The organism is Deinococcus cellulosilyticus NBRC 106333 = KACC 11606 (genome assembly GCF_007990775.1).
Classification (GTDB): Bacteria; Deinococcota; Deinococci; order Deinococcales; family Deinococcaceae; genus Deinococcus_C; species Deinococcus_C cellulosilyticus.
Map to the genome: position 1 here is coordinate 1 of NZ_BJXB01000006.1, position 115,343 is coordinate 115,343.

The 115,343-nt window shown below is 57.1% G+C and carries 104 protein-coding genes (1 of these 104 running past the window's edge); 68 read left to right on the top strand and 36 right to left on the bottom strand.

Annotated features, from left to right (window positions below; genetic code table 11):
* From DC3_RS07965 to DC3_RS07980, 4 genes are all read right to left on the bottom strand, one after another.
* Positions 1–492 (bottom strand): amino acid ABC transporter ATP-binding protein (locus tag DC3_RS07965; RefSeq protein ID WP_146883796.1); only part of this gene is annotated, 492 nt, incomplete at its 3' end.
* A 3-nt stretch (positions 493–495) separates the two neighbouring features.
* A complete protein-coding gene (locus DC3_RS07970; RefSeq protein ID WP_146883799.1) occupies positions 496–1,692 on the bottom strand; it encodes an amino acid ABC transporter permease in 1,197 nt (398 codons plus the stop codon).
* A 3-nt stretch (positions 1,693–1,695) separates the two neighbouring features.
* Entirely contained in the window at positions 1,696–2,817 is a 1,122-nt protein-coding gene (locus DC3_RS07975) for an amino acid ABC transporter permease (protein WP_146883801.1), read from the bottom strand.
* 115 nt (positions 2,818–2,932) lie between these two features.
* Entirely contained in the window at positions 2,933–3,946 is a 1,014-nt protein-coding gene (locus tag DC3_RS07980) for an amino acid ABC transporter substrate-binding protein (protein WP_146883803.1), read from the bottom strand.
* Positions 3,947–4,364: 418 nt separating this feature from the next.
* Between DC3_RS07980 and DC3_RS07985 the strand changes: the two genes are divergently transcribed.
* Positions 4,365–7,634 carry a PAS domain S-box protein gene (locus tag DC3_RS07985; RefSeq protein WP_146883805.1) on the top strand — a complete coding sequence of 1,090 codons (3,270 nt, stop codon included), beginning with the start codon at positions 4,365–4,367 and terminating at the stop codon, positions 7,632–7,634.
* 4 nt (positions 7,635–7,638) lie between these two features.
* Here DC3_RS07985 and DC3_RS07990 read toward each other — a convergent pair whose 3' ends face one another.
* The 4 genes from DC3_RS07990 to DC3_RS08005 are packed head-to-tail and all read right to left on the bottom strand — an operon-like array spanning position 7,639 to position 10,630.
* Positions 7,639–8,637: an alpha/beta hydrolase gene (locus DC3_RS07990; protein WP_146883808.1), complete on the bottom strand. Its 999-nt coding sequence runs from the start codon at positions 8,635–8,637 to the stop codon at positions 7,639–7,641.
* A 30-nt stretch (positions 8,638–8,667) separates the two neighbouring features.
* Positions 8,668–9,342 (bottom strand): hypothetical protein, encoded by a 675-nt coding sequence (locus DC3_RS07995; RefSeq protein ID WP_146883810.1) that lies wholly within the window; start codon positions 9,340–9,342, stop codon positions 8,668–8,670.
* The gene (locus DC3_RS08000; RefSeq protein WP_146883812.1) at positions 9,339–10,235 is read right to left on the bottom strand and encodes an ABC transporter ATP-binding protein; all 897 of its coding nucleotides are present in this window, start codon (positions 10,233–10,235) and stop codon (positions 9,339–9,341) included. Before DC3_RS08000 ends, DC3_RS07995 begins: the two co-directional genes overlap by 4 nt.
* Positions 10,232–10,630: a GntR family transcriptional regulator gene (locus DC3_RS08005; protein ID WP_222594721.1), complete on the bottom strand. Its 399-nt coding sequence runs from the start codon at positions 10,628–10,630 to the stop codon at positions 10,232–10,234. The genes DC3_RS08000 and DC3_RS08005 overlap by 4 nt, the downstream gene beginning before the upstream one ends.
* A 132-nt stretch (positions 10,631–10,762) precedes the next feature.
* On the opposite strand from DC3_RS08005, the gene DC3_RS08010 reads away from it, so the two are divergent.
* Positions 10,763–13,276: a VWA domain-containing protein gene (locus tag DC3_RS08010; RefSeq protein WP_146883813.1), complete on the top strand. Its 2,514-nt coding sequence runs from the start codon at positions 10,763–10,765 to the stop codon at positions 13,274–13,276.
* 40 nt (positions 13,277–13,316) lie between these two features.
* Here the strand turns inward: DC3_RS08010 and DC3_RS08015 are convergent, their stop codons facing one another.
* Positions 13,317–15,185 carry a diguanylate cyclase domain-containing protein gene (locus tag DC3_RS08015; protein ID WP_146883816.1) on the bottom strand — a complete coding sequence of 623 codons (1,869 nt, stop codon included), beginning with the start codon at positions 15,183–15,185 and terminating at the stop codon, positions 13,317–13,319.
* Between the two features lie 126 nt (positions 15,186–15,311).
* Here DC3_RS08015 and DC3_RS29060 point away from each other — a divergent pair, with 126 nt between their 5' ends.
* From DC3_RS29060 to DC3_RS08120, 23 genes are all read left to right on the top strand, one after another.
* On the top strand, positions 15,312–15,488 hold the full coding sequence (locus DC3_RS29060; protein WP_186815910.1) for a hypothetical protein: 177 nt from the start codon (positions 15,312–15,314) through the stop codon (positions 15,486–15,488).
* On the top strand, positions 15,481–16,086 hold the full coding sequence (locus DC3_RS08020; RefSeq protein ID WP_146883818.1) for a Pvc16 family protein: 606 nt from the start codon (positions 15,481–15,483) through the stop codon (positions 16,084–16,086). Before DC3_RS29060 ends, DC3_RS08020 begins: the two co-directional genes overlap by 8 nt.
* Positions 16,077–16,799 carry a hypothetical protein gene (locus DC3_RS08025; RefSeq protein ID WP_146883820.1) on the top strand — a complete coding sequence of 241 codons (723 nt, stop codon included), beginning with the start codon at positions 16,077–16,079 and terminating at the stop codon, positions 16,797–16,799. Before DC3_RS08020 ends, DC3_RS08025 begins: the two co-directional genes overlap by 10 nt.
* 44 nt (positions 16,800–16,843) lie before the next feature.
* Complete coding sequence (locus DC3_RS08030; RefSeq protein ID WP_146883822.1) at positions 16,844–18,943, top strand: phage tail sheath family protein; 2,100 nt, start codon at positions 16,844–16,846, stop codon at positions 18,941–18,943.
* A gap of 205 nt (positions 18,944–19,148) precedes the next feature.
* Complete coding sequence (locus DC3_RS08035) at positions 19,149–19,586, top strand: phage tail protein (RefSeq protein ID WP_146883824.1); 438 nt, start codon at positions 19,149–19,151, stop codon at positions 19,584–19,586.
* Positions 19,587–19,594: 8 nt separating this feature from the next.
* On the top strand, positions 19,595–21,274 hold the full coding sequence (locus tag DC3_RS08040) for a hypothetical protein (RefSeq protein WP_146883826.1): 1,680 nt from the start codon (positions 19,595–19,597) through the stop codon (positions 21,272–21,274).
* 2 nt (positions 21,275–21,276) lie between these two features.
* Positions 21,277–21,717, top strand: a complete 441-nt coding sequence (locus DC3_RS08045; protein WP_146883828.1) for a phage tail protein — start codon at positions 21,277–21,279, stop codon at positions 21,715–21,717.
* Positions 21,710–22,465 carry a CIS tube protein gene (locus tag DC3_RS08050; RefSeq protein ID WP_222594722.1) on the top strand — a complete coding sequence of 252 codons (756 nt, stop codon included), beginning with the start codon at positions 21,710–21,712 and terminating at the stop codon, positions 22,463–22,465. Before DC3_RS08045 ends, DC3_RS08050 begins: the two co-directional genes overlap by 8 nt.
* Complete coding sequence (locus DC3_RS29065; protein WP_186815911.1) at positions 22,462–22,629, top strand: hypothetical protein; 168 nt, start codon at positions 22,462–22,464, stop codon at positions 22,627–22,629. The genes DC3_RS08050 and DC3_RS29065 overlap by 4 nt, the downstream gene beginning before the upstream one ends.
* Positions 22,626–23,675: a phage late control D family protein gene (locus DC3_RS08055; RefSeq protein ID WP_146883830.1), complete on the top strand. Its 1,050-nt coding sequence runs from the start codon at positions 22,626–22,628 to the stop codon at positions 23,673–23,675. The genes DC3_RS29065 and DC3_RS08055 overlap by 4 nt, the downstream gene beginning before the upstream one ends.
* Entirely contained in the window at positions 23,675–24,319 is a 645-nt protein-coding gene (locus tag DC3_RS08060; protein ID WP_146883832.1) for a phage baseplate assembly protein V, read from the top strand. Before DC3_RS08055 ends, DC3_RS08060 begins: the two co-directional genes overlap by 1 nt.
* A gap of 4 nt (positions 24,320–24,323) precedes the next feature.
* Positions 24,324–25,820 (top strand): hypothetical protein, encoded by a 1,497-nt coding sequence (locus tag DC3_RS08065; RefSeq protein ID WP_146883834.1) that lies wholly within the window; start codon positions 24,324–24,326, stop codon positions 25,818–25,820.
* Positions 25,821–25,823: 3 nt separating this feature from the next.
* The gene (locus DC3_RS08070) at positions 25,824–26,213 is read left to right on the top strand and encodes a GPW/gp25 family protein (RefSeq protein WP_146883836.1); all 390 of its coding nucleotides are present in this window, start codon (positions 25,824–25,826) and stop codon (positions 26,211–26,213) included.
* On the top strand, positions 26,213–28,333 hold the full coding sequence (locus tag DC3_RS08075; protein WP_146883838.1) for a putative baseplate assembly protein: 2,121 nt from the start codon (positions 26,213–26,215) through the stop codon (positions 28,331–28,333). Before DC3_RS08070 ends, DC3_RS08075 begins: the two co-directional genes overlap by 1 nt.
* 1 nt (position 28,334) lies before the next feature.
* The gene (locus DC3_RS08080; protein WP_146883840.1) at positions 28,335–29,633 is read left to right on the top strand and encodes a hypothetical protein; all 1,299 of its coding nucleotides are present in this window, start codon (positions 28,335–28,337) and stop codon (positions 29,631–29,633) included.
* The gene (locus DC3_RS08085; RefSeq protein ID WP_146883842.1) at positions 29,634–30,437 is read left to right on the top strand and encodes a phage tail protein; all 804 of its coding nucleotides are present in this window, start codon (positions 29,634–29,636) and stop codon (positions 30,435–30,437) included.
* Positions 30,438–30,462: 25 nt separating this feature from the next.
* The gene (locus tag DC3_RS08090) at positions 30,463–32,874 is read left to right on the top strand and encodes a hypothetical protein (RefSeq protein ID WP_146883844.1); all 2,412 of its coding nucleotides are present in this window, start codon (positions 30,463–30,465) and stop codon (positions 32,872–32,874) included.
* Positions 32,871–33,983, top strand: coding sequence for a hypothetical protein (locus DC3_RS08095; protein ID WP_146883846.1), 1,113 nt, complete (start codon positions 32,871–32,873; stop codon positions 33,981–33,983). Before DC3_RS08090 ends, DC3_RS08095 begins: the two co-directional genes overlap by 4 nt.
* A 30-nt stretch (positions 33,984–34,013) precedes the next feature.
* On the top strand, positions 34,014–35,753 hold the full coding sequence (locus DC3_RS08100) for a hypothetical protein (protein ID WP_146883848.1): 1,740 nt from the start codon (positions 34,014–34,016) through the stop codon (positions 35,751–35,753).
* Positions 35,750–37,510, top strand: coding sequence for an ATP-binding protein (locus DC3_RS08105; protein ID WP_186815912.1), 1,761 nt, complete (start codon positions 35,750–35,752; stop codon positions 37,508–37,510). The genes DC3_RS08100 and DC3_RS08105 overlap by 4 nt, the downstream gene beginning before the upstream one ends.
* Entirely contained in the window at positions 37,507–40,896 is a 3,390-nt protein-coding gene (locus DC3_RS08110) for a phage tail protein (protein WP_146883851.1), read from the top strand. The genes DC3_RS08105 and DC3_RS08110 overlap by 4 nt, the downstream gene beginning before the upstream one ends.
* Positions 40,897–41,060: 164 nt before the next feature.
* Entirely contained in the window at positions 41,061–41,489 is a 429-nt protein-coding gene (locus DC3_RS08115; RefSeq protein WP_222594723.1) for a putative endonuclease domain-containing protein, read from the top strand.
* A complete protein-coding gene (locus DC3_RS08120) occupies positions 41,486–41,959 on the top strand; it encodes a DinB family protein (protein WP_146883853.1) in 474 nt (157 codons plus the stop codon). Before DC3_RS08115 ends, DC3_RS08120 begins: the two co-directional genes overlap by 4 nt.
* 48 nt (positions 41,960–42,007) lie before the next feature.
* On the opposite strand, the gene DC3_RS08125 is transcribed toward DC3_RS08120, so the two are convergent.
* A complete protein-coding gene (locus tag DC3_RS08125; protein ID WP_186815913.1) occupies positions 42,008–42,823 on the bottom strand; it encodes an AfsR/SARP family transcriptional regulator in 816 nt (271 codons plus the stop codon).
* Positions 42,824–43,056: 233 nt separating this feature from the next.
* On the opposite strand from DC3_RS08125, the gene DC3_RS08130 reads away from it, so the two are divergent.
* Entirely contained in the window at positions 43,057–43,893 is an 837-nt protein-coding gene (locus tag DC3_RS08130; protein ID WP_186815914.1) for an MBL fold metallo-hydrolase, read from the top strand.
* A 74-nt stretch (positions 43,894–43,967) separates the two neighbouring features.
* Here DC3_RS08130 and DC3_RS08135 read toward each other — a convergent pair whose 3' ends face one another.
* Both DC3_RS08135 and DC3_RS08140 read right to left on the bottom strand, forming a co-directional pair.
* Entirely contained in the window at positions 43,968–45,785 is a 1,818-nt protein-coding gene (locus DC3_RS08135) for a glycoside hydrolase family 43 protein (protein WP_246130598.1), read from the bottom strand.
* A 411-nt stretch (positions 45,786–46,196) separates the two neighbouring features.
* Positions 46,197–47,159 carry an ArsR/SmtB family transcription factor gene (locus tag DC3_RS08140; RefSeq protein WP_146883855.1) on the bottom strand — a complete coding sequence of 321 codons (963 nt, stop codon included), beginning with the start codon at positions 47,157–47,159 and terminating at the stop codon, positions 46,197–46,199.
* 239 nt (positions 47,160–47,398) lie between these two features.
* On the opposite strand from DC3_RS08140, the gene DC3_RS08145 reads away from it, so the two are divergent.
* From DC3_RS08145 to DC3_RS08190, 10 genes are all read left to right on the top strand, one after another.
* On the top strand, positions 47,399–49,252 hold the full coding sequence (locus tag DC3_RS08145; RefSeq protein ID WP_146883856.1) for a glycoside hydrolase family 2 protein: 1,854 nt from the start codon (positions 47,399–47,401) through the stop codon (positions 49,250–49,252).
* 31 nt (positions 49,253–49,283) lie between these two features.
* Positions 49,284–50,585 carry an ABC transporter substrate-binding protein gene (locus tag DC3_RS08150; protein WP_146883857.1) on the top strand — a complete coding sequence of 434 codons (1,302 nt, stop codon included), beginning with the start codon at positions 49,284–49,286 and terminating at the stop codon, positions 50,583–50,585.
* Positions 50,586–50,642: 57 nt separating this feature from the next.
* A complete protein-coding gene (locus DC3_RS08155; RefSeq protein ID WP_146883858.1) occupies positions 50,643–51,596 on the top strand; it encodes a carbohydrate ABC transporter permease in 954 nt (317 codons plus the stop codon).
* Positions 51,593–52,459, top strand: a complete 867-nt coding sequence (locus DC3_RS08160; RefSeq protein WP_146883859.1) for a carbohydrate ABC transporter permease — start codon at positions 51,593–51,595, stop codon at positions 52,457–52,459. Before DC3_RS08155 ends, DC3_RS08160 begins: the two co-directional genes overlap by 4 nt.
* A complete protein-coding gene (locus tag DC3_RS08165) occupies positions 52,456–53,691 on the top strand; it encodes a family 1 glycosylhydrolase (protein ID WP_146883860.1) in 1,236 nt (411 codons plus the stop codon). Before DC3_RS08160 ends, DC3_RS08165 begins: the two co-directional genes overlap by 4 nt.
* Positions 53,688–54,671, top strand: a complete 984-nt coding sequence (locus tag DC3_RS08170; RefSeq protein ID WP_246130600.1) for a glycoside hydrolase family 43 protein — start codon at positions 53,688–53,690, stop codon at positions 54,669–54,671. The genes DC3_RS08165 and DC3_RS08170 overlap by 4 nt, the downstream gene beginning before the upstream one ends.
* Positions 54,672–54,684: 13 nt before the next feature.
* Complete coding sequence (locus DC3_RS08175) at positions 54,685–55,797, top strand: M24 family metallopeptidase (protein ID WP_146883861.1); 1,113 nt, start codon at positions 54,685–54,687, stop codon at positions 55,795–55,797.
* Positions 55,798–55,877: 80 nt separating this feature from the next.
* Positions 55,878–56,807 (top strand): glycoside hydrolase family 43 protein, encoded by a 930-nt coding sequence (locus DC3_RS08180; protein ID WP_146883862.1) that lies wholly within the window; start codon positions 55,878–55,880, stop codon positions 56,805–56,807.
* Positions 56,808–57,046: 239 nt separating this feature from the next.
* A complete protein-coding gene (locus DC3_RS08185) occupies positions 57,047–57,757 on the top strand; it encodes a 2-phosphosulfolactate phosphatase (protein ID WP_146883863.1) in 711 nt (236 codons plus the stop codon).
* Positions 57,754–58,497: a WecB/TagA/CpsF family glycosyltransferase gene (locus DC3_RS08190; RefSeq protein ID WP_146883864.1), complete on the top strand. Its 744-nt coding sequence runs from the start codon at positions 57,754–57,756 to the stop codon at positions 58,495–58,497. Before DC3_RS08185 ends, DC3_RS08190 begins: the two co-directional genes overlap by 4 nt.
* A gap of 30 nt (positions 58,498–58,527) precedes the next feature.
* On the opposite strand, the gene DC3_RS08195 is transcribed toward DC3_RS08190, so the two are convergent.
* Positions 58,528–59,811, bottom strand: a complete 1,284-nt coding sequence (locus DC3_RS08195; RefSeq protein ID WP_146883865.1) for a DUF2254 domain-containing protein — start codon at positions 59,809–59,811, stop codon at positions 58,528–58,530.
* A gap of 235 nt (positions 59,812–60,046) precedes the next feature.
* Between DC3_RS08195 and tnpA the strand changes: the two genes are divergently transcribed.
* Both tnpA and DC3_RS08205 read left to right on the top strand, forming a co-directional pair.
* Positions 60,047–60,448, top strand: coding sequence for an IS200/IS605 family transposase (tnpA, locus tag DC3_RS08200; RefSeq protein ID WP_146883866.1), 402 nt, complete (start codon positions 60,047–60,049; stop codon positions 60,446–60,448).
* Entirely contained in the window at positions 60,448–61,599 is a 1,152-nt protein-coding gene (locus tag DC3_RS08205) for an RNA-guided endonuclease InsQ/TnpB family protein (RefSeq protein WP_146883867.1), read from the top strand. Before tnpA ends, DC3_RS08205 begins: the two co-directional genes overlap by 1 nt.
* A gap of 3 nt (positions 61,600–61,602) precedes the next feature.
* Here DC3_RS08205 and DC3_RS08210 read toward each other — a convergent pair whose 3' ends face one another.
* A complete protein-coding gene (locus tag DC3_RS08210) occupies positions 61,603–62,055 on the bottom strand; it encodes an Lrp/AsnC family transcriptional regulator (protein WP_146883868.1) in 453 nt (150 codons plus the stop codon).
* A gap of 124 nt (positions 62,056–62,179) precedes the next feature.
* Between DC3_RS08210 and purN the strand changes: the two genes are divergently transcribed.
* Both purN and purD read left to right on the top strand, forming a co-directional pair.
* Complete coding sequence (gene purN / locus DC3_RS08215) at positions 62,180–63,127, top strand: phosphoribosylglycinamide formyltransferase (RefSeq protein WP_146883869.1); 948 nt, start codon at positions 62,180–62,182, stop codon at positions 63,125–63,127.
* Positions 63,128–63,186: 59 nt separating this feature from the next.
* Positions 63,187–64,440 (top strand): phosphoribosylamine--glycine ligase, encoded by a 1,254-nt coding sequence (gene purD / locus DC3_RS08220; protein WP_146883870.1) that lies wholly within the window; start codon positions 63,187–63,189, stop codon positions 64,438–64,440.
* 54 nt (positions 64,441–64,494) lie between these two features.
* Here purD and DC3_RS08225 read toward each other — a convergent pair whose 3' ends face one another.
* The gene (locus DC3_RS08225; protein WP_146883871.1) at positions 64,495–65,403 is read right to left on the bottom strand and encodes a hypothetical protein; all 909 of its coding nucleotides are present in this window, start codon (positions 65,401–65,403) and stop codon (positions 64,495–64,497) included.
* Between the two features lie 280 nt (positions 65,404–65,683).
* Between DC3_RS08225 and DC3_RS08230 the strand changes: the two genes are divergently transcribed.
* From DC3_RS08230 to queC, 3 genes are read left to right on the top strand one after another with little or no spacing between them, the layout of a single operon-like run.
* Positions 65,684–66,088 carry a 6-pyruvoyl trahydropterin synthase family protein gene (locus DC3_RS08230; protein ID WP_146883872.1) on the top strand — a complete coding sequence of 135 codons (405 nt, stop codon included), beginning with the start codon at positions 65,684–65,686 and terminating at the stop codon, positions 66,086–66,088.
* Positions 66,089–66,094: 6 nt separating this feature from the next.
* A complete protein-coding gene (locus DC3_RS08235; protein ID WP_146883873.1) occupies positions 66,095–66,787 on the top strand; it encodes a 7-carboxy-7-deazaguanine synthase QueE in 693 nt (230 codons plus the stop codon).
* Between the two features lie 8 nt (positions 66,788–66,795).
* The gene (gene queC, locus DC3_RS08240) at positions 66,796–67,491 is read left to right on the top strand and encodes a 7-cyano-7-deazaguanine synthase QueC (protein ID WP_146883874.1); all 696 of its coding nucleotides are present in this window, start codon (positions 66,796–66,798) and stop codon (positions 67,489–67,491) included.
* 49 nt (positions 67,492–67,540) lie between these two features.
* Here the strand turns inward: queC and DC3_RS08245 are convergent, their stop codons facing one another.
* Positions 67,541–70,432, bottom strand: a complete 2,892-nt coding sequence (locus tag DC3_RS08245; RefSeq protein ID WP_146883875.1) for a DUF2135 domain-containing protein — start codon at positions 70,430–70,432, stop codon at positions 67,541–67,543.
* Positions 70,433–70,561: 129 nt separating this feature from the next.
* On the opposite strand from DC3_RS08245, the gene DC3_RS08250 reads away from it, so the two are divergent.
* From DC3_RS08250 to bioA, 5 genes are read left to right on the top strand one after another with little or no spacing between them, the layout of a single operon-like run.
* On the top strand, positions 70,562–71,755 hold the full coding sequence (locus tag DC3_RS08250) for an aminotransferase class I/II-fold pyridoxal phosphate-dependent enzyme (RefSeq protein ID WP_222594724.1): 1,194 nt from the start codon (positions 70,562–70,564) through the stop codon (positions 71,753–71,755).
* Positions 71,752–72,357, top strand: coding sequence for an alpha/beta fold hydrolase (locus DC3_RS08255; protein ID WP_146883876.1), 606 nt, complete (start codon positions 71,752–71,754; stop codon positions 72,355–72,357). The genes DC3_RS08250 and DC3_RS08255 overlap by 4 nt, the downstream gene beginning before the upstream one ends.
* Positions 72,354–73,094 (top strand): methyltransferase domain-containing protein, encoded by a 741-nt coding sequence (locus tag DC3_RS08260; protein ID WP_146883877.1) that lies wholly within the window; start codon positions 72,354–72,356, stop codon positions 73,092–73,094. Before DC3_RS08255 ends, DC3_RS08260 begins: the two co-directional genes overlap by 4 nt.
* Positions 73,091–73,684, top strand: coding sequence for a dethiobiotin synthase (gene bioD / locus DC3_RS08265; RefSeq protein WP_146883878.1), 594 nt, complete (start codon positions 73,091–73,093; stop codon positions 73,682–73,684). The genes DC3_RS08260 and bioD overlap by 4 nt, the downstream gene beginning before the upstream one ends.
* Positions 73,674–74,915, top strand: a complete 1,242-nt coding sequence (gene bioA, locus DC3_RS08270; RefSeq protein ID WP_146883879.1) for an adenosylmethionine--8-amino-7-oxononanoate transaminase — start codon at positions 73,674–73,676, stop codon at positions 74,913–74,915. Before bioD ends, bioA begins: the two co-directional genes overlap by 11 nt.
* 43 nt (positions 74,916–74,958) lie before the next feature.
* Here bioA and DC3_RS08275 read toward each other — a convergent pair whose 3' ends face one another.
* Positions 74,959–76,635 (bottom strand): ABC transporter ATP-binding protein, encoded by a 1,677-nt coding sequence (locus DC3_RS08275; RefSeq protein ID WP_146883880.1) that lies wholly within the window; start codon positions 76,633–76,635, stop codon positions 74,959–74,961.
* Positions 76,636–76,978: 343 nt separating this feature from the next.
* On the opposite strand from DC3_RS08275, the gene DC3_RS08280 reads away from it, so the two are divergent.
* Positions 76,979–77,830 (top strand): HD-GYP domain-containing protein, encoded by an 852-nt coding sequence (locus tag DC3_RS08280; protein ID WP_146883881.1) that lies wholly within the window; start codon positions 76,979–76,981, stop codon positions 77,828–77,830.
* Positions 77,831–77,833: 3 nt separating this feature from the next.
* Here DC3_RS08280 and DC3_RS08285 read toward each other — a convergent pair whose 3' ends face one another.
* Both DC3_RS08285 and DC3_RS08290 read right to left on the bottom strand, forming a co-directional pair.
* On the bottom strand, positions 77,834–78,757 hold the full coding sequence (locus DC3_RS08285) for a LysR family transcriptional regulator (RefSeq protein ID WP_146883882.1): 924 nt from the start codon (positions 78,755–78,757) through the stop codon (positions 77,834–77,836).
* Between the two features lie 105 nt (positions 78,758–78,862).
* Positions 78,863–79,969, bottom strand: a complete 1,107-nt coding sequence (locus tag DC3_RS08290; protein ID WP_146883883.1) for a BMP family lipoprotein — start codon at positions 79,967–79,969, stop codon at positions 78,863–78,865.
* A 487-nt stretch (positions 79,970–80,456) separates the two neighbouring features.
* Here DC3_RS08290 and ligA point away from each other — a divergent pair, with 487 nt between their 5' ends.
* Together ligA and DC3_RS08300 are read left to right on the top strand one after the other, a co-directional pair.
* Positions 80,457–82,481 (top strand): NAD-dependent DNA ligase LigA, encoded by a 2,025-nt coding sequence (gene ligA, locus DC3_RS08295; protein ID WP_146883884.1) that lies wholly within the window; start codon positions 80,457–80,459, stop codon positions 82,479–82,481.
* A gap of 91 nt (positions 82,482–82,572) precedes the next feature.
* A complete protein-coding gene (locus DC3_RS08300; RefSeq protein ID WP_146883885.1) occupies positions 82,573–84,210 on the top strand; it encodes an FAD-dependent oxidoreductase in 1,638 nt (545 codons plus the stop codon).
* Between the two features lie 70 nt (positions 84,211–84,280).
* On the opposite strand, the gene DC3_RS08305 is transcribed toward DC3_RS08300, so the two are convergent.
* Positions 84,281–84,592: a rhodanese-like domain-containing protein gene (locus tag DC3_RS08305; protein ID WP_146883886.1), complete on the bottom strand. Its 312-nt coding sequence runs from the start codon at positions 84,590–84,592 to the stop codon at positions 84,281–84,283.
* A gap of 42 nt (positions 84,593–84,634) precedes the next feature.
* Positions 84,635–84,880: a metal-sensitive transcriptional regulator gene (locus DC3_RS08310; RefSeq protein ID WP_146883887.1), complete on the bottom strand. Its 246-nt coding sequence runs from the start codon at positions 84,878–84,880 to the stop codon at positions 84,635–84,637.
* A 164-nt stretch (positions 84,881–85,044) separates the two neighbouring features.
* On the opposite strand from DC3_RS08310, the gene DC3_RS08315 reads away from it, so the two are divergent.
* From DC3_RS08315 to DC3_RS08330, 4 genes are all read left to right on the top strand, one after another.
* The gene (locus DC3_RS08315) at positions 85,045–85,311 is read left to right on the top strand and encodes an Asp23/Gls24 family envelope stress response protein (protein WP_246130602.1); all 267 of its coding nucleotides are present in this window, start codon (positions 85,045–85,047) and stop codon (positions 85,309–85,311) included.
* 62 nt (positions 85,312–85,373) lie between these two features.
* On the top strand, positions 85,374–85,901 hold the full coding sequence (gene nusB / locus DC3_RS08320; protein WP_146883888.1) for a transcription antitermination factor NusB: 528 nt from the start codon (positions 85,374–85,376) through the stop codon (positions 85,899–85,901).
* Positions 85,898–86,728 (top strand): bifunctional 5,10-methylenetetrahydrofolate dehydrogenase/5,10-methenyltetrahydrofolate cyclohydrolase, encoded by an 831-nt coding sequence (locus tag DC3_RS08325; protein ID WP_146883889.1) that lies wholly within the window; start codon positions 85,898–85,900, stop codon positions 86,726–86,728. Before nusB ends, DC3_RS08325 begins: the two co-directional genes overlap by 4 nt.
* Positions 86,728–87,192, top strand: coding sequence for a divergent PAP2 family protein (locus DC3_RS08330; RefSeq protein WP_146884026.1), 465 nt, complete (start codon positions 86,728–86,730; stop codon positions 87,190–87,192). Before DC3_RS08325 ends, DC3_RS08330 begins: the two co-directional genes overlap by 1 nt.
* On the opposite strand, the gene DC3_RS08335 is transcribed toward DC3_RS08330, so the two are convergent.
* The 3 genes from DC3_RS08335 to DC3_RS08345 form a co-directional block, all read right to left on the bottom strand.
* A complete protein-coding gene (locus DC3_RS08335; protein ID WP_186815915.1) occupies positions 87,179–88,459 on the bottom strand; it encodes a glycosyl hydrolase in 1,281 nt (426 codons plus the stop codon). The genes DC3_RS08330 and DC3_RS08335 overlap by 14 nt on opposite strands.
* A 66-nt stretch (positions 88,460–88,525) precedes the next feature.
* Complete coding sequence (locus DC3_RS08340) at positions 88,526–88,906, bottom strand: NADH-quinone oxidoreductase subunit 15 (protein WP_146883891.1); 381 nt, start codon at positions 88,904–88,906, stop codon at positions 88,526–88,528.
* Positions 88,907–89,164: 258 nt separating this feature from the next.
* The gene (locus DC3_RS08345; protein WP_146883892.1) at positions 89,165–89,608 is read right to left on the bottom strand and encodes a hypothetical protein; all 444 of its coding nucleotides are present in this window, start codon (positions 89,606–89,608) and stop codon (positions 89,165–89,167) included.
* A gap of 150 nt (positions 89,609–89,758) precedes the next feature.
* On the opposite strand from DC3_RS08345, the gene DC3_RS08350 reads away from it, so the two are divergent.
* Positions 89,759–91,561 carry an arginine--tRNA ligase gene (locus tag DC3_RS08350; RefSeq protein WP_146883893.1) on the top strand — a complete coding sequence of 601 codons (1,803 nt, stop codon included), beginning with the start codon at positions 89,759–89,761 and terminating at the stop codon, positions 91,559–91,561.
* Between the two features lie 41 nt (positions 91,562–91,602).
* Here the strand turns inward: DC3_RS08350 and DC3_RS08355 are convergent, their stop codons facing one another.
* Both DC3_RS08355 and DC3_RS08360 read right to left on the bottom strand, forming a co-directional pair.
* Entirely contained in the window at positions 91,603–92,364 is a 762-nt protein-coding gene (locus DC3_RS08355; RefSeq protein WP_146883894.1) for a sterol desaturase family protein, read from the bottom strand.
* A 16-nt stretch (positions 92,365–92,380) separates the two neighbouring features.
* Positions 92,381–93,742, bottom strand: a complete 1,362-nt coding sequence (locus DC3_RS08360; RefSeq protein WP_146883895.1) for a DUF2252 domain-containing protein — start codon at positions 93,740–93,742, stop codon at positions 92,381–92,383.
* 101 nt (positions 93,743–93,843) lie between these two features.
* Here DC3_RS08360 and DC3_RS08365 point away from each other — a divergent pair, with 101 nt between their 5' ends.
* Positions 93,844–94,791 carry a sucrase ferredoxin gene (locus tag DC3_RS08365; protein ID WP_146883896.1) on the top strand — a complete coding sequence of 316 codons (948 nt, stop codon included), beginning with the start codon at positions 93,844–93,846 and terminating at the stop codon, positions 94,789–94,791.
* Here DC3_RS08365 and DC3_RS08370 read toward each other — a convergent pair.
* From DC3_RS08370 to uvrC, 3 genes are all read right to left on the bottom strand, one after another.
* Positions 94,776–95,537, bottom strand: coding sequence for a methyltransferase domain-containing protein (locus DC3_RS08370; RefSeq protein WP_146883897.1), 762 nt, complete (start codon positions 95,535–95,537; stop codon positions 94,776–94,778). The genes DC3_RS08365 and DC3_RS08370 overlap by 16 nt on opposite strands.
* Positions 95,538–95,601: 64 nt before the next feature.
* Complete coding sequence (locus DC3_RS08375) at positions 95,602–95,844, bottom strand: hypothetical protein (protein WP_146883898.1); 243 nt, start codon at positions 95,842–95,844, stop codon at positions 95,602–95,604.
* 57 nt (positions 95,845–95,901) lie between these two features.
* Entirely contained in the window at positions 95,902–97,743 is a 1,842-nt protein-coding gene (uvrC, locus tag DC3_RS08380; protein ID WP_146883899.1) for an excinuclease ABC subunit UvrC, read from the bottom strand.
* Positions 97,744–98,129: 386 nt separating this feature from the next.
* On the opposite strand from uvrC, the gene DC3_RS08385 reads away from it, so the two are divergent.
* Together DC3_RS08385 and DC3_RS08390 are read left to right on the top strand one after the other, a co-directional pair.
* On the top strand, positions 98,130–99,014 hold the full coding sequence (locus tag DC3_RS08385) for an EamA family transporter (protein WP_246130604.1): 885 nt from the start codon (positions 98,130–98,132) through the stop codon (positions 99,012–99,014).
* Between the two features lie 45 nt (positions 99,015–99,059).
* Complete coding sequence (locus DC3_RS08390) at positions 99,060–100,343, top strand: CCA tRNA nucleotidyltransferase (protein WP_146883900.1); 1,284 nt, start codon at positions 99,060–99,062, stop codon at positions 100,341–100,343.
* Between the two features lie 37 nt (positions 100,344–100,380).
* Here the strand turns inward: DC3_RS08390 and DC3_RS08395 are convergent, their stop codons facing one another.
* From DC3_RS08395 to DC3_RS08410, 4 genes are all read right to left on the bottom strand, one after another.
* Positions 100,381–101,376 carry a dipeptidase gene (locus DC3_RS08395; protein WP_146883901.1) on the bottom strand — a complete coding sequence of 332 codons (996 nt, stop codon included), beginning with the start codon at positions 101,374–101,376 and terminating at the stop codon, positions 100,381–100,383.
* 182 nt (positions 101,377–101,558) lie between these two features.
* Complete coding sequence (locus DC3_RS08400; protein WP_146883902.1) at positions 101,559–102,233, bottom strand: HAD family hydrolase; 675 nt, start codon at positions 102,231–102,233, stop codon at positions 101,559–101,561.
* Positions 102,230–103,639 carry an alpha-amylase family glycosyl hydrolase gene (locus DC3_RS08405; RefSeq protein WP_146883903.1) on the bottom strand — a complete coding sequence of 470 codons (1,410 nt, stop codon included), beginning with the start codon at positions 103,637–103,639 and terminating at the stop codon, positions 102,230–102,232. Before DC3_RS08405 ends, DC3_RS08400 begins: the two co-directional genes overlap by 4 nt.
* Positions 103,640–103,815: 176 nt before the next feature.
* A complete protein-coding gene (locus DC3_RS08410) occupies positions 103,816–104,436 on the bottom strand; it encodes a hypothetical protein (protein WP_146883904.1) in 621 nt (206 codons plus the stop codon).
* 230 nt (positions 104,437–104,666) lie between these two features.
* Here DC3_RS08410 and gluQRS point away from each other — a divergent pair, with 230 nt between their 5' ends.
* From gluQRS to DC3_RS08430, 4 genes are all read left to right on the top strand, one after another.
* Positions 104,667–105,557 carry a tRNA glutamyl-Q(34) synthetase GluQRS gene (gene gluQRS, locus DC3_RS08415; protein WP_371863435.1) on the top strand — a complete coding sequence of 297 codons (891 nt, stop codon included), beginning with the start codon at positions 104,667–104,669 and terminating at the stop codon, positions 105,555–105,557.
* An 8-nt stretch (positions 105,558–105,565) separates the two neighbouring features.
* Positions 105,566–106,813 (top strand): tryptophan synthase subunit beta, encoded by a 1,248-nt coding sequence (trpB, locus tag DC3_RS08420; protein ID WP_146883906.1) that lies wholly within the window; start codon positions 105,566–105,568, stop codon positions 106,811–106,813.
* Positions 106,810–107,592 carry a tryptophan synthase subunit alpha gene (trpA, locus tag DC3_RS08425; RefSeq protein WP_146883907.1) on the top strand — a complete coding sequence of 261 codons (783 nt, stop codon included), beginning with the start codon at positions 106,810–106,812 and terminating at the stop codon, positions 107,590–107,592. The genes trpB and trpA overlap by 4 nt, the downstream gene beginning before the upstream one ends.
* A gap of 92 nt (positions 107,593–107,684) precedes the next feature.
* Entirely contained in the window at positions 107,685–107,915 is a 231-nt protein-coding gene (locus DC3_RS08430) for a hypothetical protein (protein WP_146883908.1), read from the top strand.
* A gap of 25 nt (positions 107,916–107,940) precedes the next feature.
* On the opposite strand, the gene DC3_RS08435 is transcribed toward DC3_RS08430, so the two are convergent.
* Positions 107,941–108,261 (bottom strand): CpXC domain-containing protein, encoded by a 321-nt coding sequence (locus tag DC3_RS08435; protein ID WP_146883909.1) that lies wholly within the window; start codon positions 108,259–108,261, stop codon positions 107,941–107,943.
* Between the two features lie 136 nt (positions 108,262–108,397).
* Between DC3_RS08435 and DC3_RS08440 the strand changes: the two genes are divergently transcribed.
* Entirely contained in the window at positions 108,398–109,393 is a 996-nt protein-coding gene (locus tag DC3_RS08440) for an NAD(P)/FAD-dependent oxidoreductase (protein WP_146883910.1), read from the top strand.
* Between the two features lie 57 nt (positions 109,394–109,450).
* Here the strand turns inward: DC3_RS08440 and DC3_RS08445 are convergent, their stop codons facing one another.
* Positions 109,451–110,314 (bottom strand): SDR family oxidoreductase, encoded by an 864-nt coding sequence (locus DC3_RS08445; protein ID WP_146883911.1) that lies wholly within the window; start codon positions 110,312–110,314, stop codon positions 109,451–109,453.
* A gap of 230 nt (positions 110,315–110,544) precedes the next feature.
* Between DC3_RS08445 and DC3_RS08450 the strand changes: the two genes are divergently transcribed.
* The 3 genes from DC3_RS08450 to DC3_RS08460 all read left to right on the top strand — a co-directional run bounded on the left by DC3_RS08450 (position 110,545) and on the right by DC3_RS08460 (position 113,451).
* Complete coding sequence (locus DC3_RS08450) at positions 110,545–112,353, top strand: ABC transporter ATP-binding protein (RefSeq protein WP_246130608.1); 1,809 nt, start codon at positions 110,545–110,547, stop codon at positions 112,351–112,353.
* Positions 112,350–112,778 carry a DUF5946 family protein gene (locus DC3_RS08455; RefSeq protein ID WP_146883912.1) on the top strand — a complete coding sequence of 143 codons (429 nt, stop codon included), beginning with the start codon at positions 112,350–112,352 and terminating at the stop codon, positions 112,776–112,778. The genes DC3_RS08450 and DC3_RS08455 overlap by 4 nt, the downstream gene beginning before the upstream one ends.
* A 379-nt stretch (positions 112,779–113,157) precedes the next feature.
* Positions 113,158–113,451, top strand: a complete 294-nt coding sequence (locus DC3_RS08460) for a hypothetical protein (RefSeq protein WP_146883913.1) — start codon at positions 113,158–113,160, stop codon at positions 113,449–113,451.
* Here DC3_RS08460 and DC3_RS08465 read toward each other — a convergent pair.
* Positions 113,431–113,736 carry a hypothetical protein gene (locus tag DC3_RS08465; protein ID WP_146883914.1) on the bottom strand — a complete coding sequence of 102 codons (306 nt, stop codon included), beginning with the start codon at positions 113,734–113,736 and terminating at the stop codon, positions 113,431–113,433. The two genes, DC3_RS08460 and DC3_RS08465, sit on opposite strands and share 21 nt — an antisense overlap.
* Positions 113,737–113,853: 117 nt before the next feature.
* Between DC3_RS08465 and DC3_RS08470 the strand changes: the two genes are divergently transcribed.
* On the top strand, positions 113,854–115,343 hold the 5' portion of the coding sequence (locus tag DC3_RS08470) for a sensor domain-containing protein (protein ID WP_146883915.1). 274 nt of this gene lie beyond the right edge of the window; 1,490 of the gene's 1,764 nt are visible here — the first part of the coding sequence; its start codon is at positions 113,854–113,856; its stop codon lies beyond the right edge, outside the window.

Below are 115,343 nucleotides of genomic sequence, written 5' to 3' on the forward strand. Positions count from 1 at the left end.
AGCTCGGGCAATCGCCACCCGTTGCTGCTGGCCCCCGGAGAGTTGTGCAGGGTACTTCAACGCTTGCTCTCTGATCCCCACCCGGTCCAGCAACTCATACGCTTTGCTCTCTGCCTTTGCTTTGTCCCACTTGCGTACCCTCATCGGGGCCAGCGTGATGTTCTGCAAGACGGTGAGGTGCGGGAACAGGTTGAACTGCTGGAACACCATTCCCACTTCCCTTCTGATCTGGTCGATGTTCTTCACGTCGTTGTTCAGTTCAATCCCGTCCACCACGATCTTGCCGCTCTGGTGCTGCTCCAGGTGGTTGATGGTGCGGATGAACGTACTCTTGCCCGATCCACTGGGGCCGATGATGACGACAACCTCGCCCTGTTTGACCTGAATGCTGACATCTCTGAGGGCGTGGTAACTGCCGTAGTGCTTGTTGACCTTGTCGGCAATGATGATGTCTCTGGCGTTTTGCAGCCGTGCAGGATACTGGTAGCTCATGTGTTACCTCTTTGATTCATTCAATCGGGCTTCCACTGCTCTGCTGGCCCGGGCCATTGGGATGGTGAAGAACAGGTAGATCAGGGTGATGCCAATGTAGACTTCTTTGCTCAGGCCGATGTAATTGCTGTTTGCGGTGATGCTGTTCGCCACCCCGAGCAGGTCCGTGAGCCCGATGATGGCCACCAGGGAGGTGTCCTTGAACAGGCTGATGAACTGCCCCACGATGGCTGGAACCACTGCTCTGAGGGCCTGCGGAAGCACAATCAGAATCATGGTCTGGGTGCCTGTGAGGCCCATGGCACGGGCAGCTTCATCCTGGCCTTTGGGAACGGCTTGCAGGCCACCACGCAGGTATTCAGCAAGGTAAGCAGCACTGAAGATGGTGAGGGCCACCATTGCCCTGAGCACCTTGTCGATCCGCACGTCGGGCAAAAAGAGGGGCAGGAAAAGCTGTGCCATGAAGAGCACAGCGATCAGGGGCACCCCGCGCACCACTTCAATGAAGACCACACAGAACCCTGAGACGATGGGCAAACTGGATTTGCGTCCAATGGCCAGCAGGATGCCCAGAGGAAACGAGGCCACAATGGCGACCACGGCGAGCAGGAAGGTCAGGAGCAGACCTCCCCAGAGGTCGGTGGTCACTGCGCCTCCTCCGAGGTTGCCTCCGATCAGGAACAGGAAAGCCACAAAGCCAACCACCCAGGTGATGGTCCACCCCAGGGTGCTGATGGACTTGATGGCCCGGCCCACAAAGAAGGCCACGGTCAGGACGGCGAAGACGGCAGGCAGAAATTTGGCACTGGGTGCACTGAATTGCAGTGCACTGTAAGCAGCGATGATCACCAGAAAGGTCAGCCAGGTGTTGCGCAATTCTGCGGGAATCCGGGTCCGGTTGCTGTTGCCCAGATGCATTCCGGCCAGCAAGTTGAGCAGCATCACGCCAGCCCAGACGCGCCACAGGCTTTCCTGAGGGTAAGGGCCGACCATCAGCAGGCGGAAATTGGCAGGGATCACATCCCACCGGGCCTGGGTGAAGGCCCAGCTGAGGGCACCTTTCAGGAAGAAGAACAGCAGGACCAGGGTGATGATGGTCAGCAGGCTGTTCCAGACGCCATTGAACAGGTTTTCCCGCACCCATTTGAGGGGTTCGGGACGGCTGGGGGCAGGGAGGGGAAGTTCAGTTGCCTGTTTCATGCCTCACCTCGCTCCCCGGATGTTGAAGCTTCGGTTGTACAGGTTGATCAACATCGAAATGATCAGGCTGATGGTCAGGTACACCACCAGAATGATGGTCATGGCCTGCAGGTTGTTCCCGGACTGGTTGCCTGCTGTACTGGCCACATTGAACACATCCGGGTAGGCAATGGCCACGGCCAGAGAGGAGTTTTTCATCAGGTTGAGGTACTGGTTGCCGAGGGGTGGAACCAGGATGCGCAGGGCCTGCGGAACGATGATGAGTTGCAGGGTCTGGCCATAGTTCAGCCCCAGGCTTCTGGAGGCTTCCCACTGGCCTTTGTCGATGGCCTGAATCGCTCCGCGCACGATCTCACCTGTGAATGCAGAGGTGTAGAGCACCAGAGCAACCAGCAGTGCAGTGAATTCTGCACTGAGGGTGCTGCCCCCTGTGACCCTGAAGTTCCCAAGTTCCGGATGGTCTATGCCAAAAGGCTTCAGGATCAGCCAGCCCACCACAGCCAACACGAGCGGAAGAAGCACACCGACCAGATTGTTCTTGATGGCCCTCGCCAGGAAAACACTGCCTGCAACACCTGCAAGCACCAGCAGCACATAAGTCCAGCTGTTTGCAGTGGGAATCAGGCCCGGGATGGTCATGCCTGCATTGCTGAGGTAGAACCAGCCGGGAATGTTGTAGCCCTGTTTGGCTGCCGGAAGTTGCAACACCACGGCAATGTAGAAGAAAAAGATCTGCACCAGCAAAGGGGTGTTGCGGAAGAATTCCACATAAAAGAAGGCCAGTCGGTTCACCAGCCAGTTGCTGGACAGCCTGGAGATCCCGATGACAAAGCCCAGGATGGTGGCAAGCACGATCCCGGTCAGGCCGACACGCAGGGTGTTTACAATCCCGACCCAGAAGGCTTTCAGGTAACTCTCGGAGGGATCAAATGCAGGCCCTTCAGCAATCTGGAAGCCTGCAGGTCCGGTCAGGAAGGAGAAGCTGAAACTGAGGTTCTGGCGTTCCAGGCTGCGGGTCATGTTGAGGCCCAGAATGACCAGCGCAGCAATGACCAGCACCAGAAAAATGATCTGCAGCAGGATGCTGATGTAGCGGGTGTCCCGGTAGAAGGGAATTTTTTCCATGTGACCTCCGGAAGATAAGCGCTCCGGGTGTTTTTTCAGCACAGTCAGATGCTGGGAAAAACACTAATGTTTTGGGGCGCAATGCTGCGCCCCAGTGTGGTTCGAACAGGAGGATTTAACGGAAGGGGACGCCGTACATCAGGCCGCCCTGGGTGTAGAGCTTGTTCAGGCCTCTGGGGATGTTCAGTTTGGTTTTCTTGCCGAGGTTGCGCTCGTAGATTTCACCGTAGTTGCCCACAGCCTTGATCACGTCCACAGCGAAGTCGTTGGCCAGCCCGAAACCCTTGGCCCCGTTGTTTTCGAGACCGAGGAAGCGGCGGATGTTGGGGTCAGCGCTGGTTTTGAAGGTGTCAATGTTCTTCTGGGTGATCTTGAACTCTTCGGCGTTGAGGGTGGCGTAGACCACCCAGGTGATGATGTCTCTCCACTGGCTGTCACCCTGGGCCACGAAGGGGGTGAGGGGCTCTTTGGAGATGGTTTCAGGGAGGATGCGGTAATCGCTGGGGTCCTTGGCTGCAGCGCGTCTGGAGGCCAGACCGGAAGCGTCGGTGGTCACAGCGTCACAGCGGCCCTGATCGAAGGCAGCCATCACCTTGTCAAAGTCCTGGAAGGTGAGCAGTTTGAACTGCTTTTTCTTCAGGCGGAAGTAGTCGGTGATGTTCTGTTCGGTGGTGGTGCCCTGGTTGGTGCAGATGGTGGCTCCGTCGAGGTCGGTGATCTTCTTCACCGGGCTCTTGGACATCACCATCACGGCCTGGCCGTCGTAGAAGGTCACAGGACCGAAGTCCATGCCGACTTCACCGTCGCGGGAGGAGGTGTAGGTGGTGTTGCGGAACACCACGTCCACTTCACCGCTCTGTACGGCAGTGAATCGTACAGCGGCGGTCAGGGGGACGTACTGCACTTTGCTGGCGTCGCCGAGCACAGCAGCAGCCACAGCCTTGCAGAAGTCCACATCGAAACCGGAGTACTTGCCGTTGGAATCGAGGAAACCAAAGCCAGGCAGTTTGTCGTTGACGCCGCAAACCAGTTTGCCACGCTTTTTGACTGTATCGAGCTTGTCTGCTTGAGCGGCAGACAGCAGGCTGGTGAGGCTCAGGGTGAGTAGTGCAAGGGTTCTTTTGCGCATGGTCTTCCTCCTCAGGTGCGTACAGTACAACTTGGTTGTTATTCTACAGGTATAGACGTCTGTTTTGGCAACCTTGGGCAACAGGGGAGCAGCCTGTACCCGGTGAAAAAGGGACATTCCCATTTCGCGGCAACCAAACAAGGGGGCATAGAAAAGAGACCGTGAGCGATTCCGAAATTTTTCGGATATCACTTGCAGAACGGAGAAATTTCTCCTGTGATCTTTTTCTCGCGAGTCAGTATACCACCAGTGCAGGTGGTTTTAAAATTGTAACACCGTTTCGGAGCCTGATGTGAAGTCGGTTCAAAATCGTATCCAGTATCCAGAAGCAGCAGAAACGTGCTCCAGAACCCCTCCATTCAGGGGGGCTTCAGTTGACCATGACACGCTTGGGGAAACATCTTCGAGATGGTGGATCATGACGTTAGATGGTCTTCAGGCCTACAGCAGCCCAATCACCCAGACCCTGAATTTTCTGCCCCATCCCGCATGGGTGCGAGAGGACACCGGAGAAGAGCGCTTCAATCCGGTGTGGACCCAATGGTTTGGTGGGCCGCCAGAAACAGAAAACTGGACCACAGTGTTGGCTGCCCAGGATCAGTACCGGGTGCAGGACCTTCAGGAACGGGCGCTGAGGACGGGACAGGGTTTCCAGTCCCGGGTGAAAATCAAGACCCTCACAGGCGGTAGAACCGTTCAGGTTTCTTTTGCTCCACTGCAGGGAATGTCTGGATGCTGGCTGGGGCTTCTGGTGGAACTTGCAGAAATCTCGCCTGCCAGTGAAGAATTGCAGCAGTTTGAAGCCACCCTGCATGCCCTGAGGGTCAGTCTGGCGAACTCCCTGCGCCGTGAAGATGTGGTGAAAGCCATTTTGCGTCAGATGCAGCTTGCTTTCCAGGCAGATGGGTGCATCCTCTGGCTGAAAGAAAACGAGACCACCTTCCAGAACTGCGATCCGGCTTCAGAAGAAGTGCTGCCTGAATGGCGCAAACAGATGGCTGCCACAGGCAACCTGATGCTGCTGACAGGGGATGCTCAGCGTGAATTCACGATGGGTGAACCATCTGCACTGGAACACCTTCAGGACGTGACCCTGACCGTGCCCCTCATGATCGATGACCAGTTGATGGGGGTTCTGGACCTGCAATTTCAGGCAGGGCCTCACCTGATGCCAGAACAGCATGAGGCCCTCATCATGCACGCGGAATATCTGGCCATTGTTTTGCGGCGTGTGCAACTTTTTGAGGCTGAGAAGCATGCCCGCCAGTCTTCAGAACAGGCCCTGAAACAGAGCCAGATCCTCCAGAGGGTCACGTCAGACCTGTTCCGGGCTGAAACAGCGGATGACATGGCGAAGGTGGTGCTGGAGCACACCTTTAAACCGATGGGAATTCAGGATGCGGCGCTCTTTCTGACCGATCCAGCAGAACAGGAGATCTCACTGGTGTCCTGGCAGGGGATGGGGGCTGCTGTCGCCCTGATGGGTAAAACCTGCCCCCTCACAGCCCATGTTCCAGCGGCACACGTCGCCTACAACCGCACCCCCCTTTACCTCAGCACCCCGGAAGATGCCCAGCACATCTTCCCAAACACCATGAAGCTTCCCGCCCACACCCAGATGGCGGCCAAAGCCTATCTGCCACTGGTCATCAATGAAAGAACACTCGGGGTGCTCTTTGTGGGATTCACAGACCGGGTGTTCTTTGAAGAAGAGCACAGGCTCCTTCTGGAAAACCTTGCTGGGCAGGTGGCACAGGCCGTTGAACGCTCCCATTACCGCACCAAGGAAAAACAATTGATCAAAGAACGGGAAGAAACCATTGCCCGTTTGAATGCCATTCTGGACAATGCCCCCATTGGCATCGGCGTGTTTGATCAGGAGAAAAGATTTGAAACGGTAAACCCCAGACTCGCTGAATACCACCAGATTCCTGTGGAGGACCATCTGGGCCAGACCCTTGGGGACCTTTACCCAGGCACTTCCGGACACCTGATGGCCGCGCAGGAACATGTGTTGAGGTCCGGGATGCCGGTTCTGAACATCGAAGCCACCACCGCCAACGTCACCGGGCAGGTGCAGAGCCACCTGATCAGTTACTTCCCGGTCAAAACCCGCGATGGCCGGGTGCTCGGGGTGGGAACCACCCAGCAGAACATCACTGAACGCAAACAGGTGGAAGAGGCGTTGCGTTCCAGCGAGCACTTCCTGAAGCACATCAACGACACGGTGCCTGCCCTTGTGTATGTGTTCAGCCTGGAGGAGAACCGCATCACCCACATCAACCCGGGCTTCACCCAGGTCACTGGACTGACCATGCGGGACCTGCAGCAGAAAAATGCCGCTCAACTTGCCGAAATGATCCACCCAGAAGACCGCACGCCGATGATGGTCCAGGCCGAGAAGGTGCTGCGCCTCAAGGATGGCGAGGTGCTCAGCATGGAGTACCGAAACGTCCATCAGGATGGACGCTGGCGCTGGCTGCACTCCACCCAGACGGTGTTTTCAAGACATGCCGATGGTTCTCCTGCCATGCTGCTGGGGGCTGCCCTGGACATCACCGAACGCAAGGAAGCTGAAATGGCCCTCAGAGAAAGCGAAAAGCGCTTTCAGCTGGTGGCAAACCAGGCCCCGGTGATGATCTGGATGGGGAACGACGAGTATGGAGCGACCTTCTTCAACACAAGCTGGCTGTCCTTCCGGGGGCGCACACTGGAGCAGGAACTGGGTGTGGGCTGGCTTGAAGGCCTCCACCCCGAGGACGCAGAGCGTTGTGAGACGGTGTTCCGGGAGGCCCATGAGCAAGGGACAGAATTTCAGATGGAATACCGCCTGAAACGCTTTGATGGGACATGGCGCTGGGTGGTGGACCGGGGCATTCCCAGATTCACGGAGACTGGAGAGTTCAGGGGATTCATTGGGGCCTGCATCGACATTCATGACCGCAAGATGGCCGAGACCGTCCTGCAGGAGAGCGAAAAACGTTTGCGAGAACTGATGGAGGCCCAGAAGCGTTTTGTGGCCGATGCCGCGCATGAACTCCGCACACCACTGACCGCCATCCAGGGCAACCTTGACATTCTGATCCGTTACCAGCACATTCCAGAAGTTGAGAAGAAAGAAATCATTGGCGATGTGCAACGGGAAGCCACCCGACTGGGCCGGCTGGTGCATGACATGCTGCAACTCGCCAGAGGCGACTCTGGAGCCACCATGCGAGAAGATGAAATTGATCTGGGCCGCATGGTGCTGGAAACCTGGAGGGAAACAGAACGGGTTTACAGCTCACACTGCTTTGTGCTGCACGAGGTCCAGCCTGTTCGCCTGCTGGGAGACCATGACCGCCTTAAACAGGTGGTGCTGATCCTGCTGGAGAATGCCCTCAAGTACACCCCTGCTGGAGGAGAGGTTCACCTGAATCTGGAAAACCAGCAAAGTCATGCCCTGCTCACTGTGCAGGACACTGGAATGGGCATCTCTGCAGAGGACCTGCCCAGGGTCTTTGAGCGCTTTTACCGGGCAGACAAATCCAGACACCGGGCAGAAGACCCCGGAGGCACCGGACTTGGGCTGCCCATTGCCAGATGGGTGGTGGAAGCCCACCAGGGCCGCATCTGGCTGGAAAGCGAACTGGACCGGGGCACCACCGTGCATGTTCAGTTGCCCATCAAACTTGAAGAATCCAGCTGAGCCCTCAGGGGGCAGACAGATGACTCTGGGTCCAACGGGCAATGGCCTCAAACGTCCGGGGATCGGTCAGGATGCCATCATGGCCTGCTCCCTCGATGATGCTGACCTGACCATTGCTGTATTTCTGGACCACAGGGGGATACTCAGCGGCAACAAAAGCCTCATCTTTGCTGCCCACCACCACCAGCAGAGGAGCCCGAACGCTCTGCAGGGCTTTTGCAGTGTCTTCTGGAGACATGCTGACCATCGCGTTGAAACTGTAGGACCGCAGTGGAAACCCTTCAGGCAGGTTGAAATGCAGGGTTTTCAGATGGTTGAAAGGGGTGATGTGTAAAACATTGAGGAACTTCAGCCCGATTGTTCTGGCCACATGAACTTTGATGAAAGCTGAACTTCCATTGGGGGAGGTCCGGGGTGTGGTGGGTGACCTGTCCCCCATGTGAGGCGCAAGCAGAACAAAACCATCAACAGGCGGGAGATTCGACCTGACTGCATACCTCAGCGCAATTCCCCCTCCCATGGAATGGCCTGCCAGAAGGATGTGCCGGTCAGGCTGGTTTTTGCGAAGTTGCCAGATCACTTCGGCCACATCTTCTTCGTACTGGCCAGGGTGGTCCAGATCACCTGGATGACCTGAAGATTTTCCGTGCCCACGCAGGTCCACGGCAATCACGGTGCTGCCTGTGGCTTTTTGCATGAGTCCAGCGGTCCGGTTCATTTCCAGGCTGCTGCTCAGCACCCCATGTAGGAGCACCACGGTGGTGTTTGATGTTCCAGGAAAGACCCTGCCAGAGATGTGGTCACCATCTTTCAGAGTGAAAATTCTCTCCTGATGGGGATTCACCTGCATGTAGCGTTTTTGCAGTGCAGCCACATCCTGAACGGACAGGGCAGGTTGAGGGGGGAAAACAGGGTCACCCATGAACACCATCACGATGGCAATGGTCAGGAGCAGCACAAAGAGGGAGACCCCTGTGACCAGTGTGGCAAACAGAGCAGGCATGTCGACTCCTTTACATGGGCAGATCAAAGGTCAGATGAAGTCTTTTTTGCGGTTTTGAATGATCAGGGTCAGCACCATCAGACCTGCTGCCAGGAGCAGTTCCGTGCCCAGCAAGGTCAGGGCGGTCTGGTCCCAGATGATTTCGCTGCCGGACAGGGTGCCAGCCATGGAAGACCGGTTGGCCACCAGATACAGGAAAGCCTGAAACGCCAGATTGCCCACCACGATGGTGACAATGGTCCAGTTCTGGGACTCGGTGGTGAGGGCCACGGTCAGCAGCAGGCAGTAATTGACGAAAAGTTCCAGCAGGATCACCACGGCAAATGGAACCAGACCGTCTGGCAGTTCTGGTCGGGAGGCAATGGCCGCCAGGGTGCCCAGCAGGAGGGTCAGGAAGGGCACCAGAAAGATCAGAAGGTTTGCAAGGATTTTGGCGACGCTGTACTCGCGGGATGAGATCGGCAGACCCATCACAAAGGTGAGGGTGTGCTCAGACCTTTCCTGGATGACGGTGGCCATCACCAGATGGATGCCCAGAGAGATCAGCAGGGTGATCAGCAGGATGCCACCTGCAGAGAAAGTGAGCTGGTTTCCGCTGGACAGCAGAACCAGAGAGAAAGCCCCTCCCAGCAGGTAGATCAGGATGGTCCAGCGGTGAAAGGACCAGTCTTTCAGAATGAGTCGGGTCACCATGGGGCTGTTCATGACATCTGCCTCGCTCTTCGGTGCTGCACACTTTCCACAAAAATCTCCTCCAGGGTGAGGGGCTCAATGGCCCGGACCACGGCTCCAGCGGAATGCAGCAGGGAGGTGCAACTGGAATCGAAACGGCTGGTGGTGACCACTGCCGTCTGGCCGCTTCCCCGGACATCCACCGTGCCTTGCAGGGTGGGAAGCTCCACCCCTGGTGGGACGTCGATGCGCAGGCGTCTCCAGCGTTCCAGAAAGCTCTCCCGATCATCGGTGTCGATGATCCTGCCCTGGTCCATGAAGGTGATCTGGTCGGAAATCTGTTCCACATCCCGGGTGTTGTGGGAGGAAAACAGCACGGTGTGGTCCTCCTGGGCCAGCACTTCCATCAGGGCACCGAGCACCTCATGGCGGGCAACAGGGTCGAGTCCGGTGGTGGGTTCATCCAGAATCAGCAGCCTTGGCCTGCGGGCCAGCACCAGCAGGAGGGCGGCCTTGACCCTTTGCCCGTGGGAGAATCTGCGCAGGTGCTGTCGGGGTTTCAGCTCGAACCTTTGCATCAGGTCCTCTGCGTACTTCTGGTCCCAGCCTGGATAGATGGACCGCACGAATCTCATGTGCCATTCCAGGGTCGCCTGCCCGTAAAGCCGCATGTCCTCAGAGACAAAGCCCACCTGTGCCTTGATGGGAATTTGCTGTTCTGGCATGGGTTTGTCCAGCACCCGCACCTGGCCTGCATCCTGGTGGATCAGGCCCATCAGGATGCGAATGGTGGTGGATTTGCCTGCCCCGTTCGCGCCAATCAGGCCCATGATGCTTCCGGTGGGAAGCTCCAGGTTGATGCCATCCAGCAGAAAGTGGCGGTATTTTTTCACCACACCACACAGTTCCAGGGCCAGGGTGCTCATGCTTGCTCTTTTTTCAGCAGCCTGAGGTGCTGTCTGAGCTGGTGCATCAGGTCCTGTTCGGTGTGTCCGAGCACTTCAGCCAGTTTTGCTGCCTGCTGGAGGTGCTGGTGCAGTTCCTCTTCGATGCGGGCGGTTTCGGGGGTGTTTCTGGCCGAGACGAAAGAGCCCCGTCCTTGCTGGGTGACAATGACCCCTTCTGCTTCCAGATCTCCATAGGCCCTTTTGACTGTGATGACACTGACTTGCAGGTCAATGGCGAGCTGCCGGATGGAGGGCATCTCCATGCCTGGAGCCCAGTCTCCCAGCATGATTTTGTGCCGGATCTGTTCCATGATCTGCTGGTACATCGGTCGGGGGTCCGTCTGGGAAATCACCAGCTCGGTGTGTCTATTCATATGCACAGTATACACAATTGGTAGAGTGTGCATACCACTTGACCATCTCATGAAGGTGACACTCGATTCAGAAGTGACCGTGAGCACGTCACAGTGCAGCGAAATCCGTATGATCAGAAAGGGAGGAACACCTTGAAACCCTTTCACCGAACCCTTGCCCTGATGGGTGCACTGCTGCTGCCTGCAGCCAGTGCGCAGACCCATGTGGAACTGATTCTGGACGCCTCGGGCAGCATGTACACCAAACTGCCTGAAGGGGGACAGACCCGAATCCAGGTTGCCAGAGATGTGCTGAGCAGCTTCATTGGCAGCCTGCCTGAAGACCCTGAACTGAATGTCGGCCTGCGCATCTATGGGGCCAAGACCACCGCCGGTACCCCCGGTTCCTGTGAAGACAGCGAACTGGTGCTCCCCATGAAAGGGGTTGACCGTGCAGCACTGCAGGACACGGTCAAACGAACCAACCCCAAAGGGGCCACCCCCATTGCCTACTCCCTGTTGAAAGCAGCAGAAGACTTCCCCAACACACCCGGCAAGAAACTGATCGTGCTGGTCACCGACGGTCAGGAATCCTGCAGGGGAGACCTCAAAGCCACCATGGAGGCCTTCAAAAAACGCGGCATTGATGTGGACCTGCGCATCATTGGCATCGACCTCGATGAGCGGGCCGTGCAGAGCTTCCAGGGCGTGGGCACCATCGAAAACACCCGCACTGCAGGTGCACTGGCAAGCGCACTGGGAAGGGCCGTCGAGAATGTGGCCCGTGCAGAAGTCCGGACCATCCCGGTGACCGTTCAGTTGACCCGTGACGGTCAACCCGACCCGGGAGGCAGTCGTGTGTACTTGACTGACACTGTGGAACGCAGCAGGCAGTATGACCTCTCTCCGACGGGACGGGCAGGAGAGTTCATGGCCAGTGTCCCCGCAGGCAGCTATGAGGCCACTGTGGAGAGCCCCGGTCAGGAGAGGCGCACCTACTCTGGCATCAATGTCAATGTGGGTGCTCCAAACCGGTTCAGCTTTGAAACCCAGAAACTGGACAACAGGGTCACCCTGACCTACGCCACAAAGTCACCCCTGGCAGGCAGCAAACTGGAAGTCAATTACGCTGGAGCTCCCGCTACCGGTGAAGGCTGGATTGCCCTGACCACCCCGGACGCCCCTGAGGGCAACTACCTGAACTGGGCTCCGGTGAAAGGCGCACAGGGCGCAGTCGGTCTGACCGTCCCGGAGGAGATTCAGACTTACGTTTTCCGCTACCACTTCAAGAACCCCGATGGCAGCATGCAGACCCTCGGCAAGAGTGAACCCTTCACACCACAGAAGACCACCGCCACCGTTCAGGTGCCCCAGGAGGTGCTGAGCGGTCAGGAATTCGAGGTGAAATGGACCGGGCCCTCCAACGAGGGGGATTATGTGACTGTGGTTCGCAAAGATGCCCCCGAGGGCTCTTACACCCAGTACTTCTATGCCACCGCCAAAAATGAGAACAACAAACTTCCTGCTCCAGTGGAAGCCGGACAGTTCGAGGTGCGTTACGTGACCGGACAGGGCAACACCCTGGCCTCCACCATCCTGAATGTCAAACTTGATGCATACAGTGTTTCTGGACCCACAGAAGCCATTGCTGGATCGCTGATCAAGGTGGATTGGAAAGGTGGTGGGGCCACCGGAGACTACGTGACCATCGTCAAAGCAGGGGCTGCCGACAACGCCTACACCGACTATGAGTACGCCAAAAGCAACTCTGGGACCGCAGAACTGAAAACCCCTAGCCAGCCCGGAGAGTACGAAATCCGCTACAACACCGAGCGGGGAAAAGTCTACGCCAGAGCCAAAATCACCCTCAAAGCAGGGACTTACGGTCTGGAGTTCCCTGCAGAAGCCATTGCAGGCAGTGACCTCACCATCCAGTGGACCGGACCGGGCAACCCTGGCGATTACATCACCATCGTGCCCAAATCCGCAAAAGACGGCACCTACATGAGGTACGAGTACGCCCGTGCAGGGGACCCGGATGTGAAGATCAGCACACCCTCCACTCCCGGTGATGCCGAAGTGCGTTACATGAACGAGAGCGGCAATGTGGTGCTTTTCCGCAAGGACCTGAAACTGATCGGTGCAAAATACGATCTGGACTTTGCACGCACTGCACTGGCAGGCAGCCGCATCCCCATCAAGTGGACGGGTCCCCAGAACCCTGGCGATTTCATCACCATCGTTCCAAAAGGCACCCAGGACGGACAGTATGGAGCCTGGGAGTACACCACCAACAACCCTGTGAACATTCAGACCCCCAGAGCTCCCGGTGAGTACGAAATTCGATACATGAACGACCAGCAGGGGAACATTGTGATGCACCGGGAACCCCTCACCCTCACGGCACCAAAAGCCACCCTCAAAGCCCCTGCCAGTGTGAATGCAGGACAGGAATTCACCCTGGAATGGACCGGGCCTGCAGGAGATGGGGACCAGATGGTGATCGTCAAGAAAGGCTCACCTTCAAGTGCAACCGACAACGCCATCTGGCCTGGAGAAGAGGCGAAGATCACCGTGAATGCACCAGACGAAGCTGGAAACTACGAGATCCGTTACCTGACGGGTGAAGGACAGGTGCTCATCAGCATTCCTCTCACCGTCAAATGAGAGGCTGAAATTCCATCAAGCTCCCCGCAAGGGGAGTTTTTCAATTCTGGCAGGAGCCGTTCTGTCGGTACAGGTCGTTTTTCTGGCTGCTCTTGATCCGGTACATGGTGTGATCGGCATGGATCAGCAGGGTATGCTGGTCCTGGGCGTCATCTGGAAAGATGCTGATGCCAATGCTGGCCGTCACATGGACCGTGTGGCCCAGCAACTCAAAAGGCTGACGGACCAGACCCAGCAAATCCTCGGCCACCCGCTCCACATCTTCACGCCTGTGAATGTCGTTCAGGAGCACTGCGAACTCGTCTCCACTCATGCGGGCGAGGGTGTCGCTCTGCCGGATGCGGGTGGACCATCGTTCTCCAGCGGCTTTCAGGAGCAGGTCACCGATGTGGTGTCCGCAAGAGTCGTTCACGTTTTTGAAGCCGTCCAGATCCATGAACAGCACAGCCAGTTTGCTTTCCTTCCTGCGGGCGTAAGCCAGGGCCTGATGCAGGCGGTCATGGAACAGCACCCGGTTGGGAAGCCCGGTCAGGGCGTCATGAAAGGCCATGTGCTCAATGCGGTCCATCAGTTCCCGTTGCTCCAGCGAAACCGACACCTGGTTGGCAATTGCCCGCATCAATTCCAGATCTTCTTGCGTGAAATCCGGGTCATCCAGATGGTTCAGGGCAGTGAGGGTCCCCACCGCCAGGTTGCGGTCCCGGTAATGCAATGGCACCACGATGATGGAACCCACCTTCTGTTCCATGCGCCCTGCCTGCACTTCTGGACTTTCCCTGGGATCTGGAAGGTTCTTCGGAGAAAACGCAGGTGTTTGCTCCCGGATCACCCATCCGGTCAGACCATTCATCAATTCGCCGTAAGAGACCATCCTGAGGGTGTCAGACCCTGAAGAGCATATGGCTCCGGCCACCACCACCTGCTCCAGATGGTTCAGCTTGAAGATGCTGCACCAGCGGGCAGAAATCGCTTCAATCACAATGTGGCAGATGCGGTTGAGCAGTTCCTGTAAGGTCGTTGCCTCCTGCACGGCCTCACTGACCTGATAAAGGGCCTGGACCCTTTTGAGGTCAGCCTTGCTGCGTTCGAGCAGCACGCTCGCCTCGGTGTACAGGGAACGGTAACGTTCTTCGCTGGCCTGCAGGCTCTGGTGGGCCACTTTGAGGTGGGTGATGTCGGTGGCGATGCCCAGCACCTGATTCTGGTGAAAAGGGGTGTGCAGAAACTGTTTGACGGTCTGCAGGTACCGCCTGTTGCCCTGAGGATCGGTGATGGTTTCTTCTTCGATCACCACCCTCTGTCTGTTCTCAATCACCAGGCGGTCTGCTTCCCGGTACTTTTCGACCTGCTGCAGGTCCATCTGAAAATCGAGATCGGTCTTGCCCAGCATCTGTTCTGGTGTGGTGCCGTAAGTCTCAGCCAGGGCACGATTGGCCAGCGTGAATCGCCCCTCCTGGTCCTTGGCGAAGATCAGGCTGGAGCTCAGGTCTGCAATGTGTTGCAGCACAGCGGCCTGTCCGGTTTCCAGCTCTGTCAGATTCCAGTCAGAAATGGGCTGCAGCTGGAACAGAACGGCATCTTTTAAAGGGACCATCAGGCAGACCTGCTGATCCAATACCAGACGAGAAGGTTCCCGAAACTGCACGTCCAGATGGAACAGGGTGGTTTTCTGGTGCTGCAACACCTCAGGCATCAGATGGGAAAAGCCCGGAGAGGCCTCATCCTCCATGGCCCCTTTCACCCTGAGTGGGCACAGGTCCTGTTCGAACTGCCGGGTGCACTGCTCCTGCGGCACCCTGAGGAGGCCAGCAAAGCGGGCATTCACCCACACATACCTGGCTGAAGCATCCAGGATGAACACCCATCCCGGGAGGGCAGACCACCACTCTGTCGCTGCATCTGCGTCCATGGTGATTTCATTGTGCACCCTGAGGCCTCACAGAAGTCCACATCTGGCAGATGTCGGAACGATTCTGGAACGAATGTGGAACGCTGCTGGATCACGCTGCATTTACCATGCAACCACGAGGTGAATATGCAGAGAAAACGCATGGTGTTTCTGGTGCGCCTGTGGGTCGAAGACCGGCCTCTGGGTGTGCGGATTTACGGCAACCTGTCGGAGGTCACCACCGAAACCCACCTCAAGATTCACAACTTCACCGAGCTCAAAGCCCAGCTCAGGCGTCTGATCCTGCGGGTGAAGCATGGCTAGCTCGCTTGCCATCGCTGCCGTGGCAGATGCCATCAAGCGGCTTTTTGACCAGCAATTCAAGCAGGACCACCCGAACCATCCGGTGGTGACCTCCCTGACGGTGCAACTCACCCGAGGGCAGGACATCGCCGGGAGCACCGCCATCAGCCCGGGAACCCTGCTGGTGTTCATTCCGAGGGTGGTCCCGAACCTTTCCACCCGAAACCGCCTCCCGGAAGACCGTCCCAGTGGCAAAAGGTATTACCCGAGCCTGCCTGTGGACATCCACTTTGTGCTGCTTCCGGTGCTGAAAAGCGCTGCAGTCCACTACGAATTTCTGGGCTGGATCTACCGGACCCTGGACGACCACCCCGTGCTGCCTGCGGGTTTCCTGAATGCCGGGGCGCTCGGAACGGTTTTTGCTCCAGATGAGTTTGTGGAGATTCATCTGGAAGCTCCTTCCATGTCGGATTACGTGGCTGCCTTCGAGGTGAACAAGACCCGGCTGGACGCAGGGGTGTCCTGTGTGGCCCGCGCGGTCAGCCTGGAATCCACCCGGCAGATCGAAACCCACCCTGAAGTGCAGGTGCAGGACTGGAGGTTTGAAACGTGGAAGTGAACGTTCGGATTTCCGATCTGGGGATGCGTTTCTTCGACAGCATCGTCGGTGCTTTTGTGGGGGAGGGGTTGCAGGTGACGGTCCACCCTGCAGGTTTTCCCCACCTGAAAAGGAGGCTGACCAGCAACCTTTCCGGGGTCTATCACCTGCCGCCCCGCCTGACCGGCAATGAGGCTACCCATTTTTCCAGCCCAATGATGCATGTCCTGACGGTGGAAGATCCCCTTGGAAGGTACCTGCCTTATGCCCTCAACCTCAGCCTGCCCTTCAAAGGACTGTTTGATGGAGGCTCAGGGAAGGAGTATCTTCCACTGTTTCCTGCTCCAGCGTATCCCGTTGCACACGGCGTCAAGGTCCATGCCAGCCTGCGCACCCAGACCCTGGACCCCATGCCCTGGGCAGTGGTGAGGGTCACCCTGGGTGCAAATGGCAAAGCGGTCAGTGCCACAGGTCTGGCCGACCACAAGGGTGAGGTCTACCTGTCGGTTCCTCTGCCTGCCTACCTCCCCCAGGCGTCCAAAGGTCTGCTGGAGCAGGCTTACGCCGTGAAGGTTCAGGTGGGATGGGACATCACCCAGAAAGACAACCTGATTCCTGAGCTCACCGGAGCCCTGGGGGCCACGCTGGCCGATGTGACCGTCATCCCCACCACTGTTTCTTATGGACAGCCCCTGATTCTTCGCTCTGCAGGAAGCAGTTTCCTGCAGGTCTGAACCGTCTGACTTGAAACCACCCGCACCCTGCACAAGGAGGAACCATGCCCGAGTATCTGGCCCCAGGCGTATTCATTGAAGAGACATCCTTCCGTTCGAAGTCTATCGAGGGAGTGAGCACCACCACCACCGGATTCATCGGTGCCTCCCGATTCGGTCCCATTGACCTGGAACCTGAACTCATCACGTCCCTGGGAGAGTTTGAGCGCATCTACGGGACAGGGGAGCCTCTGGTCTTCAGCACCAAAACTGCACCGAAAGCCGCCATTCATGACCTGTGGCAGGGGGTGCGGGCGTTCTTTCTGGAAGGGGGGAGCAGGCTGTATGTGTCCCGGACTTTCCGGCCCCTGAATTCCACTGGAACCTACACTGCCCCCACAGCCACCGCCCAGTCTGAGGTCAACAAGGATGCACGGGTTGGAAGTTTTGCAGATCCTGGGAACTCGGCGTACACCTTCTACGAGGACGGTCATGCCCGACTGTGGCTCTCAGGTGCTGCTGCAGTGCCCCTCGCAGGGATCTACGACGAAACCCAGTATGCCAAACCCGCCGATGTGCCCAAAGAGCAGACCATCAAGGTCCAGAACACCCTGCTCCTCCGTTCCCGCTTTCCAGGGTCTTACGGGAATTTTCAGGTGCGTTTTGTGCTTCAGGGCGGAGCAAACCTGATTGCAGGCAAAAAGAAAGCCATTTTTCCCGACCCCAAAGACGGAGACAAGCCCAAAGAATACGAATTTCCCAACCTGACCGGAGTGTCTGTTGGAGACCTGATCCTGCTGGATGAAGACCGAGCCACCACCCAGAATTTCAGCAAGGTCTACATGGTGAAAAGTGTGGGGTCTGATGTGGTCCTCACCGCACTGGACGGCACCGACAGCAAAACCCATGATCTGGATGGCAGCAAGGGTTATGTTGCACGAAAGCTGACCCTCAACCTGGAAGTGCTCAGCCCAGAAGGGGCACTGGTCGGGGCATGGTCTGCTCTCTCCTTCAACCCTGCAGATGACAGTGCCATCACACGGGTGTTCAAACAGAGGCTGGACAACCCCCAGAGTGCAATCCGCTATCCGCTGGTCATTCAGCATGGACTGGAAGCCGTCAAAGCCAGTGGCCTCTTTACAGGTGTGTTTTCCACCTCGGCCCAGCACCTCAGTGAAGTCGAGAAAAACCAGGGCCTCACCCTGGCGGACAAACTGCTGAAAGGCATTCTGCAAACCCACGCCATGACCGGCGGCAACGACGGTGCCCCACCCACTCCCACGGAATTTGAAGGCAAAGAAGACCTTGCCCTCAACACCCGCACAGGCCTGAAACAGTTTGAGGCGCTCGAAGACATCTCCATTGTGGCTGCCCCTGGCATCACCCGGGGATACGCCAGCAACACCCAGAATGCCCAGTCCATCCAGAACCTGCTGATTGCCCACTGCCAGAAGATGCGCTACCGCATCGCTGTGCTGGACTCAGGAGACGGCATGGGCATCAGTGATGTCCGCACCATGCGCAGCGTGTACGACACCAGTCACGCGGCCCTGTACTACCCCTGGGTGCGGATTCTGGACCCCATCAGCAAAAAGGAGATCCTGCTGCCCCCCAGCGGATTCGTTGCTGGAATCTACGCCAGAAACGACATCGAACGTGCAGTCTTCAAAGCCCCTGCCAACGAAATCGTCTCAGGGGCCCTGGGATTCGAGTTCAACATCCACAAAGCCCAGCAGGAGGTCCTCAACCCCGAGGGCATCAATTGCCTGCGCTTCTTTGAGGGCCGTGGGAACCGGGTGTGGGGTGCCAGGACCCTCTCCAGCGACAGCGAATGGAAATACGTGAACATCCGCCGCTACTTCGCCTACCTGGAACGCTCCATCGAACGCGGCATGCAGTGGGCGGTCTTTGAACCCAACGGAAGCCAGTTGTGGGACAACGTGCGCCGCACCATCGAGGACTTCCTGCTGAACGAATGGCAGAGCGGAGCCCTGCTGGGCGAAAAACCAGAACGGGCCTACTTCGTGCGCTGCGACCGCAGCACCATGACCCAGAACGACCTGGACAATGGCCGCCTGGTGTGCCTGGTGGGCGTGGCCCCCGTGAAACCCGCAGAGTTCGTGATTTTCCGCATCGGGCAGTGGACGGCGGACCGGAAGGGTTAATAAGCCGAGGGCTGAGAGCCGAGAGCCGAGGGCGAAAAGCAGAAGGCAGAAGGCAGCGACCCAGTGCGACGCGGGCCGTCCCGCAAGCACGTAGTCAGGGTCAAGAAGAAGGCAGATGTAGGGGCGGGCCGACGGCTCGCCCACCCCAGCAACACCAGATGACATGCAGGGCCGGGCTGATGCTCGCCCACCTGAGAGGACAGAAATGCCAGACAACAAGAATGCCAGACCGTTCATGCAATTCAATTTTCGGGTGTCTTTCGGCGGTGTGGAGGCCGGGTTTCAGGAGGTCAGTGGCATCGGGACGGAAGTGACCGTGGCCGAATATCGCAATGGCAACGAGCTGGAAAACAACGTTCGCAAGCTGACTGGACTGAACAAGGCCACCGACATCACCCTGAAGCGTGGGGTGACCGGAGCAAAAGAGCTTTACAAGTGGATGGATGAGGTGCGTTCGGGAACAGGAGAGCCCCTGAAACTGGTGACCATTGAACTCCTGAGTGCCAGTCGGGAGAAGGTGATGGCCTGGAACCTCAGCAATGCGCGCATCATCAAGCTGACGTTTGGGCCACTGAATGCCAAGGGAACGGATGTGGCGATGGAGGAGATGGTCATCGCCTATGAACGGGTGACCGTGGAGTGAGGTGAGTGATGATCCGCCGCCTGCCTGCCGTCAGGGTGGAAGCCCTGCCTCCGAGGACCACAGACTTTCTGCCCAGAATGGACATTCCGCTGTTTGTGGGGTTCGCCCGCCAGGGGGGCTTTGTTCCTGTGTTGGTGCAGGACATGGTGCAGTTCACTGCGGTCTTTGGTGAACCCCAGGTGTTGTGCTGGGACCCCGAGGATGGGAAGGCTGTGCACATGTTGCTGGCTGGAACGGTCCGGGCGTTCTTCGAGAATGGCGGGCGGCAGTGTTACGTCCTGCGGGTGAATCCGCAACCCGTGACCCATGAAGAGCGGGGTGCTCAGTGGTCCTTTGACCTGGGGGTTTTCAGGGATGCCCGACTGGACGCGGCCAACGTGCGGATGCTGGGACTTCAGGTGGACAGCTGGAGGTTGAGGTCCAGTACACCCCATGTGGGTTTTCGGGGGATTCATGCCTTGCTGGAATTGCCTGATGTGGCTTTCATCAGTGCGCCAGATGCCGTACATCACGGGTGGGTGCACCGGGAAGTGTTTCAGGTGAGTGTGGTCACCCCTCCTGCCCCTGCTCCAGAAGTGCTGCCTGATCCTGTGGTGCCTCCCGGGGCTTTTGACGCCTGTGAAGTGAAGCACACTCCGGTCCTGACGGAACCCCATTTGCAGGTCCATCAGGAGCATGAGGATCTGGTCGTCACCTTCAGGGCTTCGAAATTGCTTCAGGCCGTGGGCATTGTCCAGCATGTGTTGCGGGTTCGGACGGACAGTGAGGTGCAGGAGTTCCCCTTGCAGGTGAATGGCACCCTCACCCTGACACCAGAACAGCTTGGGGTTGGATTTTTTGACCTGCAGGTGGTGGCCTCTTGTGTTGCTCCAGAGTTGACCTCCTTCAGCAACACGGTGAGGGTGCGGGTCAGCAAGGTGCGCAAGGCATTCAGGCGCAAAAATGTCCCACGCACTGAGCTGGCAGCTTTACAGCAGGCCATGCTTCTGGCCTGTGCGTACCGGGCAGACACCCTGGCAGTGCTTTCCGTGCCTGAAACGGCTTTCGGGTCTCTGGTGCGGCATGCAGCATTGCTGCGAAAAAACCTGCCTGAGGGGGTGACCAGATACGGCAGCCTTTATGCACCCCAATTGAAGTTCGGGGCATCGCTGCTCCCACCCGATGGTCCTGTGCTCGGGCGCTTGGCTTCTCAGGCCCTGAACCGGGGTAGCTGGGTTGCTGCAGCGAATCAACCTTTCAGGGAAGTGACCGAGGTGATGCAGAACTTCAGGGACCCCCAGAGGCTGGTCCTGCAGGAGGCCAGGGTCAATGTGATCTTCAGCCCTCCGGCAGGCATTCTGAACCTCAGTGCCCTGACCCTCAGCCTTCAGGAGCCCCACCAGAACGTGAGGTTGCTGCTTCACCTGCTCAGGCGCTACCTGGAACGGCTGGGCAGCACGTTTGTCTTTGAACCCAACACCCCACAGTCCAGGGCAGGCATGCAACGCCAGATCGAAGATGCACTGGAAATCCTTTTTCGCAGAGGGGCCTTCCGGGGACGCACCCCGCAGGAATCGTATCAGGTTCGTGTGCTCACGGGTCCTGAAGGCACCGTGATGTTTGAGATCCGGGTGAACCCCAGTGTCCCCATGACCCACCTGACCGTCACCCTCGTGCAGGTGGAAGACGGGCTGAGGCTTCAGGAGTGACCATGCAGATGTTTCAGACTTTCAATTTTCGGGTGGAAATCAGACTGCCAGAGAGCAGCCATCCCCTGTGTGAGGCGTCTTTCAGTGAGTGCGATGGCCTGGAGGTCACCCGCGAGGTCAAGAGCATCCGGGAGGGGGGCAACAACAGCACCCACCTGCGCCTCCCTGGAGGGGTCAGTTACGGTCAGGTGACCCTGAAAAGGGGCATGACCCGGGGCTTTGACCTCTGGAAGTGGTTTGACCAGTCGGTGTCCAGCCCGGGTCTCAGGGCCAGCATCGATGTGGTGATGCTCTCGGCGGCCCGTGAGGAGGCGGTGCGTTTCACCCTCACCCGTGCCCTGCCCGTGAAACTCAAGGCTCCGGCCCTCAATGCCCGAGACGGTGTGATTGCCATCGAGGAACTCGGGGTGCTCTTCGAGCGGATGGAGGTGCGTTATGCCTGAACTGCAGCAACTGGCCCGGGCCTACATGATCGAACTTGATGCCCAGAGCCACGAGAAACCAGACACCCGGATTGAGGTGCAGTTCAATCCTGAAACCCTCAAAGTCACCTTCGCCAACCAGGTGGCAAACCAGGACCAGGGTGGCAAGCAGAACAGTCCCCAGTTCGTGGGCAAGGGCAGCACCAAACTTGCCCTCACGCTTTACTTCGATGTGACCGGGGAACTCTCGACTTCGCTGGACAGCACCGCACAGGGCAAAGGAGAACCGAATTCTGGCACACGGGACGTGCGGCGGCTCACCCGCAAAGTGGCCCACTTCATCACTCCCCAGGAAATCAAAGAAGGCAAGGACAGAGGCAAATTTGCTCCTCCGAAAGTGCGTTTTCACTGGGGAAGCTTCCAGTTCGACGGCATCATGGAGTCGCTGGAGGAGAACCTGGACTTTTTTTCCCACGATGGCTTCCCCCTGAGGGCAAGCCTGACGGTGGGCCTCACACAACAGGAGATTCAATTTCAGATTGCCAGCAATCCTGCTGGCGCAGGGCAGGCAAAGCCTGGTGGGAAACCTGCCGGAACCACCCCGCAGACCCCGGCCAGAAAAGGGGGAAACCTGCCCCAGATGGCCGATCAGCAAGGAATGGGAGACGACTGGCAGAGCGTTGCACGGGGCAACAACATCGAAAACCCCCGGCAGCTCAAACCGGGTCAATTGATTGATTTCTCCCTCAGGAAGCAGGTGGACGGATGAGTGTGCAGATCAACGATTTTCAGGTGCACAGCGCACCAGATGCCAGCACCCGCTCTGCAGAGGGCACAGAACCCAGGCAGGACGCTGCAAAAGACCTCCTCAGAGCCCTGCGCAAAGAGCAGTCCCGCCGGGAACGCCTCAGGGTGGACGGGGGCCAGAAATGACCCTCATGGTCGCCCGACCCAGCCTGATCCTGAATGGGCAGGACAGTGTGTTGTTCAGGGAGAACCTCCTTGAACTTCGCATTGAGGATTCCCTGGAAGGCCTGTGCCGTCTGGAGGCCACCTTCAGCAACTGGGGGAACCGCCAGGGTCAACTGGGCTTTCTCTTCAGAAAGCAGGATGTATACTTCCAGACCCTGGTGCAGGTGAAACTGCAGGATACGGTGCTGTTTGAAGGCAGGGTCAGTGCACTTGAAGCAGGTTTTCCAGAAGGAGCGGGGCCAGAACTCACCTTCCTTGCAGAAGACGCCCTGAAGGACCTGCGGGTGCAGAAGAAAACCCGCACCTTCGAACACATGTCCATCACCGATGTGGTGCAGCAAATCGCCCGACAAAATGGTTTGCAGGCCCAGGTGGATGCCGCAACTGACACCCGTCCCCTGATCATGCAACTGGAGCAGACCGACCTAGGGTTCCTGCGGGACCTTGCGTTGCAGACCGGAGCCGAAATCATGTTCAGTGCAGGAAAACTGTATTTTCAGACGCGGGATCGCCGTTCCCCACAGACCCTCACCCTCAAAGTCGGGACAAACGTGCGGGACCTCACCATCACGGCGGACCTTGCCAACCAGGTGACAGGGGTGGAGGTGCATGGCTGGGATGTGACCGGAAAACAGGGCGTGAAAGAAAGCGCAGGGGATTCCGCTCTGGGGGCAGAACTTCAGGCAGACAGTGCCGCCAGCATCCTGCAGGCCCTGGGCCTGAACCGGGTGAAGTCACTGGCACTGCCCATCCAGATCAACGCCACGACAGCGAGAACCCAGGCCCAGGCCGAGTACCGCAGGGTGGCCCGCAGTTTTGTCACCCTGCACGGAGTGACCGATCCCGATCCGAAATTGAAAGTGGGCAACAAAATCGACCTGCAAGCCGCTGGAGAGGGCTTTTCCGGGACGTACAGTGTGACCTCCACCTGCTTCCGATTTGACTCCCTGTATGGTGCCCGCTTTGAATTCACCGCCCAGAGGCCTGACTTCGGAGGGGGGTTCTGATGGAACGCCTGTACGGGGTCTATCCTGCGCTGGTCACCGACAACAACGACCCGGATGGGCAGGGACGGGTGCGGGTGCGCTACCCGTGGGCCACTTCGGGCACAGAGGAAGCCTGGGCCAGACTGTCCACCCTGATTGGAGGCCCCTCCAAGGGCTCTTTTTTCATTCCTGAAGTGGACGATGAGGTGCTGGTGACCTTCGAGGCAGGAGATCCCTCCAGACCGTATGTGATCGGCTGCCTGTGGAACGGTCAGGACAGCCCTCCTGCACGGGTGACGGGTCAAAACGAGGTCAAGGTCCTGAAAACCAGGAGTGGCATGGAGATCCAATTCACCGAACGCTCTGGCCAGGAGGAAATCCTGATTCAGACCCCGGGAGGCCAGAGTGTGAAGCTCAAAGATGGACCGGGGAATGTGGAGGTGCGGGATTCCAATGGCAACAGCGTGAAGCTCGACCCTTCCGGAATCACGGTGAATGCTGCAGCGAAAGTGACCGTGACGGCCTCCAGCGTGGAGGTTTCAGCCGGGATGCTCACAGTCAATGCAGGGATGAGCAAATTCAGTGGTGTGGTGCAGGCCAACACCGTGATCACCAACAGCGTGGTCAGTGCGTCCTACACCCCGGGCGCAGGGAACATCTGGTGACCTCATGCAGAGCCAGATGATTTCCGCCCACGCATTGATCGGCCAGACCCAGTTCATGACCCAGTGGGTGAGCCCGTCTCCCACCTGGCCCACCCAGACCCAGAACACCATGAAGCGCCCATCCGTTCTGGTCTTTCATGATGATGCGTTCATGGACACCCTGATCCAGACGGCCCTGCAAAAACCCCAGGACCTCGACCAGCACCGGGTGAAAACCGCAGGTCAGAAACTCTTCCAGCCAGTGCATGGAGACTTTGCTCTGGTTGCGGCCAGCCTGGTGTGCTCTGGTGTCACCTTGCCAGAGCGCCAGACCCACCCGGAAAAGGGTGAACAGGTGGCTTTCGTGGTGCGTCGCCTCGTCAGCAACACCGAATACGCCTGGGTCAAAGGCCAGGGATGGGTGGTGGCAGACCTGCAGAAACCCAATGAGCAGGAAGACCTGCAGGGCCTTTTTCCAGTGGTTTGCGGCACAGGAGACCAGCAGCGCAGGATCTGGGCTGGACTGGTTCCCACCTCCAGCAGGGACACTTTTGTGTCTCAGGCTTTGCGTCCTGCCGGGTCAGATCTGGCAGCAGAAACCCAGCAATACGCAAACACCCTAGAGGGTGCCCCAAAGTACCCTGCCACCCAGCAATTCAAAGAACAACTGCAGCAGGCCCTCCTGAATTTCCGGGAGAAACAGCCAAGTCCTGCAGATCTGGAAGCCAGTGCCTTCTTTTTCTTTGATTTTCTGGACTGGTTTTCCAGGTATCTGCCTTCAGCATTGACCCTGATCGACAAAGGGACAGTGCCAGCAGACAATGACAAACTCAAACCCCTGTATCAGTTGCTGGTGTCCCTCAAAACCTCAGGAGGACCCACCTTCTGGGACGCCCTGAAGCAGGTGCGCGTTCAGCACAAGGCAGGGAATTTTGACCCCACCAACCACACCAATCTGAACCTGAGGACCAACAACACTGTCTCGTCTGAAGCTTCCGGGTCTGCACTCTTTGCTTTCTTCAATGCGGTTCCCCCAAAGGTGGATTATGCCCCCCTGTCTCTCCCCGATGTTCCAGTGCGGGATTCTCGCCTGAACAGCAAGGACAGTTTTGTGGTACGGATGTACTACCACAGACCCTACTGTCGTTTCCGGCCCCACCTGCTCTCTGAGCCCAGTTTGCCATTCACCATCGCCCCTTATTTTGATCCAGATGCCCCTGCAAGACCCATCCACATCACCATGCCCTCTGATGTCAGCATCCGGGGTCTGCGCAAATACCGCCGCAACGTGTCCATCGAAATGAGCAGCGACCTGCGCAAGAAAATCCAGCAGGTCACCCCGAAAGTGATGGAAGGAAAACTGGAGCAGGCTGTGGAATTCAATCTGGGCCTGATCTGCTCGTTTTCGATTCCGATCATCACCCTGGTGGCCCTCATTTTGCTGCTGGTGTTCGTGGTGGTGCTGAACATTGTTTTCTGGTGGCTTCCATTCTTCAGGCTCTGCTTTCCCATCAAGAGGTGAATCATGCGTGACACACTTTTAGGCACTGGACTGAAATTTCCCCCTGAAATCAAAGAGGGGCGCTTTGTTTACTCTTCGGGAACAGAGAACATCCTGCAGAACATCGAAATCATTCTGCGCACCGAGGTTTCTGAACGCCTGCGTGCCCCCGAATTCGGGGCTGGACTTGAACGCCTGCTCTTTGAACCCAACACCCCGGCCACCCACCACCTGATTGCCTCGAAAGTGGAGCAGGCCTTAAAGCAGTGGGAAAAGCGCATTGAGGTGCAGGAGGTGACGGTCTTCACCGATCCCGCAGATGAAACGGCAGTGGTGGTGCAGCTCCAGTACCGCCTGGTGGCCACCGGAGCCGTGTCAGACACCCGCTTTGGCATGCAACTCGGAGGTGCCTGATGCCCATCAAACCCCCGGTGATCGAGGACCGCAAGTACGCCGATCTGGTCCAGGAGGCCCTGGCTCGCATCCCGGTGCACAACCCCGAGTGGACCAACTTCTCGAAGGCAGACCCGGGAGTGACCCTGCTGGAACTCTTTGCCTTCATGACCGAAACCCTGCTCTACCGGGCAAACCTGATTCCGGAACGCAACCGCATGAAGTTCCTGTCCCTGCTCGGGGTGGGCCTGCAGGAAGCGAAAGCAGCTTCAGGCCTTGTGGCCCTGAAATCCGACCAGCTTGAACAGGTGCGCCAGGAAACCCTGCTCCGTGCAGGCAGCATTCCCTTCCGGGCCACCCATGCCCTCAAAGTCCTGCCTTTAGTGGGGAGGGTGTTCTACAAACAGCCCATTGTCGCCGACAGTGCACTGATGCAGGCTTATCAGGACCTGTACGCGTCCTATCCAGATCGGGAACTGATGCTGTATCAGGTGACCCCAATCCTTGATGACCTGCTCTCAAAAGTGGGCCCGAAGGACAGTGCAGATGGGGCTGTCTGGCTGGGACTTTTTCTGCCCGAGGGTTCAAAGGACACCCGTGAAACCTTCCTGAAGAAACACACTGGTGAAACCCTCACCCTCGGGGTGGTGCCCTCTTATGAACTGAAAAAGGTGATGGTGAACCAGAAACGGGACCAGTTGCCCTTCACGGTGGATGTCCCTGCCTTCCAGAAAGACCAGCTCACCTTCAAGACCCTTCCTGCGAGGCTGCTGCAGGACAGTGTGGCGGCCCCCTTCACCCTGGAAATCAAACTGCCAGCATTCGAAACGGACTGGAACGACCTGGACCCCCTGGAGGCCGGGGTGGGTCTGATGCCCCCTGACCTTGAGGACACCCAGCTCAGGGAAAAACTGCTGGGCTGGCTGCGGATCAACCTGCAGGGGAGTGAATTTCAGCTGTCTGCCCTGCAGGTGAATGCCCTGAAAGTCACCCAGGAAGAATGGGTGTACTCCGAAATCCTGCCCGATGGGACCGGAGAGCCCGACCAGATGGTGCGCCTGTCCCGCGCTCCAGTTCTTCCAGAATCTGTGGCAGTGCATGTGCGGGTTGGAACCGAGACCGAAACCTGGACGCGGGTCAGTGACCTGCATGAGGCCGCACCGGAGGTGATCCTGCCCGATCCTTCCCTTCCTCCCACGGTTCGCAAAGTTTACGAGCAGCAGAGCCGGGTTTACGTGCTGGATGCAGAATCCGGTGAGATCCGCTTCGGGGATGGACTTCGCGGCACCCGTCCACCCGTGCAGGCCCAGATCCGGGCCGATTACGCCTATTCGGTGGGTGCAAAAGGCAACCTCGGTGAAAAAGCCATCACCAGCATCGAACACCCGAAAGTCAAAGTGCTGCACAGTTACCCGACCTGGGGCGGTGCAGATGCAGAGAAAGTACAGGACGCGGAAAAACGCATCCCACAACTGTTTCAGCATGGCCAGCGTCTGGTGACTGCAGAGGACTTCAAAACCCTGACCTGCAGCATTCCGGGAATAGAAGTCGGGCGTGTTGAACTGCTCTCCCAGAAAGAAGAGGGAACGGTGCGTCTGCTGGTGGTGCCCCAACATGATCCTGCACACCCGGATGCACCTGTTCCAGACTCCATTTTTCTGCAAGCCGTGTGCAGGCATCTGGACGAAAGGCGTCTGGTGACCACAGAGGTGGTGGTGCATCCTCCCAGATACCGCTCCATTCTGGTGTCCATCGGGCTGGAACCCCGTCCTGGCGTCGCTTTCTCCCAGGTGCAAGACGATGTGAAAGCTGCCCTGAAGGCTTTCCTGTCTCCCTTGCCCTCTCAAACCCAGGCCGAATGGTCTCTCAAAAAGCCTGTGCGCGCGATGGAACTTCTGGCAACAGTGAACCGCGTCCCATCTGTGGAATTCGCGCAGGATGTGTTCCTTGGAGAGCTGGGCAACCCCCACCTCTCCACCCAGACCGTGAATCTGCAGGAAGACGAGTTTCCGCTGCTGGCCGCCCTGTCCATCAGTGTGGGCGACCCTGTACCTCTCGAAGACCTGACTCCGAGCACGCCGGACACTCCAGACCGCCTGCTGGTGTCTGTGCCGAGCAGCAAAGTGAAAGGATGCGGTTGAGGTGGACGTCAACGGCACCTGCTACCACCTGCTGCTGGGCCTGCAGGACTGGCAACGCAGCATCGGTGGCTTCCCCCTGGGATTTGATCAGGACACCCAGGTGGTCACCCTCGCCCCGGAAGTGTTCCACTTTCAGGCCCACCCGAACGACCACCAGCCAAAAGCCACCGATCTGCGCAGCATGGGGGCAGACGTCTGGGGCAATGTGTACCTGATTTCCGAAGACCGCAAAGCGGTGCACCTGATCCGTCCGGGCAGCAAAAACCCTGAGGTGTACTGGGTCGGCGAAGTGGCCCCTCCTGCACAGGAACATGGTGCATTCAGTGATGCTTCTGTTCCAGAAACCCAGAGTGTGCTGCTGAACAGCCTGGCCGTCACCGAAAGCCAGCGTCTGGTGGTGGCTGCAGACCACACCCTCTTCATGTTCGATCTGCTGGGGGGTGGACCTGCACAGGTGCAGCAGGTGAAGGCACCCCTGTCAGGTCAGATCCAGCACCTGTACCCCAGAAATGCAGCAGGCTTCTGGCTTCTTGAAACAAACCAGATGCAAAACTTTCTGTGGGCTTTTGATGCCCAGCTCAGGCCCATTCCTGTGGAAACCACCAGCGAGGAGGCCACCTTTGCAGAGCCCACTGAAAAGCGTGTGCTGCAAAAAACCACAGGCCACAGGCATGACCTCGGGCAGCAGGATGTGCTGCAGATGGTCTTTCTGGACGATGAAACAGGACTTTTTCTGACGTCTCAGGGTGTGTTCCGCTGGACCATCCAGAAGGGACTCGAAAAGCTTGAAGTGCACCTGCCCGACGGTTTTGCCCCTGGCTTTGCCCTGCATGGGCAGAAAGGGGCATTTTATCTGGTGGAAAAGCAGGGCAATCAGGCGCTGAAATTCCGTCTGGGAGAAACCAACCCGCAACCCTGCTACTTCCCGTTGCGCGATTACCTCGGCAAAGGACTGGTGCTGTCCAGAGGGCGCATCCACTACCACTCTGAAAATGGCATCCTGCCCCTCGCAGAGCAACCCAGACCCCGGTTCAAAACAACCGGGACAGTGCTCTACTGTTTCGATGGCAAGGAAACCGGGTGCGTGTGGCACCGCCTGTTTCTGGATGCCGACATGGAACCCGACACCCGCATTGAAATCCGCGCCTATGCCACCAACCAGGTCCTCAAACCCGGTCAGGCCCCGAAGACAAAATGGTTGAAACCCCAGCCTGCTCCCTATGTGAGGGGTCTGGGGAGGGAGATTCCCCTGGAACCCCATGACCAGGGTTTCCAGACCCTCGAAACCCTGTTTCAGTAGGTGGTCGGGCGGTACCTGTACCTGGAACTCACCCTGCACGGGTCAGGCCGCACCACCCCGAGAATCCGGGCACTGAGGGCTATTTACCCCAGGTTCAGTTACCTGCAGTACCTGCCAAAGATCTACCGGGAACTCTCTGCAGAGGACATCGAAAACAAAAGGGACATTCCCGAATCGGCGAGCCTGCTGGACCGCTTTCTGGCGAATACCGAGGGCATCCTCACCGACCTTGAAGGGCGCATGGCTGCCAGTGAGAAACAGCTGGACCCTCGAAGCAGTCCAGCTCAGGACCTGGAATGGCTGGCTTCATGGCTCGGCATCCGTTTCCCGGAGCACTTCAACGAGAGGCAGAAACGCTTCCTGATCCAGCATGCCCACACCCTGCTACCTCTCAGGGGCACACGCAGAGGACTGGAGATGTTGCTCAATCTGGCCCTTGATCCTTACCCGACACCACACACCCTAGACCCGGAATGCACCCGGGTGAAAGTGCTGGAGGACATCCGCACCCCTTCAAAATTCAGTGTGGTGATCCTGCTCCCAGAGACCGTGCCTGACCCCGAAATTCTGGAGCAGCAGGTTCAGGTGATCACCCTGCTGACTTCCCAGGAAAAACCTGCCCACACCAGCTTTGAAGTCTATTTCGACTGGGCCCTTTTCAAGGTGGGAACTGCCGTGCTCGGATCGGGCACTGCTCTCAAGAATGTTCCCGTTTCCCGGCTGCTCCCCAGCCTGATTCTGGGCCGCAACCCGCTGCTGGCCCGACTGTGGGACGCCCGCACCGACCCCAGATGGGTGCTTTGACCCCATTCAAATTCCAGGAGGACCGATGAAAACCTGCACAGACACCCTCATGCATCCGCTGACCAGCTTCACCAAGCACGTGTATTTCGCCGAAGGCATGGTGCTTGGGGAAGACGATTTCACCCAGGAATTCGCCTACCTCTCCGGCCACCAGCACCTGCTGAGCCGGGGAGCCCTCGGGTACGGCACCCTCTGTGGTTTGCAGGTCAAGTATGAATCTACAGAGGTGAAAGTCACCCCCGGACTGGCCCTCACCCCGACGGGTGAACTGGTGCGGGTGCCCAGATTGCAATGCGCGAGCCTGTCCACCTGGCTCAAGAAACAGAGTGGGGTGAAAGACGGAGAGCAGCACCTGTACGTCACCCTTGAGTACCGGTCCTGTCCCACCGATGAGGAACCTCTGCCCTCACAGCCCTGCCGCACCGCCCAGGAAAGCCTGGTCCCGAGCCGCTGGGAGGATGATTTCATTCTGGATTTCTCCTTCACGCAGCCAGACCACAGGCTTTACAGGCTGGAACACGAATTCTCAGCATGGCTCCGGGAAAAAGTACGGGCCCGCAACCTGCAGGAGGAAGAGCTCCCGCAAGGCACCGTTCAGCAACTGGTTGCTGTGCTGCAACAGAACCTGAAACCCGACCTCGGCTCTGGCATCGAGGCTTACCTGCAAGGCATTCTGACATCCCTTCTGGACGGCGAAGGCCATCTGAGTGTCCCAGAAGTGGTGCTGGACGAGGTGTTCCAGGCCCTCACCACCTACTGGGTCACCACCCTCAGGCCTGCGGCCCTGGATGCAGAAGCCACCCCGGATGGCATGCCCCCCAGACAGCATGCCCTGCTGCTGGCAGAACTTGTGGTGGATTACCAGGCTGGAACCGTGAACAGTGTGCAGATCAACGAGGGTTCGCGCCCTGTTCTGCTGGATCTGGGCATGCTCACCGCCTACCTGCAGCAGGGAGAGGACCGTTTGCTCTACGGTGAGGTAACAGGACCCACCCACAACACCAAAGTCTCCAAAATTCAGACTTATGACGTGTACCCGGATGCAGAGGTTCGCGAAAAAGACGAGCCCCTGACCTTCCTGGGCCTCAAGGACAACGTGTGGCAGGCCTCGCCCTTTCCTGAACTCGTGGGAGATGTCACCGGGAACATCAAAAGCACTTTCCTGTCTGCGATTCAGGGGGTACCCGTTGACCATGCTGCCAGTGAGAGCAACCAGCTTCTGGTGACCACTTACCTGGGCAGTGCTGAATCCGAGGAAGACCCCCTGCGTCTGGTGTGGGTGCCCAGAAGCGCCCCCACTGGAGATGTGGTGCTGGATTTCGAGAACGGCAATGCCATGGTGGTGGGCCTGCAGGGCCACCACGTTTCAGACCAGACCCCCGACTACAACCAGATTCTCAAGTACACAGGTTCGGAGTGGGTTCCGGTGTACCTGGGTGGGGATGTCACAGGTGACCCGCAGAACAGCCAGCTTTCCGCCATTCAGGGGGTGAAGGTGTGGGGACCTGCTGCACAGGGAAACCAGATCCTGCTCACCCAGTACCAGGAAGGGGAGACCCTGTACTGGACCCCTGTGAACCTTCCCCATGGAGACATCCAGCTCGATTTTGCCCAGGAAAAGGCCACTGTGACAGGGCTGAGGGGCACCCCCCTCAGGGATCAAGCTCCTGACAACAGCCAGATTCTGGTTTTCACTGGAGAGGACTGGGCTCCAGTCAACATTGCTGGAGATGTCATTGGTGACCCGCAGAGCACATTCATACGCGCCCTCCAGGGGATCGAGGTGCAGGGCACACCCACCAAAAGCGACCAGACCCTGGTCAGTGTCAGCCTCGGGAGCAACGAGGGCTTCGTCTGGCAGGTGCGCGATCTGCCCGCAGGAGGGGAAGCTTCCGACCTCAAAGGGGACGTGCAGGGCAACCCCCAGCAGACCAGCGTGAAAAACCTGCAGGGCGTGCCGCTTGATGCGAAACCCTCTCGACTGGGGCAGGTGCTCATGAGTGTGGAATCTGCCACAGGGATGGCCTGGGCAGCACATGACCTTCCTCGCAGCAGCAAAGGCGATTTTGTTCGGACCGTTCCGGACCAACCTTATGGGCTGTATGCCGCAGGAGTGATTTACCCACAGAACTTCAATCCCCAGGACCTGTACAACATCAAGGGGTTTGAGCCAATGGGATACGGCAGGATGATGGTGTACTTCGGGCCTTACCAGCATGATGGCGGCCCCTTCCAGTATGTGGTGAAAGTCAGCACCCAGAGCCGTGAACCCCAGTTCTCCCACATTCAGGTCATTGAGCCTGTCAACCCTGAAGGTGTGATGCTGCAGTTGTTTGGTTCTCAGGGCGGAGAGATCGTGCCAGTGGACACCCAGCGCTTTGGATACGACTTTGCCATCCACCTCGAAGTGAATTACTACCCGGTGAATGCCCGATGAACACCCTGCTTGATGAATTCATTGCTGCACCGAGTGCTGCCATCCCGCACTTCTTTAACGGAAGGGCCCTCAGTGCCGAGGACCTGAAACGCCTGTACACCGCCCTCGATAACCTCGATGAACGCTTCGCCCTCTTGCACGGGGCGGGGATTGCATCTGGCCTAAATGTGACCTTGCAGTCCGAAAGCCTGAAGATCTCCCCGGGATGGGGCTTCACCCGACTCGGGACTCCAGTGATTCTGGAATCCCAGGTGATCCTCAACATCAAAGACATCTTCATTGAGACCGATGATGGCGAATTCAAGAACTGCAGCGAAGGCCTCTTCCTGTCCGATACCGTGCAGGAAGGGCGTGTTTACATCCTGACGGTCACCCCCAGAGAACGCCTGGAAGGTCGGGCACCCATGTTCGGAATGGGGGGTGCGCCTGGCAAATGCAATTACAAGGACCGCATGCCCGGAGTGGTGTTCCGACTCCACAGGTGGGCCGATGCAGAGAAAAAGCTTGGCCTGATCGCCCCTTCCCGTTACCAGAACGCCCTGGCGCACCTGTGTTTTGGCACCCCCACCGACCCCGCTCAGATCAACTCCACCCAGGATGATTTCTGGACGGAACTCCTCCCCAGAGACCCTGTGCGGGACCTCATTCCACAAGATGAGGAACCTCTGGCCCTGCTGCACACCCTTGCCTCAGGCTGGATGCTGGATGAATGGGCCGTGCGGCGCACCCTGTACCCCTCCCTGCTGGAGCGCATGAACGAGAAACAGATCTGGTCCAGAAACCACGCCATGGTCCAGCAATACCACCTGCAACTCGAACAGATGGTCAAAGGCAGTGGGGGAGACCCCACCTCCCTGCAGGCCAGTGATTTCGAGAATGCCTTCCAATTTTTGCCTCCGGTGGGCATCCTGCCTGCCCACTTCAACACCTCAGCACAGCAGGTGCTGACCCGCAGTGGAGCCCGCAGGCTGTTCCATGAGGCCCTGTGCAGCGGAGAGGGGTTCGAAGCGCAGCAATACCGGTTCTTCCAGACCTTCTTTCTGGATTTCAGTTCCCGCTGGATGCTGTTCTTTCACTCGGCCCTCTATCCCTACTCCAACCTGACCTGATTTCAGGCATTTCCTGCTCCGAGGAGGTGAGTGACCCTGCAGAACACCATCCACAGACTGACCCTGCACACCCACGCTGCCGATCCCTACCAGGAACGGTACAGTCTGGAACGTCTGCTGCAGGATGCCACACTGTCCCTCCCGGGCTTCCCACGCAGGGGCAGGTTGGTGATCCGCCACCTCGCCATGCCCTATTCCCGGCGGTCCTGCATGTGGCAGGAGCACTTCCAGAAGCGGGTGCTGGACCTCTGGCAACGGGCCGCCCGCCCGCGCACAGGATGGATTCCCCCCGATGCAGAAGCCGTGTTCTTTGAAAACGACGAGGAACACCTGCTCTGTCATGTTCAGGTGCAGGGAACATCGGTCTGGTGGAAGACTGAGAATCAAGTGCTGCTCGTCAGACAGCATCTGGAATGTCTGCCTGCAGTGCTCATTCGCGTGGATGGTCCACAGGGGACCCGCTTCCTGTCTTCATTGCCACAGGCCTTCCTGAGGGAGGTGGTCCAGCATCTCACTCACCATCACCTGCTTCCTGATTTGCCAGATGTGATTCAGCGCCTGGTTCAACAACAAACCAGAACGCACCAGAACAGAGGCAAACTGGATTTCCAGATGCCTCGCAGGGTCAATGCTCAAACCCAGAAAGTGCTCGAACGGGTCAGTGAGCTTGTGCAAGCTCCTCATGCTGTTCGCGCAGATGCAGTGGAGCAGGCTGCAGTGGTCCTGTCACTGCTGGCCACGCCACAGCTGCGAAGTGTTGCACGCCAGTGGGTGGAAAAAGGGTTTTCTGTTGTAGGGCCTCTGGATCAGGAGGAACTTCTGCCCGAGCCCAGTCTCACACAGGAGGCACCCTTTGCATTGGGACATCCAGAAGCCAGATCAGATTCCCCTCCAGAAGTTGAACATCAACAACATGAGATCGAGGGCGGTGTACTCTGGAAAGCCGCATCTGAGCAACAAAATGTGCTGTCTGCAGCTGAAAAACGTCGTGAGTCTCTGCCGGTGGACACCCTGACCCGGACCAGAGTGTTTGTGGATGATCTCCCTGAGCAAGCACCGCTGGATCTGGTTGATGCAAGCCAGGTTGCCCCAACCTGTATTGTGGAATCCAGGCCGTTCTCCCGATGCGCCGGGTTGCTCTTTTTGCTGAATGTTTTCCTGCATCTGGACCTCATCACGGACTTCAGCGACCTGAGCCGAAAACCCAATTCCCCCTGGGCCCTGCTGGGTCGGGTTGGCCTGATGGCCTTCGAGGATTTTCGGGAAGACCCCCTGTGGACCCTGTGCCACACCTTTGAAGACAGGTCTGTGCGCTGGACCCCCAGAATCCATCTGCCACAGGTGATGCCCGTGCACTGGGCGGCCCTTCTGCCAGATGCCCCATGCTGGTTGCAAACTGCTGCTCCTCAACCCTTTGCTGTGCAGCATCCCAGTGGGGTGTGGGTTGCCGTCAGGAATCAGAAAGCCTTCACAGCGACTTTCCCTGATGTGACTTTGAGAGAAGCACCCCTGGGCAGACCTACCAGGCAGGCCGAACGATTCTACACATTTCTTCAGGTTGTGTTGCAACATGCCCTGAACACCCCGGACCCTTTTTCCCTCCTGTGCAGCAATCCGGGACGGCTTGAGGTCACGGACACCCATGTGGATGTGACTTACAGTCTGGAGCAGCACCCTGTGGAGCTTCGCATGCTGGGGCTGGATCGGGATCTGGGGTGGCTGCCCCAGGCTGGATGCAGCATCTCTTTTCATTTCGAGGTGGACCGATGATTGACCTGAAACCCTTCCAGTCGCATTTCTACCAGATGCTTCGTTTCGCACTGCCAGCGATTTCCGAACACCTCGGAGGATTGCAGGAGGTGCCTTTTCTGGAAGCCTATCAGGAAGAGCTTTCCTCGGTGGGATCAACCAGGGTCCCTTATTCCCAGCCCATTGAACGCCTGAAAGACAGCCTGAACCTGACAGAAGAGGAACTGGCCCTGCTCCTGCTGATCGGCAGTGTTGAGGAAGACGTGCGGTTCAGTGCCCTGTTTGAAGGTCTGGGTGGGCACCCTCATCCCACGGTGGGGTTGCTGGAACAGTGGTGGCAGGATTACACCCTGGAACCCCCCAGACACCTGCTGGAGCGCTGGATCAAACTGGGGGTGCTCAGGGCTGTGCACCAGGAGGGCACCCGCCTGCAGCGTTCTGTGTGCGTGCAGCCTGAACTCTGGGAGATTCTGAGGGGAAACAGTGGCCATCTGGAACTTTATATGCCTCCCGCCCAACTTCCAGCACTTGCAGACCTCTTTTTGCCTGAGGGGTTTCAGGTTCCCCCTTTGAAAGACCTGCTGGTGGGAGGCGTGCGTCATTCTGGCCGCAAAACCCTGTTGAAAGCCCTTGCCCGACACCACCAGAAAGGCATCCTCACAACACACCTGACCGAGGGGTTTCATGAAAATGCTGTCCTGGCCCTGGTGCTTGACGCTGTGCCCCTGGTGGTCCTGCCTGCATCCCCAGAGCCCATGGTCCTGCCAGAGTTGCCCCTGGACATTCCTGTTTTTGCCACCTGCTCTGTCCATCAGGTGGTCCACACAAGGGCGTACCGCATGGCCTTGCAAACGCCCGGTCCTGCAGAACGAAAACGCATCTGGAAGACAGCCACTGGAAGGGAGCCTGAGACCCTGCACAGAAGGCTTCCGGTGGGTAACCTGATCCGGCTCGGCAGAGGAGAATCCCTGGCAGTACAGGCCCTCCATCCCAGTGTGAACCGCCTCCCGGCCTGTGGGAGCTACCAGGACCTTGCACTGCCTGAGCATGTGCTGCAGGACCTGAAACTCCTTGAGACCCGCTGCAGGTTCAGGGAACGCCTGGGGCAGCACCTGCCAGAAGTCCTCACGCCCCCCGTGGGTGTGAAAGCCCTGTTCTCAGGACCGAGTGGAACAGGGAAGACCCTGACCGCACGGGTGCTGGCCGGTGTGCTGGACATGCCCCTTTTCCGGGTGGACCTGTCAAAAGTGGTTTCCAAATTCATCGGGGAAACCGAAAAGAACCTGGATGAGGTGTTCGAACAGGCAGAATCCCAGGATGTGATTTTGCTCCTGGATGAGGGGGATGCCCTCTTGACCCAGCGCACCGCAGTGGGAAACGCCAACGACCGTTACGCCAATCTGGAGACCAATTACCTCCTGCAGAGGCTGGAACACTATGAGGGCATCCTGCTCATCACCACCAATGCGTCTGACCGGATTGATGCGGCTTTCCAGCGCAGGATGGACCTGACCATTGATTTTCCTGCCCCCAGGGCAGCAGAGAGGGCACGCATCTGGACGTTGCACCTGCCTGCTGCACACGCCCTGGCAAGAGATGAGATTGAGCATGTGGCCGAAACCTGCGACCTGACCGGAGGCCAGATCCGCAATGTGGTGCTGCAGGCCACGCTCCTGAGCCTGCAGGACGAAAGACCACTGGCCTTCAGGCACCTGCAGGTGGCCCTGCGCCGGGAGTACCGCAAACTGGGCATTCACCCGCCCACAGGTGAACCATGACCGGGAAAGCCCCTGCCCCCAGGAAAAGCACTGGACCCGTGACCCCCGCTGCCCGCAAGGGTGCTGGAGGAACCGTGATGGGGAAAACCAGCGTGCAGATCAAAGGCAAAGCGGCCCAGGACCCCAGGTTCCAGAAGACCGTCAAAAACCTGCAGGACCGTTCCCGGCAACTTGGCAAACACGAGCCAGCCAGCAAAAAACGCAGTGACCTTGAGAATGCGGCCCAGGACCCTGCCAATGCCCGATCCGCAGGTGCGGCGGCGTCCCAGGTGGCAACCATGGACAGTGCCCCCACAGGCACGGTCCAGCCCGGCAGTTTCACCACGCTGCTCAGGCAGGAAATTGACCGCCTGATGCCGCAGACCCTGGAAAATGCCGACCAGTTCATGCAGCATGGGGAGGCATCCCAGATCCAGCAGGCCGCTGGAGGAGCCGTGCAACAGCAGACCGATGATGCCGCAGGCACCTTGCAGGCCACTGCTGCACAGGCTCCCGATCCGGCAGGTCAGCCTGTCAGAACACCGCAGCCCATGGGGACAGAGGCACCCCCTGCCCCACCTGTGGTGGACCCCTCGGGTGCGGTTCCTCCACCGAAAAAGAACTTTGATGCTGGACTCAAACAGAACCTGGACACCTCAAAAGACGAGATCAAAAAAACAGAGCTCCCCGAAAGCTCTTTTCAGAAGGCCAACGATTCCCGCTTTTCAAAGGTGATAGAACAGAACAAGAAATTGCAGTCACAGACAGCCAGGAGCATCCAGGGGTACCCAAAGACCGAAACCCAGATTCAGGGTGCTGCAAAAGCTGCCGTTTCAGGAGACAGCAAAAAAGGAGCCGCTGCTCTGGTCAAAGCCAGGATGCAGGGCTCTGCGGTGGTCCGCGTCAAACAGCAGACTGCCAAAGAGCGCAACGAGGCCCGCAGGAAAGCTGTTGTAGACAACATTGAGCGCATCTACAACAAGACCAAAACGGCAGCCCAGAACCACATTGAAGGCCTGCAGGAAAAAGCCATGCATCTCTTTGAGCAGGGTCTGAACCGGGCCAGTGAGAACCTCAAACGCAATGCAGAGCTCGAAAAGCAGAAATTTCGCAATGAGCGTTATTCGGGCGTGACAGGTGCTGCACGTTGGGTGGCAGACCTCTTCAGGGAATGCCCGGATGGCCTCAAAGAAGGGTTCCGTCGGGCCAGGGCAAAGTTCACCCAGGAAACCGATGTGCTCGTGGGCAAAGTGGGTCATTTTGTGGATTCCCGCATCAAGGCCGCCAAGGCCGAAATTCAGCGTGGGCAGGCCGAAATCCAGACCTATGTGCAAAGCCTCCCTGCGGATCTGCAGTCTGTAGGCCAGAATGCCCAGAAGGACATGGAATCCCGTTTTTCGGAGATGCAGCAGAACATCGACAGTCAGGCCCAGGAACTCGCCCAGAAACTTGCAGAGCGCTACCAGAAGGCCCAGGAAGATGCAGACAACGCCATCAAGAAACTGGAAGAAGAAAACAGCGGGATGCTCAAAGGGCTCATCGATGCCGTGGGTGAGGTCATCAAGATCCTGCGGGAATTCAAAGCCAGACTGCAGGCCGCCCTGCGCAAAGGCGAAGAGACCATCAAACTCATCTTGAACGATCCCATTGGCTTCCTGTCCAATTTGCTTGCAGCCATCAAGGGAGGCCTGAATGCTTTTGTGGGCAACATCTGGACCCACCTGAAAGCTGGATTCATGCAGTGGCTTTTCGGCAGCCTGATGAAAGCAGGCATCCAACCTCCCGTGGACCTCTCGCTGGGCAGCATTTTCAAACTGGTTTTGCAGGTGCTGGGCATCACCTACGACCGCATGCGGGCCAAAGCCGTCAAATTGATTGGAGAACGGAATGTCAAGATTCTGGAAAAACTTTTTGCGTACATTCAGACCCTGATCTCTGGAGGCATTCAGGCCCTGTGGGAGAAGGTTAAAGAAGACCTCTCAAACCTCAAACAGATGGTCATTGATGCCATCCAGAACTGGCTGATCGAAACCGTGATCAAGCAGGCGATCATGAAAGTGGTCAGCATGTTCAACCCAGCTGGAGCCATCGTGCAGGCCGTGATCACCATCTACAACACCGTGATGTTCCTGTGGGAGAAAGCAAACCAGATCCTGTCTTTCGTGGAGGCCGTCATCAACAGCATCCATGCCATTGCCACCGGAGCCATCGGGGGAGCGGTGAGCTGGATCGAACGCAGCCTGGCCAGCATGATTCCTCTGGTGATCGGCTTCCTGGCCCGACTGATCGGGCTGGGGAACGTCTCCAACAAGATCCGCGAGTTCATTCTGAAAGTGCAGGGCAAGGTAGATGCCGCCATCGACAAGGTCATTGCAAAAATCGTTGCCACTGTGAAGAAGCTGTTCGGGAAAGGTCAGGGCTCTGGACCTGAAGCTGCCAGAGAGAGGTTGCAGCAAGGATTGCAGGCAGGCAAAGAAGCGGTTAACCGTTACGCTGGCCGCAAGGTGGGTGTGTTGGTGCTCAGACCCCTCCTGGCAGCAGTCAGGGTCAGGTACCGAATGACGGTGCTTGAGCCCAGACAGCAAAATGGCAAGTGGGCGATTTATGGGAAGGTGAACCCGGATGGGACAGAAAAATCCGAAGCCAAAGCGCCAGAAGCTGCCACCACCGAAGCCCTCAAGGCCACCGCAGCCACAGTCACCAAAATCTCCAAGGCAGCAGAAAACGGCAAAAAAGCTTTTGCTGCTGGTTTGAAACGGGAACTCGATGCCATCAGACGCAATCAGGCCCGGGGGGGCGTGATCATCCCCACCAAGCCTGAAGAAGAACAGGCAGGTCCGGGCCTCGACAATGCCACCCTCTTCAAGGCAGAAGACCCTGCCGCAGATGTGGCCGAGATCGGAGAGGTGAAATCTGGAAGACCCCGCCTGTTCAAATCCCGGGCCAGTGGTCGTGCCATTCCCACAGACCGCCCGGTCATTCATGTGCCGCCCGGAACCACACCCCGCGAGCTGGTCAAAACCAATCCGGCCATCGCCAAGCAGATCATTCAGGATCGGGCGGTTCTGGTTCAGAACAGCAAGGTGGTGCAAAACCAGCTGTCTGCAATCACCGAAAACTTCAAGACAGGCGTGGACAAAATGAACCGTCAGGTGGAAGAAGCCATCAAGAAAGGCACCCTGGACCCCAATGATGCTGCACGCTTCCAGAGCATCCTGCAGGGCAAAGGCGGAACCCTCAAGTTTGTGCTGGACCTTGAGGCCAAGGCCAAAATGAAAACAGAAGACCTCGAAGTGGCCCAGTCCCTGGTGCAGGCGGCTTTTGATGGGCTGGTGGGAGATGCCGCAAACAACAAGACCAAAATAGAACTGGTGATTCGCAATGAGGAGGCCAAAGCCAAAACCTGACCTCACCACACTAGACATCCGGGCAGAATTCATGCTGGGTTGCTGACATCAGGACATCCGCCCGCCTTTTTCCCCCTACACTTCAAATCAGGAGAGGGCACCACCCCCTGAACTTCACAGGGTTTTCCCAAACCGCCAGTGTTTCGGCTAAGCTGAGATCAGGCATGAAGAACAAACTCCTTGAAGTCTACGCGCAAAAACTCTCTCCCGAGAAGCGGATGGTTCTGCTTCGACAGCTTCAGGAACTGAAAGGCACGGGCCTGCCCAAAGCAGGTTCGCACCTCGAAGAGATCTTCGTGCTGCAGATGCGGCTTTACGGCATTCCCACCCCGATTCGGGAGCATGAGTTCCACCCGGAACGCCGCTGGCGCTTTGATTTTGCATGGGTTCACCTGAAGGTGGCAGTCGAGATTGAAGGTGGAGTCAGTTCCCCGAGGGGCAGGCACACCCAGCTGGACGGTTTTGTCAAGGATGCCGAGAAGTACGCCATCGCCACCGAGATGGGTTGGAGGGTGTTTCGTTACCCTGCTGCACTGATCAACAACGAATTTGCCATCAAGCAGATTGCACGGGTTCTAGGAGTGAAACCATGAATGAAGTGCTGAAAGAATTCCAGGAAACGCTGGAGTCGGCCCACCAGAAGCTGTACGCCATGCCTGCCGCACTCACCGATGCCCCCTGGGCGCAGGGCAAATGGACCCGCAAGCAGGTGCTCGGTCACCTGATTGATTCTGCTTCCACCAACCACCAGCGTTTCGTGCGCGGTCAGCTCGCAGACCACGCCGTGATCCCTGGTTACCATCCAGACGCCTGGGTGGAGGTGCAGAAGTACCAGGAGCTCCCCTGGCTCACCATCCTGAACCTCTGGTACGCCTACAACCAGCACCTGCTGGGCATCGCCAGCAAGATCCCTGCAGAGAAATATGGCAATGTGATCCAGATTGCCGGAGAGACCTTCGAGGCCCCCCTGCAGTGGTGGGTGACCGATTATGTGCGCCACCTCAGGCACCACCTGGGACAGATCTTTTCAGGTCTGGACTCGGACGACACCACCTCAGGCTGAAATCAAATCAAACTTCCAGCGCCCGCAAGGGCGTTTTTTCCTGGCTTTTCAGGGCCGGATCAGGCGTTCGATCTGCCTCAGTTGCTGCTGGGTGTCCTCCTGAAGTTTCAACATGTGCTGGTACAGGTCGGTGAGTCTGGAGAGCACATCTCTGGGGGCTTCCCGCTGTCCCCTTGCCTCCTCATACAGACGGAGGGTTTCTGCATCCGGGTCCAGATCCCATTCCTGCAGGGCCGCTTTGCACCGCTGGTACTGCCGGATGGCCCCTGCCCGGTCCGAGCGCATCAGGTGCACCTGGATCAGGGCCTGGTGGGTGGGTTCGTGAGCCGGTTCAAGGTGCAATATTCTGGTGCCGAACATCAGGGCATCTTCTGCCAGCCCAGCCTGGAGGGCGTATCCCAGGGTTTTTTCCAGCAAACTCAGCCAGAGGTGGTGGTGCCTTTCCCGTTCAAACCAGCACCATTCATCTTCCCAGCCAGACAGCAGTTCACCTTGCACATGATTCAGGTGTGTTTTGACTTTCAGGTAGTTTTCTTCATTGATGGGTTGCTGGTACAGCCATTTCATTTCCCACACGTCGATGTCACAAGAAAGGGGGTGCTGAAAAACCAGACGCTCTCCCTGGGACTCCAGCAGGCCTGGGATGACCTTGTTGACCTGATGCAGGGCTTTTCGGAGGTATCCCCGGCGAATTTCGGTTGGGGATTCCCCCCACAGTGCCGCCGCCACCGCTTCCCGTTCAAGCTGGCGGTCTGCGTTGAGGATCACGTAGGCGAGGAGGCACTGGGCTTTGCGGCTTTCGGGGGTGCAGGAATTCGGAACAATGGTGTAAGACCCCATCAGTTTGACCTGAATGTCTGGCATGATCATGTCCTTTGAAAAAAAAGTGGCGGGGCAGGAAGCTGTGTGTTTTCAGTCTATGCACAATTGGCCCCTCAGGTTGTGATGACCGGAAGCTGGGGGGTAGGGGAATTCACGGAGAGAGACCGTGTGAAATCCTCCATTGTCTTCTGCGTGGTTTTCCAGTTGCTGCACCCGATCAAAACCCACTGTGACCAGCAATGGACTGTGCAGATTGGTGTGTTATGGTGTGGCACATGTGGCTCAAAACAAGAAAGATCGGCACGGTCCAGGTGACCTCCCTGACCGATGGACAATTCAGACTGGATGGTGGGGCCATGTTTGGCACGGTCCCCAAAGTGCTCTGGAACAAGCTGACCCCTGCAGATGAACTCAATCGCATTGCCCTGCGCATCAACCCACTGCTTGTTCAGATGCATGGGAAAAACATCCTCATTGAAACCGGCATGTGGGAAGGAGACGCCAAATTCCAGAGCATGTTTGACCTTCGGCGCGATAGCACCGTGTTTGATGGTCTGAAAGCCGTGGGTCTGGACCGCACCGACATTGATCTGGTCATCAACACCCACCTGCATTTCGATCATGCCGGGCGCAATGTTCTGGAGGGTGTTCCTGCCTTCCCCCATGCAAGGTACGTGGTGCAGAAACAGGAACTTGAAGATGCCCACCACCGACATGAGCGCAACCGAGCCTCTTACTACACCGAGCAGTATGTGGAACCCATTGAGCAGGCAGGCCTTTTTGATGTGGTTGATGGTGACACAGAACTGATGTCCGGTTTGCGTGTGGTCCAGATTCCTGGTCACAATCTGGGCCAGCAGGCGGTGATTCTGGAATCGGAAGGGGAGATGCTGGTGTACACAGCAGACCTGCTCCCCACGCTGGTTCATGCTCCCTACCCTTACGTGATGGGTTATGACCTGTATCCCGTGACCACGCTGGAAACCCGCAAAAAATTCTTCCCCGAGTGGTTTGAAAAGAAAGCCATCCTGGCCCCACCCCATGATCCAGACCATGCCTTTGGTCGTCTGACCCGGAATCCAAAAGGTGGATTTCTGGCTGAGCCCACTTGAGGTCGAAGGGATCAAAAGGATGCAGGGGTGGGCCGCTGGCTCACCCCTGCACCTGTTGGATTTTGACCGGGGTTTTATTTCAACTGGTACGTCCGCACGTAATCGAAGTTTGCGATCCAGTGCTGGTTGCCATCGGTGGTGCCCATCGCAACCAGACCGATGCGGGCGTTTCCTCCGAGGGTGTGTTCCCAGGTGCCACCACGGGTCCAGTTCACACCATCCAGGCTGGTGAATCCGGTGTACAGGTCATGCCCACCCTCCGTGTGTTTCACAATGCGCAGGTAGGTGTACTGGTCTGCTCTGCTGGGAGGTCCCATCACCAGGTTTCCATATCTGGGGAAGTTGGCTGGAACGTTGCCCACTTCTTTTGCAAATTCAATCTGGCGGGTTTCCCAGTTGGAAAAGTGCACCAGTTTCACGAAGTTGTTGTCGTCGCTGAAGACCACCAGGCCAGCCTGGGTGTAATTGAAGCAGCATCCATCAGCAGGGAAGTTGATTTTGACTTTTGTTTCCACCACGTAGTTGCCCGTGGGTGCTGCTTTGCTCAGGATGGCGGCATTGTTGCTGTCCGTGTGGAGGTCCGCATGCTGGACATTCATGCGCAGCGTGCCATTTTCAATGCCAAACTCTGCAGCTGCAGGTTCACGGGTCCAGCTCCAGCCTGCAAGGTTTCCAGCAAATTCATCTGTTGCGGCAGCAATGGCAGCACCGCTGTCCAGGGGCTTCACCCACTCTGGCTGGTAGTGGTTTTTCTGGCCTTTCTGGGCTGCCGGAGCAGGCATTTTCTCGTCAGAGGGGCCATTGCCTCCACGCACCACGGGCCAGCCATTTGCCCAGTCCACAGGGTCCATCAGGACTGGTCTGCGGGTGAAATTGTCGGTGTTCAGGAAAGGTGTTTCCTGATCCACCCCGTGGTACACCGTCCAGTCCTGCCCACTGGCATCGGTGAAGATGGCGTTGTGCCCGACCCCCACCCAGCGGTTGCCGTTCTGGGCCAGGAAGGGGGTTCCTCCCACGTTCGTTGCGTTCAGGTCAACCCCGCTCTGGTCCACAAAAGGTCCGGTGGGGCTCTTGGAGCGTCCCACGAACAGGCTGTACCCGGTCAAAGGTCCATTGCAGCAGGCAGATGCAGAAGCAATCAGGTAGTAGTACTCGCCCTTTTTGACCACCTGTGCCCCTTCATAGCGGTTGGCAATGGCAATTTCCTTCTGGCTGGTTTTGTCTGAAGTCAGGCCATCCGCAGAGAGCTTGCGCACAGAAAGTCCACCGAAGTAGCTGCCGTAGTAGATCCACAGCTGTCCTGCATCATCCCGGATCACATCTGGATCAAAGGTCCAGCGCTTGTCGTTCTCGCAGCAGTTGGGTGGACGGTCTGGTTCCACCACGGGTTTTCCGCTGTCCACCCAGGGGCCAAGTGGGTTGTCACTGGTGGCCACCCCGATGGCACTTCCGCCTGCCACGGTGTCACTTGCTGTGTAGTACAGCATGTACTTGCCGTTGATGTACTCGATGTCAGGGGCCCACAGTCCTGCGTCGCTTTTTACCCAGTCGGGTTTGGCCTGGAAGGCGTCTCCCTTGTAAGTCCAGTTGACCAGATCGTCAGACACCAGAATGGGAATCTGGTGGAAATTGAATCCCCCCTGGTCATTGCGGTCGGTGCTGTTGAGGGGATCGGTGGTGCAGAAGATGTACCACTTGCTGTCTCCCGCTTTCTGGCCCTGAATGATGGCAGGGTCAGCGCAGGTGTCGACGGTCTTGCCATTGCCAATCTCGACTTTGAGCGGATTCTGGTAGGTCAGAGAGGGCTCAACTCTGGGCGGATTGCAGGCGCTCAGGACCGTCAGGCACATGACGGCCAGAACACCCAGCGGTTTGAACTGGGGGTTGGACATAATTGACTCCTGTGATGAAAAGACCTGCCCACCGAAGACCCGGGGACGATGGGCTTCAGCAGGGGGATCTGTGGGCAGGGTGAGAAGGGCTGCAGTGGCAACAGAAAAGGAGCCAGATGGGGCATCTGGTTGGAATGGGCGTGTCTTCCTGCAGTTGATGCCTTTATAGCAAAAATATTTGTTATATGTCAAATGAGCGAGGGTGGGGCGTTTGAGGGCTCTGTCCCGTCACTGATGGGCTGCAATCAGTCCAGAACGATGGAAAGACCACCAGCCTCTGGCATGGTGGCCCCAACAAACCCACCAAATTGCATCTATCACAGCACGAGAGTGGTGTGAATTCTCACCAGAATTTTCAAAAAAAGAAACGAGAGGACGGCGAATCCTCCCGTTTCACAAAAAAACTTGTGGTTATCGAACCTTCACCCTTGGGCGGTCCTGGGGAAAGCGGTAGGCCATGCGCATCACCAGATCCTGCTCGTAATTCCCGAATTTTCTTCCGAACAGGTTGACCCCGCCTTTGTGCCGGGCATCGTCTTTCACGCCAATTTTGACCTTGATGTGGTTCCGTGAGCCCAGGTTCAGGTCTTCAAGGGTCACACCAGAGAGTTTCTCACCATCAATGAAACTCCCCTCGTCGGTGACCTGCCAGTGTTTGAGCAGGCCATACATGGTCTGGTCTTCCAGCCACCAGGCGGGGGTCAGCCTGCCCCGGGTACCCCCAAAGTCTCCCGGGCAGGTCCAGGTGCCGACCTCGATGTCATTGAGCCACAAGGTGATGTCAGAAGGCCAGTCTGGATCATACTGGGGCGCTTCGGAGCAGATTTCCATGGAGAGCACCAGGGACTGGGCCACCGATCCATAAGGCAGGTTGTTTGGGAAAGCATACTCCACGAAACCCTGACCAAACCACAGAATCTGGGCATACACATGATCGGGCTCGAAAAAACTTCTGGGATCATCGAACATCCCGATGATCTTGCTTTCGCTGGCAAGACCACAGGTCGGTTTGATGTCAAAGTTACGGTAATTTCCGATGGGCATTGAGACAGTAACAGTATCGGTTTCGGCTTCAACGTTCGCCCCGGGCAGTTTCAGGATGATCTCGTCGTATTTTTTGGCGCAGAGCTTCTGGGAACCTCTGGAACCCGGTTCGTACTGCACGCTGATCAGTCCGGCTTCCTGCAACTGGTTCAGGTTGAAGTTCACCGTGGAATGGGGGAGCCCCATGGTTTCAGCAAGTTCACTGATGTTCATGGGGTTGTGGGAGAGCAAGCTGAGGATCAGCAGGCGGGTGTCTGAAGCCAGGGCTTTGAGGACGTGCAGAGAGGAGTCTCCATCGATGTACAGGACGCGGTTTCCAGAAATGCCCATAAATGCTCCTTTGCCGGAGGGGATAGATCTGATTCTAACAACTTCAATTCTGATTTTGCAACATTGCGAAAATACTTGTTGATGGGCCATCTGCACAGGCGAAATATTCGTTGTGTGACCGAGCAAAGTTCTAAAGATCGGCAGATCGCAAAAGATATTGACAAGAAATAAAAAAAGTTGTTAGTATTGAGGGGCAAAAGAAAACCTTCCTTCACGCTTCCCGATCAGCAGGTGTAACCATGTCTCTAGATGCACTACACCCCAGACCGCAGCTTCAACGCGGCTCCTGGGTGTCATTGGACGGATGGTGGCAGTTCAGCGCGGACCCCGGGCTGGAGCATTGTCATCCCAAAACAGTCGAATTTTCTCAAAACATTCTGGTGCCCTACGCCCCTGAGTCTCCACGCAGTGGCATCCAGGACGAAACCCCCCACCACAGCGTCTGGTACAGGACACACCTGACCCTGGACAGCACCCTCATCCCCGGACCTGCAGAACGCCTGATTCTGCATTTCGGAGCCGTGGACCATGAGGCCCGCATCTGGATCAATGGCGAGTTTGTCGGAGAGCACATCGGTGGCTACACCCCATTCTCACTGGACATCACCGAGCACGCCTCAGCCGAGATGCTGGACATTGCTGTGCAGGCCAAAGACCACCCGCAGGACATGTCCCTTCCCAGGGGCAAACAGGACTGGCTCAGAGAATCCCACTCCATCTGGTACCCCAGAACCACCGGGATCTGGAGAACCGTCTGGCTCGAAAAAGCACCTGCCCAGCGCATCGAAAAGATCCACTGGACCCCCAGCGTTGAACGCTTCCAGATCACATACCGGGTGGTGCTCAGCAAACCAGGAGCCGCAAGACTCCGTGTCCGGCTTTACCTGCGTGGCGAACTGATTGCAGAAGACACCAGTCTGGTGAAATCCACCGACCTGAAGCGCACCATCTGCCTCTCTGATCCTGGCATCGACGATGTCCGCGACGATTACATGTGGAGCCCCGAGCACCCCCAGCTGATCGATGCGGAGCTTGCCCTGCTCGACGAAAACGGCAACGTTCTGGACGAAGTCACCTCTTACACCGCCCTGCGCAGCGTGGAAGCCAGGGACAACCTGTTCTACCTCAATGGCCGTCCTTATTACCTGCGTCTGGTGCTTGATCAGGGCTACTGGACCCAGGGGCACGCCACCGCCAGCCCTGAAGAACTGCGCCGGGATGTGGAGCTCACCAAACAACTCGGCTTCAATGGGGTGCGCAAGCACCAGAAGATCGAAGATCCCCGTTTCCTGTACCACGCAGACAGAATGGGCCTGCTGGTCTGGACCGAGATGCCCAGCCCCTACGCCTTCACGCCCGAAGCCATTGACCGGGTCACCCGTGAATGGCTCAGGGTCATCGACAGAGATTATTCTCATCCCTGTGTGGTAGCCTGGGTCACCTTCAATGAATCCTGGGGCGTGCCCGACCTGCCCCTCATCGACGAACAACGCCAGTTCGTGAAGGCCCTCTATCACCTGACCCACGCCTTTGACCCCACCCGACCCGTGATCGGCAACGATGGCTGGGAGCATGTCGTCACCGACATCTTCTCGATCCACGATTACGAGGCCAGAACCGAGGTCATTGAGCGAAACTACGCAGACCCCCAGATCCTGCAGACCTTCATGCCTGGACGCAGGAAGCTGCTGGTGGGAGACGCAAAAGTCACCGATCAGCCTTACATGCTCACGGAGTTTGGCGGCATCGCCTACACCGAGACCCCCCAGAAAGGCTGGGGTTACAGCACCGCCCAGAGCAGCGAAGACTTCATTGAGCGCTACGAGAAACTGCTGGCCGCCGTGCATGACAGCCCGGTGCTCTCCGGGTTCTGCTACACCCAGCTCACAGACACCTTCCAGGAAATCAACGGTGTGCTGGACATGGACCGTCGTCCCAAGGCCCCCATCGAGCGTTTTGCGAAGGCCAACAAAGGCAACAAGATGGTCCACGCGGACCCCAACCCCCTGCAATATTCCCCCAGATGGCTGAAAAAACAGCCCCAGACCGAATCCGCAACTTCCCAGGCCCGTTCCGATTCCCCTCTCGTCTGAGAGTGTGGAGAAGAAAACAAGGAGGAGAAAGATGAAACTCAAACCCCTAACCCTGATTCTGGCTGCCGCCGCCGTATCCACCGCCCATGCTGAGTACACTGGCCCCAAAGTGGAAATCACCTACCTGCACGGCTTCACCGGCCCGGACCGCCCCATCATGGAGCAACTGGTCAAGAAGTTCAACGACAGCCACCCCAACATTGAAGTGAAAGCCCAGGCCCAGCCCTGGGGCACCACCTGGCAACAGCTTGCTCCGCTGGTTGCTTCTGGCCGTGCTGCCGACGTGGTGGTCATCAACGAAGACCAGGTCACCGGATTCGTTGCCCGTGGTGCCGTGACCCCCCTGACTGCAGCCGACCTCAAAGCAGGTGGCATCAGCAAGGCCAACTTCTACGGCCCCCTGTGGAAAACCGCCGATTACAAAGGCCGCAGCTACGGTGTGCCCATCCACTCTGTCGCTCTCGCCATGTACTACAACAAGGACCTGATGAAGAAGTACGGCATCACCAAGGTCCCCACCAACCGCGCCGAGTTCCTCGCTGCTGCCAAGGCCTGCACCGTGGACAAGAACGGCAAGAACCCCGGTGAAGCTGGATTCGACGCCAAAAACCTCAACACCTGGGGTGCGGGTGTGGTCAACGGCTGGATGGGCGGCACCATCGCCTACTCCGTGCTGCGCCAGAACGGTGTGAACCTCGTGGACAAGAACCTCAACGCTGCCTTCAACACCGCAGCAGGTCAGGAAGCCATCCAGTTTCTGGTGGACCAGGTCGGCAAGTACCAGACCTCTCCTGCCAACGCCACCGAGCAGAGTGAAATCAACGCCTTCCGCCAGGGCAAAGCCTGCTTCAACTTCAACGGTGTGTGGATGCTCGAACAGTACAAAGGTCAGGCAGGCCTGAACTTCGGCATCGCCCCTTTCCCCCAGCTTGGCACCAAGATGAAAGCCGCATGGGGCGGATCAAGCCACCTGACCCTGCCCAAACAGCGCGCTGGCTACGACAAGAACAAGCGTCTGGCTGCCCTGGAATTCATCGGGTGGATGACCAAGCCTGAGCAGAACCTGTTCTGGACCCAGGCCGGTGGCCTCCCCACCCAGGCCAAAGTCGCAGCCGACAAGTCCTACGACAACAACCCCATCAGTGGACTCTTTGAAGGCCTCCCCAACGTGTACGCCACCTCTGGCTACCCCTGGGTTGGTCAGGTGCGCGGCGCATGGGACGCTGCTGTTGAAGCGGCCATCCTCGGCAAGAAGACCGTGAAAGACGCTCTGGAAGACGGCCAGGCCGAAGCCAACAAGCAGATTGAACAGGCACGCAAGTCCCTGCAGTAATCTCCTCCCTGGCCTGACCGCACCCCGGTCAGGCCACCTCTGTTTCAGGGAGCTCCCATGAGTGAAATCACAAGCAACACCTCTGTTCCAAGAAAGCGCAGCAGAAAGCTTTCCTACAACACCACCCACCCACTGCTCCCCTGGTTGTACCTGCTGCCCCATGCCATTTTTTTCCTCGGGTTCATTGTTTTCCCGGTCTTTTACGGGATCTACATCAGCGTGCACCGCTGGGACCCCCTGTCAGAAAGCCAGCCCTTCGTGGGCATGGAATTTTATGCCAACCTCTTCAAGGCAGGCACCCCACAAAGTGAGTTCTTCTGGAAGACCTTTATCAACACCACCATTTTCACCGTGGTCAGTGTTCCCCTGCTGGTCGGCACCTCCATCGGACTGGCCGCCCTGCTGTTCAAACCCATTTTCGGTCGGGCTTTTTTCCGCTCCATCTTTTTCATGCCTGGCATCCTCGCAGTTTCCGTGATGGGCATTCTGTGGCGGTGGCTCTTTGAGAACCAGAGCGGTCTGGTGAACATCATCCTCACCGAGTACCTGAAACTGCCCGGCATCCCTTTCCTCACCACCGAAGGCTGGGCCTGGGTGCCCATCGTGCTCGGGACGGTCTGGTGGACCATCGGTTTCAACATGACCCTGTACCTTGCTGCCATGAACAACATCCCCAAGGCCATCTACGAGGCAGCAGAGATTGACGGGGCCACCGGATTCCAGCAGTTCAGGTACATCACCTGGCCCAACCTGTCCTCCACAACGCTGTTCGTGGTGGTGACCACCGTGCTCGCTTCCTTCCAGCTTTTCGGTCAACCCCAGCTCATCACCTCCGGTGGACCCACCCGTTCCACCCAGTCGGTGATCATGTACATCACCGAAGAGGCCTTCTCCAACAACCAGTTCTCCAGTGCAGCGGCCATGAGTTTCGTGTTTGGCCTGATCATGCTGATCTTCACGGCCTTCCAGTTCTGGCTGCAGACCCGTGACCTGAGAGGGAGCAAGAAATGACCACCCAGCCCCGCATTCCCCAGCCTCAGACGGAACGCAGGCGTCGGGTCCCGAGAGACATCCCCCGCTTTGTGGTCCTGAGCCTGCTCGCCCTGCTCTTCCTCGCGCCGATCTACTGGATGCTGTCAACGAGCTTCAAACCCGAGTCGGACACCATCAGCTTGCCCATCCAGTGGTGGCCCAAAAACTTCACCCTTGAGAACTACCGGGAGATCCTGACCTCTCCAGACGGCAACATTGGCCGCTGGACCCTCAACTCGGTGTTCACCAGTGTGGCCTACACCCTGTCTCACCTGCTGCTGTGCGTGCTGGCCGCCTACCCACTGGCCCGCATGAAGTTCCCCGGGCGGGATGCCTGGTTCTGGTTCGTGATTTCCTCCATGATGGTTCCTGGCATCGTGACCCTGATCCCCAGTTACATCATGATGATTCAGCTGAACTGGATTGACACCTACCACGCCCTGATCTGGCCCGGTGTTTCTGGTGCTTTCGGCGTGTTCTTGCTCAGACAGTTCTTCATGAGCATTCCTGGAGAGCTTGAAGAGGCTGCAGTGCTGGACGGAGCCAACAGCTGGGTGATCCTCTGGAAGGTGATTGTACCCCTGTCTGTTCCCGTGCTTGTGACCCTCGGGGTGTTCTCCTTCATGGGAAGCTGGAACAACTACGTGTGGCCCCTCTTCGTGGTGCACGGCGACATGCAGACCCTGCCTGTCGGAATCACCTCCTTCTCCAGTCGTTACACCACTGATTACGGCAAACTGATGGCCGGGACCGCCATTGCCTCCATCCCCGTGCTGGTGGCCTACCTGATCGGGCAGCGTTACCTCGAGCAGGGCCTCTCTGCCGGAGGCAGCAAAGAATGAACACCTTCTGGTGGGGGGTCGGCATCGAAAACACCAGCATGCCCGACATGGGCGTGAACGAACTTCTCATGACCGACCACCAGAAGCACTGGCGTGAAGACCTGAGAAAGGCAAAAGACCTCGGGGTGCAGTTCATCCGCTACGGCTTGCCCTGGGACATGCAGCACCCTGAAAAAGACCGTTTCGACTGGAGCTGGACGGATCAGGTGGTGGACCTCTTGCAGGACCTCAACCTGAAAGTGGTCTGGGACCTGATCCACTTCGGAACCCCCTCCTGGCTGGAGGGTGGTTTCCTGAACCCTGAGTATCCTGCCGAGATCGCCCGGTATGCGAGGGCTTTTGCGGAACGGTACCCCAGGATCACCCTCTTTACCCCTTTCAATGAACCATACATCTGTGCGTTCTTCAGAGGGGGGAATGGGACCTGGCCTCCTTATGGGACCACCGCAGAGACTTTTGTGCAGCATCTGGTGCCCATCATTGAAGGGATTCGCCAGACGAACCAGGCCATTTCCAGTGTGAACCCAGAAGTGCAATTCTGGCTGAACGACGGTGCAGACGGTTTCCGGGCACTGGACACTGAAATCCAGCCTCTGGCAGATGAACTGACCCGGTACCGTTTCATCGCGCTGGATGTGCTGCTCGGAAAAGCCACCCCGGAAAGCTGGACGGCTCAATTCCTTTTGAAATGCGGTGTTTCTCAGACGTGGCTGGACACCTTCATCCAGAACCCAGTCCAGATCGATGTGATCGGCCTGGACTACTATCCTGGCTCGGAGCATGTGATCTTCACCCCCAGAGGTCCGAAACCCGCCAGTGACTGGGGCAGGCGTACCGATTACCGTCTGGATGCAGACCCTGAGCCTCCAGGTCTTGGGGAGACCCTCAGGCTGTATTTTGAGCGTTACCAGAAACCCGTCTATGTGGCCGAAACCAGCTCAGACCGTGACCAGCAGGCATGGCTGAATTACAGTGTGTCCGAGGTGGCCCGTGTCATGGCAGAAGGTGTAAACGTCGTTGCCTACACGTGGTGGCCGTTTTTTGACCACATCGACTGGAACACCGGACTGACCCGGCTCACCGGATTTGTGTGCCCTTCCGGGCTGTACCACCTGAACGACATGCAGCGCGAACCTGGCCCTGCAAGAGACCTCTTCAAGACCCTCATTCAGCACCCCCCGAGAGACGCGGGCCAGCGCCATTTTGCCTTCCATCCAGGAGAGACCCCATGAAAAGAATGCTGATGACCGCCATGGCCCTGCTCACCCTCTCGGCCTGTGCACAGGCGGAGAACCGAGTGAAATACCAGAACCCTGTCCTCAACATCAACTTCCCCGACCCCTTTGTGCTGAAAACCGATGAAGGCTACTACGCCTACGCCACCAATGGCAACGGCAAGGACATCCAGATGGCTTTCAGCAAGGACCTCGTAAACTGGGACGTCAAAGGCGACGCACTCGGTGGCCTGCCCTTCTGGGCACAGGGAGGCCTGACCTGGGCCCCTGAAGTCATCCAGAACGGCGAAAAATACCTGATGTACTACACCCTCAGGGACACTGCCAGCAATTACCAGTGCATCAGTGTTGCTGTCTCGGATTCCCCGGCGGGACCTTTCAAAGACGACTCTCAGAAGCCCCTGATCTGTCAGGCGGATGAAGGGGGCAGCATCGACGCAAGCCCCTTCAGAGACAAAGATGGTCAGCTGTACCTGTACTGGAAGAACGACGGCAACGCCATCGGGCTCCTGACCTACATTTACGGTCAGAAACTCTCTGCAGATGGCCTTTCCCTGCTCGAAGAGCCAGTGCAACTCCTCTACAACCGTGAGCTCTGGGAGGGGAACCTCATTGAAGCCCCCACCATGTACGAGAAAGACGGCTATTACTACCTGCTGTTCTCTGCCAGTGACTTCGCCAGTGACCTGTACGCCGTAGGGTATGCCGTGGGCAAAAGCCCTCTGGGTGAATTCAAGAAGTTTGAAGACAACCCCATCGTGTACACCGTGGGAGACGTTGCCGGCCCCGGACACCAGACCATCACTTTCGATGACGCCGGAAACCCCTGGCTGGTCTATCACGCCTGGACTGCCGGGGCCATCGGGGATGATGTGGGCAAGCGCACCATGCGCATTGACCCCATCGAATTCAAAGACGGCAAGGTGATTTTCAAGGAGCCCACCCTCACCGAGCAGGAAGGGCCAGTCATCAAATGAGCAGGGGAATCAAATGAACGAGCGCCTTGAAGACATCCAGCTCAAAACCCAGAAGGTCCGGGAAGTCCTGCAGCAGACAGGTGCTGCCGCAGTGCGTTTCAGAGGCATCGAATGGTTTGGCTGGATCACCGCCGGGGGCTCCAGTGCAGTGCTGCAAACCGTGGAAGGCGGGGTGGCTGAAGTTCTGGTCACTCCCACGGAATACATTGTCCTGACCGACGAAATTGAGGCCCCCAGAATTCGGGATGAAGAGCTCCCTGAAGGCACCCGCATGCATGCTGTGCCCTGGACTGCGCCCCAGCAGGCACAGCAGTTTGTGCAGGGCCTGATCGGAGAGGGGCAAATCCTCAGTGACCGTCCTGCTCCGGGTGAATTGCCCCTGCCTGAAAGCCTGTATCTGGTCCGGCATCAGCTGACTGCTTTTGACATTGAGCGCTACCGGGAACTGGGCCGCCTCGGTGCACAGGCCATGACCGAAGCGATGTTGAAAGCCAGACCCGAACACACCGAAAACCAGCTGTCCGGTCTGGGGGCACTTGCGCTCAGGGACCGTGGCCTGGATGTGGGCCTGATTCAGGTGGCAGGGGAGAGGCGACTGCAGTTGTACCGTCACCTGCCTCCAAATGATGACGTTCTGGGGAGGCAGGCCATGATGTCCTTCTGTGCCCGCAAAGGGGGCCTCTGGGTGAGCCTGACCCGCTTTGTGGCCTTTGGGCCTCTGACCGATGCGCAGCTAGAAAAACACCAGAAACTCCAGCAAATCGAAGCTGCTCTCCTCGCAGAAACTCGACCTGCAAGCACCATGGGGCACCTGTACCAGACCGTTCTCAATGCATATGCTTCGCACAGAGAGGCGCATGCCATTCAGGAACACCATCAGGGAGGCCTGACCGGATATGGCTGTCGTGAACGGGTGGCGACTCCCGGGGATGCCTACACCCTGCAGGGCACCCAGGCTTTTGCCTGGAACCCCAGTCTGCGCGGAGCCAAGCTCGAAGACACCATCCTGATGCACCCTGACTCCACGCTGGAAGTCCTGACCCTGGACCCCACATGGCCCACCCAGGATGTGCAGGGTCTTCCCAGACCCACCGTATGGCAGCATCGCACTCCCGAACACGCCTGAATCTTCTCCTTTCCGATGTCTTTCATTCCCTTGTCCCCCATCCCCTCTGCAGGATCTCATTCTGCTGACAGGAGCCGAGCATGACCTCTCTCAATCCGCTGTATCCAGACTATTTCGCTGACCCCTTCATCCTGAAACACCAGGACCGCTATTACGCTTTCGGAACAGGCCGCAGTGCCCGGGAAGGCATGGCGTTTGAAGTCCTCACCTCTCCAGACCTGCAGAAGTGGGAATCTTTAGGGGGAGCCCTCCTCCCGGTGGCAGGCTTTGAAGAAGGAGACTACTGGGCCCCTGAAGTGGCCCACCACAATGGCAAGTTCTACATGTATTACAGTGTCGGGCATGGCGACAAGGGCCACCACCTGAGGGTTGCGGTATCGGACCGACCGGAAGGTCCCTACCAGGACCAGGACATTCGCATGGTCCCCAATGAGCCCTTTGCCATTGACCCCAGCCCCTTTCAGGACGAGGACGGACAGTGGTACCTCTACTATGCCAGAGACTTTCTGGACGGTGAACGGGTGGGCACCGCACTGGTGGTGGACCGTTTAAAAAGCATGACCGAACTGGAAGGCAACCCCCAGGTGGTCCTGCGGGCAAGCCAGGACTGGCAGATCTACCAGCGTGACCGTGAGATGTACGGAAGAACCTTTGACTGGCACACCCTGGAAGGCCCTTTCGTGGTCCGACGCAATGGCAAATATTACTGCTTCTACTCCGGAGGGGCCTGGATCAACGACACCTACGGAGTGAATTACGCTGTGGCAGAGCATCCCCTGGGTCCCTGGGTGGAGCCCCACAACCACGCCAGCATCCTCAACACCCACCTGACCGGGCTCACCGGGCCTGGTCACAACTCGGTGATTGTCACCCATGATGGCAGCGACGGGATTGTTTTCCACGCCTGGGATGATGACCGCACCCGCAGGCAACTGTACATCCTGCCTCTGGTGTGGACCCCGGAAGGTCCCAGGGTCGAGCGGTCTCCAACCGTGCAGGTGCAATCTTAAAATCAGGGGTGGGTTTTGCAAGGGCGGGCCGTGTGCTCGTCCTTTTGCTGTGGAGGGGTTTCCAATCTCCTGGACCCTAACCCTGAGGTGTGATGTAGAGTTTTCACGCCTCTGTTGCTTGCCCTACCGCCTGGACGTGTGTCACCTGATGCCTGTGCTAAAATCACTGCGGAACGTCACCCTTCATCCCTGAACTGTTGCCCAATTTTGTGCAATGGAGGGTGCGTCTTGGAGGTCTCATGCGCTTAAAAGTTGATCTTCTGCCCAGAGGCTCCTACCCGGATGTGGTGATCCTGGTGGATGTCCTCAGGGGCACCACCAATGCCCCCATTCTGCTGGAGGCCGGGGCACAACACATCTACCTCACGCCCAGTCTGAAAACCGCCCGTCTGTATGCCCAGGAAAACAACCTGTTGCTGGTTGGGGAGCGGGATGGCGTGCCCATCGAGGGCAGCAATTACCCGGCCAGTCCTGCAGAGCTTCGCAACCTGAGTCTGGAGCGGGACGTCATGTACATGGCCCAGAGCACACCCCAGGCGGTGCGCAACCTTCAAGGAGCGAAGCATGTGCTGCTGGGCAGCTTTTACAATGCCCGTGCTGTGGTGAAAACCGCTGTGGAACTCGCCACCGAAGAAATCGCCATTGTTTGCACCGGACATGACGGCAATGAAACCCTCGAAGACACTGTTTGTGCCGGATTCCTGGCCCGACGCATCGAAAAAATGAAAGAGGTGCAGCTTCTGGATGCTGCCCGCATGGCGATGGCCCTGGTGCGTGCTTTTCCTGATGTGCAGGAGGCTCTGGTTCAATCTTCAACAGGGCAGCAATTGCAGAAACTCAGGCTGTACGAGGACATTGCAGTTTCCAGCCTGATTTCGCAAACTGATAGGGTGCCGAAGTTGCTGGAAGTGATTCACCACGAAGAAACCCCCGTTTACAGGTTCCAATGATGCAGAGACTGTCCCTGTTCAATTTTCCCGTTGATCCCCTTGATCTCGAGGGTGTGGTGGAAAGACTTGAGGGCTGGATGGGCTCCTTTGATCCCCATACGGTCATCACCCTCAACCCCGAAATTGTCATTCAGGCAGAAGAGGAAGATGCCGAACTCGCACAGGTGATCCGTGCCGCAGATCTGGTCAGTGCAGACGGTGTGGGCATTGTCTGGGCGGTCAAAAAGATGCTGGATGTGGATTTGCCTGGCCGGGCCTCTGGCATCGACATTGTCACCCGATTGATGGAACGCCAGGGGGCGAACCTGCGGGTGTTCTTCCTGGGTGGAAAACCTGGAATTGCTGAACTTGCTGCCAGGAATTCATCCGAGAAATATGGTGTGCAGATTGCAGGCTTCGATCACGGTTACTTCAAGGACGATGGCAACGAGGACCTCAAACTGGCTGAAAAGATCCGTGCTGCTTACCCACACCTCCTGATCACCTCACTGGGTGCCGGGCGGCAGGAGAAATTCAATCACCGGCACCGCAACCGCCTGAAAGTGCCCATCATGATTGGTGCAGGTGGCACCCTTGATGTGCTCTCGGGAACGGTGGAACGTGCTCCGGAATGGACCCAGAAAATGAAAGTGGAATGGGCGTACCGCATCCTGGGCGACCGCAAACGCTGGAACAGGTTCCCCCGCCTGATGAAATTCGCCATGCGGGTCCAGAACGCCAAACCCATCGAGAAAAAGTAAACGCAGGAGCCAGAACAGGGCAGCAGGCTTTCAGGCTTTCTGTCCTGTTGCCTGTGTGGTTGGAGCACTGCCCTGACCTCTGTAATGCCTCAACACTGCCTGGTACCTTCTCTTCAGGTCCTGCTCGTCTTCAGGGCTGCTGAGGTTTGCTTTACCAGCTTCCCAGACCATGCGGGCATGGCGCAGGACATGTTCCTGGTATTCGGGTTCATCCAGCACCTCCATCACCACCGCAAGCACCTCCAGCATCCGAATGGTGATCGCTGGGGATTTCGAGCCGAACTGGCGGATCAGGTGGAACATTTCATCAATGAGGCCACCGAACGTCACCATGGGCTGAATCAGGCGCACGTTGCCCTGTGCATCCAGATGAACACCACTTCTGAGGTAACGCTTGCGAAGCAAACACAGACCGCTGCCCATCCGGTCCATGCAGGTGATCACCGTAAAAGGATCTTTGAGCCCTGACTCCATGCTTCTCACTGCAATTTCGTTGATCTGCCTGACAGCGAACTCAGGATCATGTTCGGTTTTGCGGAAATCACTGAAGCGCACAAAGGGCTTCAGGTCGAGGGGTTTGCTGCATTCTGCAATGACCATCCCCGGAAAGGCATACTGTCCCGGACGGATTCGCAACTTCAAGACAGCGTCGTTTCTCTGCAGATGCTTGACCAGTGCTTCAACACGGATCTCGTGCAGGTTGCCTGCGCCAGTGGCATAGATGTACGTTGGGTTCTCGATGGATGGATCTGGGCACGTCATGGGAGGCAGGGTGTCCGAGACATCCATGATGGTTTCATGCAGTGTTCGTCCCAGACGGTTCACCAGTGCAGTGATGTTCATGGCCTGCGTCATCAGGTAGATGAACATGATCAGGAAACCCGCACTCAGGTAGGCCAGCAGCACTGCGACATTGACCGTGAGCAGAGGGACAGGATCGGTGGCAGGGGTGCTCTGGATGGCCGCAATGGTCCACAGGTTGAAGCCAAACGTGCCCAGCAGCACCCCGAGCGTCAACTGGCTCCTCCAGTCCTGGGTGAAGTCTTCCAGAAGCCTCGGGCCCATGTCGCGGGAAGCAAAGGACAGGGCTGCAATGCTGATGGTGAAGGTACTGGCCACAAAAGTGTACATGGATGCAGCCACGGCATACACCAGATCATGGGCACCTGTCAGGGACTGCACATGCCAGAGCATCATGCTGGCCGAAAAGTTGCGAACCTGGTCCAGATACAGGCACAGGTGGGCTACCGTCAGAAACAGCACCAGGGTGCTGGCAGGAATGATCCAGAAATGACGAAACAGGCGTGAGTGCATTTTCTCATTCTAAAAAGGCAGTCCCAGAGTTCTGAAACAAAAACCTCAAAGAACGTTCATGGAAAACCCCAAAACAATGTGTGAAGGGCAACTGCTTTTATAAAAACGGGTCTGGGTTCTGCATCCAACCCCTTCAGGGGTTGGATGCAGAACCCAGACCACCCACAGAGTAGCGGTGCTTGCATGTGTAAGTAGACTGCTGACAATAACACGCTTCCTGTGTTAGTCTATCTGCATGGCTGACCAGTACAAACACTTCAATACGTCGGTCTACTTGCTGAACTATCACTTTGTCTTCATTCCCAAACGTCGTAGAAAAGTGCTGGTTGGCCCCGTCGAAACTCGCCTTAAGGAACTCCTGACCGAGAAGTGTGCTGAATGCAAGTGGGACATTCTTGCCTTGGAAGTCATGCCGGACCATGTTCACCTGTTCCTGTCTGCCAAACCCGACGTGGCTCCAAACCAGATCATGCATGCCCTCAAGGGGTACACCTCGCGTGTTCTGAGAAGAGAATATCCACACCTGAACACATTGCCTGCCCTCTGGACCCGCTCTTTTTTTGTCTCAACGGCTGGTGTCATCAGCAGCAAAATGGTCGAAAAGTACATCGCTTCTCAGAAGACACGGGATGCCTGATGCTCAAAGCCTTTCGCTACCGACTTTGCCCCACCAAAACCCAAGAACAGGAGTTGTTCAACCAGTTGGACCTTTGTCGGAATTTGTATAATGCTGCACTGCAAGAACGCATCGGGGCATACAAAAAAGCCAGAGTCACTCGCAACTATTACGACCAGGCCAACATGCTGGGAGAAATCAAAGCAGCGTTGCCTGAGTACAAAGGTGTCTACAGCCAGGTGCTGCAAGATGTTCTAAAGCGTGTGGACAAGGCACATCAGGCTTTTTTCCGGAGAGTAAAAGCAGGTGAAAAACCAGGATTCCCAAGGTACCAGGGCCGTGGTCGTTATAACTCTCTGACCTATCCACAATCCGGGTTTTCGCTGTCTGATGATGGACGTACAGCCAATTTCAGCAAGATTGGAAACATCCGAATTCGTCTCAGTCGTCCTTTGGAGGGCAAGGTGAAGACGGCGACCATCCTCCATGATTGCGGAGAATGGTATGTCAGTTACGTGTGTGAAATCCAGGCAGAACCCCTCCCTCCAACAGGAAATTCAGTAGGTTTGGATGTGGGGACCACCTGGTTTGCCATCACCTCTGCTGGGGAATTTGTTGAAAATCCTCGATACTTCCAGCGGGCATCCCAAAGGCTGCGGGTGGCACAACGCGCCGTTTCTCGCAAGCTCAACAAGCAGAGCAAGCGCAGGAAGAAGGCCATTCAAAGGGTCGCCAAGATTCACCGTAAAATCTCAAGACAAAGGCTCGACTTTCACCACAAAGTGGCCAACAAGCTTATTCGAGAAAACGACCTGATTGCTCACGAAGACTTGAATGTCAGTGGTATGAAGCGCGGGAATCTGGCTCGCAGTATTCATGATGTTGGGTGGTCCCAGTTTTTCCAGATCCTCTCTACCAAGGCAGAATGTGCCGGGAGAAAGGTTGTTCGCATTGATCCACGATTCACCTCACAGACATGCCATCGGTGTGGTCATGCCTGCAAGGAAAACCGGGTCTCTCAAGCGAAGTTTAAATGTGTTCAGTGTGGTCACGAGCAGCATGCTGACGTGAATGCCGCACGAAACATTTTGGCTCGGGCAGAGCCTTCGGTGGTTCACGTAGCGGGTTGCCGCAAGCGTTCACCGAGCATCCAACGGCTTGAGCCGTTGTGAGTGTCAAGCTTTGGGTGTCACTTCTTTGAAGGCAATCGGGTTGGACAGCACAATGCTGGTCTGGCAGGTGAACCCCATCTCAATGAGTTCTGCCAGCACCTTCTCCAGTTCACTGATGTTTTCCACAGCCACCCTGAGCATGCAGGAGTTTTCTCCGGTCACGGAGTAGCACTCCAGCACCCCATCGCGCCTTCTGGCCCAGTCGATCAGGATGGGATCTTTCTGGCCGCTGTCCTGCACACCAATGAAGGCCATCACTTTGCGTCCCAGGTTCTGGGGAAGCACACGTGCCGCGTACCCGACGATCACCCCGGCATCTTCCAGGCGGTTCACCCGCTCTGCAGTTGCGGGTGCTGAGAGTCCAATGCGCCTGCCCAGTTCACGCATGCTGAGGCGGGCGTCCTGCTGCAGTTCTTGCAAAATTCGGGTGTCGAGGTCATCCAGCTTGCTTTTCATTTGGCAAGTAACAGTGTACAGATTTCGGATGGGGTTGGGAAGCCGGGAGCGGAGACCTGCAGAGCCTGAGCAATGACTAACCCGGCCTGAGGGACCACTGGTGCATCATGCTACAATTCGCCTGATGAAACGTATCGCTGTCTTTGCTTCGGGAAGTGGAACCAACCTGCAGACCCTGCTGGGCTGGTTTCCCCACAAGGATTCCCGGGCGACCATCACCCTGGTGATCAGCAACAAAAAAGAGGCTTTCGCTCTGGAACGTGCAAAACAGGCCGGAGTCGAGGCGGTTTACATTCCCTGGAAGAAAAATGGCCGGGAGGAATTCGAACGCCAGGCCCAGGAACTCATGCTGGAGCGCCAGATCGATCTGGTGGTGCTGGCCGGTTTCATGCGCATTTCCAGCGATGCTTTTGTGGAACACTGGCGGGGCCGCATCATCAACATTCACCCCAGCCTGCTCCCGGATTTTCCGGGTCTTCATCCCCAGCAGCAGGCCCTGGATGCTGGAGTGTCCCGTTCTGGCTGCACAGTGCATTTTGTGGACAACGTGCTGGATGGAGGAGACCCCATCCTCCAGAAAGCTGTCCCCGTGCTGTCTGAGGACACTGCTGAAACGCTGGCAGCCCGCATCCAGCCCGCAGAGCATGAAGCCTACCCTCAGGCTGTGCGGCTCTGGCTGTCCGGTCTGGCTTTTCCGGTCCCGAACCTCTCTGAGGGTGAGGCAGAATTTGGCCCGGCTTTCGGTCAGGTCCTGGACACCTGGAAAGCACAGAACTGGAGTGTGGCCCAGAAGCAGCATGCTGTGCGGGTGGCCCGCATTCTCAGGGACTGGGAAAAGCCAGAGCAGGTCCTGGATGCTTTGCTGCTGAAATCCAGCCCTGAGATCGCTCTGGCCCGCAGTGCCGATGAACTGCGCCTGGGATTTCTGGGTTTAGAGCCCCTCGAAGAGCGGCGTGCAAAGTGGGACAGCCGGGACCGTCTGCTGGAACGGGCTGCAGCCCTGAACCTGCGTGAGGCTTTCGAAGAAACCCTCTCTGAAACAGCCCAGGAATGGGACCGCACCACTTTCTGACCCCTGAATTCATTTTCACAGAGACACCAAACCTGTACACAACCCTGAAGGAGACAACCATGAAAGTCCTGGTGGTGGGAAGTGGTGGCCGCGAACATGCCATCGTCAAAGCCCTGAAGAAATCGTCCCGAATTGAACAGCTGCTGTGCATCCCGGGCAATGCTGGCATTGCAGAGGATGCAGAGTGCATCAGGATGGGTCTGGAACCTGAAACCGTTGCTCAGTATGCAAAAGAGAACCACGTGGATTTTGTGGTGGTTGGGCCGGACAACCAGCTTGCAGATGGCATGATCGATGCCCTGCAACAGGTGGGCATCCGCGCTTTTGGTCCAGTGAAGGCGGCAGCCAGGCTCGAATGGTCCAAGCGCTACTCCAAAGAAATCATGGCAAAGTACAACATTCCCACTGCCGCTTACCAGAGCTTCACTGATCTGGAGGCTGCGAAAGCTTACGTGCGTGAACAGGGTGCGCCCATTGTGGTCAAAGACTCTGCTCTTGCTCTGGGCAAGGGTGTCACTGTGGCCCAGACGGTTGAAGAGGCACTTTCTGCACTGGACGCCATTTTTGACCGTCCCAGTGGGGCCGAGGTGGTCATTGAGGAGTTCATGCAGGGCATGGAAGTTTCCATCATGGCCTTTTGCGACGGTAAAACAGCTGTCATGATGCTCCCCAGCCAGGACCACAAAACCATTCATGACGGTGATGTGGGTCCCATGACGGGTGGCATGGGTGTGATTGCGCCTTTTCCCCTCACCAATGAACAGAAAGACCGCATCCAGTCCGAAATCCTGGATCGCCTGATGGCAGGCATGCAACAGGAAGGATTGCCCTATCAGGGGGTCATCTATCCGGGCCTGATGCTCACGGCACAGGGACCCAAAGTGGTGGAATTCAACTCACGTTTTGGGGACCCAGAAACGGAGTGCATTCTTCCCCTGCTGGAAAGCGACCTGCTCACCATTCTGGAAGCCTGTGTGGACGGCTCCCTGACCCCGGATCTTGTGCGGTTCAGTGAACAGGCCAGTGCCCTGGTGATTCTGGCTTCTCCTGGATATCCTGCCAGCAGCACCAGGGGCATTCCAATCCAGTTGCCAGACGTTCCTGAGCACGCCATCATTTTTCATGCTGGAACAACGCTGCAGGATGGACAGCTCGTTTCCAGTGGGGGCCGTGTTCTGGCCGTTCAGGCAACAGGTCAGGACCTCACGGAAGCCGTCACCCGGGCCTATCAGGTGGCCGACCAGATTCGGTTCGAAGGCGCCCAGATGCGCCGGGACATCGGAGGAAGGCTGGGCATCAAAGCGAAGGTCTGAAAGCAAACCCAAAAGCAGCCCAGATTCAAACCTGGGCTGCTTTTCTTTGATCGGTCATTTCCTGAGTTTGCTGTAATCCTCGTAGGTGAAGACTGCCAGGCCACCATAGCCACTGTGCGTTTTCATGGTGGTGTTGACCTGCGTCAGGATGCTCTCCATCTTGCGGGTTCCTTCTTCGTAGAAGGTGGTGCTGGCCGGGCTCAGGCCGTTTTCGTTCTTGGTGTTGACCCCAAGGACCACTTTTTTGCCAACAGCTCCAGCAAACAGGATTTCGCTGTAACCACTGTTGATGATGCCCTGCGTGGTGTCCCGGTAGTCCATCAGGACGGTGGTGTCCACAGCCGAGATGATCCACTCGGACAGGGGGCGGATCTGGCCATTGCGGGCCACCTGAATTTCATCGAACCAGCAAGGGATGTCCACACTGAGAGGCAGGGTGGTGCCCAGGGTGGATTTCACCTGATCCAGCATGTCGAGGTACTGGCTGGCCACGCCCTGGGTGTTGGCAGACCATTCTGGGAGCAGGTAAGGTTCCACATCCAGATGCAGGGCGGTGCCTTTGACTGCAGGGTAAGTGTTGACAAACTCTGCTGCTTTTCTGGCAAAGGCCACAGCTTTGTATTGTGATCCGGTCAGGGCCCACTCGGGGTGTCCGGTCAGCAACTCGACTTTGAACTTGCGGCCCACAGCATCCTGAATGAATGCAGCAAGCTGGGCAGGACGGTTGTGCACGTTGTATTCGGCTTCCAGGTAGATGTTGTTGATGGGGTGACTGGCAGCGAAGTTGTAGAAGGTGGTTCTGGCCTTGGACTGACCCACCAGATCCGTGTACGTCCAGACGGCAGCACCAAAAGAGAGGGCTTCAGGGTTGAATTCAGACGGGGTTTCAGAAGTGGGGGCAGGTTGCTGTGCGCAGCTGACCACAAGAAGAAGCAGAGCAGAGAGCCAGACGTGGTGACGCATATGCCTTCAGGATGCCATAAGTTTGGCTTCATGTGTTTACAATTTCGTTTCATTAATGTTGTACATTTCTCTGATCTCATTTTAGAATTTTGTTGTCTGGTAAGGCAATCAGATGAGAGTGATTTCGTTACAAATGAGATGTTTCAGTGTCTTTACCTTTCTCATCTGTAATAAAATGCTCTGGGATGGCCCTGCTGGGAGTGGATTGCTGGAACCCTTTGGGGCACACCTGAGACGGATGCACACTCTGCTGCATGCACATCGTATACACTCTTTGGGTATGCCTTGGAAGCTGGTTACGGAGTTCACGTTTGACAGTGCCCATGTGATCGTCGGTTACGACGGTCCATGTGGAAGGCTGCATGGCCACACCTACCGGGTGAAAATGGAACTGCAGTCTGAGAAATTGCGCCCGAGTGCGCACGTAAAACGCGGCATCATGGTCGCGGATTTCAAAACCCTCAAGTGGGCCAAAAAAGATGTGGAAAAAGGTGGCCTGGACCACGCCTACCTCAACGACCTGCTGGGAGACGACACCACCGCTGAGGTGATCGTGCAGCACCTCTACCGCAAGACCCTGGAGCGCATCCGGGAAAACCTTCCAGAAGGGGACGATGGCAGCGACCTGAAGTTGAAAGTCACCCTGTGGGAGACCCCTGAGTCCTACTGTGAATACTGGGAGTGAGGCCAGATGAAGTATCCGGTCTATGAGCGCTTTTACACCTGGCAGGGGGAAGGGGTCCATCTGGGCAGGGCAGCATACTTCATCCGTCTGTATGGCTGTCCCCAGAAGTGCTTCTGGTGTGACAGTGCAGGCACCTGGCACCCGGAGTATCGTCCTCCTCAGGTGGGCCTGTATTCTGCCCAGGAGCTTGCAGACTTTGTGGTTCAGGAGAGCCCTGATGGTGCGGTCGTGGTGGTCACCGGAGGAGAACCCATCCTTTTTGATCTCACCGAACTGGTGGAAAGGCTTCATGCTGCAGGACGCAGGGTGCACCTGGAAACCAGTGGAATCGCTCCACTCAAAGGGGGCATTGACTGGGTGACCCTCTCGCCCAAGCCATTTGGCATGCCTCCCCTGAGGGAAGTGGTGGAACTCACCGATGAGGTGAAAATCATTGTGCATGACCTCTCAGACATTCAGGCAGGTCTGAAGGTGCTGGAAGGTCTGCCAGATGATGCAGTGATCTGGCTGCATCCTGAGTGGTCAAAAGCCCGCGAAAAAGACATGACGGTCCTGAACGCCATCACCCAGGCCGTGAAAGAAAACCCCAGACTGCGTGCCGGGTACCAGATGCACAAAGCTTACCGTGCCGACGATCTGGACCCCCACAGCGACAAAAGGCAAATTCCCCTCGGGGGCAACCCTGAACTGGGGGTGTAAGGAGAAACATGACCCGCAAAGCTGTTGTGCTGCTCTCAGGTGGTCTGGATTCCAGCACCACCGCTGCCATTGCCAAACATGAAGATGGATATGAGGTGACCGCCCTGTCCTTCCGGTACGGGCAGCGTCACACCATCGAACTCGAACAGGCCCAGAAGATCGCAAACCACTTCGGCCTGAAGCATTTCGTGGTGGATGTGAACATCTCCCAGTGGGGGGGCAGTGCCCTCACCGACGAGTCCATTGATGTGCCGACATCAGGGACCGAAGATGGAGTCATCCCACCCACCTACGTTCCTGGCCGCAACACGGTGTTCATCTCGATTGGTCTGTCTCTGGCAGAAGCCATCGATGCAGAAGCCCTGTACCTGGGGATCAATGCCGTGGATTACTCCGGTTACCCCGACTGCCGCCCGGAGTATCTGGAGGCTTTCCAGAACCTGGCAGACCTTGCCACCAAAGCTGGCCTGGAAGGTAGAGGTGCAAAACTGAAAGCGCCACTGGTGCTGATGACCAAGGTGGACATCGTGAAAAAAGCCCTGGAACTTGGTGTGCCCATCGACCAGACCTGGTCCTGCTACCAGGGGGGAACCGAGCCTTGTGGGGTGTGTGATTCCTGCCGCATCCGGGACAAAGCCCTCATCGAAGCGGGCAGGCCGGACCTCGCCTCCAGGTACGCCCAGGAGCATCTGGGTCAGCAGTGAACGCTTCATGCAAAAGCCCCGGAGAAGTCCTCCGGGGCTTTTCTGATGCTCATTTCACTTCAAATTCGCCCACAAAGACATTTTCCTTCTGGTCTTTGAGCCTCAGCGTGATGAGCTGTTCTTTTTGCTCTTTCGTGCCAAAGTGAGTGATCAGTTTGGCCTGCAGCGTCACTGCTCCGGCAATCACCTGCTGTCGGTTGCCGTAATAATCCGCCTGGATGATGTATTTGCCCGGTTTGGCGCTTTTCAGGGTGAATTCCTCAGGTCCATAGCCTCCGGTCATGTCTCTGGAGATCCTGCCCCCCTGATAACTCAGGCGGTGCCCGTAAAACACCCGTTCGCCGTTCGGATCGGTGATCCACAGGTCCATGTCGGTGTTGTCGGCATCCCAGGTGAGCACCACCCGCAAATCCACCGGAAGGTCTTTTTTCAGGCGGCTGTCCATGAAGCTGGTGTCCAGCTTCTGGTCAGACGAGTGCAAAATGGCATTCAGTTCATTGAGGGCAATCAGTTCCACCTCACTGAAGCGGGCATCCCAGGTGCGCTCCACCACCTGATACAGGTTCTCAATGGCCTTCTGGGGGTTGTTGGCCTGTGCGTGAGCCAGTCCCAGATCCCGGAAGCTCTGCGGCTCATATGGGGCCAGTTTGACCACGTCCTCGAGCAGTGGGATGGCCAGTTCAGGATACCCCGCCTGGAGGTAACGGTAGGCCTGAATCCGCAGAATGGAGCGGTTCTCCAGTTCCAGTTCCGACAGGTTGCTCAGAACCCGCAATGCAAGGTCGTCCAGCTTGTGGTCAAAAAGCTGGTCTGCCACATCCAGGTAGAATGCTGTGCTGTTCTCATAACTGGGCCGCTCGTCCAGATAGATGCGGTACAGGTCTTCGGGTTTGGCTTCCTGCATCCTGCGAATGTAGGGGGCATCTGCCGTCCATTTCTTGAGCTGGATGCTGATCTGGTTGCCAGAATTGGGTGTACCACCTGAAGGTGCATTTGCGGCGACCTCGGCAGGTTCAGATGCATTGGGCCTGACAACAGGGGCTGCCAGGGCATTGGCAGTGGGAGCCATGTCTACTGCTACACCTGCTTCTTCCAGTGCACTGGTGTCATTCACAGCATCGAAATAGGCAGAGGGTGATGGATTCACAGGCCCTCCTGTCTTCTTCGGCGCTTCGGGTGCTTGCGGTTTGCCTTTGGGGAAATCCTTCAGCCACCAGTTCTCGTAGTCTTGCAGCAGGGCCAGCACCTGATTCTGGTGGTTCTGCTTCTGCAGGATTGTGGTGTTGTTCTGCTCCTTGTGCAGCATCTGGTACTCTGCCAGAAGTTCAGCAGGGGGTTCAACTTCATACCGCACATAATCCCGCACGCTGTCCAGCACAATCAGGGAGGTCTGGGGGGTGACCAGATTGAACTGCTTGCCCAGCCTGCGGATGGCGGCCTCATTGAAGCGCTCCTCGCCGCGCAGGTTTTCCACCTTCCAGCTTGCCCAGAGTTTCGCCACCTGTGGACTGCGGGTTTCTCCAGCATTCACCCTGAGGGTCTGGGAGGTCCCATTCACCTGAAACTGCAGCACTGCAGTGTTTTCTGTGAACTGTCCTGCCACCACCCAGGCATCGGCATCTTCATGGACCACCACTTCTTTTGCTCCTCTGGTGGTCAGGTTCTCCAGCACCTGTTTGCCGGTCAGCAGTTCCTGAAGGGCCTGTTCAGAACTGAGGCGGGTCAGGTTGATGCCCTTGCCAGAGCTTCCTGCCAGATGGTGCAGGCGCACCGGGTCACTGCTCTGGGCAGAGGACAGCGTATAGGTGGGCACATCAGAGGTCTGGATCATTGCGGAGGTCATGTTGTCCAGGCCATCGGTAAAGATCAGGCGCTCGGAGACAGCAGGGCAGTCCTGCAGGCAATTCAGGGCTTCAAAGTTTGTTCCACCGTCATACACTGTGTTTTCCAGGGCTTTGCGCAGGGCAGACCAGTTTCCGCCTTTGACCTCGAAGGTTTCTGCGCCCTCTGCCACATTTCGGAACCGCACCAGACGGACCGTGATGTCCGGGAAGGTCCTGAAGTACCCCTCCAGCAGGTCAAATTCCCGGTCATGATCCCTTTTGCGCCCAGAGAGGGAACTGTCCCACAGGAGTTCCACCCTGGAGGGTTTCTGGCGCTGCGCCTCCACCTGGGGTTTGGGAACCACGGTCATGAAGTACCTGTGGCCATTGAGGTTCTGTGTGAAGGATTGCATCCCATCCAGGGGAGGCATCACCACTTCCAGCATGCCACTTCCGGTGAAATTCACCCGGTCCAGTTGCAGTTTCTGCGCGTCCTGGCCTCTGGGTTTCAGTTCCACATCTTCCAGGTCCTCTGGCACGCGAAGTTCTGCATCAGGTGCATTCGCAACGAGGTTGACCCGCAGTCGGGAAAGCTCTGTGTAGGCCAGAGGCAGGCGGTAGATGCTTTCTCCATTCAGGCTGGTGAGGCGTTCGGAGACCACCAGTTTCACCTTTCGAATGCCCTGTGCTGGCAGAGGGTACACCCTGACCTTGTAATTGTTGCCTTTTGTGACCTGCAGCAGGGCGGGGTCCACATTCTGCCTTGTCACGTCTTCGAACACCTGTTGAGCTCTTTGTTTTTCGACGGCCACCGCTTCCCGCCACTGGCCCTCAAAATCCAGGGCGAAACCCGTCACGGTCTGGCCTTCGAGCAGGGGGAACTCCAGTTCGCCTTCCAGCACGCGGCGGTTCGGGTTGTAAAAGGTCAATTCGATTTCAGTGCGTGCAAAAGGACCACTGAGGTCCGCGTTCACCTGAACCGTTCTGAGCTGCACCGGGCTTTCCTGCGCCTGGGTGTGCACGGTCAGGATGGGCCGGGGGACAATGCTCTGGGCACTGACCTGCGGGGCCTGGGAGACCATCAGCAAAGCGGCACTGAGCAACAGCCATTTGTACATTTTTCACCTCTGGTGCAAGTTTGGAATCGGGTTCTGTCTCTGGATTTCCGGTTTTTGAATCTGGGCGGCTGACTGTATGTTAGGCCAGAAAAGTGTGAGACTTTACAGTCCATGTTAACCTTGTTATTGATGGAAAGTTTACACAACAGGTGGAATCACCTGAAAAACGCATTGCAACAGTTGCAGGATGAACAGCTTCTGCGCAGCCTGACCCCCACCAGACCCGGCAAACGTCCAGGCTGGATTGAACGGGCAGGCCAGCAGATGCTCGATCTGGCTTCCAATGATTATCTGGGGCTCTCCAGAGCAGCTTTCGTCCCAGATGATCCAGTGGTGGAAGACGCACTGCACTGCCATGCCAGTACTGCTTCCAGGCTGGTGGTGGGCAACCATCCCATCTACCCGCACCTTGAAACCCTGCTGTCGCAGCTCAAAGGCACAGAGGATGCAGTGGTTTTCGGGAGTGGATATGCAGCCAACACAGGCACCCTGGCTGCACTGGTGTCCAGGCACGATGTGGTGTTCAGTGACCGCCTCAACCATGCCAGCCTGATCGATGGCATTCGGCTGAGTGGGGCCAGACTGGTGCGCTATCCCCACCGGGACATGGACTTTCTCGAAGAGGCCCTGAGAAGCACCTCCTGTCAGGGCAGACGCTGGATCATCACGGATGCAGTTTTCAGCATGGATGGCACAGAGGCTCCCTTGCCGGAAGTGGTGCGATTGAAACAAGAGTACGGTGCCTACCTGATGCTGGACGAAGCCCATTCTGCTGGGGTCTATGGGCCTAATGGGGCAGGGCTGGCCCATCATCATGGCCTGCACAGGCATGTGGACATCCTGATGGGCACCCTGGGAAAAGCCTACGGTGCCCACGGTGCCTACATTGCAGGAGACAGGGTGCTGATCCAGTACCTGATGCAAACGGCTCGCAGCTGGATGTTCACCACGGCCCTGCCTCCCAGTGTGATGGCAAGGGCTCATCTGAATGTGAAAGCCTCTCTGAACATGCAAATAGAACGGGAGCAGTTGCACCAGCATGCCCGAATGTTCAGAGAACACCTCAGGCAACATGGACTGGACACAGGGCAGTCCAGCAGCCAGATTGTCCCTCTGATCGTGGGTTCCAATGCACAGGCCGTTCAACTGGGTCAACTTTTGCAGCAGGCAGGCATTGCTGCCGTACCCATCCGACCTCCGACGGTTCCCAGAGGCACAGCCAGAATCCGGTTCTCACTCTCTGCTGCCCACACACCACAAGACCTCCATTGGGCAGCAGAGACAGTGGTGCAGATGTGGACTGTCCTGAGGGGCAAAGCATGATGTCCATCCTCTGGTTGCATGGCTGGTCTTTCACCCCAGAAGTGTGGAAACCCCTTCAGGACCTCCTGCCCGAATTTACACATCACCCCATTTCCTATCAGGGGTGCAAAACAGCACAGGAAATGCAGCAGAAGGTTTCAGACACCATCAGGGACCTTGCGCCGGATCTGGTTGTCGCATGGTCCCTTGGGGCCACCCTTGCTCTGGGCTGTCCCTGGATTCCCAGACTGGTGGTGGTTGCAGGCACACTGCGTTTTACCGATGTCTGGCCAGAACGGGTGCTGAACCAGATGATCCGGCAGCTCCATCAAGATCCTGAGCGTGTTCTCAATGCCTTCAGACAGCACATTGGAGCTCCAGCACCGACCCGACAGGAACTCGATGCCTGGCCCACTGATACCCTGATCGCAGGCCTTGAAGTGCTGAGGGACACGGAGCAAACCCTTGAACCTCTCCCTGAACTGCTGTGGATTCATGGAGAGAAGGACCCACTGGTCAAACCTCCTGCGCACCTGTCCAGAACCGACATTCCAGAAGCAGGTCACCTTCCCATGCTGACCCACCCTGAAATGCTTGCTTCCCTGATCATGAGGTTCAGATGAATGCCATCGAGGCTTTCTCTCGCCATGCCCACACCTATGAAGACCACGCCACGGTTCAAAAGCGGGTGGCGCACAGGCTCCTGGAATGCCTGCCGTCTTCAGCCCAGATCAGGGAGATTCTGGAACTGGGTTGCGGAACAGGACATTTCAGTGACCTTGTACTCCAGAAGCATCCCACAGCCCACATGACCCTGCTTGATCCTAGTGAAGCCATGCTGGAACAGGTGAGGCGCAGGCCATGGAGTTCACAGGTCAACCTGATTCAGACCTGTGCAGAGCAGTACCGTCCAGAAGGTCCTCAGGACCTGATTGTGAGCAGCTCTGCTGCGCAGTGGTTTTCCCATCCGATCAAGGACCTCAAACGTTACCAGCAGTTTCTCAGGCCAGGAGGAACACTGGCGTTTTCCGTTTATGTTGAGGGCACACTGCAAGAATGGAACGAATGCGTCAGGGAAAGCTGCAAGAGGCATGGTCTGGCGGCTCCAGCACATCAGGGACTTCTCAGCATTGCTCGGTGGCAGAACTGGTCAGATCTGAGGTGCTTCACAGAAACCCATACCCTGTTGTACCCAGATGCATTTCAAGCACTGAAGGCCATTCAACGCACAGGAGCGGCAGGCTCAGATGTTCAGCTGCCAGCCCACGTCATGCGCGAAGCCATCCGCATTTACGGCTCCCGTTACCCTGAAGGGGTTCCAGTCACCTATCAGGTGTTTTATGGAAAGGTTCAAAAATGAAAGGTTATTTTGTCACGGGAACAGACACAGGAATTGGAAAAACGGTGGTCAGTGCCGCACTGTGCCTGAAATTGCAGGCCAGTTATTTCAAGCCCATCCAGACCGGACCAGATTCGGACACAGGCACTGTGCAGGCCCTCAGTGGAGCCTTTGCTTTTCCCCCTGTCCATCACTTCCCTGATCCACTGTCTCCACATGCTGCAGCACGCAATGCAGGAGCTTCGATTGACCCCAGCGGCATTCAGGTGCCCTCTCGGAGACCTCTGGTGGTGGAGGGAGCAGGAGGGGTCATGGTCCCCCTGAACGACAGGCACCTGATGCTCGACCTGATCCAGCAGATCGGGCTTCCGGTGGTGGTGGTGGCTTCCACCCGACTGGGCACCATCAACCACACTTTGCTGACCCTGCAGGCCCTCAGAATGGTTGGATGTCAGGTGCATGGGGTGGTGCATGTGGGAGAGCCAGACCCCATCAGTCTGGAAGCGATAGAACACCATGGAAAGAAAAAGGTGCTGTTCCAGATGCCCTGGCTGCCAGAGGTGACCCCGCAGGCCCTGCAAAAAATTGCAGGAGAGATGCATGGCTTCTGAATTCATCTGGCCCCCCTTCACCCAGACCCGCACGGCACCGGAGTCCATCAGGATCATGCGCGGAGAAGGGGCTGTGCTGTATCCCGAGGAGGGACCACCCCTCCTGGACCTGATTTCGTCCTGGTGGGTGAATTTGCATGGTCATGCTCACCCTCACATTGCACAGGCCATTGCAGAGCAGGCACGCACCCTGGAACATGTGATTTTTGCCGGGTTCTCCCATGCTCCTGCCGAAAAGCTGGCAGAAAGGCTCTGCAGCCTCACTGGCCTGGACCGCATGTTTTTTTCCGACAACGGGTCCACCAGTGTGGAAGTCGCCCTCAAGATGGCCCTGCAGTTCTTCCAGAACGCAGGTGTTCCCAGAAAGAGGCTGCTGGCCCTGGAAGGCGGATACCACGGAGACACCTTCGGGGCGATGGCGGTCGGGCACAGCTCTGGATTTTACGGGCCTTTCCAGCACCTGCTTTTTGAGGTGGATGTGATGCCTTTCCCACATGACCCCGATCACACCCTGCAATGGCTCCAGACGTATCTGCAAGAGCACGGAGACCACCTGGCAGCAGTGATTCTGGAACCCCTGGTGCAAGGAGCTTCAGGGATGCGCATGTACCCTCCCACCTTTCTGGAGGTGGTCTGTGATCAGGTCCATCAGGCCGGATGTCTGGTGATCCTGGATGAGGTGATGACCGGGTTCTACCGCACTGGAACGCTCTTTGCTTTTCAGCACACAGAAATTCTTCCCGATTTCCTGTGCCTCTCCAAAGGCATCACCGGAGGTTTCATGCCCATGGGTGCGACCCTCACCATCGAGCAGGTGTTCAGGCAATTTGAAGGGGAAAGCTTCCAGATGGCTTTTGCACACGGGCACTCCTACACTGCCAACCCACTGTCCTGTGCAGCGGCCCTGGCCTCCCTGGACCTGCTGACCTCTGCAGAAACCCTGGTGAACATCAGGCGCATCGAGCAGCAGCACCATGGTTTTTTGCAGACTTTGCAGCAACGCCCTGGCATGATGAACCCCAGAGTGCAGGGCACCATTCTGGCTTTCGAATGGCAGGGGTCAGGTGCTTATGGCTCCCAGAGCAGCCTGAACCTGAGGCAAGCTTTTCTGGAGGAAGGTCTGCTGTTGCGCCCTCTGGGAAACACCATCTACTTGCTGCCCCCTTACTGCATCACCCCAGAGCAGCTGGAGAGGGCATACCAGAGCATCCTTGAAACCCTGACCACATGAAAAATTGCCCTGCATCATCTGCAGGGCAATCAGGGGTTCAGCTTCAGTCCTGATCAGGATTCTGGACGGGTTTGTTCAGGCTTGACCCCGCAACTGCACCACCACTGTCCCGGTCCACTTCAGGAGCACTGGAGTTGGGGCTGCCCGAAGGCACCGCAGCACTTCCCTGCAAGCCCTGATCTGGAATGGGAGGGGCGTTCCTGACCCCGGCCATCATCAGGCCGAGCTGCTCCTGGGTGGCTTTCTCGGCGTCCACCTCGCCCACGATTTCCCCTTCAAACATCACCAGAATGCGGTCTGAGAGGTTCATGACCTCGGTGAGGTCTGCACTGACCAGCAGCACCGCCAGGCCCTGGTCCCTGGCCGCCACAATCTGCTTGTGGATGAACTCAATGGCCCCAATGTCCACCCCACGGGTCGGCTGACTGGCAATCAGGATTTTCGGGCTCTTGGCCATCTCACGGGCCACAATGATCTTCTGGGCATTCCCCCCGGAGTACTGGCTCGCCAGCAGGCTGGTGCTTCTGGGACGCACATCGAACTTGTCACTGCGCTCACGGGCCACCTGCTCGATCTTTTCGAGGTCCAGCAGACCCAGGAACCCGGCGAAGGGTGCACGGGTGTGCTGCCCCAGAATCATGTTCTCGGCGGTGGTCATGTCCACCACCAGACCCCGCTCGTTGCGGTCCTCTGGAATGTGTGAGACCCCGGCAAGGCTGACCCTGGCGGCATTGGCCCGGGGAAGGTCCTTGCCCTGGTACAGGATGCGCCCACCATTGATGTGCATCAGGCCCGTGATGGCCTCCACAAGCTGGCTCTGGCCGTTCCCCTCGATCCCGGCAATGCCCACAATCTCACCGGCCCGCACCGAGAAGCTCACGTTGTTCACGATGGGCTTTTTATGGCCTCCCTGCACAACAACATTTTGCAGTTCCAGAGCGATCTCTTTGGGCTGTGGTGGGGCTTTCTCCACACTGAGCACCACGTCACGGCCCACCATCATGCGGGCGATTTTGATTTCGGTGGCGTCACTCGCATCGATGGACCCGATCATCTTGCCGTCACGGATCACGCTGATCTCATCGCAGAGTTCCAGAACCTCGTGCAATTTGTGGGAAATGAAAATCACGCTGTTTCCTTGCGCAATGTAATTGTTCTTCAGGAAGGAGAACAGTTCACGTGTCTCATTGGGGGTCAGAACTGCAGTGGGTTCGTCCAGAATCAGGATTTTGGCCCCACGGTACAGGGTTTTTAAGATCTCCACCTTCTGTTGCAGGCCGACAGGGAGGTCTTCAATCTTTGCATCTGGATTCAGATCAAATTTGAACTGGTCAATCAGCTCCTTGACCCGCTTGCGTGCAGCTCCGTAGTTGATGCTGGTGCCCTGGGTGGGTTCCATCCCCAGAATCACATTCTCGGTCACGGTGAGGGGTTCCACCAGCATGAAGTGCTGGTGCACCATCCCGATGCCCTGCGCAATGGCGTCCTTGGGGTCATGGAAATGCACCTGCTGGCCATTCACCCAGATTTCGCCACTGGTGGGGGGCTGCATCCCGTAAAGGATCTTCATGAGGGTGCTTTTCCCCGCGCCGTTTTCACCCACCAGCGCATGAATGCTGCCCCACTTCACCTTGAGGTTGATGTTGTCATTGGCCAGCACCAGGGGAAAGCGTTTGGTGATGCCCCTGAGCTCGATGGCAGTTGGTTTGGCCTGCGTCATGGGCCCATACTACTGCCTTTTGATGGGTCTAGACAAGGAACAATGCGAACAATGGCAGAAGGCCAAAGGCAGAAAGCAGAAGGCCAAAACGTGTTGACTGCAGTCTTCTATTGGGTCACAGCTTCCATCACCAACACACAGCATTGCTCCAGGTGATGACGCTGCATAACAAACGGCCCTTTTCGATTCATGCTGCCCTGGATGTCCTCTGTCAGTATCAGGAGCAGGCAAAAGCCAGAGCAAAAGCTCAAGCGGCCTTCTGCCTTCTGCCTTTGGCCTTCTGCTTTTTCACGCCCCTTTGACGCCATTCCCGCTAAACTGAAATCATCCTGAGGGGGAACACATGAAAATCATGCTGATCGATGAGCCACTGCTGAAGTCCGTGCTGACCCTGGCCACCCTGATTGAAGCGCGGGATTCCTACACTGGAGGTCACACCTGGAGGGTGAGCCAGTACGCGGTGAAACTGGCCCAGGCCCTCAACCTGAGCCATGACGAGGTGTTCCTGATTGCCCTCGGTGGGATGATTCACGATCTGGGCAAGATTGCCATTCCCGATGCCATCCTCAACAAACCCGACAAACTCACGGACGAGGAATTCATGAAGATGCGTCAGCATCCGGTGGTGGGGGTCAGTTCCATGTCCGACCACCCGCTGGCAGACCTTGTGCGCCCCATGATTGAAGAGCACCACGAGCGTCATGATGGCACGGGCTACCCTCACGGCAAAAGGGGAGAGGACACCCACCTTTACGCCAGAATTGTGGCCATTGCGGACGCTTTTGATGCCATGACCAGTTCCCGGCCTTACCGCAAAGGGATGGGCATGGAAAAAGCCCTCTCCATTCTGGATGCAGGAACGGGAACCCAGTTCGATCCTGAGCTCACCCCCATCTTCACGGGACTGGGGCACAAAGGCACCCTGGACCACATCCTGGGTCACAGTGCAGAGGGCCGCCTGATGGTGGACTGCCCTGCCTGTGGTCCGACCCTGGCCCTGTCCAGAAACGACAGGGATGGGGACGTGGTCTGCTGCCCCAATTGCACCGGGAAGTACCGCATTCACCGCAGGGGAGACCATTATGAGGCTGAATTCACAGGCATCCTTGATCCTGGAATGACACCCAAACCAGACCTGGAGCAGGTGCAGGACTTCCTGAAAGACGTTCCGAAAGCCGTGTGGATTCCAGGGTGATTTTCAGGAGGGATTCACAGGGGTCTGCTGCACGTCCAGGTCAGGAAGGCCACTGGCTGGAAGCAGCTTTTTGAGCTGCTGGATGAAATACCGCACTGCAGGAATGCGCAACCCCCCAGGGCGCACAGCCAGACAGATCTCACGGTTGAGGGGTTCTTGCAGGGGCAGGATCTCGGCACCATGAGGAACATAATCCAGGGTCAGTCTGGGAGCCAGACACATCCCCAGGTTCTGGGCCACCAGATTGTACATGGTGAAGTCATCTTGCACCCGGATGATTTCGGGCGGATTCAGCTGGTGCTTTTTCAGGTATCCAGCAATGCGCTCGGCACAGTCGCCTTCTTTCCAGACCATCAGGGGTTGCCGGGTCAGGTCCTGCAGGGTGACCACCTCCCTCTGGATGCTGCCTGCAGGAACCAGCGCATCATAGGGGTCATCCAGCAACTTCCAGCTCAGGTGGTTTTCGGTCCTGGCCTGGGGAACGAAAGCCAGATCGGCCCGTCCATCATCAAGGGGTTGCAGCAGGTGGGGAACATCACAGATCTGGCTCTCGATCAGCTGGATGTGAAGGCCAGGGTGGTCCTGTCGCACCCGCTGCATGATTCTGGGCACAACGTGACTGGCGATGCTGCGGAACGTGGAGATGTTCAGGGTGCCTTCGATTTTGCCCTGCAGCAGGACCACTTCCTCTTCGATGCTGCTGATGGCCCGCAGGGCCGTGCGGGCATGCACCACCACCTGTTCTCCGGCAGAGGTCAGGCGGGCTCCAGCCCTGCCACGTAAGAGCAGGCTGACATTCAGGTGTTTTTCCAGAGCAGTGATGGACTCACTCACTGAAGATTGTGATAGCCCCAGTTGCATGGCAGCTTCTGAAAAACTGCCGGTGTCTGCCACGGCAAGCAGGGCCCTGAGCTGGGACAGTTTCATGGGTTCATTTTAGGGATTTCAGGGTGCCTGCTGGTCTGAACAGCAAGACAGCTTTCTGAGAAAAAAACACCCTCCCGGAGGAGGGTGCTTCTGATGCAACCAGGTTTATTTCTCAGGAACCTTGACTTTTCCGGAGACGATGTTTTTCTTGGCAGCTTCCACCTTGGCGATGATGCTCTGGGGCAGCAGTGCGCGGTTGTAGTCGCTGACCGCGTAACCCACGCCGCCTTCTTTCAGACCGAGGCTCACAGCGCCACCTTTGAAGGTGTTGTTCACCACGCCCTTGATGATGGAGTACACGGCGTTGTCCACACGCTTCATCATGCTGGTCAGACCGTGGTTGAGGGTCTTGGAGTTGCTGTCGGTGTCACCGAAGCGGGTCTGGTCGGAGTCCACACCAATGAAGAACATGGGGCGGCTGTCGCCAGTGCACTTGGCTTTGTAGCTGTCGGCCTTGGGCACGTTCTTGAAGAGGTCGCTCTTGAAGGTCACGCCTTTGGGCAGCTGGCTCTTCTTGATGCACTGGGTGGTCTTCACGAAGTCGATCAGACCGTTGCCGGAAGCACCAGCGGCGGCGTAGATGATGTCGGTGCCACGGGCCTTCATGGTGCCAGCAATTTCCTTGGCTTTGGCAGGATCATTCCAGGCCTGAGGGGTGGTGCCGACATATTGTGCAACCACTTTGGCTTTGGGGTTGGCAGCTTTCACACCGGCGGTGAAGCCAGCTTCGAACTTGTGGATCAGGGGGATGTCCATCCCGCCGATGAAGCCCACCACGCCCGTGGAAGAGGTCAGACCTGCAATGTAGCCCACGAGGTAAGAACCTTCGTGCTCCTTGAAGGTGACGCTCTGGACGTTTTTGGCTTCGGAAACGTCATCAATGAGACCGAAAGCCAGGTCACTGTTCTCCTTGGCGACGGTGGTGACAGAAGCATTGTTGGCAAAGCCGATGGCGAGGGTCAGGTCAAAGCCGTTCTGGGCGAAAGAACGGATGCCGCTGACCACCTGGCTGGGATCGGAGGGTTCGAAATCCTTGAGCAGGATTTTGAAGTCTTTCTCGGCGCGCTTGGCACCGTTCCAGGCAGACTCGTTAAAAGAGTGGTCGAACTTTCCGCCTGCATCGAATGCAATCCCGACTCTGACCTGTTGAGCACTGGCTGCGCTCAGTACGGCACTCAGGCCCAGCACAGCGATTAACGCAGTTTTCTTCATCTTTTCCTCCTGGGTTGTGTCCCTGTAATGACTATATGGCACATGACTTGTTTAGGCAAGAGTTTGTACCCGATGCACCGGTTTAGGGTTTCTGTCGATTGTTCCGATAAAAGCTTCATATGTAAGGAGAAAGTAAGAGTTTGGGTAGAGAATATCTGAAAATCTTCGGGAAATGCTGCTTTTTGTGTCATTTACGTCAAACGTGTGACGTTCGGAAAACAGGGTCAGGCTGTTTGGAGGTCTGGCCTTGGTGGTCCTGAGCAGTCAACTCTCAGCGGTCAGCCATCAGCAAAAGACTTCTGGTGCTCATGCCAGAGCCAAATTTGAATTGTCCTGGAAAGCAGCCGCAATGTCTGACTGAAGTGAAAGCGAAGTGGAGTTGTTGTGCTGACCGCTTTTCCAATCCTACTGGCGTGGCAGCAATCTCGCATCCGTTCCCCCACCCACCTGCACCTTTTTCGCTCAAAACAGAATATAATGGAGGAGTATGAGCAACCAGGAACGCTATTTGTCCCTCGTGAACGAGATTCAGGAGCATAACCGCCGTTATTATCTGGAAGACAACCCCTCCGTCAGCGATGCCGAATATGACCTCCTGATGCGCGAACTCCGCAGCCTGGAGGAACAGCACCCGGAATGGATCGTGCCAGAGAGCCCCACCCAGAATGTCGGGGCAGACATTGATGATGCCCAGCAGGACGCTCTGCTGGCCCGTTCTCCTTTCGCCCCGATCCAGCACCTGCACCGCATGACCAGTCTGGACAACGCCTTCGATGATTCTGACTTGCAGTCTTTTGAGGACCGCATCAACAGGGTGCTCGGGACGTCCGGCCAGTCTTACGATTACACCTGTGAGCTCAAGATTGATGGTCTGAGCATCAACGTTTATTACCACAACGGACAGTTGACCTGGGCCGCCACCCGGGGCAATGGGGTGATTGGTGAGGACGTGACCGCAAATCTCCTGACCATTCCAGGCATTCCCAGAAAGCTCGAAGGGGTGCCAGAGCACCTCGAAGTGCGGGGAGAGGTCTTCATGACCAAGGAGGAGTTCCTGCGCCTCAATGCTGAAGCGGAAGAACTTGGGGGCACGGTCTTCAAGAACCCCAGAAATGCTGCAGCAGGTTCTTTGCGTCAGAAAGACGCCAGTGTGACCGCAAGCCGCAAGCTGCAAGTGAATTTTTATGCACTGGGCAGCACCGAAGGCCTTGCCGTCCACACCCAGGGCGAATTGCTGAAGTGGCTGCAGGACCACGGTTTCCAGACCAATCCCTACTCTAAGCATGCCAGAGGCTGGAGTGAAGCTGCTGCCTACCACCGCGAGATGATTCAGGAGCGTCCGAACTTCCCTGTGGATGCAGACGGAACTGTGGTCAAGGTGGACCGTTTCGACCTGCAGAACGAACTGGGTTTCACCTCCCGTGCTCCAAGATGGGCCATTGCCTACAAGTTCCCGGTGGAAGAAGCCCGCACGGTTTTGCAGGACATCCAGATCAATGTGGGCCGCACCGGAAAACTGGCCCCTCTGGCGGTGCTCGACCCCGTGGATGTGGAGGGTTCCACCGTTGCCCGTGCCACGCTGCACAACGAGGATTTCATCAAAGACCTGGATCTGCATCTGGGCGACACTGTGGTGATTCGCAAAGCTGGTGGAGTCATCCCGGAAATCGTGCGGGTCGTCAAGGAGCTCCGTCCAGAAGGTGCAGTGCCTTTCCAGTTCCCAAAAGAATGCCCGGTCTGTCACCATCCGGTCACCCGCGACCCTGAAAACGCCGACACCTACTGTGTGAATCCAGAGTGTCCGTCCCAGTCCTACCAGCGCATCTTGCACTTCATTCACAAAGGTGCGATGGACATTGCCGGAATGGGCGAGAAAACGCTGGAACAACTGGTCAACTCGGGCCGTGTGACCAGCGTTGCTGATCTGTACGCCCTCAACATGGACACCCTCTTGCAAATCGAACGGATGGGGGAGAAGAACGCCACCAAACTCCTGCAGCAAATTGAGGAAAGCAAAACCCGCCCTCTCAGCCGCCTGATTTTTGGTCTGGGCATTCGCTATGTGGGTGCCCGCAACGCAGAGTTGCTGGAAAAACACTTTCCGGATCTGGACGCCTTGCTGAACGCCAGCGAAGTCACCCTCTGCAACATTCCTGGCCTGGGAGACCGCATTGCTGAAAGTGTCTACCACTCTCTGCAGGACCCCAACATGCGAGAGCTCATTGAGCGCCTGAGAGGATATGGCCTCAACTTCAAGAGCACTTTTGAAGCGGCAGGGGAAGAGCTTGCAGGACTGACCTTTGTGATCACCGGGAGCCTCTCGCAGCCCCGAGATGACGTCAAGAAGCGTCTGGAGCGTCTGGGTGCCAGGGTCACTGGCAGTGTCACCAAAAAAACCGACTATGTGCTGGCAGGAGAAGATGCAGGTTCCAAACTGGAGAAAGCCACCCAGCTTGGGGTCAAAGTCATTGATGAAGCTGCACTGGAAACCCTGATTGCACAGCGCAGCTGAATGCTGTGCTGACTCACCCTTTGACAGGCCCTGAACAGAGGCCTGTTTTTTGACTCTGGCAAAATACCCCCTGGGGGTATATAATCAAGGCATGAAAGTGCTGATCATTGGAGGGGTGGCAGGTGGAATGTCCGCTGCAACACGCCTCAGACGACTGAACGAAAAAGCAGAGGTTGTGGTGATCGAAAGAGGTCCCCACGTTTCCTTCGCCAACTGTGGCTTGCCTTACCACATCGGAGGCACCATTGAAGAACGAGAGAAACTGCTTCTGCAGACCCCTGAATCCCTGCATGCCCGCTTCAACCTTGATGTGCGGATTCAGACCGAAGCCCTCAAGGTGAATCCAGAGGAGCACATTGTGGTGCTCAAGGACCTGCGGTCAGGCAAGACTTATGAGGAGAAATACGACCGCCTGATCCTCAGTCCAGGGGCAAGCCCGATTCGCCCCCCTCTCCCGGGAATCGAGCATGCCCTCACCCTGCGGAACATCCCGGACATGGACCGCATCAACAGACACCTCGAAAACAGCAGGGCAGAACAGGCGGTGGTGATTGGCGGAGGATTCATTGGTCTGGAAATGGCTGAGAATCTGGTGCACCGTGGCCTCAAAGTGCATGTGGTGGAAGCTGGACCCCAGGTTCTGGCCCCCCTTGATCCAGAAATGGCCGCCCTGGTCCAGAAGGAAGTGGTCAAACAGGGAATCAAACTGCACCTGATGGATGCCCTCCATAGCATTGAGGATCAGGGAAAGCGCGTTGTTCTCAAATCTGGAGAGACAATCCCGGCAGACCTGATCATTCTTGCCATTGGGGTCAAACCGGAAGTGGCCCTGGCGAAAGACGCTGGCCTGAAGCTCGGTGAGCGTGGAGGAATTCTGGAATCGGACACCCTCCAGACCAGTGATCCTGATATTTACGCTGTTGGAGACGCCATTGAGAAAATCAACCTTGCAGGAGAGGCGGGCCTGATTCCTCTGGCCTGGTCTGCAAATCGGCAGGGAAGGCTGATCGCGGACCACATCTCGGGCAGAACCATTCATGTGGGGCATCAACTGGGGACAGCCATTGTCAAAGTGTTTGATCTGACGGTCGCCACCACAGGACTGAATGAAAAACAGCTTCAAAAAAGCGGCCGACCCTTCGCTGTTGTCCATACCCATGCAAGCTCTCATGCCAGTTATTACCCGGGTGCAGAAACCCTCAGCCTGAAACTCCTGTTCAACCGAACCACCCGGGAGATTTATGGTGCCCAGGCCATCGGTAAAGAAGGTGCAGACAAGCGCATCGATGTGATCGCCACAGCCATTCGTGGAGGGATCCTGGCCGATGAACTCAGCGATCTGGAACTCGCCTACGCTCCTCCCTACAGCAGCGCAAAAGACCCGGTGAACATGCTGGGTTACATGGCAGAAAACCTGCTGGAAGGGCTGCCCACAGTCCAGTGGCATGAAGTGAACCCTGAAGACATCTTGCTGGACGTGCGCGATCCCCATGAATACACGAGAGGCCATCTGAGGGGAGCCATCAACATCCCCTTGAACCAGTTGAGAAGCCGCCACCAGGAGCTTCCTGCTGGTCCCATTACAGCCTACTGTCAGGTGGGCCTCAGAGGGTACCTTGCCACACGCCTGCTCAGGCAACTGGGCCATGAGGTGCGAAATCTGGATGGAGGGTACACCACCTTCAAACTGGGGCGGCCAGATCAGGTGACCGAACCCGTGAAATCCTGAAATCCATCAGGCAACAGAATTGGAGGTCTCTCACTTGCCCTGAGAGACCTCCTTTTTCCCTGAGAATGTTTCAGGGAGCTTCAACCCGGTAACCCTGGCGTTTCCAGCCCAGGGTGCCTCCCATCAGGTTCAGAACTGGACCCTCCAGGACCTGGGCGAGATGCTCGCTGGCCATCTGGCTTCTGCCTCCAGACTGACAGACCACCACAACAGGTGCCTGAAGGGACGGGGCATGCTGGGTGAGGACGCCCAGAGGGATGTTGCGGGCTCCTGGCAGGTGCCCCTGGTGAAACTCGTCGGGTTCTCTCACATCAATGATTTGCGCTCCTTTCTGGAGCCAGCTTTCCACTTCGTTCGGGAAGATGTCCTGGTACATGTTCATTCCTTCAAAGTATACCCCCCGGGGGTATACGTCAATGGCTGCTTAACCCCTGAGCAGCTTCATCACCTTGACGATGTCTGCAGGAGTGGCCTCACCAGAAGCCTGACACTCGGTGAGGTACTTCTCCATGATCAAATCTCCAGTGGCTCCCAGAGCACTGCGAATGCCCGAGAGCAAAGTCAGGATTTCGGTGCAAGAGCGCTCCTCCTCGATCATTTTCTGCAGGCCGCGAATCTGGCCCTCCAGGCGGTTCAGGCGGTTCAGGATCTTCTTTTTCGGGTCGTCCATAAAACAATGATACCCCAAGGGGGTATGTGTAACGTCCTCTCAGAAAACAGGGATAAAATGCTAGACTGGATTACGGTAGAAGTACGCCAGTCTTGATGCACAAAGACTCCGGCCACAACAGTGATCTGGGGATCATGCTGAACGCTTCAGACACGGGAGGTCTCATGCTAAACATCTCAAAAGACGTGATTATCGGCATCGCTGGCTTCACCTTGCAGAATGTCAGTGGAGTGAAGTCCCCCACCAAAACCATCAAGGTGGACCGTGAACAGGACCAGGTCAGCCTGGATCTGGGCCTCACCATCAGTTATGGGGCCAACCTGCTCAAACTGTGTTCCGAAGTGCAGCGCAGCGTGGCCGAAAACATTGAACTCATGACCGGACTGAAGGTCCGTGCCGTGAATGTCACCGTTCAAAGCGTTGTAGAGTGATGCTCTGCACACAGATCCGTGGGCCACAAGCTCACGGGTCTGACGTGTGAAAAGGAAAGTGAATGTCAGATCAAACCCGCAGACAGAAAAACCAGCCCACCGGTTCCCGCAGAAACTCCCGTGAATTCGCTTTCCGGGTGATCTTCGAAGCCGAACAGGGCAAGCAGGACATGCAAGACACCTTCTCCCGCGTGCTGGCCGCCTCCAGGCAGGGAGACAGCGAAGTGTACCCCGAACTCACCCCCGAAGCCGAACAGTTCGCCGAGGACCTCGCCCTGACCTTTGACCGCAACAAGGACGGTGTGGACCAGGCCCTCAAGATGAGCATCACCGGGTGGACCTTCTCCCAGATGCCCCAGACCGACGTGAACGTGCTGCGAATTGCCGCAACCGAGATGATCTTCTTCCGCACCGATCCCCCAGTGGTGATTGAGAGCGCCATCCGCATGGCCCGCCGTTTCGGCTCCGACGAATCAGGACGCTTTGTGAACAGCGTGCTGGACAAACTCGCAAAAGGCCTGCAGGACGGCAGCGTCCCCAGACCTGTGCAGACCCGCGACGTGGAACACTCCGAGGGTGAAGAGCAGTGATCGAACTGAAAGGCGCTCCTGCCGCTGAAAGCCTGCTCCGTCAGGCCGTGCAGCGCATGGAGCAGCTTCCTTTTGTGCCCCACCTGCATGTGATCCGGCTCGGAGAGGACCCTGCAAGCGTCAGTTATGTGCGCCTCAAGGACAGAAAAGCCCAGGAAATCGGTCTGCGTTCCACCATGCATGTGCTGCCTGAAGACACCAGTGAGGCTGCACTGCTGGCCCTGATTGACCGCCTGAATGCTTCAGAAGATGCCCACGGCATTCTGGTGCAGCTTCCCCTCCCGAAACACATCAACGCCCAGAAGGTCATTGAACACACCTCACCCCTCAAGGATGTGGATGGCTTTCATCCTGAGAACGTGGGAAAACTGTGGCTTGGGCAGGAAGCACTGCTCCCCTGTACCCCAGCGGGCATTCTGGCCCTGTGCGACCACCACCAGATTTCACTTGCTGGCAAGAAAGTGGTGATCGTGGGTCGAAGCAACATCGTGGGCAAACCCCTTGCTGCCCTGATGCTGTCCAGAGATGCCACGGTCACTGTTGCCCACAGCAGAACCGTGAACCTCCCGGAGATCACCCTTCAGGCAGACATTCTGGTCGCTGCGGTGGGCAGGCCCGGCACCATCACGCCAGTCATGGTGAAAGAGGGGGCCGTGGTGCTCGATGTCGGGGTCAACCGCGTGGATGGAAAACTGGTTGGGGATGTCACTCCAGAAGTCCGAAATGTTGCCTCGGCCCTCACTCCGGTCCCGGGAGGCATCGGCCCGATGACCGTGGCCCAGCTCATGCTGAACACCGTGCTGGCTGCAGAACGCCAGAGGGGATGATGCAGGAGTTGCTGAACAACCTGTGGCTGTGGACAGGATTTGCCGCTGCCATCATTGCCCAGCTGATCAAGGTGCTGCTGGCCCTCATCCTGGAGAAACGCTGGCGTCCTGGCCTGTTCATGGAGACCGGAGGGATGCCCAGCAGCCACACAGCCCTGGTTGCAGCCCTCTGCACCGGAATCGGCTACACGCACGGGGTGGGCAGTCCCATATTTGCTGTTGCAGTGGTCTTCTCCAGCATCGTGATGTACGACGCCACCGGAGTGCGGCGGTCTGCAGGCATGCAGGCCCGACTGCTGAACGAACTGATGGTGGAAATCCGGGAACTGGTCCGGGAAGGTTTCGCCCCACAGCCCCTGAGGGTGCTGCTCGGGCACACCTACCTGGAAGTCGCCATTGGACTGCTGCTTGGCATCCTGATCGGGTACACCAGCTTTCAGCTCTTTTACGTCAGCGGACCATGAAAGTCTGCTCGACCGGACGGCCCACATTGGCAACGGCCCTGAGGATGTGCCTGCCGGTTTTCAGGTTCCTGAGCTGAATCCGGTAAGGGGCCACCGTGCTTTTCTGCACCAGTACGCCATCCAGAAAATACCGCACACTGCTCACCCGGGCATCTCCCACGTAACTGAGCACCTGCACGTCTTTCCCTGTGGTGTTCGGAAACGGCACATAACTGTACTTCGATGCCGCACGAAATGTCTTCAGGAAATAGGGTTCACTGAGGATGTGCTGGTAGGTCTTCAGGACACTGCTGCTTTTGAGCAGGTTGTAATTGGCCCGTCTGGTCACTGCATACCCTTTGTATTCATCTGCTGCAGTCATGTCGAAGTTCAGCCAGTTGATGTTCTTGATGCGCGGATATTTCAGCATGATGTTGAAATAGAACTGCTGCATCTTGGATGTGGCAAAAGCAGAAAGATCCCTGCTGCTCGATGCACTGTGGTGCTCTGCTGCATATTCCGAGACCTGAATGGGATGCCGACCCGAAAAAGTGTGGTACAGGGTCTCCAGCCGCTCTGTGGGCAGCATGTTCACCGTGACTTTTGCAGGATCTCCATTCCAGTAGTACTTGCTGTAAAGGGTGATCCCCACCCAGTCCACAAATTCCTGACCTGGATAATAATCGATCACGCTCTTGATGTCCGTGAAAGCCATCGGGGTCCAGACCATCGCCACGTTGGGGGCCTCTTCATGCATGATGCGGGCAACCATGCGGAACTTCTCCCGGTACAGGGCAGGGTCCTTGCTCCAGTTGTTCACCGAATCATTGAATTCTGAGGCCCAGCGCATGAAAATCGGCTGGTTCATGTTTCTGGCCTGTCTTGCCCACTCGCGCACCAGATCCTCTGTCACTTCTTTCAAGGGAATGCGTGGCTCAACAGCGAGATGAATGGCCGCAGTGTCTCCTGCGAGCTTCTGAACAAAAGCTGCAGGAAAAAAAGGAGACCAGGGATTGCTGTTTTCAGGTTTGCGGAAAAAATTGTACCTGAAGTACACCGCATGGGACCCCACTGCCCGGTTCACCTGCTCCAGATCTGCCTGCCCGGCAGGAGAATTCAGATCGGCCCAGATGCCCACATAGCATCCTGCAGGAGGCTCGTATTTCGCAAGTGGAGAGGGAGTGGCAATCTGCCCGGACTGCACATACAGTTCAACGGGTGCAGGAAGGGGTTTTGTGAGGGCAGATCCGCCAAGCAGGGCCGGAAGAAGAAGGGCAAGTCGAGGCACCTCCATATCAGAGCAAAAAGTGACCCCCCTGACAAGTCCATCTGTCAGGGGGAGAGGAGTCAGGGCTCAGGCTGCGTTTGCGCTGTCCCGGGCTTTTTCCAGCAGCTCCCGCAGGCGCTCCCGGGTGAAAGGGCGTTTTCCTTCCAGCAGGTCCCCGTGGTGCTCGTGCAGGTGCCAGTGTTTGCTGCCCCCCAGGAGCCTCAGGCTGATGCCCTTGTCTTCGACGTGTCTGGGGCTGACTGCGGCAAGCAGCAGGGTTTCCCCTCGTGCATTTTGCACAGAGGCACTCTGGATGATGGTGGGCAGGTCATACTTGCGTTCCATGCGGTAGATGTAATCCGGGAAATCAGACACCTTCACAAAGTTCAGGCCCAGTTCCTGGGAAAGTTCCTGCATCCAGCCGAGGAGATTCATCCATGAAACATAGATTCTCTGGGTATCTTGCATGATACCCAGAGTATAACAGTTCCTTGTGATGGATGTCTCAAGCAGCCAGGGTGAAGATAAAGTCGCTGAATGGGCGGTATCGCTGCAGGAAGCCATCAGCTTTCAGTGGTCAGCACCAGAACACAGGTGTGTCTTCACTTCAGCCAGAAAAACAGAAGGTTGATTCTCTGGCGCAGCAGAGATTTTTTCAGGGCCTGATGCCTATGCTCAAAGCTTTTTTTTTGCTGATGGCTGATCGCTGAAAGCTGACAGCTCTGGTCAGCGGCAGTCCTGCACGTAACTGCTGGCCCGCACAAAGCTGGAGGTCTCGCCAGATCCTGCTGCGGTGGCCCTCACATACAGGTCGTAATTGGGCTCACTGGGCTTCACGATGATGCTGAGCTTGGTGACCCCCACCTGATCCTGGTTGTAGGTCACAGAATTCCTGAAGGTGCCTGATTCAGGGCTCCGCAGGTAAATCTTGGTGGACCCCAGGGCAGTGTTGGGGTTGGCGCTTCCCCCTTTGGAGACCAGCAGGGCTTCGTAACTGGAGATGGCGCGGTCCACCTGGAAGGAGAAGTCATAGGTGCGCTGGTTGCTGGGGCAATACCAGACTTTCACATTGCCGGGGCGTGCAACAGGGGTGTAATCGTCATCGGAGACAATCAGGGTGCAGGAACTCAGGGACAGGGCAACAGCTGAAAATAAAAGCATCCGTTTCATGAGAGCAGCATAACAAAAGACAGTAAGAAATCTTCCAACTTTTCCTCAGGCGGTCTTCAGAAAACCTTGAGCTTGCAGGTACGTCACTGTGACACGGCAGGTAAGCACATTGAGGCATCCGGTGGGAAAATCGGTATAAGATAATCCGGTATGAACCTCAAAGATGCGCTGAGAAGCGCCGTACAACAGGCCATCGCCCACCATGGGCTCGAAATCGAGGTGGCAATCCAGGAAACCCCCGCCGACAAACCCGGCGATTACGGGACCCCGGTGGCCTTCCAGCTGGCCAAAGCACTCAAGAAAAATCCGGTTCAGATTGCAGCCGAAATCAAAGACAGCATTCAGCTTCCCGTGGGCATCGCCCGCGCTGAAAATGTGGGACCCTACCTCAACTTCTTTGTGGATGTCCCCAGTTATGTGCGGGGCCTCACTGAAGAGGACTTCGTGCCCCCTGCCCGCGAAGGCAAGGTCCTGATCGAGCACACCTCCGTGAACCCCAACAAGGAACTGCACGTCGGGCACCTGCGCAACGTGGTGCTCGGAGACGCCATGTCCCGCATCTTCCGGGCCAATGGTTATCAGGTGGAGGTCCAGAACTACATCGATGACACCGGCAGACAGGCTGCAGAGAGCCTGTTTGCCAGAGAGCACTACGGTGCGTCCTACATGGGTGAACCCAAGTACGACCACTGGCTTGGTGAACTCTATGTGCGCCTGAATGCTGACCCCCAGAAAGCCGACCTCGAACCCGGCATCCGGGAGGTCATGCACAAACTGGAAGCCGGAGAACTGCGGGAAGAAATCGAAGAGGTGCTGCACGCCCACCTCGAAACCTGTCATGCTCTGGGTGCAGAGTACGACCTGCTGGTGTGGGAGTCCGACATCGTGGGCAGCGGTTTCCTCGCCAAGGCCATGAAAATACTGGAAGAGAGCCCTTACTGCTCCCACCCCACCGAGGGCAAATACGCTGGCTGCTTCGTGATGGACGTGTCCAGTTTCATTCCCGGACTCGAAGATCCCAACCTCGTTCTGATCCGCTCGGACGGCACAGCCACCTACACCGCCAAGGACATCGCACAGCAGTTCTGGAAATTCGGGCTGTTTGAGGGGCTGGAATACAAACCTTTCACCACTGAACCCAGTGGCAAAACCCTGTACACCACCCATCCTCAGGGGAAACCCGCTGATTTTGCCCACGCCACCCGCGTGATCAATGTCATTGATGCACGCCAGAAGTTCCCGCAGACCGTGGTGAAAACCTCACTGGCCATTGCAGGACATCAGGAAGCCTATGAAAACAGTTTCCACCTTGCCTATGAAACGGTGCTTCTGGAAGGTCAAACCATCTCTGGCCGCAAAGGAATCACGGTTTCTGTAGATGAGGTGCTTGAAGAAGCCAGAACCCGCGCCAAAGCTGCCCTCAAGGACATTGAACGCTACCAGAACCCTGAAGAGGTTGCCGAAAAAGTGGGCCTGGGTGCCCTGCGTTTCTCCATGCTGAAATCCGAACCGGGTCGCCAGATTGATTTCCGCTGGGAAGCTGCACTGGCACTCAACGGGGACACTGCTCCTTATGTTCAGTACGCAGCGGTTCGGGCACAGACCATCCTCAAAAAAGCCCAGGAGGCAGGCCTGTCCCTGGAGGGTGCAGATTACAGCAAAGTCACCGACCATGAACTTGCCCTGCTCAAGTCGGTGGCCCGCTACCCTGAGGTCCTGGACATGTGTGTGCGGGACACCAGCCCACACCATCTGGTGCAATATGCCCTGGATCTGGCAACGGAACTGAACGGCTGGTACAACAAGAAAGACAAAGACGGCAAACCCGCCACCCGGGTGATCGATGCAGACGCTGGCCTCAGAGAAGCCCGTCTGAACATCGTGTTGCGCGTCCGCAAAACCCTTGAGCAGGTGCTGGGTGCACTTGGCATTGGTGTTCCCAGCGAAATGTGAACCACACTTTCTCAGAAAACCACTCCAATTCGGAGTGGTTTTTATGGTTTTCTGGAGGCAGCTTTTTGGAAATCCTCCTCATAAACAGGGGAGAGGGTCCCAAAGAGCCTGTCCCAGATCAGGGTGTAGAATCCGTAATTGTGGTGGGCGTCCTGATGGTGCTCGGCATGAAAGGTGCTGGTGGAAATCTCTTTCAGCACAGGTCTTTTGATCCAGGCCAGTGGAAAAGGCTCCACCCCAACATGCCCGAGCAGACCAAAGACCACATTGAAGGTCAGGTACAGCACCATGCCTTCGATGGTCGCTGGATAGATCCAGACTGCGATAAGCCACAACAGTCCGAATCCCAGCACTTCCAGCGGGTTCAGCACAAACAGGGTGAGGGGTCTGGGATTTTCGTATTTGTGATGGGTCAGGTGGGCCCAGGGGTAGATTTTCGGATGGTGGGCGATGCGGTGCAGCACATACATTCCCAGATCCATGCCCAGAAAGAACACCACGAAATCCAGCAGGACCCGCAAGAAAGTGGCAGGCACGGTTTCAATCCAGCCATGTCTCCACATCCACAGTCCCACAGCAGTGATCAGGGTGTTGAGCAGGACCGTCGAACAGGCCAGCATCACTTCCGTCACAGTCAGAGGAGGTGGAACCTCTGCCACGCGGTGATTGCGGTTGAGCCGAATGATCACCTCACCTGCGACAACACTGACCAGCACAATCAGGATGTTCCACACCAGAGCCCACAGGCAGGCCTGCACAAAAGGCATGGTGTAAAGGGCCTGACTGAAGTGCTGAAGGATCATGTTGTCAGTGTACCTTTTAGATCCCCCACTCAACAGGGATTTCACCCGCATGTGCGGCTTTGAGCAGCTGGTCATGGTCTGCCTGGTTCAGTTCTGCATAACGCAGTGCAAAGTTTGCCAGTGCTTCATCAAAGGCAGTTTCTTCCATCAGAAATCCAGAGATCAGAGCGGCATCACCACTGCGCGCATGGGCACGGGCAAGGACATAGGCGCACAGTTCGCTGTACTCTTTGAGGTCCTGTGCACTGAGGTCATTGATGTCGATGCTGCCTTTGCGGTCCCTGAGCTGCCGAACGTAGAAATTGCGGTTCCGGAAGGTGCTCCATCCCAGAAAGATGTCACTGTTGGCCTGCATCAGTTTCTGTCCAGCGACCACCCGCTGACCGTGGTGGCTGTATGCACTCTGGCCCAGAGCTTCTTCCAGCACACTCGGAAAGGCCTGTTTGAGTTGCAGCAGCAGGGTGTCTTTGCGGTCCTGGCCTTGCATCAGTGCGAGGTACGCCTGTCTGCCTGCGCTGCCCACACCTGTGAGGCGAAAGGCGGCATCCACAAAGGTGTACTTGCTGAGCAGAAAATGCCGGTCATCGGGAAGGCTCTCCAGATAGGTGCTGAAAAAATGCTGGAGGCTCAGATGCAAGGTGCGGTTGTCCACAGGCTCGATCTTCGGAGGGTCAGGTTTGAATTTCCATCCTGATGCTGTCCAGAGGGCCATTTTCTCCACTGCAGTCTGGGAGGTCTTGTCTTCAGCTTTGCGCACACTTTTGCGCATATGGTCCCTCGCCTCATCCAGCATGTCCATGACCCTTGTGGTGCCAATGTGGTGGTACCACACCTCCAGATGTCCCATCTTTGCAAAATCAGCGGTGTGTTCCCGGTAACTTTGCAGGGCAGCCTGCACAATGTTGCGGGCGGTGCTTTCTGCAAACCCCAGATGCAGGGCGGCCACAGCGCAACTTGCGGTGAGCCTGTACAGATCGAACTCGAAAGGTCCCGGCAGGGTCTCATCGAAGTCATTCAGGTCGAACATCATGTGCCGCTCGGGAGAGGCGTACAGGCCGAAGTTCCCCAGGTGGGTGTCCCCGCAAAGCTGCACCTGCACGCCAGAGCGGGGCAGATGGGCCAGATCGCGGGCCATCACGGCTGCACCTCCCCTGAAGGTGGCAAATGCACTTTCCAGCATGCGACCATACCGGATGGGGATGTACTTTTTCAATCGGGTGGAGTCAGAGTCCTGAAACAGGGCCAATGCGGTTTTGTTGTGGCGATCGGGCCTGAAATCTCTAAGGGCCTGCAGGTCAAAGTTGCCTCTCAACTCCTGACCTTTTCGCAGGCGCTCTTCGGGTGAAGCCTGAAAATCCAGTTGAATGTGTGCTTTCATGATTCTTTTCTCCAGTTGTTCCTGATTGTAGCTGTCTGTCTGTGCCCTGTCTGTTGCTTTGCGCCCTTGTGCCTGTACCCCAACTCCTGTAGGGTGAAACCGTGAGCCATTATCAGTTGTGTGCCATCACTGCGCGAGAACTCGGTGAGAACCCTCTGGGCAGTGCCTCCACACCGAGTGCCCTGGTCCTGCTGGCCCTGCCGCAGTCGCGCTGGAAGCAGTTTCGGGAAATTGAGCACATGTCTGCAGAGGTGCAGGAGGTGGTGCGTTCCCTGAAACCCGCCCCGACCATCCTCACCCTGAATCCCGACCCTGTCTACACCCGACCGGGCTACGTGTTTGCTGCCCGGTTGAACTGGACAGACAGTGGCATGCACCCCCAGGCCTTCATGATCACCGAAGCCAATCTGGAAGAGGCTTTTATTGCCCTGCTGCAGGAAGACTGGGGCACCCTCTCTCCCTGGGAGGTGGAGGCTCCTGAACGGATGCTGCTGGTCTGCACCCATGGCAGTCACGACTCAGCCTGTGGAAAGCTGGGGTACCCGATTTACCGTCACTTGCGTTCCCAGGCCTCTGCACACACCCAGATCTGGCGGGCCTGTCACATTGGTGGGCACCGTTTTGCCCCAACCCTGCTGGACCTGCCAGAAGGCCGTTCGTGGGGGTTTCTGGACCAGGAGAAGGCAATCCAGATCCTGAAGCAGGAGGGCCCTCTGGATGCCGTGCGTGGCCACCTGCGTGGATACATGGGCCTGTCACCTTTTGCGCAGATTCTGGAGGGTGAACTGTTTTTCCAGCATGGTTGGGAATGGACCCGCAAGCCCCGTGTGCTGGAGCTCCAGCAAATTGAAGGGGAAGTGACCAGCAAGCCTTTTCAGCAGAAGCATCCGGTGCAGAGGGCTTTCGTCGAGATCAGCACGGACACCCACCTTTACAGGGGAACCGTGGTGTACCACAGAACCGGCCAGACGGCCCTGAATTCAGGGAAAGTGCCGCTGGCCGACATTCACGAATACCATCTGGAAAACTGGTCTCAGGAAGATCTCTGAGCGTAGAGCAGGGTCCGTTTGAACCCATAGAAGACCTGATCGCCAGGATAAAGCACCTTCAGTTCTGAGAGCATGTCCATCAGGAAGGACTCTTTCAGCTCTTCAGGAAGGCTGCCCAGAATCGGGACCAGCAGGGTGCCTTTCACCCATTCCAGCATGCCTTCTGCTCCAGGGACCACATGGGGGTAGACCTTCTGGTAGCACTGGATGTCCTGCCCTCCCAGGGCGTAGAGCACTTCTGCATACTGATCAAGGGGGAGGACATTGCGGTGTGCACCTTCCGGGCTCACAAACTCCCGGTAGGGGTCTTTCTGGACAAGTTCTCGGGCAATGCGGTGGGTGGCGTGGTCGAAGTTGCTGGGGAGCTGTACTGCAAGCTGCCCTCCGGGTTTGAGCAGGTTCCACATGTGCTGGAGGACGCCTGGATGGTCCGGCAACCATTGCAGCACCGCATGGGAGAACACGATGTCATGTTCACCTTGCACCTCCCTGAGGTCCTGCATGGCAAACTGCACCTGTTCGGTGGCAAGTCCTGCGGCTTTGACCAGCATTTCTGGGCTGGAGTCAATCCCCAGCACCCGGGCATCTGGAAAACGGTCCAGCAGTTTCACTGTGAGGTTTCCCGGTCCGCAGCCCAGGTCGATGATGGATGGACGCTCAACAGGTTTCAGGTGGGAAATCAGGTCGTAAAAAGGTGCTTCCCGCTCGGCTTGAAATTTGAGGTATTGATCAGGGTTCCAGGTCATGTCTGCAGTCTAACATGACCTGGAACCATTTGTTACTACTACTGTGGTAACACCAATGGCAAAGCTACAGCGAGTCGGGTTTCATCAGGGTGATGCCCGTATCGGTGTGAATCAAACGCAAGAGACGGTTGGCACGCTCCACGAAATGATCGACATTCTCATAGAGGTACACAATCCGTCCACTGGAGAGATGCACCTGCAGGCAGCCTTCCCCAAGGTCCCGCAGCAACTGAATGTGGGTCACATTGATCACATCCAGGCCGATGGGACCATTGGCCTCCAGGGCAACGTTGGCAAAAATCAGCATACAGAGAGTTTAACAGGAAAATCTGGACAGGTGACACACCAAACCTGTGGAAATTCTTCACCCACTGTTCTGATTCAGGGCCTCCAGATAGGTCTTGATGGACTTCGCTGCCCCCATGCCCACCCCGGGCACCCGGGCAATCTCCTCCACAGAAGCCGCCTCCAGATCTGCCATGCTGGTGAAGTGCTCCAGCAGGGCCTCCTGGCGTTTTTTGCCAATTCCAGGCAGGTCATCGAAGATGCTCTTGAACATGCTCTCCCCACGGAGTTTGCGGTGGTAGGTGATGGCGTAATTGTGCACCTCATCTCGCACCGCAATCAGCATGCGCAGGGCCGGATGGGTCTCTGAGAGCAGCAATTCCCGGTTTTTCCCCACTTCCGTACCCGTTTCCAGCCACCACTGTGCTCCGTAAAGGGAAGGCAGGATGATCCTTTCTTCCCGTTTGGCGAGGCCCACCAGAGGCACTTTGATCCCGGCTTCCTTCAGGGCGTCCAGTGCAGCATTCACCTGACCCCGGCCCCCGTCAATCAGCATCAGGTCCGGGAGGGGCAACTTGTCTGACAGAGACCCTGTGAACCTGCGGTAAATGGTCTGGCGCATGCTGGTGTAATCGTCGGGGTGTTCCAGACCCTGCACCTTGAACCTGCGGTGCTGGCCTTTGCGGGAACGGCCCCCCTCAAACACCACCATTCCGGAAACAATGTGGGTCCCAAAAAGGTTGCTGTTGTCGTATCCCTCGATCCTCCACGGTCTGTCTGGCAGAGCCAGAACCTCTCGCAGGGCTTCGAGGCCCGGATGGTCCCCCCGTTTTTCCAGCAGCAAGAGTTCGGATTCCAGACTGTTCTGGGCGTTGCGCTGGGCCATGTCCACCAGATCGGTCTTGTCGCCCCGCTGAGGAATGCGCAGTTCGATTCTGCGGTCCACCTTTTTGGACAGGAAATCGGCCCACAACTCCTGGTCCTCAAGTTCGGTGGGCAGCAGAATCAGGGGGGGAATGTGGGTGGCCTGGGTGTAGTAGTCCTGCAGAAACGCGGTCAGGATTTCTTCCGGGGTGGATTCTGCCGCTCCGGACAGGAAACGCTTGTCCCGTCCGATCACACGGCCTGCCCGCATGCGGAACACCTGCACCATTGCGTACTCACCTGCCACAGCGAATCCCAGGAAATCCAGGTCTTCAAGGGTCATGGTCATGGCGTGCTGCTCTGCTCCAAACAGTTTCTCCACAGCCTGAATGCGGTCGCGGATGTGCCCGGCCATCTCAAAATCCTGTCTTTTGGCAGCCTCACGCATCTGGTCTTTCAGGGACTCGGTGACCCGGGCCACCTTGCCTTCCAGCAAAGCTTTCACGTCTTCAACAATGCGGTCATACTGGGCTTTGTCCGCACGGTTCACGCAGGGGGCCAGACACCTTCCCATGTGGTAATTCAGGCAGGGACGGTTTTTCTTCTGCATGGGATAACCACTGTTTTTGCGCAGGGCAAACATCCCATCAATCAGGTTCTTCACCCGGTGCACGGCGCTCGCATCAGGATAAGGCCCATAGTAGGAACCCCCATCCTTGATGACCCTGCGTGTCACAAGCAAGGTGGGATACTGCTCGGCAGTGAGTTTCAGGAAAGGATAATGTTTGTCGTCTTTTAGCAGCACGTTGTAATGGGGACGGTGCTGCTTGATCAGATTGGCTTCTAGGACCAGGGCTTCCATTTCATTGCGGGTGACAATGAAATCCAGACTGGTGGCGGTTTCGGTGATTTTTCCACTCTTGCCCCCGGCCTTGAAATGGCTGGTGACACGGTTTCTCAGGACTTTGGCTTTCCCGACATAAATGATGGTGTCTTCCTTGCGGAAGATGTACACGCCGGGTTCTAGGGGCAATACGGGAAGGTCGTCAAGACGCACCCCACCATTTTACATGTTCTGTTCTGATCAGAACGTAAACCATGTGGCAGACTGGATTCTGATCATCTGGCGGATGTCATGAAAAAGGGAACCAAAAAAGAAAACGAGGAAAAGTTAAACAAAAATTTCACAAATATATTCAATCCAAATTTAGATCCCAACAAGGTCCTTGCCCCTTCCAGCAAACCGCACCTCAGACTGGTCCTGTCGGTTTTCTGGCAAGTGGACCTGTGCCATGCTCCACCTTCATCGGTATGATCCAGTCCTGTTGAACCGCCATCGGAGAACCCGATCCACCTTTGCAAGACCGCAAGAAGTCCCGATTCACTTTCCTGACCCTCACCCTTATAGTGGGCTCTACTGATCTGACCGGAAAGGTTGTGCCAATGACCCAGACCACCCCAGCTTCCCGCCCCTTTCTGCCACCAGTTCCGGCAGCCATTGCAGCCATGCTGTCCATTCAGGCCGGGGCTGCTTTTGCAAAATCCCTCTTTGCCACCATTGGCCCCATGGGCACCACCAGTCTGAGGCTGGCTCTGGCTGCACTGGTGCTGGGCCTGATCCACCAGAAGGCCCTCAGAGGGATGAAATTTGAAGCCTGGAGAGCCATCCTGCCTTATGGTCTGGTGCTGGGCCTGATGAACCTGACCTTCTACCTCTCGGTGGAGCGTCTCCCTCTGGGCCTCGCCGTGACCCTGGAATTCATCGGTCCCCTGGGGGTTGCCGTGCTCAGTTCCCGAAAACCCCTGGATTACCTGTGGGCACTGCTTGCAGGTCTGGGCATCCTGCTGATCTCTCCCTGGACGCCCGGCAGCAATGTGGACCCCATCGGCGTCATGTGGGCCCTGATCGCAGGGGTCTTCTGGGGCCTGTACATCGTGATGGGTCAGAAGGTCAGCCAGCAGGCCTCGTCCCGACAGATTGTGGCTGCAGGCATGCTGATTGCCTGCATCATCCCCTTTCCCATCGGGGTTTTCACTGCGGGAACAGCCCTTCTGGAACCTGCCATTTTGCTCACAGGTCTGGCTGTTGCTGTGCTTTCAAGTGCCCTGCCTTATTCTCTTGAAATGGTGGCCCTCAAAGCCCTGCCTGCGCGCACTTTTGGCATCCTGATGAGCGTTGAACCTGCCATCGCTGCCGTGCTGGGCATGGTCTTCCTGAAAGAGCACCTGAACCTGCTCCAGTGGATGGCCATTGTCTGCGTGATTGGTGCCTCGATTGGCTCGACGCTGGGGTCCCGCAACACCACCCACGCAGAAGTGCTTAACTGATCCAGCACAGGCGGAAAGCTGCAGAACCTGCCACAATGAATCGTTATGGACGCCGTCAAGACCATCATCCACACCATCGAACAGGCCGGAGGCCGATGTTACCAGGTTGGAGGGGCGCTCAGGGATGAGCTGCTTGGCCTCCCCGGAAAAGACCGTGACCTGCTGGTGACGGGCCTCAGTCAGGAACAGTTGAAGAAGGTGCTCCCTGGCAAGGTGGGTCTGGTGGGTGCCTCTTTCGAGGTCTTCAAAGTGACCCAGGAAGGGGAGACCGTTGACGTGGCCCTCCCCAGAAACGGTCTTGATCTGGAAGACGACCTGCGTCACCGGGACTTCACCATCAATGCCCTTGCCCGCAGCACCAGCGGTCTGGTCGATCCCACCGGAGGCCTCCAGGACCTGCAGAACCGCATTTTGCGCATGACTTCCCCTGTCATTTTCGAACAGGACCCCCTCAGGCTCCTGAGGGCCATTCGTTTTGTGGCAAAGCTGGACTTTGAAATCGAGCCTGCAACCCTGCAGACCATGACCACACAGGCCCACCTGCTGGATCAGGTCTCACCAGAACGGGTGCAGGAAGAATGGCTGAGGCTTCTCCGTTGTCCGAATGCGGACGCCGTGCTCAGGGCACTGCGGATTTCACGTGACACAGGCATTCTGGACCGGATTTTTCCAGAGTTTGCCCCATGCATCGGCTTTGAGCAGCACAACCCGCACCACCAGTTCACCGTCGATGAGCACATCTTTGCAGCCGTACACCATGCTGTGCGCAGAGGGTTTTCTTTGCGCACCCGTCTGGCCCTCTTTTTCCATGACATCGCCAAACCGGCCTGTTTTTCCAGAGGGGCAAATGGAGTGGGTCACTTCTACGAGCATGAGCATGTGGGTGCCCGCATGACCCGGGAAATCCTCACCCGCCTGAAATTCTCCACCCACTGGATTGACAGCGTCAGGAAACTGGTGCGCAACCACATGCGGCCCCCCACCGACCCGAGCCGCAAAGCCCTGCGCCGTTTCATGAACGATCTCGGAGAGGCCTGGGAAGACGCACTGGACATGCGCGAAGCGGATCTGGCAGCCCACCTTGTTCCTGCAGGATTTGATCCTGAAACGTGGTCCGCAGGCATCCGTCAGGAAGCCCTGAACATGCCCCTGGTCGCCACCTTCGATGAAAGGCAGCTTGCCCTCTCGGGACACACCATCATGCAGGCGTTTCAGGTGCAGGGGCAGGAGGTGGGACGCCTGAAACAACTTGCCGTGCAGGCCATCATTGAAGGGGAACTCGAAAATCAACCCGAAGCCATCCTGGCCTTTCTGGAGCACAAAAAATGAAGCTGGATCTTTTGGGTCCAGCTTCAAACTGTTCATCTCAGATCGACCGTGCCAGCCAGGTCAACCAGTTCTGAAATTGTACGCCTGCTCTGGCAGGCTCAGGGACCAGCTGAAAAAACTGCTCAAGGTCCTTCAGGTGCAACAGTTCCCTGGGGGTGCGTTCCAGACCAAAACCACCATCGAGATCCGAACCCAGCCCGATCCGGTTCCAGCCAATCAGGCCAGCAATGTGCTCTGCATGCACCAGCAGGTCTGCAAACCCCACATCTTGTTTGGGCATCCCGCGCTTGAACCCCTTCTTGATGAACGAACTGAACATCACCAGCCCAATCATCCCGTCCATTTCCCCAATTTTGCGGATCATGGCATCAGAAAGCTGGCGGTCCGTGGGAATGAGGGCCTGGGCATTGGAGTGCGAGGCAATCACCTTCTGGTGGATCTCCACCATCTCCCAGAATGCCTGCTCGGCCAGATGGGAGGCGTCCAGCGTCAGGTTCAGGTCCCTGATGGCATGGACCAGTTCAACCCCCTCAGGCGTCAGCCCACCAGGGGCATTGGTGCCCCCAGAATAGCGGGTGCGCTCCCAGGCAAGCCCAACCACCCTGAGACCTTCACGGTGCCAGAACTGCAGGTCCGCAGGGTCCACAATCGGGTCGGCCCCTTCCATCAGCAGAATGACCCCCAGAGGGGCATCTGCATCATGGTTGTTCCAGTGCTCCAGCAGTTCACTGCCGGATGTGAGCAGCCGGATGTGCCCCTGGTCCTGCCAGCGCAGGTACTGGTCCAGTTGCTCCAGTGCAAGCGTTCTGGCTTCCTGTGCTGTCACGTACCCCTGAGGATGGTCTGTGCTTCTGGGATAGGCCCACAGGGTCCCCATGCACGCCCGCACCCCTGCCTGCTTCAGGGACTCAAAATTCACAATGGCGGTCTCACCATTCATGGACTGGGGAAGAGGCCGGGTCAGGTCCCGGCCCTCGGCAGCGTTGAACGCCAGATCGAGATGTGCGTCGAAAATCACGCTCCAATCTAACATGAAATGCCGAGAACTCAGGGCAGAAGGCAGAAGGCAGAAAGCAGCAGACTGCCATTGTCTCGTCTGGAAAAACTGCAGAGGCAGGCCACAGGTTCACACCAGCTTGTCAGGACATCCTGAGGTCCACCAAAAGCCAGAAAACCTCCCCGGAGAATCCAGGGAGGCTCGGGACGTAAAAATGTTCAGTCCTGAACGGTCAGACCAAGGTGATCCAGCACCCCATGCAGGTCATGGATGGCGTCAGGGTCACGGTTGGCACGGTCGATCCACAGGGCTTCCATGCCTGCCTGTCTGGCAGCCTCGACATTTTCGAGTTTGTCATCCACAAAGAGGATCTGCTCAGGTCGCTGACCGAGCAGTGCTGCAACCTTGCTGAACACCTCCACCTCGGGCTTGTGCACCCCCAGGGAGCAACTGGCGAAGGCCTGATCGATCAGGCCTTCGATGCCCAGGGCCACCAGGGTGGGTTCCATGCTTGGGAGGGTGTTGGACAGGATGGCCGTGGTGTACCCGTTCTGTTTGAGGATCTGCAGGACCTGTTCGGTGTCTTCGTAGGACCGCAGGAACGCCCAGTAGGGGAAATGCTTGCGAACCTGATAGGCGGTGTCCAGAGGCACACCCATGCGGACAGCCAGTTCTTCACAGTATTGCTGCCAGAAGGCTTCTTCGTCTTCGTGGGTGCGCAAATTTGGCCAGGCCAGGTCGCTGGCAGCCCACTGCTCCTGCATGGCCTTCAGGACCTGCCGGGCGGAGAGTTCGGGGTGGTGTTCGAGCACCATGCGGGCGGCCTCCTGATACACGGTGGCATCGGAGTAGCCCAGGGTTTCATCGCGGTCAAAAAGGACAGTCTGGATCATTCAGGATGTGTGAAGGCTGCGGCAGAGCGGGGAGGAAGGGACAGGTGCAGGAAGCCATTTGAGCCGCTGAGCCTGGCATCCTGACCGAAAAGGTCCTGGGTTAGGGGGGATTGCACATTCATCTTCAGGCTGAAGGTGCGACGTTCCTTCCCATTGTGCCATGCCACCAGCACTTTTTCTGTGCCGCTCTCGCGAATGAACAGTAAGAGTTCTTCCTCATAGGCAGACGGCACCGGAATCAGTTTTAATGTACCTTTACTCAGCGCTTCACTGGCTTTGCGCACAGCAATGGCTTTGCGGGTCACCTCGAAGGTGGCTTTTTCGGTTTCAGTCCAGCTTTCCTCGAAGCGCATGTCACGGCGGTTGTCGGGGTCGTTGCCGCCCCGCATGGCAATCTCGGTTCCCTGGTAGATCACCGGAAATCCGCGCAAAGTCATCAGGGCGCGAATGCCGTACTGGGTGCGTTTTGCCCCCTCTGCCTCAAACAGGTTCCCGGAGGCGAAACGGGTCACATCGTGGTTGTCCAGAAAGACGGCAAGCTCCGCAGGGTTGGTGTACTCGCTGTCCTGGTTGAGGATGGCCCGCACCTGGCTGAAACCTGCCCCTTTCATCACCGTCTGGTTGATGGCTTCCCGCAGCGGAAAATCAAACACGCTGTTCAGCCCAAGTTTCTGGAAGGCGGCGACTTTTTGCACACTGGCCGTTTCGAAGACCTCTCCAAGGGTGAACACGCCATTGGCCTGATCCTGTGCTCCGAGCTTCTGGATGAAGTCTGCTGGCACATGGCGGATGGCATCATAACGGAATCCATCCACACCCAGCTTTGTCCAGAACAGGTCGTTTTCCATCAGAAACTGGGCCACTTCTGGGTTTTCCTGTTTGAGGTCAGGGAGTCCGGCCAGAGGGCAGAACACTTCAGGGTTGCCCAGGCTTTCACAGTTGGAACCGTGAAACCAGTCCGGTTTTTCTCTGGGCAGGCTGGCATCGTATCCGGTGTGGTTGATCACCTGATCCAGAATCAGCTTCATGTCGTTGTCGTGCACGGTTTTCAGCAGGGTCTGGAAGTCCTCCAGGGTCCCAAAGTGTGAGTCTACTTTCTGGAAATCGGCAGGCCAGTAACCGTGATAAGGGGCAGTGCCGAAGGTGTTGCCCGTCTGCTGCTGGTAGATGGGGGTCAGCCATAGGGTGGTCACCCCCAGGCTTTTCAGGTAAGGAATTTTCTGCAGAATGCCCTTGAGGTCCCCTCCGTGCCAGGCCCTCAGGTCGTCTTTGTTGACCCCCTGGTTGTTGGTGGAATCTCCATCTGCGAAACGGTCCACCAGAATCTGGTACACCACTTCTCCCTGCATGCTGGTAGCGCTTCCATAACCGGCGCAGAGCGCCGCCAGAATCATCCATTTTTTCATGCCATTACTATAGCTGGAGAGCTGAGGCCTGACAAATCCCATGTCGTACAATTCGGGTCACACGGACAAGTCACTTCACCAGACAGGAGCAACGCAGTCTGAGGGTTCAGCCTTATCCATTTGCTCAACTGAAAAACAGGCAGGGATCTCCTGCCTGTTCTTGTGGAATTTTGATGTTACCTGCCCAGGTTCAGGTCCAGGCCACCACCAATGCCAATCCCGACGCTGCCAGAGCCACTGCCGGAACCGCCACCCGTGCTGCCACTTCCACCAACACCGATGTTGATGTTCACACCACCACTGGCACTGCCAGAAGTGCTGCCTGAACCGGAGGAGGTGCTGCCACTGGCCCCACCACTCACGCCACCACTGACGTTACCAGATGTGCTGCTGCTGGTCTGGCCGGTTGTGCTGCCATTGACATTGCTGGAAGTGGAGGTGCTGCCACCAGTGTTGCTCTTGGCGAACAATGACACCAGAGAAGTGGATTTGTTGTTGTAATTGACTTTGAGGGCCTGAAGCTGGGTGGTGCTGTTGACCTGTCCAGACAGCTGGAATTCCTGTTTGCTGCCATTCTTTGCGGTCACCACGACCTTGCTGGCGAGTTTCAGGTCCCCTTTGACGGTCAGTTTGCCATTGGAGTCATAGGTGCCCACAGTGTTTCCTTTGCTGTCCACCAGAACCACGGTGCTGGTTTTCAGGTCTGCGTTCAGGGTGCTGGAAGCCTGGGTGTTGGTCTGTGCACTGGCTGCACCCAGAATCAGGGTGGCAATCAAAAATGAGGTGTGTTTTTTCATGTGTTGCTCCTTTCGTTGTTCCAGACTATAGGCACCCAACCTGACAGGATCACGAGGAATTCCTAAAGTGCAAATGAAGCCCATTTCAGCCTCGGTTCATTTTTGGTGCAAATGAACCCTGTCCCAGATGAGAATGGCCTTGTAGAATGCTTGAGGCTGCAGATGTCACCGGGTGTGTGGCAGATTGTGCGGAATGGCTTTCAATCATGACTGAGACAGGGAAAACAAACTTGAATGTGGATTCTCCCGTGGTGGGAAGGTATGCTCCGAGCCCCACTGGGAACATGCACCTCGGGAATGCCCGCACGGCACTCCTGGCCTGGCTGCATGCCCGTGCGCAGGGTGGCCGTTTCATTCTGCGTTTTGAGGACCTGGACCACACGCGGGTGAGGCCCTTTGCTTACGACTCGATTCGCAAGGACCTGGAATGGCTGGGTCTCGACTGGGATGAGGAGCACATCCAGAGTGAGCGCCTTCACCTGTACGAAGAGGCCTTTCAGAAGCTGGACACCTATCCCTGCACCTGTTCCCGCAAAGACATTCTGGAGTCTGCCTCTGCGCCCCACGGTGCAGAACTGGTGTACCCTGGCACCTGCTTGCAAGGTGAGCTGAAGCCAGATCGTCCTGTGTCCTGGCGCTGGAACGTCCCTGATCTGATCATCACGGTGCAGGATCACCTGATGGGCACCCTCACCCAGAACCTGAAATCAGAGGTGGGTGATTTTGTCCTGAAACGCAACGATGGGGTATTTGCGTACCATCTGGCGGTGGTGGTTGATGATGCCCTTATGGGAGTGACAGAGGTGGTGCGGGGTGCAGACCTTTTCACGGCGACCCCAAGGCAGGTGGCTTTGCAGCAGGTTCTGGGGTGTTCCGTACCTGAGTACTGGCATGTTCCCCTGATGGCCGACTTTCAAGGTGTAAGGTTGGCGAAAAGAAATGGTGCACCCTCGGTGTCCGATTTGCGTAACAATAACATGAACCCACATGCGATTGTGTCGCAGTTGACAAAGAGTTTAGGGTACGATGTACCCGGTACAATTTCAGCCCGCGAGCTTCTTTCAAGTCCTCTAGCAAAGTTAGACAATTCGTATAAGAAATTCCTTGACAGCTCGCTATAGTGTCTCACATGAGCCAATTCAATCTCCCGACCTTTGCTCTGCCTGATGCCAGAGGCCGGTTTGACGAATTCGGCGGACGTTACGTCCCCGAGACCCTGATTCCTGCGCTCGATGAACTGAACCGCGCATATCAGGAAGCCAAAACCGATCCTGAGTTCCTCAGAGAATTCGATTACTACCTGCGTGAATTCGTGGGTCGTCCCTCCCGCCTGTACTTTGCCCGCAACCTCACCGAGCACCTCGGTGGCGCAAAAATCTACTTCAAACGTGAAGACCTGAACCACACCGGTGCCCACAAGATCAACAACACCATCGGTCAGGCCTTGCTGGCAAAACGCATGGGCAAAAAACGCATCATTGCAGAAACCGGAGCAGGACAGCACGGGGTGGCCACGGCCACCGCCTGCGCCCTGTTCGGACTCGAATGCGTGGTGTACATGGGGGCAGAAGACATCCGCCGCCAGAACCTCAATGTCTTCCGCATGAAACTGCTCGGTGCAGAAGTGCGCGAGGTCACCAGTGGCACCTCCACCCTGAAAGACGCCACCAACGAAGCCATCCGCGACTGGGTGACCAACGTGCGGGACAGCTTCTACATCCTGGGCTCTGTGGTCGGTCCGCACCCCTACCCCATGATGGTCCGTGACTTCCAGAGCATCATCGGCGAAGAAGCCAAAGCGCAACTGAAAGAACTTGAAGGCCGCGAAGTGCCTGACGTGATCATCGCCTGCGTTGGTGGTGGAAGCAACGCCATCGGTCTGTTTGCACCTTTCGCCTACCTCCCTGAAAACGAGCGTCCCCGCATCATCGGTGTGGAAGCTGCAGGGGAAGGGGTCGAATCCGGACGCCACGCTGCAAGCGTCTCCGGAGGAAAAGTCGGGGTGCTGCACGGTTCCAAGATGTACCTGCTCTATGACAACGACGGACAGATCACCCCGGCCCACTCCATCAGCGCAGGTCTGGATTACCCTGGCATCGGTCCAGAGCACTCCTATTACGCCAAGACCGGTGTGGCCGAATACGCCCCCATCACCGACGAGGAAGCCCTGGAAGCCTTCCAGGCATTCACCCGCTTTGAAGGGATCATTCCGGCACTCGAAACCAGTCACGCCATTGCACAGGTCTTCAAGACTGCGCCCACCCTCTCCAAAGACCAGATCATTGTGGTGTCCCTCTCTGGACGTGGCGACAAGGATGTCACCGAAGTCATGCGCCTGATGGAACTGCAGCAAAAAAAAGTTGAGGTGAATGCATGAGCCGCATTCAGCAAGCCTTTGACAATGCCAGAAAATCAGGCCGCGCCGCCTTCATCCCCTACCTGCCTGCCGGTTATCCCAGCAAAGCCCAGTTCGTGAAAGACGCCCTGGCCCTGCTGGAGCAGGCCGACCTGATGGAAATCGGGCTCCCATACTCCGATCCCCTCGGAGACGGTCCCACCATCCAGAGGGCCACCGAGAAAGTCCTGCGTCAGGGTTTCACCATGCTGGACTTCTTTGATGCCATCCGTGAAGTGCGCAAGCAGACCGACAAGGCCCTGCTCGTCATGACTTACTACAACCCCATCCTGGCCTGGGGCGAAGAGGCCTTCATTCGGGATGTCAAGGAAGCAGGCATTGACGGTCTGATCCTCCCTGACCTTCCCCCAGACGAGGCAGACACCCTGATTCCCCTCGCTGAAAAATACGATGTGAAACTCACCTTCCTGATCGCTCCCACCAGCACCCCCAACCGGGTGGAACTGGTTGCCCGTTCCTGCACGGGTTTCGTGTATGCGGTCAGTGTGGTCGGGGTGACCGGAGCCCGTTCCGGCGAGGCCCTCTATGAAGTGCCTGACCTGGTGAAGCTCGCCAAGCAGCACACCGGTCTTCCCGTGGCCGTGGGCTTCGGGGTCAGTGACCGTGCCAGCGCAGCAAAAATTGCCAGTGTTGCAGACGGTGTGGTGGTGGGCAGTGCCTTCATCAACACCATCGAGAAAGGGGGAGACCTCACCGGTCTGGCCCGCAACATCTTTGATGGGACCTACAAAGCGTCCTGAGTTCACAAACCACGGACCCGGAGGCCATCCCCTCCGGGTCTTTTGATGGCAGCCCTTATCAAACTCTCCCTGAACTCTTTATATTGGACTCCATGAAACCTTTTGTTGTGGGTTTGCTGCTGGGCCTGATTTCAATGCTCAGTTACCTGATGGGCCTGATGGCTGGTCTGGTGGTTGCAGTGCTGGTCTTGCTCGGATACCTGCTCTTCCTGGTCATCCGCAAAGTGGGACAGGGAGTGGATGAAGTTTGGATGGGCCTGATCCCTGGGGCCATGCTGGGTTTTGGTCTGCGTTACCTCTGGATCAGCGTGCTGCAGGCCTGAACCTTCAGAGGGAACTCCCACACCTTCAGGAGATCTGCCGGACTGGAATGATCAGCAATTTGGCCTGCCCATTTTCCTGATAACTGAATTCAATGGACTCCAGGCGTTCCGATTCACCCACATCCCGGTTTTCACTGCGGGTGTACGGGTTCATGGCGACATTGCGGGCCGTGTCCTGCGTGACAGAGGGCTCTTGGCTGGGATCGACCGTGACTTCTGGTGTGTGGGGATTGTTCAAAGCAAACGTTGTGTCGCAGTGTTTGCAGGTAAAGTCATTGACATCGGTGACCTGGGCAAGGGTGATGGGCAATTCGCGTCCGCACACCGGACAGTTCAGGCTTTCCATAAATCCTCCGCATGAAAATGAAGTGAAACCAGTATAGGAGGAAGTGGACGGCATCCCTGTGTGAATTCGCTCAGACTGGGGTTTTTCCTGAACCGCACCCGACCTGTTTTCCGTACATGGGTAGGAGGAGTTTTCCGTGATTGAATCCCAGCTTTATGACACCATCATCATCGGCGGCGGGCCTGCAGGCCTGACTGCTGCTTTACACCTCGCCTTTCACAAGAGAAAGGTGCTGGTCGTGGACCGCCGCACAGGCCCCCTCTGGTACACCACCACACCCCTGTGGAACGTGCCAGGGTTCATTGGCAAACCTGGGGTCACCATCCAGAAAACCATGCTGAAAGAAGCCCAGGAAGCCGGAGCCGAAGTGGTCAAGGACAGCATTGTTGAGGTCTCGGGTTCGGAAGGCCATTTTCAGCTGACCGGAGAAAAAGGCGTGTATCAGGCAAGGACACTGCTGCTGGCCACCGGGGTTGCCCGCCATCACCCTCTGGTGAATGGGGATTTCGAGCCCTGGTTCAAGTACGCCGCAAAAGGCAACACCTATTATTGCCCGGATTGTGAGTCCCCAGAGCTGCTCGGGCAGGATGTGGTGGTCATTGAAAGCCACAACCCCAATGGTGGGGTCTCCCAGGGCAGTTATCTTGCCGAGTTTGCATCCAGGGTGCGCCTGCTGCTCACGGGTCCCACTGAATTCAAGCCTGAGTGGGAAGCAAAACGCAAGGAACTGGGCTTTGATGTGATTGAGGGTCAGATTCAGGATGTGGAAGGCTCAAAAGGTCGGGTGCATGCCCTGATCCTGAACGATGGCACCCGTGTGGAGGCAGACGCCTATTACGTCTCCAACCCCAAGTTTCCCCGCAACGACCTTGCAAAACAGCTCGGGGCAGAAATCGGTCCCAGGGACCACATCGTCACTGGTCCCAGAGGCCAGCTCAGGAAAGCAGGTGGCCTGGACACCGAATTCATTCCTGGCGTGTGGGCGGCAGGGGATGTGCAACCGCAGACCCAGCAGGTGACCATTGCCATGGGATCGGGCAACAAGGCTGCAGTGATGATCGACCAGCACCTGACCCACCTGCAACTCCGGCAACTGGGCAAAACCCAGGATGTTGTGACAGCACACGACTGAACCGATCAAATGAAAAAACCCTGTCCTCCTGAGCAAGACAGGGTTTCTTTCTGCAGTTCAGGACTGAGGAACGACCTCAAGGGCCTGCCTGACGGTTTCTGAAATGGGGGTGGTTGCGTGACCGATCAGTCGGGTCAGGTCGTCCCGCTCCGTGAACAGCTCACCTCTGGCAATCCCGGTGTCAGAGTCAGCCAGAGCATGGGCATAACCCGCAGGAAGGCCAAACTGGACCAGCAGGGCTTCATATTCCTGGGCAGGAAGGTTGTGGTAGCTGACTTCCTTCCCGGTCTGGTGAGCGATTTCTGCAGCCAGCTCCGCCAGGGTGAAGTTGTTGCTTCCACCCAGTTCATAGGTCTGGTTTTCATGACCATCTGTCAGCAGGACCTGTGCGGCGGCCTCGGCATATTCGCTGCGGGCGGCACTGCTGATGCGGCCCTCTCCTGCAGCTCCGAACACTTTGCCCGTGGCTGCGGCCTGCTGGATGCTGCTGAGGTAATTTTCGTTGTACCAGCCGTTGCGCAGCAGGACATAAGGAACCCCGGAGGCTTTCAGGACGGCTTCGGTGCCTTTGTGTTCTCCAGCCAGCATCATTTCTCCTGCGTTGAGGATGCTGGTGTAGGCCAGGAGTTTTACGTCAGCTTTCTTCGCAGCTTCAATGACATTCTGGTGCTCCTGAACGCGCTGTCCAAAGTTGGTGCCTGAGATCAGCAGCAGGCGTTCCACCCCCTGCAGGGCAGATTTGATGGTTTCAGGCTGGCTGTAATCTAAGGGGCGCACCTGCACGCCCAGGGCTTTCAGACCCTGCGCTTTTTCAGGATTTCTCACGCCGGCAATGATGCGGGAGGGTTCGGTGCCTGCCTCGAGAAGGGCTTTGATGGTGAGCTTTCCAAGCTGTCCGGTGGCTGCAGTGACAAGAATCATGTGGGTTCTCCTGGGGAATGAGGGGGCGGCACGCTGAAACGTCTGCCGACAAGTGGGAGGGATGGTGGGAATACAGAATCTGCTGATGGGCACGCTGGCCCGATTACATGTAAAAAAATATCTTACATGCAGAGTTCTGTCAAGGTGCCAGGTCACCATCACAGAACATTCCCCAGCAAAACACCGTTTCAAACCCAATTGACCCATGCCAGAAGGTTTACCATTTCAGTGTGACTTCCAGCGCACCGAAGACCGATTTTTCCACCCAGATCAAAGACCTCAGAGAAACACTCTCCCTGGTGTGGGAAACCGCACCCGCACAGGCTTTTCTGCTGGTGATGCTGAGCGTTGTGCAGGCTTTTTTGCCAGCAGCGACCCTCTGGGTCTCCAAACTGCTGCTTGATGCCGTCACTGCAGCCATCTCCCAGCAGCAGAACAACCTCACCCAGCTTGTGGAAATCCTTCTGTTGCAAGTTGGAATCGGCATTCTGGGCAGCCTGCTCTCCACCTGGCAGGGCATGGTCAGAGAACTCTTTGCAGACAGCCTGCAAAACCGCATCTCCCAGAAAATCCTCAACAAGGCCAGTGAACTTGAAGTGGAACGCTTCGAGAACGCGGAAACCTACGACGCCCTGCAGAATGCCTACCGGGAAGTCGGAAGCCGCCCCCTCGGGGTGCTGACCCAGGTGATTGCCCTCGGGCAGGCGGTCATCACGCTGGCCTCCATCAGTGCCCTGATGGCCCGCCTGGGATGGGCGATCCTGCCACTGGTGTTGCTGGCCACCCTGCCCACCGTGTGGGTCTCCAACCGTTTTGGCATGGAAGGGTACCGCATGATCCGCCGCCGCACCCATGATGCCCGGGTGCAGAACTACCTGGGCAGCATCCTCACCTCGGACGCCCTGGTCAAGGAAGTGCGGCTCTTTCACTTCGAGCCTTACCTGCTGACCCGATGGCAGGAGTACTACCGCAAGTTCCGGGCACAACTGGTTCCCCTGGTGCGGGCCAGAAGCCTGTGGAGCCTTGGAGCCTCCATTTTCTCTGCCCTGGTCATTGCTTTCGCCACCTACCTGATCTTGCTGCGGGCGGTGGCCGGTCAGATCACCGTGGGGGATTTCTCCCTCTTCATTCTGGGGATCACCCAGGTTCAGGGACAGTTTTCCACCCTGTTGAACGGCTTTTCAGGGCTGTACCAGAACGTCATCTACATGCGCAACCTCTTTGAATTCCTGGAACTTCCTGCCCGGGACCTGGATGCCGGAGAATCCTTCAGTGGAACCATCGACACGCTGGAATTCGAGCAGGTGAGCTTTCGGTATCCCTTCACAGACCGCGACATTCTGAAAGGGGTCAGCTTCAGGATTGAAAAAGGACATGCCCTGGCCCTGGTGGGAGAGAACGGGGCAGGGAAGACCACCATCGTGAAACTGCTCACCCGACTCTTTGAACCCACCGCCGGGCGCATCCTGATCAACGGACAGGACGCCCGCACCTTCAGTGTGCGCAGCCTGCAGCAGGCCATGAGCATCATCTTCCAGGACTTTGGGCAGTACCAGATGTCCGTGCGAGAGAACATTGCCCTCAGTGACCACCCGGAAACGCAGACAAATGCCTCGGAACGGGTGGAGGAGGCCGCAGAAACCGCAGGAGCCCACTTCATTGAGACCCTGCCCGAACAGTACAGCACCCAGCTTGGACGCCTCTTCACCGGAGGCAGGCAACTCTCTGGGGGTCAATGGCAGCGTCTGGCCCTCGCCCGGCTCTACTACCGCAAAGCCTCATTGCTGGTCTTCGATGAGCCCACTGCAGCCCTTGACGCAAATGCGGAATTTGAAGTGGTTGAGGCCCTGCGCAAGGAGGCCCACTCCCGCATCACCGTGATCATTTCCCACCGTTTCAGCACCGTGCGTCTGGCCGATCACATCATCGTTCTGGAAAATGGAGTGATAGAAGAAAGTGGTTCGCACGCTGAACTCATGGCCCAGGGCAGAACCTATGCCCACATGTACACCTTGCAGGCGAAAGGATACCAGGGATGACAGAAACACGAACTTGCCCAGAATGTGGCGCAGCATGGACCAGCGGAGTGACCTGTGAAGAGATGTTTCATCAGGTGCTCGTCTGGGAGGCAGAGGATGCTGACCTCCTCTCAGAGCACTTCCTGACTGTGGCCTGCTACAACCTCCAGCATCCCGCCATGTTTCAGGACAGTGCCATCGAAAACCTGAAAGGGGGTCTGGTCCTCAGGATCGACCAGAATGCACAGGTCCCAGAACTTCGCAGGAGGGCAGCAGCTGCTTACAACGGTCCCCAGCGTGTGCTCAAACCTGTTCCAGAACGTAAATCTGTGCTTCAGGAGTGGCACATGACCATTGCAGAGGTTTATGCAAATGGAGAACCTCTGGGGGCAGCAGACCGGGTAAGGGCCTGGGGCAAGAGCACCCGGGAAGACCTCAGACCATAATAGTAAAAATAAATATTTCACAAATTTATAACAACGCCTAATATCGCACAATCTCTTGATTCACTCCCGAAACTTACTCAGAGAGGGCACCTGCAATTTCTTTCCAGTTCCGCCGACGTGCAGAAAGGCAGAGATTCCTTCTGAGAAAATTCCAGGCAATGAAATCATCTCACGCACCTTCCAGAGGCTTTTGGCATCATCTTGTGCACCTCTGGAAACCCACTTGAGCATTTGCTGACCGCTGACGGCCGAGGGCTGACCGCTCTTTGAAACGGCACAGATCCTCCAGCAAATCTTCCCACACCGCACATCTCAGCTAGACTACAGCTACAAATCAGTTTACAATCAGTTTATCCTCACACCTGTAACGGGAGCAGGCATGACACCTCAATCGGGAAGCATCAACTTGATCCACTTCAAAGGCCGTGTCGAACTGGTGCAGTTCGGCAACACGGTTGAAGTGCGGGGTTGTGGGCAGCTTGACGATGCCGGGCAGATCATCCGGGCCTATTTCTCCGGCAAGGAACTGGTCTACGAGGGCACCTGCAAGTACCCCAATGGCGAAATCAAACAGGTCCGGATTCCCATCACCCTCTGGAACCCGGACCTGGAACCTGAACAGTCCCGTGAAGTGTTTTTTGAGTCTCTGGCCCTAGACGCTGGGCATGCCTGAGAGTTGCCCGTAGGCATCCATCAGCAGGGTTTTGGCGGTTCCGAGCTGTTCCTCGGTGTGCTCTCCTTCAATCACCTTCAAAACCTGCTGAACAAGACCGCTGGCCTGTTCGGTGAGGGCGGCATCAAACACCTGGGGGGCATGCAGGGCTTTTGGCGGGCTGGCTTCCGGGAACAGCAATTCGATGGCGAGCCTGAGGTGCTCCAGGGGGCCTTGCAGGGAAGCGAGGTCCTGATCTGCAGTCTGATTCAAAAACTGCCGTAAGTGTTGTGTTGCAATGTTCATGATGTCCATGGTGTACCCATTTCAGGACATTTCCTGCCACATTGCTGTACTGGAATTTACAGGCTTCTCCTACTTTGGTCTGAAGACCTGTGCCCCTCCATCTCCTAGAGTGTCATCATGATGACTGTGCAACCGACTTCCGAATCTGGTCCTGGCAAGCTTCCAGGGTATTTTGCTGAGCTCTTCAGCGCGGTGACCTACCGCCGATTGTTCTACTTGATTGCGACTTTTCCCCTGGGCATCCTGTACTTCGTGGTGCTGGTGACCGGATTTTCACTGGGCCTGGGTCTGCTGGTCCTGGTGGTGGGTTTTCCGCTCTTCATGGCAACGGTGTGGTGCATTTTGCGCTTTGCGGACACCGAACGCGCCCTGGCCACCCTGCTCGGACAGAAACTGTACCGTGAAAAACCGATCATTCAGGCCAGTGGTTTCATGAACTGGGCGAAAGCCACCCTCAGTGATGCTGGAACCTACAAGGCCCTGCTTTACGCCCTGTTGAAATTCCCCCTGGGGATTGCTTCTTTCGTGATCGTGGTGACCTTCCTGGCCATTTCCCTGGGGTTCTTGCTGCTGCCCGTTTCCCAGCTGTTCTACCCCCTGCCCCTCTACTTTGGGGATGTGGAAATCCAGCTCAACCCTCTGGGCTGGGTGATCTGGGAAGTGGTGGCCGTGGGCGTCACCGTGCTGTCTTTGAGCCTGCTGAACCTGCTCGCCGAGGGCTGGATGCTGCTCAATCAGGCCCTCCTGACCGATTACGGCGAGGCGAAGCACGCCCAGCGTGAAGTGCAGGCCCTCAAGCAGACCAGCAGTGCCGTGGCCTACAGCGGCTCCCTGGACGACACCCTGTCGCACATCGCCGGGCAGGGCATGGAGGCGCTCGGGGCATCTGCCCTCGCCGTGACCATCAAAGAAGGCGCAAGCTGGAGGATGGGAGCATCCCGCAACATCCCGGAAACCTTCGCCCGGGCCTTCAGTGAAGCCCGCCCCAGGCTCTCCCTGCCCGACACCCTCCCGCAGGGACGTGCCCACATCGAGAAGCATTACCGCGCAGCCTGGGAGAAAGATGTCCTGATTGAACCCCTCATCCGGGAACTGCCCGATGGAAGCCTGGTGACCGTGCCGATGATGTACCAGTCCCAGCAGCTTGGACAGCTGCATGCCTTCTACCGCAGAGGTGTGGCCCCCACCCAGCGTGAACTGGAATTCCTGGCTGCCCTTGCCGATCAGGGGGCCGTGGCCATCGAAACCTCACAGCTGATCGACCGGGTGCAGGCCCAGGCCTCACAACAGGAACGCCAGAGGCTGGCCCGCGAACTGCACGACTCTGTGGCCCAGGCCCTCTACGGCATCACCCTGGGAGCCAAGACCGCCAAAGGCTGGCTGGAACGCGACCCCCAGAAAGTCAAAGAAAGCCTGGATTACGCCATCCAGCTTGCAGAAGGGGGCACCGCCGAGATGAAAGCCCTGCTCTTCAGCCTCAGGGAAGACGCCCTCGATGAAGGGGGGCTCTGTGAAGCCCTCGCCCGACTGGCCCACGCCATGAAGGTGCGCTACGGCCTGACCATCCACACCGAACTGCCCGAAGAACCCCAGCTTTCAGCCGTCAA

What these genes read in the sequence shown, in the direction of transcription:
- DC3_RS07970 (WP_146883799.1), bottom strand. Translation starts at nt 1,692, where the DNA reads ATGAAACAGGCAACTGAACTTCCCCTCCCTGCCCCCAGCCGTCCCGAA.
- DC3_RS07975 (WP_146883801.1), bottom strand. Translation starts at nt 2,817, where the DNA reads ATGGAAAAAATTCCCTTCTACCGGGACACCCGCTACATCAGCATCCTG.
- DC3_RS07980 (WP_146883803.1), bottom strand. Translation starts at nt 3,946, where the DNA reads ATGCGCAAAAGAACCCTTGCACTACTCACCCTGAGCCTCACCAGCCTG.
- DC3_RS07985 (WP_146883805.1), top strand. Translation starts at nt 4,365, where the DNA reads ATGACGTTAGATGGTCTTCAGGCCTACAGCAGCCCAATCACCCAGACC.
- DC3_RS07990 (WP_146883808.1), bottom strand. Translation starts at nt 8,637, where the DNA reads ATGCCTGCTCTGTTTGCCACACTGGTCACAGGGGTCTCCCTCTTTGTG.
- DC3_RS07995 (WP_146883810.1), bottom strand. Translation starts at nt 9,342, where the DNA reads ATGAACAGCCCCATGGTGACCCGACTCATTCTGAAAGACTGGTCCTTT.
- DC3_RS08000 (WP_146883812.1), bottom strand. Translation starts at nt 10,235, where the DNA reads ATGAGCACCCTGGCCCTGGAACTGTGTGGTGTGGTGAAAAAATACCGC.
- DC3_RS08005 (WP_222594721.1), bottom strand. Translation starts at nt 10,630, where the DNA reads ATGAATAGACACACCGAGCTGGTGATTTCCCAGACGGACCCCCGACCG.
- DC3_RS08015 (WP_146883816.1), bottom strand. Translation starts at nt 15,185, where the DNA reads ATGGACGCAGATGCAGCGACAGAGTGGTGGTCTGCCCTCCCGGGATGG.
- DC3_RS29060 (WP_186815910.1), top strand. Translation starts at nt 15,312, where the DNA reads ATGCAGAGAAAACGCATGGTGTTTCTGGTGCGCCTGTGGGTCGAAGAC.
- DC3_RS08020 (WP_146883818.1), top strand. Translation starts at nt 15,481, where the DNA reads ATGGCTAGCTCGCTTGCCATCGCTGCCGTGGCAGATGCCATCAAGCGG.
- DC3_RS08030 (WP_146883822.1), top strand. Translation starts at nt 16,844, where the DNA reads ATGCCCGAGTATCTGGCCCCAGGCGTATTCATTGAAGAGACATCCTTC.
- DC3_RS08035 (WP_146883824.1), top strand. Translation starts at nt 19,149, where the DNA reads ATGCCAGACAACAAGAATGCCAGACCGTTCATGCAATTCAATTTTCGG.
- DC3_RS08040 (WP_146883826.1), top strand. Translation starts at nt 19,595, where the DNA reads ATGATCCGCCGCCTGCCTGCCGTCAGGGTGGAAGCCCTGCCTCCGAGG.
- DC3_RS08045 (WP_146883828.1), top strand. Translation starts at nt 21,277, where the DNA reads ATGCAGATGTTTCAGACTTTCAATTTTCGGGTGGAAATCAGACTGCCA.
- DC3_RS08050 (WP_222594722.1), top strand. Translation starts at nt 21,710, where the DNA reads ATGCCTGAACTGCAGCAACTGGCCCGGGCCTACATGATCGAACTTGAT.
- DC3_RS29065 (WP_186815911.1), top strand. Translation starts at nt 22,462, where the DNA reads ATGAGTGTGCAGATCAACGATTTTCAGGTGCACAGCGCACCAGATGCC.
- DC3_RS08055 (WP_146883830.1), top strand. Translation starts at nt 22,626, where the DNA reads ATGACCCTCATGGTCGCCCGACCCAGCCTGATCCTGAATGGGCAGGAC.
- DC3_RS08060 (WP_146883832.1), top strand. Translation starts at nt 23,675, where the DNA reads ATGGAACGCCTGTACGGGGTCTATCCTGCGCTGGTCACCGACAACAAC.
- DC3_RS08065 (WP_146883834.1), top strand. Translation starts at nt 24,324, where the DNA reads ATGCAGAGCCAGATGATTTCCGCCCACGCATTGATCGGCCAGACCCAG.
- DC3_RS08070 (WP_146883836.1), top strand. Translation starts at nt 25,824, where the DNA reads ATGCGTGACACACTTTTAGGCACTGGACTGAAATTTCCCCCTGAAATC.
- DC3_RS08075 (WP_146883838.1), top strand. Translation starts at nt 26,213, where the DNA reads ATGCCCATCAAACCCCCGGTGATCGAGGACCGCAAGTACGCCGATCTG.
- DC3_RS08090 (WP_146883844.1), top strand. Translation starts at nt 30,463, where the DNA reads ATGAAAACCTGCACAGACACCCTCATGCATCCGCTGACCAGCTTCACC.
- DC3_RS08095 (WP_146883846.1), top strand. Translation starts at nt 32,871, where the DNA reads ATGAACACCCTGCTTGATGAATTCATTGCTGCACCGAGTGCTGCCATC.
- DC3_RS08105 (WP_186815912.1), top strand. Translation starts at nt 35,750, where the DNA reads ATGATTGACCTGAAACCCTTCCAGTCGCATTTCTACCAGATGCTTCGT.
- DC3_RS08110 (WP_146883851.1), top strand. Translation starts at nt 37,507, where the DNA reads ATGACCGGGAAAGCCCCTGCCCCCAGGAAAAGCACTGGACCCGTGACC.
- DC3_RS08115 (WP_222594723.1), top strand. Translation starts at nt 41,061, where the DNA reads ATGAAGAACAAACTCCTTGAAGTCTACGCGCAAAAACTCTCTCCCGAG.
- DC3_RS08120 (WP_146883853.1), top strand. Translation starts at nt 41,486, where the DNA reads ATGAATGAAGTGCTGAAAGAATTCCAGGAAACGCTGGAGTCGGCCCAC.
- DC3_RS08125 (WP_186815913.1), bottom strand. Translation starts at nt 42,823, where the DNA reads ATGCCAGACATTCAGGTCAAACTGATGGGGTCTTACACCATTGTTCCG.
- DC3_RS08130 (WP_186815914.1), top strand. Translation starts at nt 43,057, where the DNA reads ATGTGGCTCAAAACAAGAAAGATCGGCACGGTCCAGGTGACCTCCCTG.
- DC3_RS08135 (WP_246130598.1), bottom strand. Translation starts at nt 45,785, where the DNA reads ATGTCCAACCCCCAGTTCAAACCGCTGGGTGTTCTGGCCGTCATGTGC.
- DC3_RS08140 (WP_146883855.1), bottom strand. Translation starts at nt 47,159, where the DNA reads ATGGGCATTTCTGGAAACCGCGTCCTGTACATCGATGGAGACTCCTCT.
- DC3_RS08145 (WP_146883856.1), top strand. Translation starts at nt 47,399, where the DNA reads ATGTCTCTAGATGCACTACACCCCAGACCGCAGCTTCAACGCGGCTCC.
- DC3_RS08150 (WP_146883857.1), top strand. Translation starts at nt 49,284, where the DNA reads ATGAAACTCAAACCCCTAACCCTGATTCTGGCTGCCGCCGCCGTATCC.
- DC3_RS08155 (WP_146883858.1), top strand. Translation starts at nt 50,643, where the DNA reads ATGAGTGAAATCACAAGCAACACCTCTGTTCCAAGAAAGCGCAGCAGA.
- DC3_RS08160 (WP_146883859.1), top strand. Translation starts at nt 51,593, where the DNA reads ATGACCACCCAGCCCCGCATTCCCCAGCCTCAGACGGAACGCAGGCGT.
- DC3_RS08165 (WP_146883860.1), top strand. Translation starts at nt 52,456, where the DNA reads ATGAACACCTTCTGGTGGGGGGTCGGCATCGAAAACACCAGCATGCCC.
- DC3_RS08170 (WP_246130600.1), top strand. Translation starts at nt 53,688, where the DNA reads ATGAAAAGAATGCTGATGACCGCCATGGCCCTGCTCACCCTCTCGGCC.
- DC3_RS08175 (WP_146883861.1), top strand. Translation starts at nt 54,685, where the DNA reads ATGAACGAGCGCCTTGAAGACATCCAGCTCAAAACCCAGAAGGTCCGG.
- DC3_RS08180 (WP_146883862.1), top strand. Translation starts at nt 55,878, where the DNA reads ATGACCTCTCTCAATCCGCTGTATCCAGACTATTTCGCTGACCCCTTC.
- DC3_RS08185 (WP_146883863.1), top strand. Translation starts at nt 57,047, where the DNA reads ATGCGCTTAAAAGTTGATCTTCTGCCCAGAGGCTCCTACCCGGATGTG.
- DC3_RS08190 (WP_146883864.1), top strand. Translation starts at nt 57,754, where the DNA reads ATGATGCAGAGACTGTCCCTGTTCAATTTTCCCGTTGATCCCCTTGAT.
- DC3_RS08195 (WP_146883865.1), bottom strand. Translation starts at nt 59,811, where the DNA reads ATGCACTCACGCCTGTTTCGTCATTTCTGGATCATTCCTGCCAGCACC.
- tnpA (WP_146883866.1), top strand. Translation starts at nt 60,047, where the DNA reads ATGGCTGACCAGTACAAACACTTCAATACGTCGGTCTACTTGCTGAAC.
- DC3_RS08205 (WP_146883867.1), top strand. Translation starts at nt 60,448, where the DNA reads ATGCTCAAAGCCTTTCGCTACCGACTTTGCCCCACCAAAACCCAAGAA.
- DC3_RS08210 (WP_146883868.1), bottom strand. Translation starts at nt 62,055, where the DNA reads ATGAAAAGCAAGCTGGATGACCTCGACACCCGAATTTTGCAAGAACTG.
- purN (WP_146883869.1), top strand. Translation starts at nt 62,180, where the DNA reads ATGAAACGTATCGCTGTCTTTGCTTCGGGAAGTGGAACCAACCTGCAG.
- purD (WP_146883870.1), top strand. Translation starts at nt 63,187, where the DNA reads ATGAAAGTCCTGGTGGTGGGAAGTGGTGGCCGCGAACATGCCATCGTC.
- DC3_RS08225 (WP_146883871.1), bottom strand. Translation starts at nt 65,403, where the DNA reads ATGCGTCACCACGTCTGGCTCTCTGCTCTGCTTCTTCTTGTGGTCAGC.
- DC3_RS08230 (WP_146883872.1), top strand. Translation starts at nt 65,684, where the DNA reads ATGCCTTGGAAGCTGGTTACGGAGTTCACGTTTGACAGTGCCCATGTG.
- DC3_RS08235 (WP_146883873.1), top strand. Translation starts at nt 66,095, where the DNA reads ATGAAGTATCCGGTCTATGAGCGCTTTTACACCTGGCAGGGGGAAGGG.
- queC (WP_146883874.1), top strand. Translation starts at nt 66,796, where the DNA reads ATGACCCGCAAAGCTGTTGTGCTGCTCTCAGGTGGTCTGGATTCCAGC.
- DC3_RS08245 (WP_146883875.1), bottom strand. Translation starts at nt 70,432, where the DNA reads ATGTACAAATGGCTGTTGCTCAGTGCCGCTTTGCTGATGGTCTCCCAG.
- DC3_RS08250 (WP_222594724.1), top strand. Translation starts at nt 70,562, where the DNA reads ATGGAAAGTTTACACAACAGGTGGAATCACCTGAAAAACGCATTGCAA.
- DC3_RS08255 (WP_146883876.1), top strand. Translation starts at nt 71,752, where the DNA reads ATGATGTCCATCCTCTGGTTGCATGGCTGGTCTTTCACCCCAGAAGTG.
- DC3_RS08260 (WP_146883877.1), top strand. Translation starts at nt 72,354, where the DNA reads ATGAATGCCATCGAGGCTTTCTCTCGCCATGCCCACACCTATGAAGAC.
- bioD (WP_146883878.1), top strand. Translation starts at nt 73,091, where the DNA reads ATGAAAGGTTATTTTGTCACGGGAACAGACACAGGAATTGGAAAAACG.
- bioA (WP_146883879.1), top strand. Translation starts at nt 73,674, where the DNA reads ATGGCTTCTGAATTCATCTGGCCCCCCTTCACCCAGACCCGCACGGCA.
- DC3_RS08275 (WP_146883880.1), bottom strand. Translation starts at nt 76,635, where the DNA reads ATGACGCAGGCCAAACCAACTGCCATCGAGCTCAGGGGCATCACCAAA.
- DC3_RS08280 (WP_146883881.1), top strand. Translation starts at nt 76,979, where the DNA reads ATGAAAATCATGCTGATCGATGAGCCACTGCTGAAGTCCGTGCTGACC.
- DC3_RS08285 (WP_146883882.1), bottom strand. Translation starts at nt 78,757, where the DNA reads ATGAAACTGTCCCAGCTCAGGGCCCTGCTTGCCGTGGCAGACACCGGC.
- DC3_RS08290 (WP_146883883.1), bottom strand. Translation starts at nt 79,969, where the DNA reads ATGAAGAAAACTGCGTTAATCGCTGTGCTGGGCCTGAGTGCCGTACTG.
- ligA (WP_146883884.1), top strand. Translation starts at nt 80,457, where the DNA reads ATGAGCAACCAGGAACGCTATTTGTCCCTCGTGAACGAGATTCAGGAG.
- DC3_RS08300 (WP_146883885.1), top strand. Translation starts at nt 82,573, where the DNA reads ATGAAAGTGCTGATCATTGGAGGGGTGGCAGGTGGAATGTCCGCTGCA.
- DC3_RS08305 (WP_146883886.1), bottom strand. Translation starts at nt 84,592, where the DNA reads ATGAACATGTACCAGGACATCTTCCCGAACGAAGTGGAAAGCTGGCTC.
- DC3_RS08310 (WP_146883887.1), bottom strand. Translation starts at nt 84,880, where the DNA reads ATGGACGACCCGAAAAAGAAGATCCTGAACCGCCTGAACCGCCTGGAG.
- DC3_RS08315 (WP_246130602.1), top strand. Translation starts at nt 85,045, where the DNA reads ATGCTAAACATCTCAAAAGACGTGATTATCGGCATCGCTGGCTTCACC.
- nusB (WP_146883888.1), top strand. Translation starts at nt 85,374, where the DNA reads ATGTCAGATCAAACCCGCAGACAGAAAAACCAGCCCACCGGTTCCCGC.
- DC3_RS08330 (WP_146884026.1), top strand. Translation starts at nt 86,728, where the DNA reads ATGCAGGAGTTGCTGAACAACCTGTGGCTGTGGACAGGATTTGCCGCT.
- DC3_RS08340 (WP_146883891.1), bottom strand. Translation starts at nt 88,906, where the DNA reads ATGCAAGATACCCAGAGAATCTATGTTTCATGGATGAATCTCCTCGGC.
- DC3_RS08345 (WP_146883892.1), bottom strand. Translation starts at nt 89,608, where the DNA reads ATGAAACGGATGCTTTTATTTTCAGCTGTTGCCCTGTCCCTGAGTTCC.
- DC3_RS08350 (WP_146883893.1), top strand. Translation starts at nt 89,759, where the DNA reads ATGAACCTCAAAGATGCGCTGAGAAGCGCCGTACAACAGGCCATCGCC.
- DC3_RS08355 (WP_146883894.1), bottom strand. Translation starts at nt 92,364, where the DNA reads ATGATCCTTCAGCACTTCAGTCAGGCCCTTTACACCATGCCTTTTGTG.
- DC3_RS08360 (WP_146883895.1), bottom strand. Translation starts at nt 93,742, where the DNA reads ATGAAAGCACACATTCAACTGGATTTTCAGGCTTCACCCGAAGAGCGC.
- DC3_RS08370 (WP_146883897.1), bottom strand. Translation starts at nt 95,537, where the DNA reads ATGACCTGGAACCCTGATCAATACCTCAAATTTCAAGCCGAGCGGGAA.
- DC3_RS08375 (WP_146883898.1), bottom strand. Translation starts at nt 95,844, where the DNA reads ATGCTGATTTTTGCCAACGTTGCCCTGGAGGCCAATGGTCCCATCGGC.
- DC3_RS08385 (WP_246130604.1), top strand. Translation starts at nt 98,130, where the DNA reads ATGACCCAGACCACCCCAGCTTCCCGCCCCTTTCTGCCACCAGTTCCG.
- DC3_RS08390 (WP_146883900.1), top strand. Translation starts at nt 99,060, where the DNA reads ATGGACGCCGTCAAGACCATCATCCACACCATCGAACAGGCCGGAGGC.
- DC3_RS08395 (WP_146883901.1), bottom strand. Translation starts at nt 101,376, where the DNA reads ATGTTAGATTGGAGCGTGATTTTCGACGCACATCTCGATCTGGCGTTC.
- DC3_RS08400 (WP_146883902.1), bottom strand. Translation starts at nt 102,233, where the DNA reads ATGATCCAGACTGTCCTTTTTGACCGCGATGAAACCCTGGGCTACTCC.
- DC3_RS08405 (WP_146883903.1), bottom strand. Translation starts at nt 103,639, where the DNA reads ATGAAAAAATGGATGATTCTGGCGGCGCTCTGCGCCGGTTATGGAAGC.
- DC3_RS08410 (WP_146883904.1), bottom strand. Translation starts at nt 104,436, where the DNA reads ATGAAAAAACACACCTCATTTTTGATTGCCACCCTGATTCTGGGTGCA.
- trpB (WP_146883906.1), top strand. Translation starts at nt 105,566, where the DNA reads ATGAGCCAATTCAATCTCCCGACCTTTGCTCTGCCTGATGCCAGAGGC.
- trpA (WP_146883907.1), top strand. Translation starts at nt 106,810, where the DNA reads ATGAGCCGCATTCAGCAAGCCTTTGACAATGCCAGAAAATCAGGCCGC.
- DC3_RS08430 (WP_146883908.1), top strand. Translation starts at nt 107,685, where the DNA reads ATGAAACCTTTTGTTGTGGGTTTGCTGCTGGGCCTGATTTCAATGCTC.
- DC3_RS08435 (WP_146883909.1), bottom strand. Translation starts at nt 108,261, where the DNA reads ATGGAAAGCCTGAACTGTCCGGTGTGCGGACGCGAATTGCCCATCACC.
- DC3_RS08445 (WP_146883911.1), bottom strand. Translation starts at nt 110,314, where the DNA reads ATGATTCTTGTCACTGCAGCCACCGGACAGCTTGGAAAGCTCACCATC.
- DC3_RS08455 (WP_146883912.1), top strand. Translation starts at nt 112,350, where the DNA reads ATGACAGAAACACGAACTTGCCCAGAATGTGGCGCAGCATGGACCAGC.
- DC3_RS08460 (WP_146883913.1), top strand. Translation starts at nt 113,158, where the DNA reads ATGACACCTCAATCGGGAAGCATCAACTTGATCCACTTCAAAGGCCGT.
- DC3_RS08465 (WP_146883914.1), bottom strand. Translation starts at nt 113,736, where the DNA reads ATGAACATTGCAACACAACACTTACGGCAGTTTTTGAATCAGACTGCA.